The 113,628-nt window shown below is 57.4% G+C and carries 116 protein-coding genes, 1 pseudogene and 1 riboswitch (2 of these 118 only partly in view); of the genes and pseudogenes, 40 read left to right on the forward strand and 77 right to left on the reverse strand.

The window, feature by feature from the left end:
• From OS242_RS08060 to OS242_RS08105, 10 genes are all read right to left on the reverse strand, one after another.
• Positions 1-244: the beginning of a DUF3109 family protein gene (locus OS242_RS08060; protein WP_267151166.1), read on the reverse strand. The gene continues 584 nt to the left of window position 1, outside the view; the window shows 244 of its 828 coding nt (coding positions 1-244); its start codon is at positions 242-244; its stop codon lies beyond the left edge, outside the window.
• Entirely contained in the window at positions 237-686 is a 450-nt protein-coding gene (locus tag OS242_RS08065) for a hypothetical protein (protein ID WP_267151167.1), read from the reverse strand. The genes OS242_RS08060 and OS242_RS08065 overlap by 8 nt, the downstream gene beginning before the upstream one ends.
• 409 nt (positions 687-1,095) lie before the next feature.
• On the reverse strand, positions 1,096-2,010 hold the full coding sequence (gene gnd, locus OS242_RS08070; RefSeq protein ID WP_267151168.1) for a phosphogluconate dehydrogenase (NAD(+)-dependent, decarboxylating): 915 nt from the start codon (positions 2,008-2,010) through the stop codon (positions 1,096-1,098).
• Between the two features lie 199 nt (positions 2,011-2,209).
• A complete protein-coding gene (locus OS242_RS08075) occupies positions 2,210-3,283 on the reverse strand; it encodes a hypothetical protein (protein WP_267151169.1) in 1,074 nt (357 codons plus the stop codon).
• A gap of 80 nt (positions 3,284-3,363) precedes the next feature.
• Positions 3,364-4,284 carry an alpha/beta hydrolase gene (locus OS242_RS08080; RefSeq protein ID WP_267151170.1) on the reverse strand — a complete coding sequence of 307 codons (921 nt, stop codon included), beginning with the start codon at positions 4,282-4,284 and terminating at the stop codon, positions 3,364-3,366.
• Between the two features lie 140 nt (positions 4,285-4,424).
• Positions 4,425-5,126 (reverse strand): ABC transporter ATP-binding protein, encoded by a 702-nt coding sequence (locus OS242_RS08085; RefSeq protein WP_267151171.1) that lies wholly within the window; start codon positions 5,124-5,126, stop codon positions 4,425-4,427.
• Between the two features lie 4 nt (positions 5,127-5,130).
• On the reverse strand, positions 5,131-5,907 hold the full coding sequence (locus tag OS242_RS08090; RefSeq protein WP_267151172.1) for an ABC transporter ATP-binding protein: 777 nt from the start codon (positions 5,905-5,907) through the stop codon (positions 5,131-5,133).
• Positions 5,882-6,835: a branched-chain amino acid ABC transporter permease gene (locus OS242_RS08095; protein WP_267151173.1), complete on the reverse strand. Its 954-nt coding sequence runs from the start codon at positions 6,833-6,835 to the stop codon at positions 5,882-5,884. Before OS242_RS08095 ends, OS242_RS08090 begins: the two co-directional genes overlap by 26 nt.
• Positions 6,836-6,845: 10 nt before the next feature.
• Positions 6,846-7,727, reverse strand: coding sequence for a branched-chain amino acid ABC transporter permease (locus tag OS242_RS08100; RefSeq protein WP_267151174.1), 882 nt, complete (start codon positions 7,725-7,727; stop codon positions 6,846-6,848).
• An 88-nt stretch (positions 7,728-7,815) separates the two neighbouring features.
• The gene (locus OS242_RS08105; protein WP_267151175.1) at positions 7,816-8,991 is read right to left on the reverse strand and encodes an ABC transporter substrate-binding protein; all 1,176 of its coding nucleotides are present in this window, start codon (positions 8,989-8,991) and stop codon (positions 7,816-7,818) included.
• Between the two features lie 327 nt (positions 8,992-9,318).
• On the opposite strand from OS242_RS08105, the gene OS242_RS08110 reads away from it, so the two are divergent.
• Both OS242_RS08110 and menA read left to right on the forward strand, forming a co-directional pair.
• A complete protein-coding gene (locus OS242_RS08110) occupies positions 9,319-9,708 on the forward strand; it encodes a hypothetical protein (RefSeq protein WP_267151176.1) in 390 nt (129 codons plus the stop codon).
• A gap of 88 nt (positions 9,709-9,796) precedes the next feature.
• Entirely contained in the window at positions 9,797-10,711 is a 915-nt protein-coding gene (gene menA / locus OS242_RS08115; protein WP_267151177.1) for a 1,4-dihydroxy-2-naphthoate octaprenyltransferase, read from the forward strand.
• Between the two features lie 32 nt (positions 10,712-10,743).
• Here menA and OS242_RS08120 read toward each other — a convergent pair whose 3' ends face one another.
• From OS242_RS08120 to OS242_RS08145, 6 genes are all read right to left on the reverse strand, one after another.
• Entirely contained in the window at positions 10,744-11,229 is a 486-nt protein-coding gene (locus OS242_RS08120; RefSeq protein ID WP_267151178.1) for a phosphatase PAP2 family protein, read from the reverse strand.
• A 171-nt stretch (positions 11,230-11,400) separates the two neighbouring features.
• Positions 11,401-12,711 (reverse strand): phenylacetate--CoA ligase family protein, encoded by a 1,311-nt coding sequence (locus tag OS242_RS08125; protein ID WP_267151179.1) that lies wholly within the window; start codon positions 12,709-12,711, stop codon positions 11,401-11,403.
• Positions 12,712-12,807: 96 nt separating this feature from the next.
• Entirely contained in the window at positions 12,808-13,995 is a 1,188-nt protein-coding gene (locus OS242_RS08130) for a hypothetical protein (RefSeq protein WP_267151180.1), read from the reverse strand.
• Between the two features lie 148 nt (positions 13,996-14,143).
• The gene (locus OS242_RS08135; protein WP_267151181.1) at positions 14,144-15,919 is read right to left on the reverse strand and encodes an acyl-CoA dehydrogenase family protein; all 1,776 of its coding nucleotides are present in this window, start codon (positions 15,917-15,919) and stop codon (positions 14,144-14,146) included.
• Positions 15,920-15,945: 26 nt separating this feature from the next.
• A complete protein-coding gene (locus OS242_RS08140; protein WP_267151182.1) occupies positions 15,946-17,124 on the reverse strand; it encodes an acetyl-CoA C-acyltransferase in 1,179 nt (392 codons plus the stop codon).
• A gap of 39 nt (positions 17,125-17,163) precedes the next feature.
• Positions 17,164-19,506, reverse strand: coding sequence for a 3-hydroxyacyl-CoA dehydrogenase/enoyl-CoA hydratase family protein (locus tag OS242_RS08145; protein ID WP_267151183.1), 2,343 nt, complete (start codon positions 19,504-19,506; stop codon positions 17,164-17,166).
• Positions 19,507-19,825: 319 nt separating this feature from the next.
• Here OS242_RS08145 and OS242_RS08150 point away from each other — a divergent pair, with 319 nt between their 5' ends.
• Positions 19,826-20,575: a 3D domain-containing protein gene (locus tag OS242_RS08150; RefSeq protein ID WP_267151184.1), complete on the forward strand. Its 750-nt coding sequence runs from the start codon at positions 19,826-19,828 to the stop codon at positions 20,573-20,575.
• A 529-nt stretch (positions 20,576-21,104) separates the two neighbouring features.
• On the opposite strand, the gene OS242_RS08155 is transcribed toward OS242_RS08150, so the two are convergent.
• Positions 21,105-21,629: a hypothetical protein gene (locus OS242_RS08155; RefSeq protein ID WP_267151185.1), complete on the reverse strand. Its 525-nt coding sequence runs from the start codon at positions 21,627-21,629 to the stop codon at positions 21,105-21,107.
• A 109-nt stretch (positions 21,630-21,738) separates the two neighbouring features.
• A complete protein-coding gene (locus OS242_RS08160; RefSeq protein ID WP_267151186.1) occupies positions 21,739-22,098 on the reverse strand; it encodes a cupredoxin domain-containing protein in 360 nt (119 codons plus the stop codon).
• Between the two features lie 141 nt (positions 22,099-22,239).
• On the opposite strand from OS242_RS08160, the gene OS242_RS08165 reads away from it, so the two are divergent.
• Positions 22,240-22,680 carry an acyl-CoA thioesterase gene (locus OS242_RS08165; RefSeq protein WP_267151187.1) on the forward strand — a complete coding sequence of 147 codons (441 nt, stop codon included), beginning with the start codon at positions 22,240-22,242 and terminating at the stop codon, positions 22,678-22,680.
• A gap of 141 nt (positions 22,681-22,821) precedes the next feature.
• Here OS242_RS08165 and speD read toward each other — a convergent pair whose 3' ends face one another.
• Positions 22,822-23,193, reverse strand: a complete 372-nt coding sequence (gene speD / locus OS242_RS08170) for an adenosylmethionine decarboxylase (RefSeq protein ID WP_267151408.1) — start codon at positions 23,191-23,193, stop codon at positions 22,822-22,824.
• Positions 23,194-23,640: 447 nt separating this feature from the next.
• Complete coding sequence (locus OS242_RS08175; protein ID WP_267151188.1) at positions 23,641-25,083, reverse strand: lamin tail domain-containing protein; 1,443 nt, start codon at positions 25,081-25,083, stop codon at positions 23,641-23,643.
• Positions 25,084-25,299: 216 nt separating this feature from the next.
• Here OS242_RS08175 and OS242_RS08180 point away from each other — a divergent pair, with 216 nt between their 5' ends.
• Positions 25,300-25,551: a hypothetical protein gene (locus OS242_RS08180; RefSeq protein WP_267151189.1), complete on the forward strand. Its 252-nt coding sequence runs from the start codon at positions 25,300-25,302 to the stop codon at positions 25,549-25,551.
• A gap of 55 nt (positions 25,552-25,606) precedes the next feature.
• On the opposite strand, the gene OS242_RS08185 is transcribed toward OS242_RS08180, so the two are convergent.
• From OS242_RS08185 to OS242_RS08200, 4 genes are all read right to left on the reverse strand, one after another.
• On the reverse strand, positions 25,607-26,584 hold the full coding sequence (locus tag OS242_RS08185; RefSeq protein WP_267151190.1) for a ComEC/Rec2 family competence protein: 978 nt from the start codon (positions 26,582-26,584) through the stop codon (positions 25,607-25,609).
• Positions 26,585-26,753: 169 nt separating this feature from the next.
• Positions 26,754-27,509 (reverse strand): PRC-barrel domain-containing protein, encoded by a 756-nt coding sequence (locus OS242_RS08190; RefSeq protein WP_267151191.1) that lies wholly within the window; start codon positions 27,507-27,509, stop codon positions 26,754-26,756.
• A gap of 59 nt (positions 27,510-27,568) precedes the next feature.
• Positions 27,569-28,771 carry a hypothetical protein gene (locus tag OS242_RS08195; RefSeq protein WP_267151192.1) on the reverse strand — a complete coding sequence of 401 codons (1,203 nt, stop codon included), beginning with the start codon at positions 28,769-28,771 and terminating at the stop codon, positions 27,569-27,571.
• 179 nt (positions 28,772-28,950) lie between these two features.
• Positions 28,951-29,382 carry a S1 RNA-binding domain-containing protein gene (locus OS242_RS08200; protein WP_267151193.1) on the reverse strand — a complete coding sequence of 144 codons (432 nt, stop codon included), beginning with the start codon at positions 29,380-29,382 and terminating at the stop codon, positions 28,951-28,953.
• A gap of 159 nt (positions 29,383-29,541) precedes the next feature.
• On the opposite strand from OS242_RS08200, the gene OS242_RS08205 reads away from it, so the two are divergent.
• Entirely contained in the window at positions 29,542-29,739 is a 198-nt protein-coding gene (locus OS242_RS08205) for a cold shock domain-containing protein (protein WP_267151194.1), read from the forward strand.
• Positions 29,740-29,868: 129 nt separating this feature from the next.
• Here the strand turns inward: OS242_RS08205 and OS242_RS08210 are convergent, their stop codons facing one another.
• The gene (locus OS242_RS08210; RefSeq protein WP_267151195.1) at positions 29,869-30,627 is read right to left on the reverse strand and encodes an ATP-binding cassette domain-containing protein; all 759 of its coding nucleotides are present in this window, start codon (positions 30,625-30,627) and stop codon (positions 29,869-29,871) included.
• 428 nt (positions 30,628-31,055) lie between these two features.
• On the opposite strand from OS242_RS08210, the gene OS242_RS08215 reads away from it, so the two are divergent.
• On the forward strand, positions 31,056-31,247 hold the full coding sequence (locus tag OS242_RS08215; protein ID WP_267151196.1) for a hypothetical protein: 192 nt from the start codon (positions 31,056-31,058) through the stop codon (positions 31,245-31,247).
• Between the two features lie 73 nt (positions 31,248-31,320).
• Positions 31,321-33,039: a PAS domain-containing sensor histidine kinase gene (locus OS242_RS08220; protein ID WP_267151197.1), complete on the forward strand. Its 1,719-nt coding sequence runs from the start codon at positions 31,321-31,323 to the stop codon at positions 33,037-33,039.
• 53 nt (positions 33,040-33,092) lie between these two features.
• Here OS242_RS08220 and OS242_RS08225 read toward each other — a convergent pair whose 3' ends face one another.
• Positions 33,093-34,832 (reverse strand): tetratricopeptide repeat protein, encoded by a 1,740-nt coding sequence (locus OS242_RS08225; protein ID WP_267151198.1) that lies wholly within the window; start codon positions 34,830-34,832, stop codon positions 33,093-33,095.
• Between the two features lie 133 nt (positions 34,833-34,965).
• On the opposite strand from OS242_RS08225, the gene OS242_RS08230 reads away from it, so the two are divergent.
• Both OS242_RS08230 and OS242_RS08235 read left to right on the forward strand, forming a co-directional pair.
• Positions 34,966-38,667 carry a fibronectin type III domain-containing protein gene (locus tag OS242_RS08230; RefSeq protein ID WP_267151199.1) on the forward strand — a complete coding sequence of 1,234 codons (3,702 nt, stop codon included), beginning with the start codon at positions 34,966-34,968 and terminating at the stop codon, positions 38,665-38,667.
• A 14-nt stretch (positions 38,668-38,681) separates the two neighbouring features.
• A complete protein-coding gene (locus tag OS242_RS08235) occupies positions 38,682-40,391 on the forward strand; it encodes an S-layer homology domain-containing protein (protein ID WP_267151200.1) in 1,710 nt (569 codons plus the stop codon).
• A gap of 476 nt (positions 40,392-40,867) precedes the next feature.
• Here OS242_RS08235 and OS242_RS08240 read toward each other — a convergent pair whose 3' ends face one another.
• From OS242_RS08240 to OS242_RS08250, 3 genes and pseudogenes are all read right to left on the reverse strand, one after another.
• Entirely contained in the window at positions 40,868-42,484 is a 1,617-nt protein-coding gene (locus OS242_RS08240; protein WP_267151201.1) for a peptide ABC transporter substrate-binding protein, read from the reverse strand.
• A 206-nt stretch (positions 42,485-42,690) separates the two neighbouring features.
• Positions 42,691-43,029: pseudogene (queF, locus tag OS242_RS08245) on the reverse strand (preQ(1) synthase); the annotation flags it as partial.
• Between the two features lie 102 nt (positions 43,030-43,131).
• Positions 43,132-43,485, reverse strand: a complete 354-nt coding sequence (locus OS242_RS08250; RefSeq protein WP_267151202.1) for a hypothetical protein — start codon at positions 43,483-43,485, stop codon at positions 43,132-43,134.
• 153 nt (positions 43,486-43,638) lie between these two features.
• Between OS242_RS08250 and OS242_RS08255 the strand changes: the two genes are divergently transcribed.
• Positions 43,639-45,267 (forward strand): hypothetical protein, encoded by a 1,629-nt coding sequence (locus tag OS242_RS08255; RefSeq protein WP_267151203.1) that lies wholly within the window; start codon positions 43,639-43,641, stop codon positions 45,265-45,267.
• A gap of 58 nt (positions 45,268-45,325) precedes the next feature.
• On the opposite strand, the gene OS242_RS08260 is transcribed toward OS242_RS08255, so the two are convergent.
• On the reverse strand, positions 45,326-45,595 hold the full coding sequence (locus tag OS242_RS08260; protein ID WP_267151204.1) for a hypothetical protein: 270 nt from the start codon (positions 45,593-45,595) through the stop codon (positions 45,326-45,328).
• A gap of 33 nt (positions 45,596-45,628) precedes the next feature.
• Complete coding sequence (locus tag OS242_RS08265) at positions 45,629-46,600, reverse strand: Gfo/Idh/MocA family protein (protein ID WP_267151205.1); 972 nt, start codon at positions 46,598-46,600, stop codon at positions 45,629-45,631.
• A 113-nt stretch (positions 46,601-46,713) separates the two neighbouring features.
• Between OS242_RS08265 and OS242_RS08270 the strand changes: the two genes are divergently transcribed.
• The 4 genes from OS242_RS08270 to OS242_RS08285 all read left to right on the forward strand — a co-directional run bounded on the left by OS242_RS08270 (position 46,714) and on the right by OS242_RS08285 (position 49,858).
• Positions 46,714-48,024: an oligosaccharide flippase family protein gene (locus OS242_RS08270; RefSeq protein ID WP_267151206.1), complete on the forward strand. Its 1,311-nt coding sequence runs from the start codon at positions 46,714-46,716 to the stop codon at positions 48,022-48,024.
• Between the two features lie 71 nt (positions 48,025-48,095).
• Entirely contained in the window at positions 48,096-48,545 is a 450-nt protein-coding gene (locus OS242_RS08275) for a MarR family winged helix-turn-helix transcriptional regulator (protein ID WP_267151207.1), read from the forward strand.
• Between the two features lie 70 nt (positions 48,546-48,615).
• Complete coding sequence (locus OS242_RS08280; protein ID WP_267151208.1) at positions 48,616-49,485, forward strand: permease; 870 nt, start codon at positions 48,616-48,618, stop codon at positions 49,483-49,485.
• A gap of 13 nt (positions 49,486-49,498) precedes the next feature.
• Positions 49,499-49,858, forward strand: a complete 360-nt coding sequence (locus OS242_RS08285; RefSeq protein ID WP_267151209.1) for a hypothetical protein — start codon at positions 49,499-49,501, stop codon at positions 49,856-49,858.
• A 72-nt stretch (positions 49,859-49,930) separates the two neighbouring features.
• On the opposite strand, the gene OS242_RS08290 is transcribed toward OS242_RS08285, so the two are convergent.
• From OS242_RS08290 to OS242_RS08310, 5 genes are all read right to left on the reverse strand, one after another.
• Positions 49,931-51,049: an inorganic phosphate transporter gene (locus OS242_RS08290; protein ID WP_267151210.1), complete on the reverse strand. Its 1,119-nt coding sequence runs from the start codon at positions 51,047-51,049 to the stop codon at positions 49,931-49,933.
• A gap of 167 nt (positions 51,050-51,216) precedes the next feature.
• A complete protein-coding gene (locus tag OS242_RS08295) occupies positions 51,217-52,371 on the reverse strand; it encodes a methyltransferase domain-containing protein (RefSeq protein WP_267151211.1) in 1,155 nt (384 codons plus the stop codon).
• Positions 52,372-53,616, reverse strand: a complete 1,245-nt coding sequence (locus OS242_RS08300; protein WP_267151212.1) for an ATP-grasp domain-containing protein — start codon at positions 53,614-53,616, stop codon at positions 52,372-52,374.
• Positions 53,617-53,638: 22 nt separating this feature from the next.
• On the reverse strand, positions 53,639-54,916 hold the full coding sequence (gene arsL, locus OS242_RS08305; RefSeq protein WP_267151213.1) for an arsinothricin biosynthesis radical SAM protein ArsL: 1,278 nt from the start codon (positions 54,914-54,916) through the stop codon (positions 53,639-53,641).
• Positions 54,917-55,153: 237 nt separating this feature from the next.
• The gene (locus OS242_RS08310; protein ID WP_267151214.1) at positions 55,154-55,480 is read right to left on the reverse strand and encodes an ArsR/SmtB family transcription factor; all 327 of its coding nucleotides are present in this window, start codon (positions 55,478-55,480) and stop codon (positions 55,154-55,156) included.
• A gap of 191 nt (positions 55,481-55,671) precedes the next feature.
• Here OS242_RS08310 and OS242_RS08315 point away from each other — a divergent pair, with 191 nt between their 5' ends.
• On the forward strand, positions 55,672-56,172 hold the full coding sequence (locus OS242_RS08315) for a GNAT family N-acetyltransferase (protein WP_267151215.1): 501 nt from the start codon (positions 55,672-55,674) through the stop codon (positions 56,170-56,172).
• Positions 56,173-56,186: 14 nt separating this feature from the next.
• Here the strand turns inward: OS242_RS08315 and OS242_RS08320 are convergent, their stop codons facing one another.
• A complete protein-coding gene (locus OS242_RS08320; protein WP_267151216.1) occupies positions 56,187-56,372 on the reverse strand; it encodes a hypothetical protein in 186 nt (61 codons plus the stop codon).
• 347 nt (positions 56,373-56,719) lie between these two features.
• Between OS242_RS08320 and OS242_RS08325 the strand changes: the two genes are divergently transcribed.
• Positions 56,720-56,983 (forward strand): hypothetical protein, encoded by a 264-nt coding sequence (locus tag OS242_RS08325; protein WP_267151217.1) that lies wholly within the window; start codon positions 56,720-56,722, stop codon positions 56,981-56,983.
• Positions 56,984-57,074: 91 nt separating this feature from the next.
• Here the strand turns inward: OS242_RS08325 and OS242_RS08330 are convergent, their stop codons facing one another.
• From OS242_RS08330 to OS242_RS08345, 4 genes are all read right to left on the reverse strand, one after another.
• Positions 57,075-58,121, reverse strand: a complete 1,047-nt coding sequence (locus OS242_RS08330) for a M42 family metallopeptidase (RefSeq protein ID WP_267151218.1) — start codon at positions 58,119-58,121, stop codon at positions 57,075-57,077.
• Between the two features lie 140 nt (positions 58,122-58,261).
• On the reverse strand, positions 58,262-58,609 hold the full coding sequence (locus OS242_RS08335) for an amphi-Trp domain-containing protein (RefSeq protein ID WP_267151219.1): 348 nt from the start codon (positions 58,607-58,609) through the stop codon (positions 58,262-58,264).
• Positions 58,610-58,662: 53 nt separating this feature from the next.
• A complete protein-coding gene (locus OS242_RS08340; protein ID WP_267151220.1) occupies positions 58,663-60,405 on the reverse strand; it encodes an ATP-binding protein in 1,743 nt (580 codons plus the stop codon).
• Positions 60,406-60,555: 150 nt separating this feature from the next.
• Positions 60,556-62,016 (reverse strand): leucyl aminopeptidase, encoded by a 1,461-nt coding sequence (locus tag OS242_RS08345; RefSeq protein ID WP_267151221.1) that lies wholly within the window; start codon positions 62,014-62,016, stop codon positions 60,556-60,558.
• A gap of 153 nt (positions 62,017-62,169) precedes the next feature.
• Here OS242_RS08345 and OS242_RS08350 point away from each other — a divergent pair, with 153 nt between their 5' ends.
• Positions 62,170-62,394: an AtpZ/AtpI family protein gene (locus OS242_RS08350; protein ID WP_267151222.1), complete on the forward strand. Its 225-nt coding sequence runs from the start codon at positions 62,170-62,172 to the stop codon at positions 62,392-62,394.
• Positions 62,395-62,486: 92 nt separating this feature from the next.
• Here OS242_RS08350 and OS242_RS08355 read toward each other — a convergent pair whose 3' ends face one another.
• From OS242_RS08355 to OS242_RS08405, 11 genes are all read right to left on the reverse strand, one after another.
• Positions 62,487-63,065, reverse strand: coding sequence for a hypothetical protein (locus OS242_RS08355; protein ID WP_267151223.1), 579 nt, complete (start codon positions 63,063-63,065; stop codon positions 62,487-62,489).
• A gap of 120 nt (positions 63,066-63,185) precedes the next feature.
• Positions 63,186-63,485 carry a hypothetical protein gene (locus tag OS242_RS08360; protein ID WP_267151224.1) on the reverse strand — a complete coding sequence of 100 codons (300 nt, stop codon included), beginning with the start codon at positions 63,483-63,485 and terminating at the stop codon, positions 63,186-63,188.
• 32 nt (positions 63,486-63,517) lie between these two features.
• Positions 63,518-64,807, reverse strand: coding sequence for a helix-turn-helix domain-containing protein (locus OS242_RS08365; RefSeq protein ID WP_267151225.1), 1,290 nt, complete (start codon positions 64,805-64,807; stop codon positions 63,518-63,520).
• A gap of 180 nt (positions 64,808-64,987) precedes the next feature.
• Positions 64,988-65,194, reverse strand: coding sequence for a hypothetical protein (locus OS242_RS08370; RefSeq protein WP_267151226.1), 207 nt, complete (start codon positions 65,192-65,194; stop codon positions 64,988-64,990).
• 17 nt (positions 65,195-65,211) lie between these two features.
• On the reverse strand, positions 65,212-66,522 hold the full coding sequence (locus OS242_RS08375; RefSeq protein WP_267151227.1) for a helix-turn-helix domain-containing protein: 1,311 nt from the start codon (positions 66,520-66,522) through the stop codon (positions 65,212-65,214).
• A gap of 242 nt (positions 66,523-66,764) precedes the next feature.
• Complete coding sequence (locus OS242_RS08380; protein WP_267151228.1) at positions 66,765-67,463, reverse strand: hypothetical protein; 699 nt, start codon at positions 67,461-67,463, stop codon at positions 66,765-66,767.
• 66 nt (positions 67,464-67,529) lie between these two features.
• Complete coding sequence (locus OS242_RS08385; protein WP_267151229.1) at positions 67,530-68,156, reverse strand: GerMN domain-containing protein; 627 nt, start codon at positions 68,154-68,156, stop codon at positions 67,530-67,532.
• On the reverse strand, positions 68,143-68,724 hold the full coding sequence (locus OS242_RS08390; protein WP_267151230.1) for a flavin reductase family protein: 582 nt from the start codon (positions 68,722-68,724) through the stop codon (positions 68,143-68,145). Before OS242_RS08390 ends, OS242_RS08385 begins: the two co-directional genes overlap by 14 nt.
• Positions 68,725-69,061: 337 nt before the next feature.
• The gene (locus OS242_RS08395) at positions 69,062-69,547 is read right to left on the reverse strand and encodes a hypothetical protein (RefSeq protein WP_267151231.1); all 486 of its coding nucleotides are present in this window, start codon (positions 69,545-69,547) and stop codon (positions 69,062-69,064) included.
• 145 nt (positions 69,548-69,692) lie between these two features.
• Positions 69,693-69,908, reverse strand: coding sequence for a DUF2922 domain-containing protein (locus OS242_RS08400; RefSeq protein WP_267151232.1), 216 nt, complete (start codon positions 69,906-69,908; stop codon positions 69,693-69,695).
• A 39-nt stretch (positions 69,909-69,947) separates the two neighbouring features.
• Entirely contained in the window at positions 69,948-70,172 is a 225-nt protein-coding gene (locus OS242_RS08405) for a DUF1659 domain-containing protein (protein WP_267151233.1), read from the reverse strand.
• 165 nt (positions 70,173-70,337) lie between these two features.
• On the opposite strand from OS242_RS08405, the gene OS242_RS08410 reads away from it, so the two are divergent.
• Positions 70,338-70,760 (forward strand): hypothetical protein, encoded by a 423-nt coding sequence (locus OS242_RS08410; RefSeq protein ID WP_267151234.1) that lies wholly within the window; start codon positions 70,338-70,340, stop codon positions 70,758-70,760.
• A 35-nt stretch (positions 70,761-70,795) separates the two neighbouring features.
• Positions 70,796-71,233 carry a hypothetical protein gene (locus tag OS242_RS08415; RefSeq protein WP_267151235.1) on the forward strand — a complete coding sequence of 146 codons (438 nt, stop codon included), beginning with the start codon at positions 70,796-70,798 and terminating at the stop codon, positions 71,231-71,233.
• A gap of 50 nt (positions 71,234-71,283) precedes the next feature.
• Here the strand turns inward: OS242_RS08415 and OS242_RS08420 are convergent, their stop codons facing one another.
• A complete protein-coding gene (locus tag OS242_RS08420) occupies positions 71,284-72,489 on the reverse strand; it encodes an LCP family protein (protein ID WP_267151236.1) in 1,206 nt (401 codons plus the stop codon).
• Positions 72,490-72,650: 161 nt separating this feature from the next.
• Here OS242_RS08420 and OS242_RS08425 point away from each other — a divergent pair, with 161 nt between their 5' ends.
• Entirely contained in the window at positions 72,651-72,989 is a 339-nt protein-coding gene (locus OS242_RS08425) for a histidine triad nucleotide-binding protein (RefSeq protein ID WP_267151237.1), read from the forward strand.
• Positions 72,990-73,141: 152 nt separating this feature from the next.
• Positions 73,142-73,375, forward strand: a complete 234-nt coding sequence (locus OS242_RS08430) for a hypothetical protein (RefSeq protein ID WP_267151238.1) — start codon at positions 73,142-73,144, stop codon at positions 73,373-73,375.
• 38 nt (positions 73,376-73,413) lie between these two features.
• On the opposite strand, the gene OS242_RS08435 is transcribed toward OS242_RS08430, so the two are convergent.
• Both OS242_RS08435 and OS242_RS08440 read right to left on the reverse strand, forming a co-directional pair.
• A complete protein-coding gene (locus tag OS242_RS08435; RefSeq protein WP_267151239.1) occupies positions 73,414-74,754 on the reverse strand; it encodes an oligosaccharide flippase family protein in 1,341 nt (446 codons plus the stop codon).
• 126 nt (positions 74,755-74,880) lie between these two features.
• Positions 74,881-75,546, reverse strand: coding sequence for a hypothetical protein (locus tag OS242_RS08440; protein WP_267151240.1), 666 nt, complete (start codon positions 75,544-75,546; stop codon positions 74,881-74,883).
• Positions 75,547-75,665: 119 nt separating this feature from the next.
• Here OS242_RS08440 and OS242_RS08445 point away from each other — a divergent pair, with 119 nt between their 5' ends.
• Together OS242_RS08445 and OS242_RS08450 are read left to right on the forward strand one after the other, a co-directional pair.
• Positions 75,666-75,995: a YtrH family sporulation protein gene (locus OS242_RS08445; RefSeq protein ID WP_267151241.1), complete on the forward strand. Its 330-nt coding sequence runs from the start codon at positions 75,666-75,668 to the stop codon at positions 75,993-75,995.
• On the forward strand, positions 75,992-76,489 hold the full coding sequence (locus OS242_RS08450; RefSeq protein WP_267151242.1) for a hypothetical protein: 498 nt from the start codon (positions 75,992-75,994) through the stop codon (positions 76,487-76,489). Before OS242_RS08445 ends, OS242_RS08450 begins: the two co-directional genes overlap by 4 nt.
• A 55-nt stretch (positions 76,490-76,544) precedes the next feature.
• On the opposite strand, the gene OS242_RS08455 is transcribed toward OS242_RS08450, so the two are convergent.
• Positions 76,545-77,054, reverse strand: a complete 510-nt coding sequence (locus tag OS242_RS08455; RefSeq protein WP_267151243.1) for a hypothetical protein — start codon at positions 77,052-77,054, stop codon at positions 76,545-76,547.
• 22 nt (positions 77,055-77,076) lie between these two features.
• Positions 77,077-77,688 (reverse strand): Gmad2 immunoglobulin-like domain-containing protein, encoded by a 612-nt coding sequence (locus OS242_RS08460; protein ID WP_267151244.1) that lies wholly within the window; start codon positions 77,686-77,688, stop codon positions 77,077-77,079.
• 117 nt (positions 77,689-77,805) lie between these two features.
• Here OS242_RS08460 and OS242_RS08465 point away from each other — a divergent pair, with 117 nt between their 5' ends.
• Entirely contained in the window at positions 77,806-78,114 is a 309-nt protein-coding gene (locus tag OS242_RS08465) for a DUF1811 family protein (RefSeq protein ID WP_267151245.1), read from the forward strand.
• Positions 78,115-78,152: 38 nt separating this feature from the next.
• Complete coding sequence (locus OS242_RS21315) at positions 78,153-78,725, forward strand: YqkE family protein (protein ID WP_323372922.1); 573 nt, start codon at positions 78,153-78,155, stop codon at positions 78,723-78,725.
• Between the two features lie 187 nt (positions 78,726-78,912).
• On the opposite strand, the gene OS242_RS08480 is transcribed toward OS242_RS21315, so the two are convergent.
• The 8 genes from OS242_RS08480 to OS242_RS08515 all read right to left on the reverse strand — a co-directional run bounded on the left by OS242_RS08480 (position 78,913) and on the right by OS242_RS08515 (position 87,859).
• Positions 78,913-79,314: a hypothetical protein gene (locus tag OS242_RS08480; protein WP_267151246.1), complete on the reverse strand. Its 402-nt coding sequence runs from the start codon at positions 79,312-79,314 to the stop codon at positions 78,913-78,915.
• 83 nt (positions 79,315-79,397) lie between these two features.
• Positions 79,398-79,479: riboswitch (ZMP/ZTP riboswitch) on the reverse strand.
• A 48-nt stretch (positions 79,480-79,527) separates the two neighbouring features.
• A complete protein-coding gene (locus OS242_RS08485) occupies positions 79,528-81,312 on the reverse strand; it encodes an adenine deaminase C-terminal domain-containing protein (protein ID WP_267151247.1) in 1,785 nt (594 codons plus the stop codon).
• A gap of 125 nt (positions 81,313-81,437) precedes the next feature.
• The gene (pruA, locus tag OS242_RS08490) at positions 81,438-82,985 is read right to left on the reverse strand and encodes an L-glutamate gamma-semialdehyde dehydrogenase (protein WP_267151248.1); all 1,548 of its coding nucleotides are present in this window, start codon (positions 82,983-82,985) and stop codon (positions 81,438-81,440) included.
• Between the two features lie 31 nt (positions 82,986-83,016).
• Entirely contained in the window at positions 83,017-83,967 is a 951-nt protein-coding gene (locus OS242_RS08495; protein WP_267151249.1) for a DMT family transporter, read from the reverse strand.
• A 63-nt stretch (positions 83,968-84,030) separates the two neighbouring features.
• On the reverse strand, positions 84,031-85,491 hold the full coding sequence (locus OS242_RS08500) for a class I adenylate-forming enzyme family protein (protein ID WP_267151250.1): 1,461 nt from the start codon (positions 85,489-85,491) through the stop codon (positions 84,031-84,033).
• The gene (locus tag OS242_RS08505; protein WP_267151251.1) at positions 85,488-87,017 is read right to left on the reverse strand and encodes an aminotransferase class I/II-fold pyridoxal phosphate-dependent enzyme; all 1,530 of its coding nucleotides are present in this window, start codon (positions 87,015-87,017) and stop codon (positions 85,488-85,490) included. The genes OS242_RS08500 and OS242_RS08505 overlap by 4 nt, the downstream gene beginning before the upstream one ends.
• Before the next feature lie 270 nt (positions 87,018-87,287).
• On the reverse strand, positions 87,288-87,647 hold the full coding sequence (locus OS242_RS08510; protein ID WP_267151252.1) for a hypothetical protein: 360 nt from the start codon (positions 87,645-87,647) through the stop codon (positions 87,288-87,290).
• Positions 87,644-87,859, reverse strand: coding sequence for a hypothetical protein (locus OS242_RS08515; RefSeq protein WP_267151253.1), 216 nt, complete (start codon positions 87,857-87,859; stop codon positions 87,644-87,646). Before OS242_RS08515 ends, OS242_RS08510 begins: the two co-directional genes overlap by 4 nt.
• 173 nt (positions 87,860-88,032) lie before the next feature.
• On the opposite strand from OS242_RS08515, the gene OS242_RS08520 reads away from it, so the two are divergent.
• The gene (locus OS242_RS08520; protein ID WP_267151410.1) at positions 88,033-88,914 is read left to right on the forward strand and encodes an acyl-ACP desaturase; all 882 of its coding nucleotides are present in this window, start codon (positions 88,033-88,035) and stop codon (positions 88,912-88,914) included.
• A gap of 57 nt (positions 88,915-88,971) precedes the next feature.
• Here OS242_RS08520 and OS242_RS08525 read toward each other — a convergent pair whose 3' ends face one another.
• Genes OS242_RS08525 through hppD form a run of 4 tightly spaced genes read right to left on the reverse strand, consistent with a single transcriptional unit; the run spans position 88,972 to position 92,876 of the window.
• Positions 88,972-89,589, reverse strand: a complete 618-nt coding sequence (locus tag OS242_RS08525) for a flavin reductase family protein (protein WP_267151254.1) — start codon at positions 89,587-89,589, stop codon at positions 88,972-88,974.
• A 24-nt stretch (positions 89,590-89,613) separates the two neighbouring features.
• Positions 89,614-90,771 (reverse strand): homogentisate 1,2-dioxygenase, encoded by a 1,158-nt coding sequence (locus tag OS242_RS08530; RefSeq protein ID WP_267151255.1) that lies wholly within the window; start codon positions 90,769-90,771, stop codon positions 89,614-89,616.
• 39 nt (positions 90,772-90,810) lie between these two features.
• A complete protein-coding gene (locus OS242_RS08535; protein WP_267151256.1) occupies positions 90,811-91,773 on the reverse strand; it encodes a fumarylacetoacetate hydrolase family protein in 963 nt (320 codons plus the stop codon).
• A 2-nt stretch (positions 91,774-91,775) separates the two neighbouring features.
• Positions 91,776-92,876: a 4-hydroxyphenylpyruvate dioxygenase gene (hppD, locus tag OS242_RS08540; RefSeq protein WP_267151257.1), complete on the reverse strand. Its 1,101-nt coding sequence runs from the start codon at positions 92,874-92,876 to the stop codon at positions 91,776-91,778.
• Between the two features lie 215 nt (positions 92,877-93,091).
• Here hppD and OS242_RS08545 point away from each other — a divergent pair, with 215 nt between their 5' ends.
• From OS242_RS08545 to OS242_RS08555, 3 genes are all read left to right on the forward strand, one after another.
• The gene (locus OS242_RS08545) at positions 93,092-93,301 is read left to right on the forward strand and encodes a DUF1540 domain-containing protein (protein ID WP_267151258.1); all 210 of its coding nucleotides are present in this window, start codon (positions 93,092-93,094) and stop codon (positions 93,299-93,301) included.
• An 85-nt stretch (positions 93,302-93,386) separates the two neighbouring features.
• Positions 93,387-94,304, forward strand: coding sequence for an RluA family pseudouridine synthase (locus OS242_RS08550; protein ID WP_267151259.1), 918 nt, complete (start codon positions 93,387-93,389; stop codon positions 94,302-94,304).
• Complete coding sequence (locus OS242_RS08555; protein WP_267151260.1) at positions 94,301-94,528, forward strand: hypothetical protein; 228 nt, start codon at positions 94,301-94,303, stop codon at positions 94,526-94,528. The genes OS242_RS08550 and OS242_RS08555 overlap by 4 nt, the downstream gene beginning before the upstream one ends.
• A 36-nt stretch (positions 94,529-94,564) precedes the next feature.
• Here the strand turns inward: OS242_RS08555 and OS242_RS08560 are convergent, their stop codons facing one another.
• The 3 genes from OS242_RS08560 to OS242_RS08570 all read right to left on the reverse strand — a co-directional run bounded on the left by OS242_RS08560 (position 94,565) and on the right by OS242_RS08570 (position 98,085).
• Positions 94,565-95,104, reverse strand: a complete 540-nt coding sequence (locus OS242_RS08560) for a flavodoxin family protein (protein WP_267151261.1) — start codon at positions 95,102-95,104, stop codon at positions 94,565-94,567.
• 65 nt (positions 95,105-95,169) lie between these two features.
• Complete coding sequence (thiC, locus tag OS242_RS08565) at positions 95,170-96,933, reverse strand: phosphomethylpyrimidine synthase ThiC (protein ID WP_267151262.1); 1,764 nt, start codon at positions 96,931-96,933, stop codon at positions 95,170-95,172.
• A 264-nt stretch (positions 96,934-97,197) separates the two neighbouring features.
• Complete coding sequence (locus OS242_RS08570) at positions 97,198-98,085, reverse strand: LysR family transcriptional regulator (RefSeq protein WP_323372928.1); 888 nt, start codon at positions 98,083-98,085, stop codon at positions 97,198-97,200.
• 108 nt (positions 98,086-98,193) lie between these two features.
• On the opposite strand from OS242_RS08570, the gene OS242_RS08575 reads away from it, so the two are divergent.
• From OS242_RS08575 to OS242_RS08590, 4 genes are all read left to right on the forward strand, one after another.
• Positions 98,194-99,288: a citrate synthase/methylcitrate synthase gene (locus tag OS242_RS08575; RefSeq protein ID WP_323372923.1), complete on the forward strand. Its 1,095-nt coding sequence runs from the start codon at positions 98,194-98,196 to the stop codon at positions 99,286-99,288.
• A gap of 154 nt (positions 99,289-99,442) precedes the next feature.
• Entirely contained in the window at positions 99,443-100,222 is a 780-nt protein-coding gene (locus OS242_RS08580) for a helix-turn-helix domain-containing protein (protein ID WP_267151263.1), read from the forward strand.
• A gap of 228 nt (positions 100,223-100,450) precedes the next feature.
• The gene (locus OS242_RS08585; protein WP_267151264.1) at positions 100,451-103,618 is read left to right on the forward strand and encodes an efflux RND transporter permease subunit; all 3,168 of its coding nucleotides are present in this window, start codon (positions 100,451-100,453) and stop codon (positions 103,616-103,618) included.
• Positions 103,615-104,484, forward strand: coding sequence for a TetR/AcrR family transcriptional regulator (locus tag OS242_RS08590; protein ID WP_267151265.1), 870 nt, complete (start codon positions 103,615-103,617; stop codon positions 104,482-104,484). Before OS242_RS08585 ends, OS242_RS08590 begins: the two co-directional genes overlap by 4 nt.
• Positions 104,485-104,543: 59 nt before the next feature.
• On the opposite strand, the gene OS242_RS08595 is transcribed toward OS242_RS08590, so the two are convergent.
• The 3 genes from OS242_RS08595 to OS242_RS08605 all read right to left on the reverse strand — a co-directional run bounded on the left by OS242_RS08595 (position 104,544) and on the right by OS242_RS08605 (position 107,753).
• Entirely contained in the window at positions 104,544-106,226 is a 1,683-nt protein-coding gene (locus tag OS242_RS08595; RefSeq protein ID WP_267151266.1) for a methyl-accepting chemotaxis protein, read from the reverse strand.
• 151 nt (positions 106,227-106,377) lie between these two features.
• Complete coding sequence (locus tag OS242_RS08600; protein WP_267151267.1) at positions 106,378-106,707, reverse strand: protease complex subunit PrcB family protein; 330 nt, start codon at positions 106,705-106,707, stop codon at positions 106,378-106,380.
• A 98-nt stretch (positions 106,708-106,805) separates the two neighbouring features.
• On the reverse strand, positions 106,806-107,753 hold the full coding sequence (locus OS242_RS08605) for a 4-hydroxy-3-methylbut-2-enyl diphosphate reductase (protein WP_267151268.1): 948 nt from the start codon (positions 107,751-107,753) through the stop codon (positions 106,806-106,808).
• Positions 107,754-107,863: 110 nt separating this feature from the next.
• Here OS242_RS08605 and OS242_RS08610 point away from each other — a divergent pair, with 110 nt between their 5' ends.
• Both OS242_RS08610 and OS242_RS08615 read left to right on the forward strand, forming a co-directional pair.
• Positions 107,864-109,117: an MFS transporter gene (locus tag OS242_RS08610; protein ID WP_267151269.1), complete on the forward strand. Its 1,254-nt coding sequence runs from the start codon at positions 107,864-107,866 to the stop codon at positions 109,115-109,117.
• Positions 109,118-109,182: 65 nt separating this feature from the next.
• The gene (locus OS242_RS08615; RefSeq protein WP_267151270.1) at positions 109,183-110,034 is read left to right on the forward strand and encodes a halocarboxylic acid dehydrogenase DehI family protein; all 852 of its coding nucleotides are present in this window, start codon (positions 109,183-109,185) and stop codon (positions 110,032-110,034) included.
• A gap of 57 nt (positions 110,035-110,091) precedes the next feature.
• Here OS242_RS08615 and OS242_RS08620 read toward each other — a convergent pair whose 3' ends face one another.
• Positions 110,092-110,535 (reverse strand): NUDIX domain-containing protein, encoded by a 444-nt coding sequence (locus OS242_RS08620; protein ID WP_267151271.1) that lies wholly within the window; start codon positions 110,533-110,535, stop codon positions 110,092-110,094.
• Positions 110,532-111,473: a 50S ribosomal protein L11 methyltransferase gene (locus OS242_RS08625; protein ID WP_267151272.1), complete on the reverse strand. Its 942-nt coding sequence runs from the start codon at positions 111,471-111,473 to the stop codon at positions 110,532-110,534. Before OS242_RS08625 ends, OS242_RS08620 begins: the two co-directional genes overlap by 4 nt.
• 145 nt (positions 111,474-111,618) lie before the next feature.
• Between OS242_RS08625 and OS242_RS08630 the strand changes: the two genes are divergently transcribed.
• The 4 genes from OS242_RS08630 to OS242_RS08645 form a co-directional block, all read left to right on the forward strand.
• Positions 111,619-111,951, forward strand: a complete 333-nt coding sequence (locus tag OS242_RS08630; protein WP_267151273.1) for a hypothetical protein — start codon at positions 111,619-111,621, stop codon at positions 111,949-111,951.
• Between the two features lie 155 nt (positions 111,952-112,106).
• The gene (locus OS242_RS08635; protein WP_407702105.1) at positions 112,107-112,535 is read left to right on the forward strand and encodes a spore coat protein; all 429 of its coding nucleotides are present in this window, start codon (positions 112,107-112,109) and stop codon (positions 112,533-112,535) included.
• A gap of 25 nt (positions 112,536-112,560) precedes the next feature.
• Positions 112,561-113,031: a spore coat protein gene (locus tag OS242_RS08640; protein ID WP_267151275.1), complete on the forward strand. Its 471-nt coding sequence runs from the start codon at positions 112,561-112,563 to the stop codon at positions 113,029-113,031.
• 124 nt (positions 113,032-113,155) lie between these two features.
• Positions 113,156-113,628, forward strand: partial view of a peptidylprolyl isomerase gene (locus tag OS242_RS08645; RefSeq protein ID WP_323372924.1) — the 5' portion only. 205 nt of this gene lie beyond the right edge of the window; only the first 473 of its 678 coding nucleotides appear in the window; its start codon is at positions 113,156-113,158; its stop codon lies beyond the right edge, outside the window.

Consider the following 113,628-nt stretch of genomic DNA (forward strand, 5'->3'; position numbering starts at 1 on the left):
GAGGAAAAGGAAATCCGCCTTCGCAACACGACTCCGCATGCGCTTGGTGGCAGCGGCCGCAGTCGAGCAGGACGGGCGTCGCCAACGCGGCGGTGTCGATCTCAAACGCGTGCGGGAGATGCGGCGCGTCGATTCGGACGATCTGCCCGCTGGCCCGCCCCTTTTTGCTGTATTTTTGCAGGTGGTACGCCTCCTGCTCGGTCAGTTCCAGCGGCGTGCCGACAAAAAACCAGGTCTTACTCACCTTCCGGTTCCGGCACCGGGAACAGCGTTTTGGCCACTTCGCGGATCTCCAGCATCTCTTCGATGGAACGCTGGCTGTCGACGATGACAGTGCGGAATACGAGTCCGGCGCGGTTGCTCAGTTCGACCGCGTAGATGTCGGTGACACGGCCGATCAGCGCGATGGTCTCATCGCCGATGTAGACGGAGTTGATCAGTTCGAGCAGCGCTTCGATGATCGCTTCCGGGCCTTTTTCGCGCAGTTCGTCGTTCACGTCGTCAAGGAAGCAGAGCAGGTCGGTGATGCCAAACCGCTCATCTTTTACTTCAAAAGAAAACAGACCGTCGACCGGGAAAGGCTGCAGACGGCTCTCTTCCCACATCACGTTCATAAAGTTTTGATCATAATCGATCACGTCGCCGGTCACGTTGACGTTGATCGAGTTGTTTTTTTGTTCGCTCACAGGGCTCACTCCCAGTTGGACAATGTCATCGTACATTATAGCACGAAAGGGGGAGCATATCATGGAAACCAACGATTCGATTTGCCGCGCACTCGGTACCAAAGAAACGTGATCATCATCGTAATCCCGATGTGCAAATACAAAACTGCATCATTTTCGGACGTTTCGTAGAAAGGCTGAAATACAAGCCAACCGATCAAGCCGTACACGACTCCCAACATGATGACGATTCTAGTCATCTCCAATACAAACAAGCCTGCTATGGACATATGTACCTCCTTCTCTTGGCTCAAATTGGATAAATAAGCAACAACAGATGTTGAAACCGAATATCCCACAACCACCCCGACCGGGTCAAATAAAAAACGCTGTTTCCTATTGGAAACAGCTTTTTTTCTACCAGTTTCGATCAGTCTTCTTTTTTCACCACAGCATGGCCGCCAAATTCGTTGCGAAGCGCGGCGACGACTTTGCCGTGGAAGGTGTCGTCTTCGAGCGAGCGGTAGCGCATGAACAGCGACATGGCGATGACCGGAGCGGACGCTTGCAGTTCCAGCGCGGTCTCGACCGTCCATTTGCCTTCGCCGGACGATTGCATGACGCCTTTGATGCCGGACAGTTTCGCGTCTTTGGAGAAGGCGCGCTCAGTCAGGTCCATCAGCCAGCCGCGGATGACGGAGCCGTTGGCCCAGACGCGGGAGACGTCTTCGTAGTTGTAGTCAAACTGGGACTTTTCGAGGACTTCGTAGCCCTCGGCGATCGCCTGCATCATGCCGTACTCGATGCCGTTGTGCACCATCTTCAGGAAGTGGCCGGAGCCGTTCGCCCCTGCGTACAGGTAGCCTTTTTCCACGGAGATGTCCGCAAAGACCGGCTCGATGTGGGCAAATACGTCCTTGTCGCCGCCGATCATGAAGCAGCCGCCGTGACGCGCCCCTTCCATGCCGCCGGACGTGCCGACGTCAAAGTAGTGAATGCCGCGAGCGTTCATTTTTTCCGCACGGCGCAGCGAGTCTTTGTAGTGCGAGTTGCCGCCCTCGATAACGATGTCGCCAGTTTCAAGGATGCCGCTCAACTCTTCCAAAACGTTTTCCACGATGTCGCCCGCCGGGACCATCACCCAGACGATGCGCGGTGCGGTGAGCTGCTCCGCCAGTTCTTTGATCGAGAACGCCGGGTTCGCGCCTTTTTCCGCGAGCTCCTTCACAGCGTTTTCGTTGACGTCAAAAGCGACGGCGCTGTGGCCGTTGTCCAGTAGGTTCAACACGAGGTTGTACCCCATTTTGCCAAGGCCGATCATGCCGATTTGTCGTTTGTCTGCCATTGTTCTGGTTCACTCCTTTGAGTTCGTGCTTTCTATGTATCTCTGTGGTAATTCTTTCTTATTTACACGATCACGTCAAGCAAGAGAATGAAAATCAAGGAAATGACATTGTTGTCTGTAGTGTGGGTCAGCAGCATAGGATGTATGCTCCGTGAACAGGAAAAAGCCCCGGTGCGGGACCGGGGCTTTGGAAGACAGGTTAGCGGGAGATGAAGTAGACGTTGCGAACAGAGCGGTCGGTCGATTGGACCTCGGCGACGACTCGTGCTTTGGTGCTGTCGGTGAGTGCGGTGGTGCCGGAGTAGGTGCTGGCACCGCCTGTGCCAGCCGGGAAACCGGAGCCGTTGGTGCCGATGCCGTTTCCAGTGCCGGAGAGACCGGTCGTGCCGGAGATGCCCGGCACGCCGTAGGTGCCTTGGCGATCCGTCGCCGTGGTGCCCGTCGCGCCTGCTCCGCGGTTGGCACCTGCGCCGTAGGTCGTGCCGGTTCCGGTGTTGGTGCCGGTGCCGTACGTGCCGGTCGTGCCTGCGCCGCGGGTGTCATCCATGCCGTTGTTGCCCTGCACCGTACCGCCGCGTGCGGTGTTGTAGGTGCCCGGCACCATACCGGTCGTGCCGCCCGCGGCACCGTTCGCTCCCATCGTGCCGGTGCGGTTGTTGCCGGTCGTGCCGTTGCCCGCACCAACGCCTGCTGTGATGCCGCGTCCCACCAGCAGACCGGTGCGCAGATCGGTCGCCGCCTGCCCGACAAACACGAACGCATTGTTGCCTGCCACGTAAACAGTCGAGCCCGTCATGCCCGGCAGCCCGCTGATGCGCGTCGAGATGTCGCGTTGCTCGCGAACGCCCCCGCCGCCGAGCAGCGGGAAGTTGCCAAGTCCCGTCGTCCCGTCGTTGTTTGTGCGCGCATTCTGAGCACCTGCCGCATTGTTCGTGCGCCCCGTATCCGTCGTGCCCGTGATTCCCGCACGATTGTTGTTGTTCGTCGTGCCGCCATACGTGTAGCCGTTATTCGCACCTGCGCCGTTGTTCGCACCGGCTCCCCCGATGCCCGTGCCGTAGGTCGTCCCGCCAAGGCGGGAGCGCGTCGTATCGGTCGCCGTATCGCCCATTCGGCCTGCATTTCGAACGGTGCTCGTGCCTTGGTTGGTCTGCATGCCTTGGGTCTGCGCCCCTTGGCCAGTCGTGTTGTTTTGATCCGCGTTCTGGTTACAACCCACGAGCAACGTACCGGACAGAGCCAAGAGCGACACACAGGCAGCAAGCTTCTTCATCAAGAAAGCCCCCCTTCAGATATCTGACCCGAGACTATTGTCTGCCGGGGGGAGCCTGCCTAGACTGGTGTTCTGTTTCCTCAGATGACAGGCGGGTCGTCTTTTGACAGATGATACTGCAAAAACACGACCGTCCGCTTCAAATAGTTATTGGGATCGGCGTTGAACGTGCCGACGTGATCTTGCGACGGCGAGACCCACAACACCGTATTCGGCGCGCTCGACGCGTGTTGCAACATTCGGCTCTCCGTCGCCGGGATCACCTCGTCGCCCTCCGCATGAATCAAAAACACCGCCTTCGACTGCATCTGCCCGATCGCCCGGATCGGTTGCACATCACGGACGTCGATCCCCGTCAGCACCTTAATCTCCCACAGAATCAACTTCGGCAGGAAAAACAAATCCGGCATCGCGTGCAGATTGGGCAGATGTTCTTGTAAATACAAGTTGAGGTCCGTATACGGCGAATCGGCGATCACCGCCCGCACTTCCGGCACATGGGGCGCCACATCGAGCGCAGTCGACGCACCCATCGAAAATCCAACCAGCCCGATCCGCCGATACCCCTGTTCTTTCGCATAGTCGATGGCGCCGAGCAGATCGTCTTTTTCATAATAGCCGAGCGACGTCGTGCCGTCGTCCGACTCCCCCGAGCCGCGAAAATCGAACAGGATCGAAGAGATGCCTTCCTCATACAACGCGTCCGCCAGATACAAGGCCACGCTGGCACTTTCCCGATTTTCCTTGTACCCGTGGGCGAAGATCACCACTTGATCCGGCTTTGCTCCTTGGATGTGCCAGCCGCGCAACGTGATCTGATCATCGTGAGAAGGAAACGACACATTTGCAAAAGGCATTTCAAAATACTCGGGCGTGTTCTGGATCGGCTTTTTATCCGGATGCGTGTACATCCAGCCGAGCCAGCCAAAGTAGACGGCGGGGACGACAGCGAGGAGCATGACAGGCAGGGAGATCAGGAGCAACAAACGATTGCGTTTCAACAGGGTGAGCCCCCTTTGCAGCAGAGATGCACGTTTCCCTTTAGAATGCCCATATTTTGCCTGTCACAATCTTTCGTCCCGCACAAAAAAGGCCCCCGCCATCATCTGGAGGGAGCCTTTCGTTCTGTATAAAAGATACCTTAACCGCCGAGGTACGCTTTTTTGATTTCGTCCGAATCGGCGAGCTCTTTTGCGTCGCCTGCCAACACGATCTTGCCCGTCTCGATGACGTAGGCGCGATGCGCGATCGACAGTGCCATGTTGGCGTTTTGTTCGACGAGCAGCACTGTGGTGCCCGATTCGTTGATCTCCTTGATGATCGAGAAGATCTCTTTGACGAGCAGCGGCGCGAGGCCCATCGACGGCTCGTCGAGCAAGAGCAACTTCGGGCGTGCCATCAGGGCGCGGCCCATCGCCAGCATCTGCTGTTCGCCGCCGGAGAGCGTGCCGGACAGCTGCTTTTGACGCTCTTTCAGGCGTGGAAATTTGACGTAGACTTTTTCGAGGTCGCTTTTGACCTCTTTGTCTTTGCGCAGATACGCGCCCAGTTCGAGGTTTTCCTCGACCGACATGTTGGCAAACACGCGGCGTCCTTCCGGGCAATGGCAGAGACCGCGCTTGACGATCTGCTGTGCCGGTCGGCCGTGGATCGTGTCGCCGAGGAACTGGATCGAGCCGCTGGTCGGCTTGAGCAGACCGGACAGCGTCTTGAGGATCGTCGATTTGCCTGCGCCGTTGGCGCCGATCAACGTGACGATCTCCCCTTCCTTCACATCCAGCGATACCCCTTTGAGCGCATGGATTGCGCCGTAAAATACGTTGATGTTGTCGACTGCTAACATCCGGCTACACCTCCTGGCCCAGATACGCTTCGATGACGTGCGGGTTGGTGCGGATCTCTTCCGGCGTGCCGGATGCGATGATCTGCCCGTGGTCGAGCACGTAGATGCGCTCGCACACGCCCATGACCAGACCCATGTCGTGCTCGATCAGCAGGATCGTGATTTTAAATTCGTCGCGAATCCAGCGGATCAGGTTCATCAGATCGACCGTCTCCTGCGGGTTCATTCCCGCGGCCGGCTCATCGAGGAGCAGCAGTTTAGGTCTCGCCGCCAGCGCGCGGGCGATCTCCAAGCGGCGCTGTTCGCCATACGGCAGATTTTTGGCGATCTCATCCTTTTTGCCGTCGAGGTTGAAGATCTTCAGGAACTCGACCGCTTTCTCCCGCATCTCCGCTTCGCCTTTGAAATGGCCCGGCAGACGGAAGATCGAGGTGAACAGGCTGTGACGTGCATGCATGTGATAGGCGACCATGACGTTTTCGAGGACGGTCATGTCGCCGAACAAGCGGATGTTTTGGAACGTGCGGGCCGCGCCGCGCTTGGTGATCTGATAGGGGCGCAGTCCACCGACCGATTCGCCGGACAGATGGATCTTGCCGCCGGAGGGCTCGTAGACACCGGTCAGAAGGTTGAACAGGGTCGTCTTGCCCGCGCCGTTCGGCCCGATCAGGCCGACCAGTTCCCCGTCTTGGATCTGCATGTTCACATCGGAGACTGCTTTCAGACCCCCGAACACGCGGGAGACGTTGTCCACATTAAGCAGAAGTTGTTGAGCTGCCATCTTGCGAAGAGCCCCCTTTCTTGACCATTTTCTTGGCCGAGAATCCGCCGAGCAGACCTTGCGGGCGGAAGATCATCGTGAAGATCAGGATCAGCGAGTAGATGATCATGCGCAGTTCCGGATACTCTTGCAGGTAGGTGAACAGCAAGGTGAGCAAGATCGTGCCGAGCACGACGCCGCCGGTGCTGCCAAGGCCGCCAAGTACCACGAAGACGAGGATCTCGAACGATTTCATAAAGTTGAACGAGGTCGGCTGGATGATATAGAAGTAATGCGCGGTTAAGCCCCCTGCGAGGCCGGCAAAGAATGCCCCGACGACAAACGCGTATACTTTGTACTTGGTGACGTTGACGCCCATCGCTTCCGCCGCGATCTCATTTTCGCGCACGGAGATCATCGCGCGTCCGTGAGTCGATTTGACGATGTTTTGGATGACGAGGATCGTGATCAGGACGAGGAAGAACGTCCAGGTCCAGTTGGTCAGTTTGTCGATGCCGTTCATGCCCGACGCGCCGCCGACATACTCGGTGTTCAGCCAGACGATGCGGATGATCTCGCCAAAGCCGAGCGTCGCGATCGCCAGGTAGTCGCCTTTCAACCGCAGGGTCGGCAGGCCGATCACAAGGCCGGCCAACGCCGCCGCCACGCAGCCTGCGAGCAGCGCGACCGGGAAGGACATTTGAAAATTGTAGGTCATGATCGCCGAGACGTACGCCCCGATGGACATAAACCCGGCATGACCGATGGAGAACTGTCCGGTGAAACCGTTGATCAAGTTCAAGGAGACGGCGAGGATGATGTTGATGCCGATCAGGACGAGCGTGTCGACGTAGAAATCGTTCAGCCACATCCCGGTGATCAAAAACTGCACCACCCCGTAGAAGACCAAGCTCAGCACGAGATAGAGGAAGAATTTTTTGTTAAACACGTTCGATCACCTACACTTTCTCTCGCACGTTTTTGCCGAACAGACCGGACGGCTTGAAGATGAGGATCAGGATCAGGATGGCAAACGCCGCTCCATCCCGCCACAGGGAGAACCCGGCCGACGAGACGCCCGTCTCGACGATGCCGAGCACGAGACCGCCGACCAGCGCGCCCGGGATGATCCCGATGCCGCCGAGGACCGCTGCGACGAACGCCTTCAGGCCCGGAATGATGCCCATCAGCGGGTCGACCGACGGATACATGACGGCGAACACCACGCCCGCCGCACCGGCCAGCGCCGAACCGATCGCGAAGGTGAAGGAGATCGTCGTGTCGACGTTGATCCCCATCAGGCGTGCCGCTTCCATGTCGTAGGAAACAGCGCGCATCGCTTTGCCCATCTTGGTTTTGTGCACCACGTATTGCAGCAGCACCATCAGGATGACGGTGACCGCGAGGACGATGATTTGAACGGAGTTGATCGTGACGTCGCCAAACAGGGTGTATTGCGTTTTCGTGACGATCTCCGGGAAGCCTTTCGCTTGCGGACCCAGAGCGTAGATGCCGAGGTTTTCCAGCAGGAAGGAGACGCCGATGGCGGTGATCAAGATGACGATGCGGGCAGCGCCGCGCAGCGGACGGTACGCGAGACGTTCGATCAGGACGCCGAGGATCGCGCAGACGGCCATCGCGAGGATCAGCGACCAGAACAGTCCGAGACCCGCTTTGGCTGCAAAGTAGCCGACGAAAGCACCGACCATAAACACGTCACCGTGAGCGAAGTTGATCAGCTTGATGATCCCGTAGACCATCGTGTACCCGAGCGCGATCAGAGCGTAGATGGAACCGATGGAGATGCCGTTGATCAACTGTTGGACGATATACTCGAACATGTTTCACACCTCGATTCGTTTTTTGCGAGATGGCAGAAAAAAGGAGAGTGAATGCGTGTTGCACATCCACTCCCCTTGTTCCAGCGTTCTACGGTTGGACTTTGTCATAGAAGACTTGCTTGCCATCCTTGTGTTCGAGGATAACAGCCGCCTTGACCGGGTCGTGGTTCTGATCGAGTGTGAGAGTGCCGGTTACACCAACGAAGTCTTTCGTCGCTGCCAAAGCTTCTTTGACTTTTGCTTTATCAACAGAGCCTGCGCGCTTGATCGCGTCGGCGATCATGTACATGCCGTCGTAGCCGAGAACGGCCATCGAGTCCGGAACTGCGTTGTACTTCGCTTTGTACGCGTCAACGAACTTTTTAACTTTCGGGTCCGGATCATCCGGGGAATAGTGGTTGGAGATGAAGGTGTTGTTGAGTGCCGCTGCGCCCGCGATTTCCACGAGCTGCGGAGCGTCCCAACCGTCGCCGCCCATCATCGGGACGGTGATGCCCATCTCGCGTGCTTGCTTGACGATCTTGCCGACTTCTTCATAGTAGCCCGGGACGTAGATGACATCCGGGTTCAGAGACTTGATGCGGGTGAGGACCGCGTTGAAGTCGGTGTCTTTCGTTTGATAGGACTCTTCGGCGAGGATCTTGCCGCCGCCTTTTTCAAACGCTTCTTTGTAGAATTTGTGCAGACCTTTGGAATAGTCCGCCGCGTTGTCGGAGAAGATGACCGCCGTTTTTGCGTTGAGCTTTTTCAGAGAGAAGTTCGCCATGACGGTGCCTTGGAACGGGTCGATGAAGCAAGCGCGGAAGACCCACTCGTTCAGCTTGCCTTTCTTGCTGTCGAAGGTGACGTTCGGGTTGGTCGCCGAAGCGGAGACCATCGGGACTTTCTTGTCGTTGGCCACTTGGACAGCTGCCAGTGTATTTGTGGAGGTGGTCGCCCCCATCAGGATGTCTACTTTGTCCTGCGTGATCAGTTTGGTCGCCACGCGGGTGGATTCTTCTGCTTTCGAGGCGTTGTCAGACTTGATGATCTCGATTTGCTTGCCAAGCACGCCGCCTGCAGCGTTGATCTCGGAGGCTGCCAGTTCGATCGCATTGAGTTGCGATTGGCCGAATGCTGCGACACCGCCGGTCATCTCGAAGTTGGCGCCGATTTTGATCGTGTCACCATTGCTGCCGCCGGAAGTCGACTTGGAGCAACCGACAAGGCCGGTGGCCAAGGTCAGCGCTGCCGTCACAGCGATCAGTTTTTTCGACAGTTTCATTTGATAAATCCCCCTTTTTCATTCTTACAACTTGGGAAAATCAATTAAAATGTTTACAATCATTGCTGTGAACTTTCGAACTATTCACCCTAGTCACATTGGTGTAAAAGTTCTGAATATTCCTGAACTCATAGTACATGATTTATTTCAAAGCTTCACGCGTCCTATGAGCTCGTTTCGTCAATCTATATCTATGTAGCGTGGGGATACGATTATTATCACTATTTTTCTCGATTTCTTGGGTGAGTGTTGTAGGAAGGCTGACTCCATAGTATAGTAGCTTTTATAGGAAATAACTAGGAAGTCTATTCGGGGTGGGGTACTGCAATGCTGGGGTATGAGTTTGTCTACGGGAATTTGTTCGATGGTTGGCTGTTGCTGTTGACTGCTTCCCCCCTGTTGCTGTTTGTCGGGTGGCATGTGATGCTGCTGTCGACGGGCGGCCGACCGGAGGCTGTGCGTTCTTCGGTGCCGGTGTATGTGATGCCGGAGGATTTGAATTGGAACCCGTATACGTCGAGCAAGGAGATCCAAACGGAGATCGCCGATGCGGTGTTGACGGCGCAGATGTTGCAAAAGGAGAAGTCGGCCGAGTTTACGTTTGAGGAATATGCCAAGCATTTGAAGACGGATGAAGCACGCCGCGTGGCGAGATTGATCCCCGTGCTGCATATCTATACGGCCGCTTCGGTGGAACGTGCGTTGGGGTTGCGGTGACGAGTTGCTTCATAAAATATACAAATGAGACACTTGATCGTGAAGTTCGGACTCTCGATACGAGTACGGCAGAAAGGAATCGGACAGCATGCCTGCACAGACGAAACGACCTTCGATCTTACATAGTTGGCTTCGTGCCATTCGACCGGCCGCGTTGATCTTTACGCTCCTCCCTGTGTTGCTCGGGGGCGGGTTTGCGTTGGTCGACCGCGGATTTGACGGGTGGCGGTTTTTGGTGGCGATGGTGGCCGCTTTGTTTTTACAGATGGGGGCCAATCTGCTCAATGACTGCTACGATTATTTGAAAGGCGCGGATACGAAGGAGACGCTGTCCGTTTCCTCGCCGCTGCGGGAAGGGTGGATGACGGCCCGGCAGGTGTATGTCGGTGGCGTGATCTGCTTGGTGACGGCGACGGTGCTCGGCCTTTGGTTGGTGAAGGTCGGCGGATGGTTTGTGTTGCTGCTCGGTGTGCTGGGGCTGGCAGGGGCTTATCTGTATTCGGCCAGTCGGGTGGCGTTGTCGTGGCACGGGCTCGGCGAATTGGCCGCGTTTTTGTTGCTGGGGCCGTTGATGGTGCTCGGGACTTATTATGTGATGGTGCAGCTGGTGTTTGTGCATGTGCTGGTGAACGCGATTCCGCTAGGGTTGTTGGCGGTGTCGGTTTTGCATGTGAGCAATTTGCGGGACCGTTTGCATGATGAGAAGATCGGGAAAAGGACGTTGGCGACGATGCTCGGGGCGCGAACCGGGAAGGCGCTTTATCATCTGCTGATGGTGCTGGCGTATGTGGCGTTGGTGGTGCTGTGGCTGGTGGATTTGACGCCGGTGACGGCGTTGGTCGCTCTGTTGGCGGTGCCGCTGGCGGTACGGAACCTCTATTTGGTCAGTCGGACGGATGATCCGGTGGAGTTGAATTTGGGGCTGGGGCTGACGGTTTTGCATCAGTTGGTGTTTGGGATGTTGAATGTGTTTGGGATCTATTTGTATTACTTTTTGCAGTAAAGCCAACCTGGTGGAGGTTGGCTTTTTTTTATTTATTGGAGGAGGAAGACGGTGAGGTGCGCGACGGCAGTTCCGATGAGAGAGCCAAGAAGGATATCGGCCGGGTAGTGGACGCCGACATAGACGCGGGAGAGCGCGAGAAGGGCGGCGAGCAGGAGCATCGGGATGCCGACGGGCGGGAGGAGCAGCCAGACGGCGACGGCAAGGGCAAATCCGCAGGCGGCGTGGTTGCTCGGGAAGGAGGATGTGGGGGCGTGGGGCAGCAACGGCTCAAAGCCCTCTTGGATGAAAGGGCGTTGGCGGAAGTACAGGCGGCCGAGGAGCTCATTGAGGGCTCGGGTGGCGGTGGCGGCCAGGATCGCGGCGAGGACCGGGAGGTAGGCTCCTTGGAGGGCAAGCAGGCCGAGGATGAGGAAGAACCAGAGCGGACCGCGTTTGGCGATGTGGAGGATGAATCGGTCAAGGTTATGGTGGCGGCCGATGGGGCGGCGGATTTGGTTGAGAAGTAGTTTGTCCATGGGGTTATGATAGCATATTGGGGGTGGGGGTCGGAAGGGTTAGGTTGGGGGTGGGGTGACAGAAGGGCAGAGGGAAAAGGCGGGAAGATGTTGAGGGCTTCCCGCCTGTTTTGTTTGCTTTGCTGTTTGACCAGCGCTTGCCGTGTCCTCCCCTGCCCTTTCGTCGGCGGCTTAGGCGGGGGTGGTGGTGCGGCGGTCGAGGATGCGGGCGGCTTTGCCCTCGGAACGAGGGATGGTGTTTGGGGGGTGGACGGTGAGGGCGATGGAGACGCCCAGTTCTTCTTTGAGACGGTGGCTCAGGCGGCCGATCAGGTCGGCCGGGTGGGTCCCGTGGTGCGGGGCGTGCGCGGAAGTGACCTCGACGTTTAGTTCGACGTGGTCGAGCGCGCCTTCGCGGGTGAGGACGACTTGGTAGTGCGGGGCCAGCTCTTCGAAGGTGAGGAGGATGGCTTCCAGTTCGCTCGGGAAGACGTTGACGCCGCGGATGATCAGCATGTCGTCGATCCGACCCTTGATGCGCGACATGCGCATGGTGGTGCGGCCGCAAACGCAAGGCGTCGGGTTGAGGGAGGCGATGTCACCGGTGCGGTAACGCAGGATCGGGAAGGCTTCTTTGGTCAGGGAGGTGAAGACGAGCTCGCCTTCGCTGCCGCAGGGCAGGGCTTCGCCCGTGTCGGGATCGATGATCTCGGCGAGGAAGTGGTCTTCGGCGATGTGCAGGCCGTCTTGGGCCTCGTGGCACTCGCAGGCGACCCCAGGCCCCATGACTTCGCTGAGTCCGTAGATGTCGATGGCGGTGAGGTTCCATTTGGCTTCCAGGGTTCTGCGCATCTCTTCGGTCCAAGGTTCGGCACCGAAGATTCCGTATTCGAGGGAGCTGGAGGCGGGGTCGAGGCCCTTTTTCTCCATCTCTTCGGCGATGTTGAGGGCGTAGGAAGGTGTGGCTGCGATGCCTCGCGGCTCGAAATCTTGGATCAAGGTGATCTGGCGGGCCGTTTGACCGCCGGAGACGGGCACGACGGTGGCCCCCATCGCTTCGGCGCCGGCGTGCATGCCGAGGCCGCCGGTGAAGAGGCCGTAGCCGTACGCGTTGTGAAAGAGGTCGCCGGGGCGGCCGCCTGCGGCACAGATGGCGCGGGCGCAGATCTCCGCCCAGTGTTCGAGGTCTTGCTTGGTGTAGCCGACGATGGTCGGCTTGCCCTTGGTTCCGGAGGAACCGTGGATGCGGGCGATCTCGTCGCGGTCGCAAGCGAAGAGACCGAACGGATAGTGATCGCGCAGGTCGCTTTTTTTGGTGAACGGCAGTCGCCGCAGGTCGTCGAGGGTATGGATGTCAGACGGGCTCACGCCCGCTGCGTCCAATGCTTGGCGGTAAAAGGCGACTCTATCGTAGACTCGTTGCACGGTGGCTCGGAGTCGTTCCAGTTGCATCTCTTGCAGTTTGTCGCGGGTCATCGTCTCCATGCGTTGGTTGTAGATCATCCTGCGCCCCCCTTGGTGTTGATAACGGAATATATGAACTATACGAACTTTTCTTTCTAGTTCCTCCTTTTGGGGAGAAAAAAAACCCTCTGAGTATCAGAGGGTTGCTTGGACATAACCGTAGTTGGCGGCCGTGTCAATGTGGAACATGATGCTGGAAGCTCCCGGGTAGAGGCCGTTCCAGTAGATGTCTTGTCCGCTGCGCGAGGTGGGGACCGCTGCGGTCATGCCCACGTTGCCGCGCATCATGTCTTCATAGTACGCTTGGCTCTGGCCTTGCGGCGAGAAGGATTGGAAGCGCATCACGACTTTGCTGACCTTGTCACCCGAGAGGGTGACTTCGACGATCTTGTCGCCGAGGAGGTAGCGATGGACGCTGCCGTTTTTGCCGAGGTACTGGTTGTATTGGAAGTAGCTCTCCATGTCGGACTGGGTCGTGCCGAGCAGCGACTTGAGCAGCCCGCCATCAAGCAGGGCCGCGACAGAAGTCGGCGGCGGGGTGACGACCGGCGGCTCTTGTTCCTCAGCGGGAGGTGTGGTCACCGGCGGCGGTGGCGGCGGTGTGGTGCGCGGCGGTTCGTTCACCGGCGGCGGCGTCGGGGTCGTGCCTGTCGACGGAGCTGGTGTCGGCTGCGGTTTGGCAGTCGGGGCGGTGGTCGACGGCGTCGTCGTCGATCCGCTCGGCGTGGTGCCGACCTTGCCTGCCGAGATGCTCGGAGTCGAGGTGCTCGGCTTGTTCGGGACGTAGGTGTTGCCTGCATAGCGGGCCGAGCCGTTGTTGCGGTCGAGCGAGACGAGCTGCGATTGCAACGGTTTGGAGATCTGCGACGTGGCAGTGCCCGATTTGGACTGGGCGGCCAGAATGCCTTGACCGCCGTCCGGCAGCAGCGCGAGGAATTCGGCCGGGAGCGGTTGACCTGCTTTGAGCAGTTCCATCACTTCGCCGAGAAACGCGAGTTCGGTGTCCTCCCCTGTCCCGCCGCCCGAGGGGAGCGCCTCCGGGGTGCTCTCGGTGTCGGCAGGACTCGGCGGCTGTTCGTCCACCGGTGTCTCGTTGACGGCGACTGCTCCCTCTTTGTGCGCCTCGGGCGCCGTGGAGGCGTTCGCCTCCAGCGAGGGTGCAAATGCTTGCAACACGACGAGCACACCTGCCAGAAACACCGATGCGCCGCCGAGGAAGGCCCAATATTTGCCGTACGGGCTCTTGGCCAATACGGTACCCATCATCATGATCATCGACATCAGCGCAATCGCTCCGAGCGCGATGATACCTATCGTGAACATGCTTCTGCACCTCCGGTCTGTCCGATTCTTTGGTCCTGTTTTCATTTCGACACGGGAGGTGAAATTCCTGTGTTATTTTGTAGAAAGCTGTTGTCAAATAAAAGAACCGCTCCCAGATGGAAGCGGTTCTCTTTTTGTGAGCGTTCTGTTAGCAAACGTAGCCTGCTGCGTCGAGGACTTGAGCCGCCAGTTCGCGCTTGATCGCGGTGGTGTTTTGCGGGGTGTAGCGGGTGAGTTTCTTGAGGATCGACAGCTGGGTTTTCAGCATGTCGCCTTCTTCCATCGCCGCGAGGGTTTCGCGAGCGGTGATCTCGATGCGTGCGAACGCATCGTTGACGAATACTTGGGTCATCGCCACTTTCAGCTTTGCCTTTTCTTCGCCGTCTTTCTCCAGTTGCTTCTTCGCGCGCAGCAGCGCGGATTCAGCCGCATAGATCTCGATGATGATGTCTGCGAGGTTGGAGAGGATCTCTTGTTGCTTGTCGAGTTGCATTTGGTACTTCTGAACTGCGTAGCCGCCTGCGAACAGGAAGATCTTCTTCGCTTTTGCGATCAGGTCGGTCTCGACAGCCAGAGCTTCGGACTCGTCGATGATGGACGGCATCAGCATCATCAGCTCGCCTTGCAGCGCTTGTGCAGCTTGCAGCAGCGGCAGTTCGCCTTTCATCGCTTTCTTGACGAGGGTGCCCGGGATCAGGAGACGGTTGATCTCGTTGGTGCCTTCGAAGATGCGGTTGATGCGGGAGTCACGGTAGAACTGCTCAATCGGATACTCTTGGATGAAGCCGTAGCCGCCGTGGATCTGCACGCCTTCGTCGACGACGAAGTCGAACGCTTCGGAACCGAAGACTTTGGAGATGGAGCACTCGATTGCGTATTCAGCAATCGCTGCGGTGACCGCTTTGCCGTCGAGCAGGTCGACGCCGTCCAGCGCTTCGTCGATCTGGCCGCCGAGGCGGTAGATCAGGGACTCCAGCACGTAGGTGGAGATGTTCATTTCCGCCAGTTTCTTTTGGATCAGCGGGAATTTGGCAATCGGGGTGTTGAATTGCTTGCGGTCAAGCGCGTACTGGGAAGACAGTTCGATCGCTGCTTTGGAGGAACCGACGCAGCCTGCTGCCAGCTTGTAACGGCCGATGTTCAGGATGTTGAAGGCGATGTGGTGGCCTTTGCCCACTTCGTAGAGCAGGTTTTCGACCGGCACGGCCACGTCTTCGAGGATCAGCGGACGGGTCGAGGAGCCTTTGATGCCCATCTTCTTCTCTTCCGGACCGGTGGAGACACCGTTGAATTCTTTCTCGACGATGAACGCGGAGAACTTGTCGCCATCCACTTTTGCGTAGACGACGAATACGTCCGCAAAGCCTGCGTTGGTGATGAACTGCTTGGTGCCGTTCAGCACGTAGTGGGTGCCTTCTGCGTTCAGGACTGCGGTGGTCTTCGCGCCCAGTGCGTCAGAGCCCGAGCCCGGCTCGGTCAGGCAGTACGCTGCGATCTTCGCGCCCGATGCGAGATCCGGCAGGTACTTTTTCTTTTGGTCATCGTTGCCGAAGAGGACGATCGGCAGGGTGCCGATGCCGACGTGCGCGCCGTGCGACAGGGCAAAGGAGCCGCCTTTTGCGAACGCTTCGGTGATGACGGTGGAAGAGATCTTGTCGAGGCCAAGGCCTTCGTATTCTTCCGGCACGTCTGCTGCCAGCAGGCCGAGGTCGCCCGCTTGACGGAGCAGTTTCAAGGTGAGGTCAAAGTCGAGTTTTTCGATCTCTTCACGACGCGGCACCACTTCGCCGGCGATGAAGTCAGCCGTGGTTTTGAAAATCATCTTTTGCTCGTCGTTCAGGTCCTCCGGGGTGAAGATGTCAGCCGGGGATGCGGACTCGACCAGGAAGGAGCCGCCGCGTTTTTTCGCTTTCAATTCGCTCATTTGAATAACCTCCTCAAATTTGGGTTTTACAGAAGTTCGAAGACGCCTGCCGCGCCCATACCGCCGCCGACACACATCGTGACGAGGCCGTATTTGCCATTGCGGCGACGCAGTTCGTTGATGATTTGAACGGTGAGTTTCGCACCGGAGCAGCCGAGCGGATGGCCGAGCGCGATCGCGCCGCCATTGACGTTGACTTTCTCCGGGTCCATGCCGAGCTCGCGGACGACGTACGCCGCTTGCGAAGCGAACGCTTCGTTGATCTCGATCAGGTCGATGTCGTCGAGGGTCAGGCCAGCCTGTTGCAGCGCTTTCGGCACAGCGACGACCGGGCCGACGCCCATGATGTCTGCGTCGACGCCGCCGACTGCAAAGGAGACAAAGCGAGCGAGCGGCTTGATGCCGAGCGCGTCCGCCTTCTCGCGGGACATGACGACGACGGCTGCCGCGCCGTCGGACGTCTGCGAGGAGTTGCCTGCGGTGACGGTGCCTTTGACGTGGAACGCGGTGCGCAGCTTGCCGAGCGCTTCCATGTTGGTGCCCGGACGTACGCCTTCGTCGGTGTCGAAGATGTACTCTTGCACGACTTGCTTGCCGTTGTCATCGACGGTCACGTGACGGACCGGGACCGGGACGATCTCGTCTTTAAATTTGCCTTCCGCAATCGCTGCGGCCGCTTTTTCGTGGGAGCGGACGGCAAATTCGTCTTGCATCTCGCGGGTGATGCCAAAGCGGGATGCGACGCGCTCTGCGGTGTGACCCATGCCCATGTAGATCTCCGGCAGGTTGTCGACGAGCCACGGGTTGAGCGAGACTTTGTTACCGGTCATCGGTACGAGCGACATGCTCTCCGCACCGCCTGCGATGATGGTGTCAGCAGAGCCGCCCATGATGCGGTAGGCTGCATCGGCGATGGTTTGTAGACCCGATGCGCAAAAACGGTTGACGGTCACGCCGGCGACGGAGCTCGGGAGGCCGGCGCGCATCGCGATGATGCGCGCCATGTTGAGGCCTTGCTCCGCTTCCGGGATGGCGTTGCCCATGATGATGTCTTCAACCTCGGCCGGATCAAGCTCCGGCACGCGGTTGAGTGCTTCGCGAACGACGAGCGCGCCGAGATCATCCGGACGCACGTTTCGCAACGAACCTTTATGCGAACGACCTACAGCTGTACGGACAGCCGATACGATCACTGCTTCACGCATTCTGTTCCCCTCCTCGGAAGTTTCCTGGTTTGTCTGCTCCTAGTTGCGGAGCGGTTTGCCTTTGGTCAGCATGTATTGCATGCGTTGTTGCGAGAGCGGCTCGCCGCACAGCGAGAGGAATGCTTCACGCTCAAGGTCGAGCAGATACTGCTCGGTGACTTCGGTGCCTGCGGTGACGCGACCGCCGGTGATGACCGATGCGATCTTCTCCGCGATCTTCACATCGTGGTCGGATGCGTAGCCGCTTTCTTTGAGGGTCAAAGCGCCAAACTTCAGCAGAGCAAAGCCCGTTTCGCCGACGACTTTGATCTTCTTTTGGATCGGCGCGACGTAGTTGTCGGCCATCGACAAGACCGCTTGCTTCGCGTCGTGAAGCAGGAAGTCTTGGTTTACGGTCATCGAGTCGGAGCGGCGCAGGTAGCCGAGCTTTTGCGCGTCGCGGAACGAGGTGCCGACCTTCGCCATCGCGATGGTCTCGAAGGTGCGGGTGACGCCCGCTTGCAGGTCGCCGCCGGCCGGGATGTTTTCGATGTTGCGCAGCAGCAGTTCTTTGTTGCCGCCGCCGCCCGGGAGCAGACCGACGCCGACTTCGACGAGACCGAGGTAGGTTTCCGCCGCGCCGACCACTTTGTCAGCCGGGAACACGACTTCGGCGCCGCCGCCGAGCGTCAAGCCGAACGGTGCTGCCACGACCGGTTTGTCGAGATATTTGAGCGCCATCGTCGCGTTTTGGAACTGGCGGACGATGAGGTCGAGGTCTTCCCAGTTGTCGTCTTGCGCTTCCATCAGGATCATCATCAGGTTGGCACCGACGCAGAAGTTCGGCGCTTGGTTGCCGATGACGAGACCGCGGAAGTTTTTCGAGACTTCTTGTGCCGCGTAGTTCATCATTTGCACGATGTCCTGACCGATCGCCATGTTGAGGGAGTGGAACTCGAGAGCTGCCACGCCGTCGCCAAGGTCGATCAAAGACGCGCCGGTGTTTTTCTTGATCAGCTTGCCTTGCTCTTTGAGCGCCGCCAAGGAGATGTTCTCCTTCTTCTCTTCGATGCCTTTGAACTCACCGCTGAGCGTGTAGAAGGATTTGTTGCCGATCTCTTCTTCATAGAAGGAGGTCTTGCCGGATGCGAGCAGGTTTTTCACGAATGCCGGAACGGTATCGCCTTCTGCTTCCATGCGCACCACCGATTTGGCGACACCGATCATGTCCCACAGCTCGAACGGACCGACTTGCCAGTTGAAGCCCCACTTCATCGCCTTGTCGATGTTGACGATGTCGTCTGCGATCTCGCCGACTTTGCTCGCGGAGTAGATCAGCGTGCGCTTGAGAACGCTCCAGATAAATTCGCCGGCAGCGTCTTGGCCGTAGACCAGAGCGCGGACTTTCTCTTTCAACGTCTTTTGCATCTTCGCCGCTTCGAGGGAAGCCGACTTGAGCTTTTGACGCGGGCGGTATTCCAGCGTGTTGTAGTCGAGGGCGAGGATGTCCTTGCCTACTTTTTTGAAGAACCCGGCTTTGGTCTTGGCACCGAGCATGCCGTTCTCAACCATCTTTTGCATGAAGTCCGGGATGACGAACACTTCTTTTTCGGATGCATCATCGACCGAGTTGTACACGTTGTTGGAGACGTGGACAAACGTGTCGAGGCCGACGACGTCCAGCGTGCGGAAGGTCGCCGATTTCGGACGGCCGAGCACAGGACCGGTCAGCGCATCGACATCGTCGACGCCAAGGCCGCGCTCGATCATCTCTTGCACGGTGACCATCAGGCCGTACGTGCCGATGCGGTTGGCGATAAAGTTGACGGTGTCCTTCGCGTAGACGACGCCTTTGCCGAGACGTTTTTCCACAAAGTCATCCATAAATGCGAGCAGTTCGGCATCCGTATCCGGACCCGGGATGATCTCGAGAAGTTTCATATAGCGCGGCGGGTTGAAGAAGTGCGTGCCGAGGAAGTTCTTGCGGAACTCTTCGCTTCGACCTTCTGCCATCGCCGTGATCGACATGCCAGACGTATTGGAGGAGATGATCGTGCCCGGACGGACCGCTTTCTCCACTTTTTCAAAGACTTGTTGTTTAACGGCGAGGTTTTCGACGACGACCTCGATCACCCAGTCCACTTCGGCCAGGCGGTGCAGGTCGTCTTCCAAGTTGCCGACTTCGATCAGCGCGAGGTTGTCGTTGTCGTACAACGGAGCCGGTTTTTGTTTGAGCAGGCCGTCACGGCCGCGTTTTGCATAGAGGTTGCGATCTTGTTCAGGGTCTTTCGGCACAATGTCGAGCAGCAAGCTCGGAATCCCGACGTTTGCCAGATGTGCCGCGATGCCGGCACCCATGACGCCTGCACCGAGTACCGCTGCTTTGCGGATCTTACGTTCCATCTGCTATGCCCTCCTTCGTCTCGTCCACAGTTACTAAGATGTGTATGGTGCGGACCTTGCCAATATCTCAGTCACGTCAATCCGATCTTCTCCAACCAAACGGTTGGTCGATGGACAACACAACATTGACTGTTCAGTCTAAACTTCTAATACATGATATTCTGCAAGCAAAAAAAAAATCCTCCTGCTCTTTCGATTTTTTCTGACATTCTGCCTCTTTTTTTCGAAATGGGGGCATTGGTAGGTTTATAGTCTTCCAGAACTGGCAAGTCTAGTGGCAGAGAGCTACAGAAACTACCAGTTGCGGAGGTTGAGAGATATGAACGTGAACAAAATGATGACTCTGTTCTTCAGCTTGATCCTGGCACTGACTTTTACTTCGACGGGAGCGATGGCCGCTCCGGCGAGCACGATCGGATTCTTTACGGTCGGTGAGGCGGATACGGGCGTGTTTTACGGGCCGATGTTGCCGGCGGTCGAGACGACGATCCTGAAACAACCGTTGCCGGCGCGCAGCGGAAGCGAGAATCTGCTGGGCAATCTGTTAACGATGGTGCCGGCGACTCTCCCCTATCAAGTGCAGGCCGGCGATTCGTTGTATGTGATCGCGGCGAAGTTTGGGACGGATATTGCGACGTTGCAGCAGATGAACAACATTCAGGATGCTGCTTTTCTGAAGATTGGGCAGGAGTTGGCGATTCCGAATCAGGAGAAGAAACAGATTGATTCCGGGCATAAGATTAAGAAGATCCTGTCGGCTGATTTGACGGCGTATACGGCGGGGCCGGAGTCGACCGGCAAAAGTCCGGGGCATCCGGCGTACGGGATCACGGCCAGCGGGGCGTATGTAAAGGACCATCATACGATTGCGGTCGATCCGCGGGTGATTCCGATGGGGACGAAGGTTTATATTGAAGGAATCGGGATTCGGGTCGCGGAGGATACGGGCGGTGCGATTAAAGGGAATCGGATCGATGTGTATATGAGCGATTTGAATGCAGCGATTCAGTTTGGGTATAAGCGGGATATTAAGGTGTATGTGTTGGAGGAGGAAGAAGTAACTGCATAGAGGGGCCGGGAGGCGGGGGATGGGTTGGTTGTCCTTCGTCTTTTGGGCGGTATTTTATAGAAGGAAGTCGGTGAGTTGGGGGCTGAGGGCTGGGTGGTGGGAAGTGCGGGGGTATTGCCTGCGGGTTCATGCGATAGGCTCCTGCTTCGGTGGGTTGAGGGCTGTGGGCCGGGTGGTGGGAAGTGCGGGGGTATTGCCTGCGGGTTCACGTGAAAGGCCCCTCCTTTTGATTAGGTTTTTGATGGTGAGGAGGGGCCTTTCAATTTCACCTCTCCGGCATTACCCCCACCCTTCCATCGCTGACTGGCATCCAACGTTGAAGTTCAAGGGCAAGGGCAAGGGCTTTTTGCTTGTGCCCGCGTTGGGTGTTTGACGTTGGCTGGGTGGGTGGGGATATGCTGGAGAGGGGCCCACGACGGGAACCCGGAAGCATGTCCCCACCCGCCCCTACTACTCAACCCCCTACAAACAAAAAGAGGCCTCTCGGCCTCAACCCACCCTTCGACATTTTCCCGGGCAATAATCGTATTCACGCACTCCGTGTCGACTCGCCCTCTCTTTCGCCACCACCAACACTAACACCTTCACCAACCAAACTCACTTTCGCAACAAACACTTCATGCGCCAACACGCGCACTCTCTTTCCTTTTTCCACATCGGTCATCAAACGACCCGGGCAATACAGCCGAACTTTCTCTGCACCCTGTACCAACGTGATCTGATACATCAACCCGATATACGGCATCTCTACCCGGCTGACCGTTTCGACCGCCCCGGTGTACAGGTCCATCTCTTCCGGCTTCTCTTCCAATTTTGCTACAGCAGCAAAATACATCGCCACCAACATCGTATTCGTATACGCCATCGTATTGAAAACGATCACCGCTATGCCAACACCGACAGCAATCCCCATTGCCATCCAGCGTACTTGTTCACCCATGATCAGCTGCCACACGACAGTCGCCACCACCGCCAACAAAACGGTCGCAGCCACTCCAATCGTCTTTCGCAATCGATCTCTTTTACCTTGCCATACCACTGCATGTTCTTTCACTCCATCACTCCTCCCTTTTTACCCGTCTACATAGTAACAGTTACTGACCATTATGCCATCCCCTCTGCAAAAATTCCTTGCAAAAAAAGTACCATCACAAACAAAAAGCTCACTCGACGGTGAGCTTTCCTTCCAGACCGGGCTCCGGCGTGCCTGGAGTGTCTGAAAAATATGAAAATGAACCCTTCTTGTTCAGCTTGAATTCTACGTCGGTGCTTTCGCCGCTGTTCAGGTTATGTGTGAAAATATAGTAGTCCGGTATCACCAGATTATGTTTTTTCTTGCCTTTGTTCGTCACGTGGATCTTGATCGAAGTATCAACTTTCCCCGTGACGGTGCTCGGTTGCATGCCGGTGTCGGTGATCACAATGTTTGTCACCGATCTCTTTTCGGCGTAGACGTAGCCAACGCCCGCCCCGCTGACGACGGCCACCAACCCCACGAGGCCCAAAATCACCCATTTCTTCAAATTCATCACCTCCGCTTCTACTTTGCGCCATTCCCCAGCCTCTCATGCATTCATACATGATCGTCCGTCGCTTGACCGCTTCAAAGCACAACGGCTATGATGATGAAAACAAATTCCAAGTCTTTCCCGGAGGTTGCCAACATGACACAACGCATATTTCAGTTCAACTCGCCTGTCAAAGTACGATTCGCAGAAACGGACGCCAACGGGCACATGAGCCACGTCTCCATCGTCATTTATATGGAACAAGCCCGTACCGATTATCTGGCTGCTCTGGGCATTTTTGATCAAGAGCGCATCCAACGCACCAAAACGACGTTCGTGCTCGCCAAGCAGAGTGTGGAATATCGAAACCAAGCTTATTTTAATGAAGATCTCGATGTGACTTGCGGTGTGACCCGCATCGGTTCGTCGTCGCTGGATATCGACTATGAGATCTACAACCGAGCAAACGGTCGGTTGATCGCCACCGCGTCCTCGACGATCGTTCACTTCGATATCAAAGCACAAAAAAGCGCCCCGTTGCCCGCCGATCTGCTCGAACTGATCGCCAAAGTCGAAGGAAGCTCCACCACTTGCTGATCGGCTGCCTGTTTCAGACAAAAGAAAAAGCCCCTTTCGTCATCTCGGCGAAAGGGACCACCTCCTACTAGGAAACGGTATGCACACAGCACCACGCATTCCCTAAGACGTATTTTGTCTAGCGATACAGACGATACGAACTTACTTGAGAACTTCGATCTGACCTTCGCCGCGCTTGAGCAGCTTCGGATAAACAGTGCCCGGCTTCAGGACTTCGAGCAAGTAGTTGATTGCCACTTCCGGGTCCACCGTGTCGCCGCAGGTGTAGCAATCCATTGCAGCAAACCCTTTTTCCGGGTACGTGTGGATCGAAAGATGAGACTCGGACAGCAGAACCAGTACAGTCGCGCCCTGCGGCTCGAACTGTTGTGCTTGCACCGACAACACGGTAGCCCCCGACTTTTCAGCCGCCTTGACCATGTGATCTCTCAAAAAGTCTGCCTTATCAATCAAATTAAAGTCGATACCCCATGCGTCTACAGCACAGTGTCTCCCGAACGTAGAGTATTCCAACATCTACATCGGCCCCCTTCCCATCAAACAATTTTTGTCATTGTTCGCTAGGACCTGCGTCAATCACTAGGGGGAAGGTTAGTCCGATGAGGTCCCAACCCTTTTCAGTGATTCCTGGTTCCTATTGTTATTGACTCGACAGCAAAGAGAATATCACGTTTCGAGACGGACTTCAATAGGTTTTAGCAAAGTTTTTGGGCGAGGTCTCTGCTAATTTCTTTCAGACATGCATAAAGTCGGATTTTGTCTAATCTAGACGAATAAATATGCGTTTTGTCTCTTTTTGGTGCATAAACGTCCATCTTGCAAAGACAACGCTTCCTGCTGTTTTGTGGGCGTGATCTCCAAAGAAAGTATACGACACGAGACCCTCACACGTGCCGGGTTTGTGTACCTTTACAAAAAAAATGCCCTCGACCACAGGCGGTCGAGGGTATTTTTGCACGATTACGGGTTGACGGTGCCCATCGTGACGTTGCTGGTGGTGGTGGACGACCATTGGCCGGTCGCTTTCACGCGGTACCAGGAGACGTCGTAGCCGGTGGAGCCGTACGTTTTTTGGTCCACGACGGTGCCGGTCGGCGAGAGCAGCACGACGTCGTCGCCCGCGTTGTTAAACACGGAGGACGGTTGGTAGACGTAGTAGCCGCCCGCTGCGATGGTGGTGCCGGCCGGGATGGTGTACGCGGCGCTGCCGCCGTTTTGAATGTCGTCGATCTTCCAGCCGGAGAGGTCGACGGCGGTGGTGCCGGGGTTGTAGAGTTCGACGAATTCTTTGGTGTACTTTTTGCTCGGGGCCGGCAGGATCTCGTTGATCAGGATGTTCGCGACGGTGCCCGGAGTGCCGCCGCCCGTATCACCGCCGCCAGGAGTCGAGCCGCCGCCGCTCTCTTTGGTGGTGTAGGTGGTGCCGTTGACGGTATAGTGGACGCCGTCGGTGGAGGTGAGGATGACGTCGCCGTCTTTGATGGTGCCGTCGCTGTTTTCGGTCTGGTAGACCTTGCCGTACGGGGTCAGGCGAGAAACGACTTCAGGAGCCGGGTGCCCGTAGGAGTTTTGGCCCAGCGAAATGATCGAGACGGACGGTTTGAGCGTGTCGACGAAGAATTGGTTGGACGAGTGCGAAGAGCCGTGATGGTCGACGCGGTAGACTTCGATGGAACCGACTTTCGGCGCGACGGAGGTCTCGATGTCCGCATAGCCGTAGCCGCCTGCGCTGTTCCAGTAGTTGGCGCCGGAAAGGTCGCCCGCCACAAAGTAGTCGAGTTCGCCGTATTTGACTTTCAAGGCGATGGAATTGTCGTTTTCATTGATGACAGTGACGCCCGATGCGGTGTCGCTGTCGAGGTCGCCGATGGAGACGACTTTGACGCTCATCGACGCGCCCATGTTGATCAGGTCGTTCTCATAGATGCGGGTGCGCTTGGCGTTGTTCGCCGCGTTGGTCACGTAGTCGTAGTACGTTTGGTAGAGCGTCGAGTTGTACTCGTAGCGGTCGCCGCCACGGTCGTAGGTAGCCGTCTTGACGGTGACGCCGTAGTTTTTCAAGAGATTGACATAGTCGCCCATGTGATCGGCGTGATAGTGCGTGACGAGGATGTAGTCGAGGTTTTTGTGGCCGAGCACCGTCTGAATGTAATCGGCGATCTTGGCTGCGCTGGACTGGTTGACGTCGACGAGCAGCGATTTGCCTTCCGGTGAGACGATCAAGGTCGCATCGCCTTGGCCGACATCGATGGAGCCGATGTGCAATTGGCCCGGTTGCCAAGCGACCGGATTGGCCGCCGATACGGTTTGTTCACCAGACGGCGCGTAACCTGCGGACATCCCGAAGGTGATCGCCGCTGCCAGCGCGAGAAAGCCGGCCTTGCGGATCAGAGAACGAAACATGTGGTGGTAACCTCCTGTTTTTATAAAAGATAGATGAGAGCGTACGAGTACTACTTCGAAACCGAGCACCAAAATCCTTTAAAAATTCGGAATAGTGTTTTATAGTTCTTTATCCCGAATCGTGCGAAACTTACATTTCCCTGTTTGAATCCGCCTGTGCAGAAACGGTCATACTATCTGCGTCAGAAGACAGCTCCCAAGGAGGTGCTTGATTCGATGGACAACGAACGCGGCAATGTCAGCGCTTCGGTGGACGAGTTCTGCCAGCAGATCTGGGACCGCTATGAGAACAAGCCGGACATCATCCCGGCCGAGGTGACGATCAACAACGTCGGCACCGGCATCGTCGCCCGTGTCGATGAAGACGGGCTGTATTTTGAGGCGAACGGCGAGGAGTTTGACATGGAGGAGTTCTTCATGGAAAACAACCTGGCGTCCGATACCCTCGGCTTCCAATCGTTGCAGTGATCAAACGGTCTGGCAAAGGGAACCCCGGCGCGTCGTGCAGCCGGGGTATCGTTCGTTATTTCGTAACGAACGACGTACCGTTGATGGTGTAGTTGGTGCCGTTGGTGGACAGCAGGATGACGTTGCCGTCCTTGACTGCCCCGGATGCGGTCTCGGTCTGGTAGACGCGGCCGTATGCCTGCAGACGGGAGACGACGGTGGACACCGGATGGCCGTACGTGTTGTAGCCGACGGAGATGATCGACTGTTTCGGCTTCAAGGTGTCGACGAAGTATTGGTTGGACGAGTAAGACGCACCGTGGTGGTTGACGCGGTAGACTTCGATGGAGCCGACTTTCGGTGCGACGGCCGTTTCGATGTCGGTGTATTGGGACGTGGTTTGGCCGGAGAGGTCGCCTGCGACGAAGTAGTCGAGGTTGCCGTAGCGGACGGTCAGCGCGATGGAACGGTCGTTTTCGTCTTTGGTGAGGATGCCGGACGCTTGGTTCGTGGACGGGTCGCCGACGGAGACGCATTTGACGGTGACGGAGCCCATGTTGACGTAGTAGCCTTCACGCATTTGCACGCGCTTTGCGTTGTTGGCGGTGTTTGTGACGTAGTCATAATAGGTTTGGTAGAGGGTGGAGTTGTACGCGTATCGGTCGCCGCCGCGGTCATAGGTAGCCGATTTGACGGTGACGCCGTAGTTTTTCAAGAGGTTGACGTAGTCGCCCATGTGGTCGGCGTGGTAATGGGTGAGGACGATGTAGTCGAGGTTTTTATGGCCGAGGACCGTTTGGATGTAGCTGGCGATCTTCGATGCGCTGGATTGGTTGACGTCGATCAGCATCGACTTCCCTTCCGGCGAGACGATCAGGGTCGCATCACCTTGACCGACGGAGATCGAGCCGATGTGGAGTTGACCCGGTTGCCATCTGACAGGGTTTGCCGCTTCCGCCGTGTGAACGCCGGTGCCGGTGATCGCGGTGGCGCCGAAGACGAGCGAGAGCGCAAGCACGACTTGACCGATCTTTTGGATCATTGCACGAAACATTGTAAAGATTCCCCCCAGAACGAAAATTTTTATTACATCTGCAACTCCACTATACTAAAAAGGTACTGATTTTTGTTTGAAAAGACGAAAATTTTACGAAAAATTTTCGCTGAAAGCATGAAAAAACCCCGAGAGGCAGGCTCTCAGGGTTGTATCGTTCGTGTTTGGATTAGTTTTGCTCGACCGCGAGGCGGTTCAATTTCATGAACAGGGTCGGGCCCGCTGCTTTGATGCGCTCGATCAGTTCATCGTCGAGGACGGTGCCTTGGGCTGCAAGGACTTGTCCCGCGTCGTCCGTGAGGTCGGCGCTGAGCACTTTGCCGCTCAGGTAGTGCTGCTGCGGTGCGTCGGTCGGTTCCGTTGTAGCGGCCGCTTCGGTGTGGGCGGCATTCGGGAGCGGGATCACCGTGTCGTTCGCAGGGACGGTGTCTTCGTCGAGGGAGTCGCGGATGAGCGCTTCTTCCTTGATGACGATGACATCGCGACCGAACGTCATGATGTTGGAGCGGTGGAAGACGCGGATCACGTCGGCGTTTTCGTTCACCGAGAAGGAGCAGGCGGTGATGTCACCGGTGTCCGGGTCGACGTAGTATTCGTTGACGGCACCGAGGAGCTGACCTTTGCGGGACAGGACGCGGGTGCCGATCACTTTGTAATTTTTGAGAATCAGGTCACGAGCGCCGTCCACCTCGTGGAGATCGCGGATCGAGTCGGCCGATTCGATGGTGACAGCAAAATCGCCGACGCCGATGGCGGAGGCGTACGGGAGCACTTGCACGCCGATCGAGTCGAGTTCGTTTTCGACGACGAACAGGTCGATGCGGCCGGCTTCCGGGCGGATGGCCAGTTGTTTGATGCGGCCGATCTCTGCGCCGTCGATCAGGGAGAAGATTGGCAATCCTTGAATATCGGTACTGCTTTTCATGAAAAAATGCCTCCTTGCAGGCAGGGCCTGCCCTTTGTCGCGTTGGAAAGTCGGTGTGATCAGGAAGCGTATCGGAGGTGGTGAGATTCACCGCGCAGTTCGAGTTCACGGCAGCAGTCGGCCAGCTCTTCACGGAGCATGGCGACCAGTTCGTCGTCGTCGGAACGCAAGGCGGCCGCTTCGAAGTGGCGGGCGGCCTGAGCGAACGACTGACCCGCTTTCGCTTCATAGCCGGCTGCGATCTGCTCGTTCAGCCACGCTGCCAACTCCGCCCCGGTCAGCTCCGGTTCCGGAATCGGCGGGATCGAGACGTCCTCGTCAAGAGGAACTGCTTCCCCGCTCCCCGTGTCCTCGCTTGCCCGTTCGGCGATCTCTTCTAGGATCACATTCTCTTCTTCGACGAACACCTCGTCGATTTCCTTTGAAAGAACTGCGATTTCATCGGAAGTTTCTTCCTCTGCGACCACGATTTCCTCTTCAAGGACGATTTCATCGTGGGTTTCTGCTACTGCGACCACGACTTCTTCTTCAAGGACGATTTCATCGCAGGTTTCTGCTACTGCGACCACGACTTCCTCTTCAAGGACGATTTCATCGCAGGTCTCTGCTTCCGCGACCACGACTTCCTCTTCAAGGACGATTTCATCGCAGGTCTCTGCTTCCGCGATCACGACTTCTTCTTCAAGGACGATTTCATCGCAGGTTTCTGCTTCTTCGATCTCGACTTCTTCTTCAAGGACGATTTCATCGCAGGTTTCTGCTTCTTCGATCTCGACTTCCTCTTCAAGGACGATTTCATCGTGGGTATCTGCTTCTGCGACTACGACTTCTTCCATGACGATTTCATCTTGCGTTTCTGCTACTGCGACCGCGACTTCCTCTTCAAGGACGATTTCATCGTGGGTTTCTTTTGTTGCGACCTCCGCTGTGGGCGGGGTGGTATGTGGAATCTCTTCCGCGGGTTCTGCGGATGGTGTATCAATGATTTCGATGTGTGAAACCGGTTGGGTCTCGGCTCGTTGGACGACCACGGTGTGGTTGCCGCGCATGCCGAGCGCGAGCACGATGCACGAACAGGCGGCCGCGAGTGCGATCTCGTTGACGCGTTCGGCGATGACAGGCACGACCCCCATCGCACCGATCAAGAGAATGATGCCCCCCCACCCTTTTTGCCGGCGCGACCAATTGAAATGTTGCGCCGCCTCGCAGTACAGACCGATCAATGCCAACGCACAGCCAACTGCCAACGCGTAGGATATCATCTCGCTCCGTCCTCCTCTAATCTATCGGGATTTGGGCTATTCATCCTCTATCATAATCTGTAAATCCCGGTTTACGCGTGAGACAAAAGATCGTTTTTTGTCGAACACCCAAGGTCTATAGTCCTAGAAACGCGAAAAAGCACCCTGTCGCCAGGATGCTTTTCCATAGAAATCGAAGCTTATGCCATGCCCGACTTCTTCGCCCACTCGGTGAGTTGATCCGCCATCGTGTTGAACGGCTCACCATTGTTGCTGGAGTAGGAGGTCAGTTCGGAAGATTGCTTGCGGCCGCCGCCACGACGTTGACCGCCGCCAGCATTGCCACCGCGCTCGCCGCCACCGCGACGGTTGCCGCGCTGCTCGGACCCTTCCGGCTTCGGTTGGGTTTCTTTGATGGAGAGAGAGATCTTGCCGCTCTCTTCGACGTTCAGAACCTTAACTTGAACCGTATCGCCGACTTTCAGAACATCGTTGATATCGTTCACAAAGGTATGGGAAACTTGGGAGATGTGCACGAGGCCGGTCTTGCCCTCCGCCACTTCTACAAATGCGCCAAACGGTTTGATACCAGTGACTTTACCCTCAACAACAGAACCAACTTGAATCGACAACTTGCAACGCTCCTTTTATCAACACAAAAGATAGTCCCTATTATACCGTTTTTCCCACCATAACACCAGCAAAAAAATAATTTGCTTATTTTCTACCAATTTGGTATCATGAGGTATCAGCCCCATCTACAGGATTGGGCATTAGGAGGTACGCACAACATGCAAGGTACGGTAAAATGGTTCAACGCAGAAAAAGGTTACGGTTTCATCGAGCGTGAAGGCGGCAACGACGTATTCGTTCACTTCTCCGCGATCCAAGCTGACGGCTTCAAGTCCCTTGAAGAAGGCCAGCGTGTAGAATTCGACATCGTTGATGGCGCACGTGGCCCGCAAGCGGCTAACGTTACCCGTCTGTAATTTACAGAAGTATGAGACTCCCTCTCTGGGGAGTCTTTTTTGTCCCGCCCCTCCTACTCGATTCCTTCCTTTATATAAAATAGTGCAAAAGGCTCCCGCAGATGCGAGAGCCTTTTTTCGTTACGTATTTTATTGACCCGCTGCCCACCAGACGTATGCGTCTGCAAGGGTCGGGGTGACTTGGCTGACTTCTTCTTGCGGGACATCGTCCGCGACTTCACGGATGTAGACGCCGCCGTCGGTGCATGTTTTGTACGCGGTGATCAGACGTCCTTCCGTCTGCGGCAGTTCGGAGGCGACGTACTCCCACACCTTGCCCTCCACCCAGGAATAGGCGGTGTTGGCCGAGACTTGCACTGCGTCTTTTTCCGGATGCAGCAGCGAGACGGTGTCGTACAGGCCTTCGACCGCTTCACAAACATCGCCGGCGAGCACGATCACGCGGTCTTTGGAGATCTCGGAGAGCGTGTAGCCGATGTTCATCCGCTCTTGTTCGCTCAGCCCGCAGAGCACTTGGTCGAGCAAGAGCAGGTGCGCGTCGTCGAGCAGAGCGCGGGCGATCAGCGTCTGGCTTTTCGCGAGGCCGGACAGCTCGCCGACATAGCGGTCGGACAGGCGGGTCATGTGCACGTGATGCAGCGCCAACTCGATCTGCTCCGCCACGCGGCGGTCGGCGATGCTTTTGCGGCCGGCCATCACACACAGATACTCTTTGACGGTGAGGCGATGAAACGCTTCCAATTCACGCGATACATAACAGGCTTTGCTGTCCTCGCCTTGCGATTGCCCAACCAGGTGTTTGAGCAGGCGCGTCTTGCCGACGCCGCGCGGGCCCAGCACACCGTTAAAACCTGTTTGGAACTGCAACCCATTCGCTTGAATCATCATCTCAATCGCCTCCGATAGTCTATATATGTCAAAAAAGGTTTCGTCGTCAGGATTTGTATACAAAGGATTAGACGCATCGCGGGGTCTTTTGTTTCACTCCGGATGCAATTTGTTTGGCTACGTTTAGAATACGGGAAATCGATTCTGCCCCATAGTGAAGCCCGTCACTCATTTGGTCATGACCGCCGTCATATTTCGACCCTCGTCCTTCGTGACAAACGTCATGTCGACACCGTCTGCGGACAACAAATTTTTGAGAAACAGTATGAAAAGAAAGGAATTATCGGGAATTTGCGCGAATTAGAAGGGAATACTGACAACTCTGGCAGTTATTAACTCTATATCTTTCTATGCGTTTCTCCCGGCCGACTGTCGGTCTTTGCGACTCTTTCTCGAATTCTATAAGGATTGAGAAGGAGGACGATACCATGCAACCGACCAGCGGAACTTTCATTAGACGGGACCTCAGCCAAATGACACGGGAAGAACTCGAAGATCTCGATTTTCATCTGTCCAGCCGCGCGCAAGGACTTCATACGCGGATCGAACAGATGAAACGGGACATGGAAGCTTTGCAGACCGATCGCAAACAGATCAGTCTCCTGCTCTCCAAACGATGATTCCCATCGACAGAGGAGGACGCGGCATTTCGTCGCGTCCTTTTTGATTGCAACCAACGGGGAGGGCGGTATTGTGGTGCAGCCCGTACGGCGATTCGCTGAAATCTGCTTAGTTCTCGCGTTCGTTTTCGGAATCATTTCCTGCTTCTTCGCCAGCCTGTCGCAGACCCATCTGTCCCTTGCGGCCGGTCTGTGCATGCTGTCTGCTCTGACACTCTATGCGGTGCTTCTCCATCAGATCAAACGTCAATACCTCGAAACGTACGCCCAATTCGCGGCCCCGTTCGGAGAAGCGGCGGTTGCGACGAGTACGCCTTCGCTCCGTCATCTGCTCGATTCGCTCGATCTGCAGCGGCGGATGATGGAACAATTTTTTCAACAGGCGCCGTTTGGCGTGCTGATGGTCCGCCATGACGGCTCGGTCTCCTATGCCAATCCGCCGCTGATCCGGCTGTACGGCTATGATCTGGACGAGGGCGAGCATCTGATTCGCCGCGATGCAAACAGGCTGTTTGCCGACGAGACCGGAGCTTCGGCCGATCTGCTCACCCTGCTCAGTCAGACGCAGACGGCGGAGCACCTGCTCTATCTGATCCGCGCAGACGGGTCGCTTCACAACGCGCGGCTGGCAGCCTACCCGCTGCTCACCACGGAGGCGGAGCGCAGCGACGGCTACTTGCTGTTCGTGCAGGACATCTCCCCCGCCGAGCAGCTCAAACTGTTGCAGCAGCAGTGCTCCTATCTGCTCAACTCCATGAATCACGGCCTCGTCGTCATCGACTTTGGCTACACGATCACGTTCGCCAACGATGCGTTCTGTCGGATGTTTGACTATGAACTGCACGAGGTGCTCGGCGAGACGATCGACAAACTGGTCCACGAGCCGGCGGAAGGCACAGACACGCTGTCTCAGCGGCTGACCACTCTCGCGCTGGAAAGCGGTGAAAATGAGACGGCGACGATCATCCTGCCGGAGCCGGAGGGTCGGTACCGGCACATCCAGACCACCGCGACACCGATCCGCGATGAGTTTGGCAACAACATCGGCTGTCTGCTCCACTATCAGGACCGCACCACCGAGCACGAGCTGATGGAGAGCATGCGCCGTAATGACCAGTTGGAGACCGTCTCCCAGATGGCCGCGTCGATCGCGCATGAAGTGCGCAACCCGATGACATCTGTGCAGGGCTTTCTGCAATTGATGAGCCGCGAAGTCGATCCCGCCTCCACGCACTCGATGTATCTGCACGTGATGGAGGAGGATCTCAAGCGGATCAACTCGATTATCACCGAGTATCTCAATTTCTCCCGGATGGGCAGCGACTCGTTGGAAGATGTCTGGATCGGCACGCTCCTGCACAACACCTACACGTTGCTCCAGAGCGAGGCCAACCTGAAAGGCATCCAGATGGCGCTCCTGATGGCCTGCGACAACCCGCTGTTGATCGCCAATCCGAACCGGATCAAACAAGTGCTGATCAACCTCGCCCGCAACGCGATGGAAGCGATGATCGAGCAGGGAGGCGGCACGTTGACGCTGGCGCTCGACAGCACGGACGAGCACATCTCGATCACGGTCAAAGACACCGGGCCCGGCATCGACGCCTCGCATCTGGGCCGCATCTTCTCGCCGTTTTACACAACCAAAAAGACCGGCACCGGCCTTGGTCTCTATGTCTGCAAACGGATCATCGACGAACACAACGGCACGATCACCGTCACTACGGAAACGGGCGTCGGCACGACGTTTGAGATCAAGCTCCCGCGCAACCGGCTGTTTGAGATGTCCTGATCGCACTCTCTGTCAAAACGAAAAGAACCTGCCCCATCGGGACAGGTTCTTTTTTATTCCACTTCCCCGTTGCCCGCCCCTTCGACCAACGCTTCGAGACGGCCGATGTCCGGGTCGGTCGGCACCAACTCCCGGTAGCGGTCGAGATAGCCGAGCGCCTCTCGGTAGCGATTTTGCATCGCAGCCAGCAGCATCAGATTGAACACGGCGATCTGATTGCCGTCATCGAGCGCGAGGGCTTGCCGAAACCGGTCGGTGGCTTCCTCGTACCGCTCTTCCCCGGCGAGGACGGAGCCGATGTGGATCTTCAGCCAGACGTTGTCCGGGTCTTCCGCTTCCACCGAGTGCAGGCATTCCAACGCTCGCTCCGGCCGTTGTTCGCTGCGGTAAAACTCGGCGAGCACCACCCGGCTGCTCCGGCAGTCGGGCAACAGTTCGACGAGGCTCTCCAGCAGGCCGATCGCCCAGTTCATGCCTTTTCGCGCGACGTCCTCCGGCAGTCCTTCGGCGATCCAGACGCGCACGCCGTCGACCAACCGCTCGGCGAGGTCTTCCCGCTCGTCAGGCTGATCGACGAGCGCCTGCACGCCTTGAAACAACACGCTGGCCCACTCGATGTTCCGTCCGGTTTCCTCCAATTGAATCGCGTAGTTGGCGTAGACGTTCCAGTGCGGGTCGACGGCGCCCATCCCGGCTCGAAACACTTCCTCCGCCTCCGCGACCCGCCCGCACCGTTTCAGCGCGACGGCGAGGTTGCCGTAAAAAGCGCCGGAGATCGGCGACAGATCGACCGCCCGCTGAAAATACGGCACCGCCTCCGCCGCCCGATCCGACTCGCCGAGCGCCGCGCCCAATTCGATCAGCATCGGGATGTTGTCCGGGTCGATCAACAGGCCGCTCTGCAGGACGGCGATCGCTTCCTTGTGACGGCCGACCTGGCGATAGGCCGCGCCGAGGCGATGGTGCGAGGCAAATTCAGCGGGAGCGAGCCGGGCGCAATTTTCCAGACACGTGATCGCCTTCACCGGCTGCTCTTCTTGGAAATAGAGATAGCCGAGCGCGCCCCACGCTTTGTGCTGCTGGGGCAAGATCAGCAGCATCCGCTCCAGCGACTCGATGCCGACCTCCATCGGCCCCTGCCCCTCCAGCCCGTAATCGAGAGCCGCACCGATCAGTTGATCCGCGCCGTCCGACCAGTTCGGGTCGTGCTCCAACGCCTCAAAGAACAGTTCGAACGGCGCACGGGGATCTTCCTCCACCGCGCCGATCTCCATCGCCATCAAGCGGTCGATGGCGCAGAAAAACGGGGCGAGCGCTGCCCATTCGGTCGACAGTTCCTCGCAGGAGACAGCGGCCGTGTGCGCCGCCGCATGGGGCACCACTTCCTCCATCACCGCGCCGAGCAGTGTCTCCAGATACAGCCGTCCGTCGGCCAGCGAGCCGATCACCAACCGCTCCCGCTCCACACCGCTGGCCACCTCGACGAACTGCAACGAGACATGCGCCGGGTCTCCAAACTCCGACTGACCGCTGATCACGAGATCGACGTCGTACCGCATCCCGATCTCACGCAGTTCCTCACCGGACTGTTTGTCGCCCGGCACAAGAAACACCGCCTCCTCGTCCTCCGAGGAGCAATACGGGGCAAACTGGGCTTCCACATCCAAACGCTCGTCGAGGCGGAGGCTCAAGTAGCGCGGCACTTGCCGGGCCAGCGCCCCCTGCCTTCCGTCCAGAGGCGCCGTCCTGGCTCGCAACATCACACTCCACGGCACGAACAACACGCGTCGCACACAGAACTCCCCCTTTCGCCCAAATTGTAAACGCCCGACCAAAAATACTATGAATTGACAGGATTCGAAGGGATGACCGCGAATTTGAAGTATCAATAAGACCCAATTGCAAACTCAAAGGAGGGACTCATCGTTGGATCAGCACCGTCAAGGGACTCGCATCCGCTATCGTAGCGCAGTCGCCTTGCTGACCATTCTCACACTGCTCGTCGCCCTGTTCCCATCTGCCGTTCTCGCGGAAACGTACGGGATGACGCTGTCCCACAGCGCCTTTTCCGTCGGCTATGCAGGCACGACCGTCACCGTCACCGGCAGTGACAGCTTTACCTTCCGGGCGGATACCAAGGTATCGCTCTTCGATGCGAGCGGCCGCACGATGTCTGTGATCGAAGGCGTCTCCGTCCTCGACAGCAAACGGCTGCGCTTTACCTTGCAGCCAGGGCTCTCAGAAGGCAAATACACGCTGATGGTGATGAGCTACACGACCGAATTGGCCACCGTCACCGTCGCCTCCGGATACGACCCGGTCGGCGTCACCGTCACGCCCGGTGTCAACCGGGACATCCGGCTGACTTGGAGCGATCCGAACGCGCAAGGAATGCGCGAAATTGTTATTAAGTATGCACGTATCGACCAGCAATATTACCCAGTGACCAACGAAATCCGCGTTGGGCTGGGCGCACAAAAATATACGCTGAACAATTTGACCCACGGCCAAGCCTACCGCTTCAAAGTGTCGGCCCGCCGCACCGAAGCGAACGGGCAGATCGTCGAATCACCGGGCGTGGAGTTCACCAACGGCGGCCAAGGCTACAAAGCGGTGGACAAAACGCCGCCCCGCGACATCACCGATCTGTCGGCCGTCGCGATCAACAACGGCTTTGACCTGACATGGGTCGATCCGCCGGATGATGACCTCAAGCACATCACCGTGCAGTACGCGGTGCACGGCACCACCGACTGGTCGGGCAGTTACACCGTCGGCAAAGGGGCGCAAAACGCCTATCTGCAAGCGATGAACACGGCGAAGCGCTATGACCTGCGCTTCACCAAAACGGACATCTACGGCAACTACTCTTACCAGATCGACACGAAAAACGGCTACGGCTACACGTTTGACACCGAAGCGCCCGGCGGCGTGACCGGCCTTGACGTCGACGCGTCCGATACGACCGCCAACGTCTCCTGGGAAGACCCGGAGGACAAAGACTTCCATCATGTCAATGTCTACCTCGCGTCGGCCAACCCGATCTTTGACGAGACGAGCAACAGCTACCGCACCGATTGGAAGCTGATCGGCCGCGTCAACAAAGGCGTCCAAAGTCAGACGCTGACCGGCCTGCACACCAACATCGATTACCAAGTACGCGTCACCTCCGTCGACCAATACGGCAACGAAAACGACTCCCGGACGGAATTTTTCCATCCGGACAAAGAAGACCTCGACTACCTGACCGACTTCCTCACCGTCCGCCAAGAGGTGGAGGACGGCCTGCTGTTCAAGTGGGAAGACGAGGACGAATCGGTCACCGTCGATTTTAACGCGTTTAAAGTCTACTATGCCCTGCACACCGGGTCGTCCGGCGATCAGACCGGATGGAAGGCGGCGACGCTGTCCAACAAGACCGCGTCCTCCGCTTCCCTGCGCAACGTCGAAGCGGGCACGTATGATCTGCAACTGCGCTACTTCGACCGCTACGGCATCGAGCAGATCGTCGAGACGCTGACCAACGAGGGCGACGGCTGGTATATCTCCGGCCCGGAGCGCGGCGTCCCGGCCGAGGTCCGCGACGTGCGCATCCAGCCGGTCGACGGCAAGATGCGCTTGACGTGGAACGCGGCGAGCAGCACCGGCACGCACGTCGAGATCTACCTCGCCGAAAAGTCCTCGCAGCCGAACTACCGCTACGCGGGCAAAGTGCCGATCAACGATCAGTTGTTCGAGATCCCGTATCTCTCCGCGAGCCTCCAGTATTTCTTCAAGCTCGTCGTCCTCGACGAGAGCAAAGGCACCGAGTCGCGCGGCGCGATCTATGACAACTATGGCAATGGATACAACCTGACCGGCGGCGACACCTATCCGCCGGGCGAAGTAAAAAACGCATGGGTGACGGTGGAGAACAACACGCTGGTCATCACCTATGATGAACCGTCCGACACCGACTTTGAATCGGTCGAGATCGAGGTCGTCAACCTGAGCAACGGCAACGAGACGATCAAGTACCCGGTGCCCCGCACCAACGGCGGCAAGACGATCTCGCAGCTCTATCCGGGCACCTATACCGTCCGGATCAAGACCAAGGATGTCTATGGCAACACCTCTCCCGGCGTGCTGATGAACAACAACGGCGCCGGCTACCCGATCACCGCGTTCAGCGATGACAGCGAAGAGCGGCAAGAAGTGCGCTATCCGCTGGTCGTGCCGGCGCGCGGTCAATTGACCGTCCGCTTCCACGACCCGCTCGATCCGGGCTACCGCAAGGCCAAGATCTATCTGTATGAAGGCGGCAAGACCGTTGAAACGAAAGAAGTCTCGAAAGGCACCAACGAAGTCACGTTCTACAACCTGAAAACCAACCAGCCCTACCGCGTGGAGATCAAGACGATCGGCTCCTCCTGGACCGAGTCGAACGGGCTTCATCTCGGCGGCGACTTTTCCGTCCTGCCGGTCGCGTTGCCGGATGTGACCAACGGCACCGTCACGCCGGGCAACCACCGCCTGACCGTCTCGTGGCGCGACCCGGTAAACTCCTCGCCGAGCGACGTCTGGGTCGAGTACCAAGAGTACGGCTCCCAGACTTGGAGCGAACCGATTATCGTCAACGCAGGCGTGGGACTGGCTGTCCTGCCGGGCCTTGAGAACAGCAAGTCCTACCGCGTGCGGATCACCGCTGTGGAAAACGGCCTCTACGGGTCGCCGGGCTACACGTTCTCGACCTACACGACTTTCTCACCGCGTCACAGTTCGGTCGACGTCACACCTGCGAAGATCCAGTACGCGAGTTCGCAGACCTTGACCTTGATCGGCAAAAACACCCGCTTCTCCTCCGGGAACACGACGGCCGTTCGTCTCTACGACAACAAGGGCGCAGAGGTCACCTCCGTGCTCGGGTCGCCGTCGGTCCACTCGTCCGACCGGATGAGCGTCACGCTCTCCTCGGGGCTGCAGCCGGGTGTGTATCGCCTTGTCGTCGCCACCCGCGAGGACGGCGAGATCACCACTTCATTTGAAGTGTCGACGGCGACGAGCTTGCCGTCCATCGCCACGCCGAAGGAACTGACGGCCACATCCGGCTATGACTCGTTCTCCGTCACCCTGTACGGCAGCGGCTTCACCCGCGATTCCCGCGTGCAGATCGACAGCGGCACGCTGATTGCGCCGAGCTCTTACGACAGCACCCGCGTCACCTTCATGATGCCGAAAGACCTGTCGCCCGGTACGCACAAACTGCGCGTGATCACCGGCACAGCCAAGACGGCGCCGCTGGCGTTCACCGTCTTCCCGCTCGAAGCGTCGATCACCCTGACTCCTCCGAGCAGCCGCAACGGCCTGTACAAATCGGAGCTGACAGTGAAAAACCACGACGACTACACGCGCAACACGAAATTGTACGTCGTGATCCGCAAAAACGGTCATCACGTGGAAACGAAAGAGTTTACCCGCTCGCTCGGCAGCGACGAAACGGCAAAGATCAAGCTGGACTTTGGCGGCGCCAATACGCCGTATGCGAACGGCGGCGCGTCCCACATCTCGGTGGAAGTGTTCCTGCTCGACGGCTATACGCAGACTCCGCTGTCCGAATCGCTGATCATCACCAAAGATCTCAACCTGTAAAGGAGGTTTCTCGCATGAACCGAACTACGCATGTTCTGCTCACCGGCGCATTGACCGCGGGACTCCTCCTCGGCAGCGTGCCCGGGATCTCGCAAGTCCCGAGCGCCTATGCACAGACTACGCTCAGCGTCACGGCCGACACCAATACCATCGTCGCCGAGGGCGGTTACTCATCGGACGGGGAGGCGCTGGGCGGAGTCCCGGCGTTCCTCACCGTCGCCGACAGCCAGAACCGGATCATCCACGCCGACCAGTTGAAGACCGACACGGCAGGCCGGTACCGCTTTGAATGGACGATGGCGAACGACGCGCCGACCGGCACGTACTCGGTCAAAGTACGGATCGAGGGCGAGGAGCGCGCCTCCACGTTCTCGTTCACCAACTCCCGCACCTTCGACACGTTCCTGCCGGTCGCCCTGTCGCCGTATCGCTTCACAGGCGAATTGAACGCAGGTCAGTCGCAGGCTGTGCTCTATGACAAAGACAACGGGCTGACGATCTCCTCCGCGCAAGGTCGCAGCAACGTCGACGTCAACCTCTACACGGCACAAAACGCGGTGCGCAGCGCCTACTCATCTGACAGCTCCACCAACTACCTGACGATCTCTGTCCCGACCCGCGACCTCGACGCGGTGGTCACCGTGCCGGGCGGCGTCATCCGGCAGATGTTGACCTCCTACGGTGAAGACGCGCATCTGCTTGTCGCGGCGGAGGCGGGCTCCTACGACCTGCCGCTGGCAGCGCTCGAGCCGTCGATCTTGACCGGTGTCAAGGAAGGCGCCAACTCCGACCTGACCTTCTCGATCCGCCGTCTCGCCGCAAATGACGCGATCTCATACAGCATCAACTCGCAGTTGAACACGCTGAAAGCGACGCGTGTCGCCTCCCCGACCGAGTTTGCCGTGACGGCGCACTACAACGGGCAGTCGATCCCGATCCGCGACTACGGTCGAAATTACGTGCGGTACTCCATCGACCTCGCCGGCAGCAAAGCGAACCACGGCGGCTCCTACAGCGCCCTGTTCCGCCATCCGGTGAACGGCGAGCTGATGACCACGCCGTCCGCTCTGTACCAAGACTACTCCGGACGCGGCAAACTGGTGATCTCCCGCCCTGGCAACGGCATCTACGCGCCGATCAACGCGTTCCGCACCTTTGATGATATCAACACGCCGAACCGGAGCTACCGCGAACTGGAACTGCTCGCCTCCCGCTACGTGATTCGGGGCCGTTCGGAGACGATGTTCGATCTGAAGGGCAAGATCACCCGCGCCGAGTTCGCCACGCTGATGATCCGCGCCTTGGGCCTCGCCGACAAACAAGGCACGTCGCGATTTGGCGACATCCCGGCTGCCACGTGGTACACCGACACGGTGAACATCGGCGCGTCGCTCGGCCTGATCAACGGCTACTCCTCGTACGCCTTCGGGCCGCACGACAACATCTCCCGCGAACAGATGGTCACCTTGCTCGCCCGCGGGCTCCAGTACGTCACGGAGCGGCCCTACGTCGACACCGTGCGCGTCCTCGGCCCCGTGCCAAAACGGGACGAGATCTCCACGTGGGCTCGCGACGATATGGCGCTGGCGATCCAGACCGGCATCCTGGTCGCGTCCGACTTCCAAGACTTCATGTGGGCAGGCTACACCCCGCAGGCAGACGCCACGCGCGAAGAGGCCGGTGAAATGCTCTACCGACTGCTCGCCTATCTGAAATTGATCTAAAACGCTACAAAAAAAGCGCATCAAAAAGGGACCCCCTCGTTTCGTCGAGAATGGGTCCCTTTATTTTTGTCGCCACCTTTTCAATTGGGTTTCACCAATCCAGATGATCCGATACCCGAAGACCTGCTCGTGTGCCCCTCTGCTCTGTCACGTCCTCTCTCTCAAGAATTTTACCGGTAGCAGAATTGACATCTTTTCTTCGTCTCGCTCCTCTCTCTGCGAATCTCGGATCGTCCCTTTGGTGCTGCCCTCCTTCCCGCTTCGCCGTTGCAGCGAAGTTCTTGTGGGCTCATTATAATAGAGTTTTCTGATTATTGTGAAAAGATGAATTACACCATTTTCTCGATTCTAAATCAAACAGATCCACTATTCTCATTTTTTCTCACTCGATCGACAGGATGCGCAACAAAAAAAGAGTCGGGATATGACTCCGACTCTTTCAATGAATTGAACAAGTACAATGCTTGTCTTGCCGATTACTTGCCTTCGATATAGGTGTATTTCAGCTCGTGGGTGACGCCAAACGGGAAGGTGATCAGCCCTTTGACATACGGTTTGGTCGCAAAGCCTTTGCCGCGGAAGAACAGCGGGCCGACCGGCATGTCTTGGAGCATCAGTTTTTCCGCGTCCATCATCAGTTGAGCGCGTTGGTTTTTGTCCACAGACGCCTTCGCTTCTGCAACGAGCTTGTCGTACGCCGGGTTGTTGTAGCCGACTTTGTTAAACTCGGCGGTGGAGACGAACAGGTCGAGGAAGGTCATTGCGTCGTTGTAGTCGGCGCCCCACAGCGAGATGCCGATCTGATAATCTTTCTTGTTCTCTTTGTCGAGGCGGAGCTTGAACGGCACCGATTGGACTTCCACGGTGACGCCGAGCTTCGAGCGCCATTGTTCCTGCAAGAACTCGGCCGCTTTTTTCGCGATGTCCGTGTCGTCGACGAGCAGTTCAAAGCGGAGTTGGTCGACGGTCATGCCGGTTTCCTTCAGGCCTTCTTCCAGCGCTTTCTTCGCTTCGGACGCGTCATAGTTGGTCTTGATCAGCTCGCCCGCCGCTTTGCGGAAGTCGTGACCTGCCGAATCGCCGGTACCGGTCGGGACAAAGCCGGTCGCGCCGACGGTGCCGTTGTGGTAGACGATATCGGCGTACATGTCGCGGTCGACCGCGTAGGTCAGCGCCGTGCGGATCTTCGCGTTGTCGAGGCCTTTGACGGTCGGGTTGAAGATCAGGTAGCCGTTGGTCAACTCCGGCTGAACGGAGAACTCTTCCGCGTTGTCTTTGTAGCGGTCGTAGTGCTCCTTGATGAGGCTGGTGCGGTCCAGTTCGCCCGACTCATACATGTTGACCATCGTGTTGGAGTCCTTGACGACTTGGAAGACGATCTTGTTCATCTTCACAGTCGCTGCGTCCCAGTACGAAGCGTTCTTTTCGATGGTGATCGCCTCGCCGGTCTGCCACGTGGTCACGGCGAACGGTCCGTTTGCCAGCACGTTGTCCGGGGAGCTGCCGAATTTCTTGCCTTTTTCCTCGACGAACTTTTGGTTCAGCGGGAAGAAGGTCGGGAACGCCATCTGGTTCAGGAAGAACGGGGTCGGGTTTTCCAGCGTGACTTGCAGTTTCTTGTCGTCGAGCGCCTTCACGCCGACTTCGTCAGCGGTGGCTTTGCCCATGTTGTAATTGGTCGCGCCCTTGACCCAGTTCAGCATGAACGCGTATTGCGAAGCGGTCGCCGGGTCGAGCGTGCGCTTCCAGGAGTATTCGAAGTCTTTCGCCGTCACAGCGTCGCCGTTCGACCATTTTGCGTCGCGCAGTTCGAAGGTGTAGACTTTGCCGTCTTCGGAAATGTCCCACTTGGTCGCCATGCCGGGGATGGCTTGACCGTCTTTGTCGAGGCGCACGAGGCCTTCCATCGTGTTCGACAAGGTGTCAAAGGAATAGCTGTCGGTCGCCTGCGACACGTCGAGCGTCGGGACGTCGTCGCCAAAGTACAATTTCAGTTCTTGTGCTTGCTCACCGGAGCCGGCGTCGCCGCACCCGGTCAATACGGTGCCGGTGACAGCGATTGCCGCTGCGGTTGCGATCCATGTACGTTTCATCTGTCTCTCTCCCTCTCCTACATCCATCTCTTATACTTGGATTCTAGTAAAAAAGGGTATTGTGGTCAACTTATTAACGAAAGTTCAACTCTTGGCAACACTCTGAGTTGCCCGAAATGAATCGAGAGCCGGGAAGTGTTCCCGGCTCTCGGTCAAACGACAATTTACAATTAGCCGCGAGTCTTTTTGAACTGCGGGTTGTGCTCCGCGCGCACCTTGGTGTAGATGCCGCCGCGGACGTTGAAGTCGCCTTCAACTTCCATCCAGCGCGGTTCGAGCGCTGCGACGAGGTCGTTCAGGATGATGTTGGTCACGTCTTCATGGAAGTGACCTTCTTCGCGGAACGCCCAGAGATAGAGCTTGAGGGATTTCAACTCGACCAATTTCGGGCCCGGCACGTAGCGGACGGTGATCTCGGCAAAGTCAGGCTGACCGGTCACCGGGCAGAGCGCGGTGAATTCCGGGCAGCGGATCTCGACTTCGTAATCGCGTTCCGGATGCGGGTTCGGCACCGGATCGAGCGTTTTCGACGGTTTGGTGGACATCGTTCAAGGACCTCCAGTACATGGTTCAAAAGTCTAAATTTGAATATAGCCTACCCCTGATTGGAGGTCAAGCCCTCTGCCGTGATTCTGTGTGCTTTCTTTTTAGAAACGGGTCTGCATCGGGTCTTGATTCATCGGGTTCATGTCGTTGCGGTAGTTCACCGTGTTGCCGGTGTTACCGTAGCCCGGCACGTTTTGCGCGAACTGGTCCATGTTTTGGTACATGCGGTCGGATACGCTTCTCATCTGCTCATATTGACGCAGCGCTTCATTTTCCTGTTGGATAAACTGCGGGATCGGGAACGGTCCTTTTCCGGCGGTCGCTTGTTCGTACAGGCGGCGGGTCTCGTGTTCGGTGCGGATCAGTGAGCCGATCATTTGACGCACCTGACGCAGTTCTACCTGCATCACGGCCAGTTCCGCTTCCAAATGATGCAACTGTTTGTTTTGGTTCATATCGGTCGATTCCTCCTGATGTTGCATGTGAGATTTCTTCTCTACGATAACCTTTTCTGGCGTTTTTTATGAGGGATGCATAATGTTTCCGGGGATCGGGTCAGGCTACATGAGGTAGAAGGATTTGGGACGCTCACATAGGAGGAGATCAACATGCAACACAGCATCCAACGGATGGCGGGTCAGATTCAATCGATGCAACAGGAAGTGCGCGAACTGTCGCAGATCGCCGGGCAGTTGGCCCAGCAGAGCATGCAGAATTTCCAACAGCTGCAATCGGCAGGTCAGCAAGGCAACCGTCAGTACTACCAGATCGCAGGCAACGAGCAAGCGGAAGGCCACATGCTGCAACAGATCTCGCGGGTCTGTCAGGAGATGAACAACCACCTGCGCTCGATCTCGCAACAACTCGGCACGCAAGGTCAAGGGCAAGGCTCGATGATGAATATGGGTCAAGGCATGGGCAACATGGGCCAAGGCCAAACGTTCGGCATGGCCGGTGCGATGCTGCAAGGGCAGCAGGGCATGGGTCAAGGCATGGGTCAAGGCATGGGTCAAGGCATGAATCAAGGCATGAATCAAGGCATGAATCAAGGCATGAATCAAGGCATGAATCAAGGCATGAGTGGCATGGGTCAAGGCATGAGTGGCATGGGCCAAGGCCAAACGTTCGGTATGGCTGGTGCGATGCTGCAAGGCCAAGGACAGCAAGGCATGAATCAAGGTCAAGGTATGGGTCAGCGCATGAACAACATGAACCAAGGCATGGGCGGCCAGCAACAGAACCAACAGCAGCCCCCGGAAGGCCCGATCAACCGCGACACCACGCATCTGTACCAGCCGCAGAACCAGGGCGGCGGCTACGGCGCACAAAACGGCGCTCGCAGCGGCCAGCAACAGGGCAGCCAAGGCCAACAACAAGCAACCCGCACCACGTCCTCGACCGCTCAGTCCGCGACCGGCACGGGCGGCGCAACGACGACCGAGTACTTCACCGACGCGAGCGGCTCGATGGGTGTGAGCACCCAAGGCAGCCAACTGCGCTCCGGCTCGCAGTCTTCGTCCACGATGCAAAACGGCGGCCAAGGCCAAAGCCAAAACAGCATGTCCAGCCACCAACAAGGCGCCCAAAGTTCGCAAAGCTCTCAAGGCATGATGCAACGGGACGCATACGGCAACCACGTGCCGCTCCAGACCGGCCTCAGCAGCAGCACGGCACAAGGCGGTGGTCAGGGCGGTGCTTCCAGCCAGCAACAACAGGGCAGCGCCCAAATGAACCAACCCAACCAAGTCACTGCTTCTCTCGGAACGCCGGGCTCGATGGGCACCTCCCCGCAGACCGGCTCCCTCGGCAACTCCAGCGGTCAAACGCCGCAACAGACGTTCTACGCCTCGCCGAGCGGCTCCCGCTCCATGTCGCTCAACCCGCAAGGCGGCGGTCAAGGTCAACAACAAAACCAAGGCGGCCAATCCGGCATGAACATGCAATCCGGTCAAGGCGGTCAGTCCGGCATGAACATGCAATCCGGTCAAGGCGGTCAGTCCGGCATGAACATGCAATCCGGTCAAGGCGGTCAATCCGGCATGAACATGCAATCCGGTCAAGGCGGCCAATCCGGCATGAACATGCAATCCGGTCAAGGCGGCCAGTCCGGCCAGCAGCAACAAGCAGGCTCTCAGCAACAGTCCGGCATGTCGGCCGACAACCTGGCCAACAACCTCAACGAATACCGGGAAGAACCGCACGCGCAACATCTCCCGTACAACCGCTACACCACCTGATTTCATTAAAAAAGACCAACGATCCGTCTCGATCGTTGGTCTCTTCTCTTCTCTGCCCTTAATGCAACCGCGCCTTCAACGCCTTTTGATAATGCTCGTAAAAGGCCCGCTGCTTGTCCGAATTTTTCAAGTTGGTCAGATACGCCTCGCGCAGATCCAACCGTTCATCCGGCGTCATGATCGCTTCAAAATCGGCGACGATCAGCGCGATCACCTGCTGAATCTCATTCGAAGGCCACTTCAGGAACTCCTCGTAAGGCAGAGTCATCATATCGCTGCGAAATTGGGCCAGCATTTCCTTCGGCATGTTGTCGTACTGGATTCCCATCGGTCAACCTCCTTTTTCCTTTATCCTATCACACTAACGCGCCGTCGACACCTCCAGCAACGTGTCCAATACCTCCTGAATCTCATACCCGATGTCAAAGCCGATCAGATCCGCATCCTGCCCCGAAGCCGCCTTCACCAACTCGTCGAGCAACGCCACATGCGGGTCGCGCTCCTCGACAGCCACATCGGACAGCCCCTCTCCGACACCGCCTGCTCGCAGCACATTCCAATTTTCCAGCGCAAGAGTGCCTTCCGTCCCGTACAGCTTCAGCCCGACGTGCTCGCGCTCCGCCGCTCCGCTGAATCCGTCCAGCAACACCTTCGTCCCGTCGGCGAGCCTCAACTGCGCCGTGATCCCCGTCTCGCACAGCAGCGGATCGGCCGGATACTCGATCTCGCCCTGCACGCCCGCAAACGGCCCGAACAGTGTGCGGATCATGTGCAGATAATGCGGCACCACCTCGCGCACAAAACCGCCCTGCTCGCGCTGCCCGAGCCACGGCACCTGTTGCCACGGGCGCGGCCATTGCGGGAAGCGGGTCGTCACCTCGATCCGGCGCAGCGTGCCGAGGTCGCCGCGGCGCACTCGGGCTGCGAGATCGGCAAACACATTTTTATAGTAGGTCGGGAAATTCATCGCATGCGCCACGCCTGCCGCCAGCGCGCGATCCCGCATCTCGCGGGCTTCCTCCAACGAATTGGCCAGCGGCTTTTCACAGAGCACATGCTTGCCTGTCGCCAGCGCGCCAAGCACGATGCTGTGATGGAACTTCGGCGGCACCGCCACGTAGATCAGATCCAGACCCGTATCCGCCACCAACTCGTGCCACTGAGCAAACCCGCGCGCCCCGTCCAGCCGCGCCAAGGTCGCCTCCACGCGCTCCGCCGACGTGTCGCACACCGCCTGCACCGTCATCCTCGGATGCACCGCCATCTTTTCCAGCAACCGCACGCCCATCACGCCCAGTCCAACAACGCCGACGCGCACTTTCTTTTCTGTCATCTATGATCTCTCCTCTATTTTTTACTAAATATTACCATAGCCTTCCCAAGTTCTACAACTCGTCCCCCGCCTCATACCATCAAGAGGATGGAGAACAGGAGGAGGTTGCCCGCATGACGATCCGAACCAACACCTTGCCTTTGCGCGAATCGGCGATCTTTTCGCTCGCCGACGCGCTGGCCCGCCTCCTCGGGCTGCTCTTTCTCGCCCGCTTCGTCGCTCTGCTCGGCCTCGAAGCGAGCGCCGCCTTTCGCATCGCCCTGCCCTTGCTCGGCCTCGCCGCCGCCTTCGCCACCATCGGCCTGCCGCAAGCGCTGACCCGCTACTTTGCGACGGACGGCCGTGCCCGCATTCCGGTCGCTCAGTTGCGCACCGCCCTGCTGGCCGCCGTCTTGGCTGCGCTGCTCTCACTGGGAGGCTGGGCCGCCCTGTCCTGGATCAGCACCCGCACCGACTTGCTCCACCTCGGCTCGGAGCGACTGCTCGCCGCCGCGATCCCCCTGCTCCTGCTGCTGTGCCTGAACGGCTCTCTTCGCGGCGTGCTGCTGGGGCTGGGCAGCACCTATGCCCCTGCGTTTGGACAGGTCGTGGAGGTCACGAGCCGCCTCTGCGCCCTTTTGACCCTGCATGAGGCGGCCGCACGCGTCGACAGCATCGAACTGGGCCTGTTCGTCCTGACGGCCGGCGAAGCGGTCGTCACGCTCTATCTCAGCCTCCTGCTCCGCCGCCGCCTGCGTCGGCGCGGGATCGACCCGGGCCACACGCCGCGCATCCGGCTCTTCCGCGACCTGCTCGCCGTCCTGCGCATGTCGCTCGGTCCGACCGGCCAGTCGCTGCTCGCCACGCTCGGCTATGCGCTGGAACTCCCGCTCGCCCACCGTCTGCTCGCCGAAACGCACGGTCCCGCCGTCGCCGAGCAGCTTGTCGCGGGCTACTCAGCCGTCGCGCTGCCCTTGCTCTGCCTCCCGATGGTACTGACCGACGGCCTCGCCACCGCCCTGCTCCCGGCCGCCGCCCGACAAGCCAAACAGGGCCGGGCCACCCTCGGCCCCTCCCTGCAGAGATTGCTCCTGCTCACCTTGCTCATCGCGCTTCCGGCCACCGCGCTGCTCTTCCTCGGCGCACCGGCACTGACCGCCGCGTTCGGCGTGCCCGCCGCCGCGACGGCGCTCCTGCCGCTGGCCTGGCTGACCTTCCCGCTCTACCTGCAGGCGCCGCTGTCCGCCCTGCTCCAAGCGCACGGCTACTCCCGCGCCCTGCTCGCCGCCGGAGGCCTCGCCGACGCCGCACGGCTCGGTGCTCTGCTGCTCACGGGCGGCGACCTGCCGTCCGCCTTGGCCGCTGCCGTGTATACCCAGACCTCCGTCCTGCTCTTGCTCGCCGCCTACCGAGCGCGCGCGGCCGACAGCCGATTTTCCATGTGAACCACTCCCCCGAAAATAATAGTTGCAAATTGCAAGCATCCAGTATATAACTAATACAAGAGGTGAAACAAATGGAAAACACGCGTGAGTTGTTCCAAGTCATGACGCGCCGCTTCGGCTTTCTCAACAAGCGCTGCTGCACGACGGTCGACGGCAAGGAACTCTCGCTGGTTCACAGCCACATCCTCCACGAGGTCCACGCCCAGCATGAACCGTCGATGCAACAGATCGCCGAGACGCTCGGCCTCGACATCACGACGTTCTCCCGGCAGGTGCAAAACCTCGTCGACCTGAATCTGATCAAAAAAACGCCCTACCCCGCAGACCGCCGCATCCAGATCCTCTCCTTGACCGAAGCGGGCCAACACGTCCACGACGACATCGACCGCGAGATGAACCTCTATCTCCAAGATATCTTTTCTCACATGACCGAGTTTGAAAAAGAGACGGTGATCGCTTCCGTCAAACTGCTCAACCAAGCGATGGCCAAATCTTCCATGTGCTGCACTCCGATGGGTTAATCGGACACCCCTTATCCGGGGTCTCCTCCACCTATATTTGCAAACTACAAGTAAATGAGAGGTGATTCACATGTGGTGGGAAGTGTTCCAATCGTTCCTCTGGATCGCCGGTGAACTGTTCGTCCTGTTCATCGCCATCTCCTTCCTGATCAACCTGCTGCAAGTGTACATTCCGTATGAAAAATTGGAAAAGTACATGTCGGGCCGCAACACGCCGCTCGCCGCAGCGCTCGCCATCGTCCTGGCCTTCATCACACCTTTTTGCTCCTGCTCCACGATCCCGGTCATCGTCAACATGTTGAGCCGCAAGATGCGCTTTGGCATCGTCATGGTGTTTCTGTTCGCCTCGCCGGTGCTCGACCCGACGATCATCACCCTGATGGCCGTCATCCTCGGCGTCAAAGTCGCGGTTGTGTACACGGTCATCACGACGGTCCTCTCGATCATCATCGGCTTCACGCTCGAACGCTTCGGCTTTGAGAGCGCCGTCAAAAACGTCATCCTCAAGAGCCAAATGGAAGAGATGCCGACCAAGTTCGATCTCAAGTACGCGACCAAAGAGACGATTGCTCTGATGAAATCGGTCTTCCCGTACCTCTTGATCGGCGCGGCCATCGGCTCGGTGATCCACGGCCTCGTGCCGACCTCGTTCATCACCACCTGGTTTGGCGGTGACAACTGGTGGCTCGTCCCGGTCGCAGCGATCGTCGGCATCCCGCTGTACATTCGCCTCTCCACGATGATCCCGATCTCGCAGATCATGATCGCCAAAGGGATGGCGCTCGGCCCGGTGATGGCCCTGATGATCTCCTCCGCCGGCGCTTCGCTCCCGGAGTTGACCCTGCTGAACTCGATCTTCCAAAAAAGGCTGGTCGTCGCGTTCGTCATCTCGGTGTTCTCGATGTCCACCTTGTCTGGATTCCTATTTTATCTAATCTAAGGAGGCATTCCCCATGTCCTTGCTGAAAACCCTGTTTGGCAAAGAAGAGAAAAACAACGACTGCTGCGCCATCGAAATCATCGAAGTCAAAGACGAAGCCGCACCGACCGCTCAAGCAGAAACCAAAGCGGAGTCCTGCTGCGCACCGTCCGGTCTCTCCCAGCGGGAAGAGATCCTGATCACCCTCGCCGCTGCCCTCGCTCTCGACAACGGCGATCTCGTCAAACAAGCGATTGTCGCAGGCAAGCAGGTCGGCCTTGGCAACACCGAGATCGGCCTGATCTCCGAGACGGTCGCCAAACTCCAAGGCGATGCTTCGATCAAACTGGAGCAACTCGCTTCCCAAGAAGAACAAGGCGGCTGCTGCCGGTAATCGCCAGCATCCGAACAGAAAATAAAAGAGCCGGTCTGCCTCTCGCAGCCCGGCTCTTTTTTGTGTTGGTTTTTAGTAGAACATCTTGTAGATGAAATACACCACCGCCGCGAACAATCCGGCCGCCGGGAGTGTGACCACCCAAGACAGCGCCATGTCGCGCACGACGCCCCAGTTGACGGCTCCCTTTCCTTGGCGCAGGCCCGCCCCGATGATCGCCGAGGTCGAGACGTGCGTCGTCGAGACCGGCAGGCCGAGCTTGCTGGAGAGCATGACCAGCGCAGCCGTCGTCAGGACAGAGGCCGATGCGTTGTTGGTGTCGGTGGACTGCGTCATTTTGCGGGACAGCAGTTGCAGCACGTTCATCCCTTTGATCAAGGAGCCGGCCGACATCGCAACGGTGATCAGCAAGAACAGCGGCAACAGCGTGCTCTCGTTGGCGTCTTTCAGATCGGCAAAGGCGGTGAGCACCGCGATGCCGACGATCTTCGGCGTGTCATTGAGCGCACGGACGAAGCAGACCGCCCCCGAGGAGACCCATGCTGTCGCCTTCCCCGCGTTGGCAGGCAAGCGCAGCAGCGAGAACAGGAAGCCGACCAGATAGGCGCAGGCAAGTCCCACAAACGGCGAGAACAACAGCGGGACGACGACCTTGCCCACGAGGTTTGACCACATGACCCCGGACAGACCAAACGCGACCGCGCCGACCGCGATGACCGCGCCGACAATCGCATGCGTCGTCGACACCGGCAGCGAGTAACGAGTCGCCAGCGACACCCACAGCGACGCCCCGGCCGCCATCGCCAGCACCATGCCGCCGGTCACTTTCAGGTCCGGGTTGATCAGACCTGCCGTGAACAGTTTCAGCAGTTGCATCGACACGTAGATCGACAGCATCGAACCGACCGCCGTCACGATGGAGCCGTAGATCAGCGCCCCCACCTCGCCGACAGCACCGGCGGTGACCAGCGGGGCGACCCCTTTGGACACGTCGTTGCCGCCGTTTTCGACCGCCAGCCAGGCGACCAGCGCCACCCCGATGATCGCCACCGTGGAAAACCCGGTGAAAAGACCGAACGGAGCAAAGATCCCCATCACGATCAGCGCGATCACAAGTCCCGAGATCGGATTTTTCAACACCCCGGACCAGCCGGACTGCGATCTTTGATCAATTGACAATTCCGTTTTCATAATAACCTCCCTCTCTATAAGCACATCAAAAAATTACTATATCTACATATAAAATTAATATTTCGTCAGACAATTGTCAATCTTATTAGATTATACTTATATGTTTATCTTAAAACAAAAAAATTCAACCAGAGAGAACTGGTTGAATTTTTTAAAACTATATCCTTTTAGCAGCATCCGCCCGCATCGCAGCAATCGCCGCCCGCCGCCGTGTCAGCCGGAGCCGGGCAGCAGCTCGACGCCGCCGGAGACGGTTGGTCAAACACGCTCCGTTTGCCTTTCGTCACCTGCGGATCGCGCAGTTGCGGCGTGTTGCAGTCAAACAACGGCGCTTGCTCCAGCGGCACCGACACATAGCCCGGGACGCCGATGAAATGGCCTTTGTACGGGGCGCGCATCAGGATGTCATACGTCTTGGCACAGACGGCCGTCCGGGCACCGCGCACGTAGACGTGGTCGTCGTCATCGCTGACTTGGCTCCACGGTCCTTTGTAGATCACGGCATGCCCTTGGTCGAGGCACACGCCTTGCTTGCCTTTGTAGGCTTCCAGCACGAAGGTGCGCAGCTCCGCCCCGTCGACCACGTTCATCGGCAGTTCGGCGCGCCAGATCATGCTCATGCCGTAAAATCCTGCCCCGTCCAGCAGCGCGAGGATGCCCGTCTCCAGCGGCGCATGGTGAACGGTCAGCCCGTTCGGGAGCTTCGGCAGATCAGTTGTCACCGCTTCGTCGGCGAGCAACGCCGACACGTACAGACGACCGCCGCGACGCAGCACGCGAAACGCCTCGTTCAGCGCCTTGATCCCGTCCGCCAGCGGCAGTCGGTTGATCACCGCATCGAGGATGATCACATCAAACGAGTCGTCCGCCAAAAGCGGCCTCTCCCGGCGCTGTACCTCCAACTTCGTTTGCAACTCCAGATATGCGTCGAGGTCGGCCACCGGACGCTCAGCCAAAAACTCGTTGACAAAGCCCGGATCTGTCGCAAAGTCAGAAAGCTCCGTCCGCACCAGTCTCACGTTTTGATAGCCTTGCTCCCCTTCAAATTTGCCCGCCTGCTCCTGAGCCTGACCGAGCAACGCCACGTCGTTTTCCAACGCGGTCACCGAGCCGGTCGGACCCGCCTGACGCGCCGCTTCAAACGCGATGTGGCCGTCAGCTGCACCGACGACGAGCACGCGCTCTCCGCTTTGCACCGTGCCGATCGACAGCTCCGCAAAAGACGACTGGTCGCCCTTGACGTTGCTCAGATTCAGCCCGCCGCTTTTCGCCGCGATGCTCAGGGCCAGATTGCGCAAACGATCCGCCTGCGAGATCTTCATTTAGTTCGTCACCTCGTTTTCCGTTGCATAGACCTTGAAATTCAACCGTTCCAACACATCGTCCGCCACTCGATCGGCCGCCTGACCTTCCGACCCGTGGACGATCACATAGCCCAGCCTGTCGTAGTTCGAAGTCGTGCGCCGAGCCTTTCCGCCCGGAAGAACGGAGAGCTTGAGCGTTTGCACGCCCGGCATCGCCCGCACCTGCTCCGGGTCATCGTACTGCACCGCTCCGTCGCGATCCGTCGTAAAGAACCGCACAGCTGCCGACGGCGCGGCCACCGGATGGCGCGGCACCTGCTCCAGCGAAGAGCCGATCGACAGGTGCAGAGCCAGTTCCCGCAGGTCAAATCCGGTCGTCGCCCGCACCAGCAGCGGGATGTAGTCGCCGCCCGGACGCGCGTTGACCTCGATGATGCGCGGTCCGCGCGACGTCAGTTTGACCTCCGTATGCGTGACACAGTCGGTCACGCCGAGCGCGGCCAACGCATCCAGCACCAACTGCCGGATCGCCTCTGTATCCGCCTCGGCGAGCGGAGCGGGCACCGTATGCCCCGCCTCTGTCGCGCCGACCGTCATTTTGGCCGTGATCGCCAGCACGTCCGACTCGCCCTGCAACGAGATCGCCTCGACGCTGAACTCCGGGCCGTCCAGGTATTCCTCCAGCAGGATCTCCGGGTCCATCTCCTGTCCCACCCAGTTGCTCCGATGGCGGCGAATCTCATCGACAGCCGCCCAGACGTCCTCCGCCGACTCGCAGCAGGCAACCAATTGGCTTCCCGAGTCATTCGACGGTTTGACGACGGCGGGCAGTTGGAAATTTTGCAGAGCGGCCAGAGCCTGTGCCGGCGTCCGCACCAACGTATATTCCGCCGAACCCACACCCGCCTCGGCCAGCCGTTGACGGGTGCGCTTTTTGTTGCGGCAGTTCAGCGCCGCCTCCACGCGCAGGCCGTGCGGAATGCCCAACGCTTCCCGCATGTAAGCGGCGAGCGGCACTTGGTATTCGTTGAGGGTAAAGATCCCGAGGATCTCATATTTCTCTTGCACGTCCAGCGCTTTGGCGATGACCGCTTCCCGATCCTGCAGATCGATCTGCACCGGGAAGTCGGCGTTCAGCGCGTCCTGCAGCGTGATCTCGCGTTTGAACAGGATCGTTCGATAGCCTAAAGCGCGAACCATTTCGACCTCATGGCCTTCATTTTGCAGACCGATTACAAGGACCGCTTTTTCTTTCCCGCTCATGACCTGTCCCTCCTGTTCTCGACTAGCACTTCAGGCAGCAACGCTTGAACACGCCTTCTTCCTGCGGCGTCAGCGACGCAAAGTACAACTCGTCAACGCGCGGGTCCGGATGTTTCCAATCGACGTGAAACTCGTTATCGGTCAATTCCAGCGCTTGCACCGACGGGGTGTTCAGCAGCGGCGAGCCTTTGTACAGGTGGAGGCGGGTCTCGTACTGGATCGGGTCGATGATTTCATCGAGGCCGTTTTTCTCCACAAACTCGCGGAAGGCGACCATGTCTTCCAATTGAATCCACGGGTTGAACATGATGAAGGTCGGGTTGAGCTTGATCCCGGTGGAGAGCAGGAACGCGACCGCTTCTTCGATGTCTTCCAGCGAGGTGTGCTTGGCGACGGCGTCGAGCACCTCTTGCGTCGGGAACTCCAGCGCGGAGGTGATGAACGAGACGTTCAGACCGGCCATCTCCGTCAGCGTCTCTTTGTTTTCGAGGATGTGGTCGACGCGGGTGGTGAAGTCGTAGGTCAGATTCGGGAATTCCTCATGCAGACGGCGCAGGACTTTGAGGCCGTGGTGCTTGGCATTGAAGAAGTCGGCGTCGATAAACGTCAAGTGCGTCATGCCGCCGTTGACGAGGTTGCGCACGTCCTCGACCACCAGATCTTCGTCGACGAGGAACACTTTGCCGTCGTATGCGGCGAACACCGAGCAGTACAGGCACTTGTGGTGACAGCCGCGCGCGATCTCCGTCGTGCCGACGATCTGCTTGGAGCCGACCAGTTTGTCCACTTGCACCTGCGGGTATTTGTAGAGCGGCGGCAGCATGTCGCGGGTCGGCAGGTGAAACTTCTCACGCGCCATGTACGGGTGGATCTGCTCGCCTTTTTCCACCATCTCGCCGGTGACAAGGCCCGGCAGCATCAGCTGCTCATCGCCGGACAGATGGCGAGCCAGCGCCACGAGCGGCACTTCCCATTCGCCGGTCACGCAGCTGTTGCCGTATTTGCCTGCGAGGCGGTACGCGTTGATCGTCGCGTATTGGCCAAAGAAGGTGATGTGCGCCTTCGGGTTGATCGCCCGAACGCGGTTGGCGATTTCAATGCCGGCAAACAGCGCGTCGAACAGCGGGATCGAGATCGCCACCATGTCCGGCTCCGCAAATTTCTCTTCCAGAATGCCGTCCACATACGTGTCGAGCACCGATACGTCAAATCCCGCCTCCTTCAGCGGCGTGATCGCCGAAGCGACCGTCATCGGCTGGAAACCGCCTTCGAAGTTGGACACGAGCAAGATCTTGAACATGTTTGAACCCTCCAGTATAAAAAATATAGGACACTCATAAAAACATGATTTTTTCATATCTAAAAACAACCAAATAACGATTTAATTATATATCGATCTATCTTCACTGTCAAAAGAATATACGAAAACTGAAACTATATTACAAAAATGAAAACATATATTTCTAAATTTGCCAGACAAAACAAAAACGAGGTGCCAACTGACACCTCGCTTGATTTCTCTTATCAAATTTGTTGCCTATGCGCGGCACGTGACCATCAGACCGTTGTCCCGCAGCCACTGGATCTCCCCGCTCAGATCGGGCAATGCTTGGAAGGTGGACTCGATAAACGGGTACACCGAACCGTCGATGGAGTAAAACACCCACTGCCCTTCCCGGCGTTCCTTGACCAGTTTGGCCGTTTTCAACTTGCGCAAATGCTGAGACACGGAGGGCTGGGTCATCTTCAAGATCTCGACCAGTTCGCACCCGCACAGTTCCTGCGTCTTCAACAAAGACAAAATACGCAACCGCGTCTTGTCACCCATCGCCTTGTGACATTCCACCAACATGTCCAGATCCATACTGATCCCCCTCGCCAATTCGAAAATAGATAAATTCATCATAATGTTTTTGATCGAAAATGTCACTTATATTCAATTATTATTGGACAGACGACTGGAAAGTATACCAGTTTTATCCAATTCAAACACCTTGTCTCCTGCTTCTCTTTACGTTATAAATAGATCACACATCTCAAAAAGGAGAGTCCTCCATGCCCTTTTCCTACCGTCCCTTACGTTTAGACGATGCCCCGCTGGTCTGGGACATCTATTCCGAACCGACCGTTCAACAGCAGGCTGTGCTCCACGTGGAGGAGATGCAGGCAGACAGCATCGAACCGATGCTGCGCCGCTGGCTGACAGACGGCCGGCAGTATCACTATCTCGTCACCGATGAGAGCGGCATCCCGCTCGGGTTGAACCAACTGTTCGCCGTCGACCGCATCGCCCGCACCGCCGAGTCGGGCATCCTGCTCTTGCCTCATGCCCGGGGTCGAGGCGCCGCCGCGCAGATCCACGAACATCAGCTGTTCGTCGCCCGCGAACTGCTCGGGCTCAACCGGTTGACCGCCCAGGTCGCCGCCTACAACACCCACTCCCTCCACATCATGCAAAAGCTCGGTTTCCAGCAGGACGGCGTGCGCCGCCGGGCCCTCTACCGGGGCGACGAGTTTCACGACATCTTCCTCTTCTCCAAATCGGTGCCCGCATAAAAAAGTCAGGTCTCCTACGAGACCTGACCCTTCCCCGCCACCGGGATTCTCCCTCTCGTTTTCACATAGAGCAAACAAGCGGCCGTCACCACCAGCGGCACCAGCAGATACCCCTGTGCAAACGGCGCGCAGGCGAGGCAAAACACCGCCGACACCAGCGCGGCGAAGCGGCCTTTTTTATCGTGCCAGAGCAGTTTCACACAGGCGGCCGTCGCGAGGATGTACACCAAGATAGCCGGGGAGGATCAAAATGCCCGACCCGAGCACGGCCCCGACACACATCGCGACCCCTTGCGGCAGTGTTAAAGTGCCTTTATTCATTCAAACTCTCCTTCGACAAACTTCATATAGGCCTATTATGAAGAAGCCCCCTGTCGCTGTCTACCCATGAAAGACATGATAAACGGGACCTGACCAACATAAAAATCCCCATGACTAAAAACTCTATAATTTATAATTTATAAAATTGAAATAATTATTGCTTCACTTCTAAACTCATGTTATTCTAATCATGAAGTAAAAACGAAAAACAAAAGGGGTGTTACGTTTGAAAAAGCTGTCCGTATCTCTTTTGACCGCAACTGCACTTGCATTTGGGGCGATCTCCTTCGCCGTGCCGGCACAGGCGGCCCCGGCAACCATCGCGCCGGAAGGCACTTCGGGATACAGCTATCAGGCTTTTTGGTTCGACTCCTACCCGCCCAGCTACTATCACGATGACTTGACCGGTTTTTCCGGCGTCTTGAAGAGCATGCTCTCGTACCCGGACGGTCGCTACTATGCCACCTACTGGGGCACCTACGACTACTAGGCCGCAAGAATGACCGAATAAATAAAAAAGACCTGAGTTCGCATCCCGCTGAACTCAGGTCCTTTTTTCGTTTCACTGCTCGCAGTTCGTTTTACTTGACCAGATCGCTCAGCAGATACGCGTGGATCAGCTTGATCGAGTTTTCCAGCGCCTCTTGGTGCGTGCGCTCCGTGGCGTGCGAGGCGTCGATGCCAGGGCCGACCAGACCGTGCTTCACGTCGACACCGGCGCTGAGAGCGGCCGAGGCGTCGGAGCCGTAGTGCGGGTAGATGTCGACCTTGTAGTAGAGGTTGTTTTGCTTGGCCAGCTCGACGAGGTGTTTGCGCATCGCGTAGTGGTACGGGCCGCTGGAGTCTTTCGCGCAGATCGAGACGCAGTACTCGTCGGTCGTTTGCCCGTCGCCGATCGCGCCCATGTCGATCGCCAGCAATTCCACCGCTTCCTCCGGGATGTTCGAGTTGGCCCCGTAGCCGATCTCCTCGTTGTTCGAGACGAGGAAGTGCGTCGTATACGGCAGCTCGTCCCCGCTTTCCAGCACGCTTTTCAGCGCACCGAACATGCAGGCGACAGACGCTTTGTCATCGAGATGACGCGTCTTGATAAATCCGCTCTCCGTCACTTCGCAACGCGGTGCAAACGATACAAAGTCGCCCACCTCAATGCCCAGTTCCCGCACCTCGTCCGCGTTTTTCACTTTCGCGTCGACGCGCACTTCGATGGTGTCTTTGTTGCGCTCGATGGAGCCGGAGTCCTTATAAACATGCACCGATGCGTGCGTGGAGAGGATCGTGCCGGTGAAGATCTTGCCTTCCGACGTCTCGATCTGGCAGTGCTCGCCCTCGATGGAATTAAACGTAAAGCCGCCGACCAGCGACAGTTTAAGCCGACCGTTGCTCTTGATCTCCTTGACCATCGCGCCGAGGGTGTCGACGTGAGCGGTCAGCACTCGCTGTTTGGAGCTGTCTTTGCCCGGCACCTTGATCAGCAGCGCGCCTTTGTTGTTGCGGCGATGTTCGACGCCGAGTTTGGTCGCTTCCGCTTCGATGTACTGAATCACCCGTTCCGTGTTGCCGGACGGGGAGGGGATGTTGACGAGATCCACCAAAAAGTTCACGACATATTGCAAATCCACTTTCATTGCAGAAGCCTCCTCTGAGTCAAACCGTCACTTTCTTTCCAAAATCAGTATACCAAACATTCTCCCAGACCCGCCAGAAGTCGAAAAAAAGCCGCCCGGCACCGTGTCGGCCCCTGGCGGCTGTTCGTGTCTGTCGTCTGTCAGTCCCCTTCGCGCATGCGCGGACAGTCTTCCTGACCTGGCAGGTCCAGCGGCGGCACGCTCGGCTCCGGCAGATCATCGTCTTTGCGATCTTGTTCCGGCTCCTCTCCGAGCTTGGCCGTGTCGTCATATTGCTCATCCCAAGACAGTTTCAACTCGTACGACTGCTCGATGCCTTCCTTGCGAAACTCCTGCCGCACCCGCACCTGCTTGGCGACCGTGATCGGCAGCCCGTCAAGAAGGAACGAATGCCCCGCCTCGATCTGATCGGCGATCCGGCGGAACAGATCAGCCGCCTCTTGCGCAGTCAACACATCCCGGCGTTTGATCTTGATCTCGGAACTCATGCAGATTCCCACCTTTTTGCATGTCGTGATGTTCTGCCTTCAGTCTACCCGGTTTAGGAGACAAAAGGCAAACGGATGGTAAAGGTACTGCCTTTGCCGAGCGTCGACGTCACGTGGATCGTGCCGTTGTGCCCGTCGATGATGCGGTGCGACACGGCCAAGCCGAGGCCCGTGCCCGCGCTTTTCTTGGTGTAGAACGGTTCGAAGATGCGCTCGATCACGTCTTTGTCCATGCCGACGCCCGAGTCGGTGAAGTGAATCGAGACGTGGGAGGCGTTGTTTTCCACCTTGATCTCCAGACGTCCGCCCTCCTGCATCGCGTCGAACGCGTTGTTGGTCAAGTTGAGGAACACCTGCAACAGTTGGGCCCTGTCGATGGCCACCGGCAGCAGGGACTCGCCGGGGATGTAGCTCAGCTCGACATTTTGCATCAACGCTTGCGGCTGCACGAGCGCGACCAAGTCCTCGACCAGTTCGGCAAGCGACGACGGTTTCAACTGCGGCGCGCTCGGTTTGGCGATCATCAGGAACTCGGTGATGATCTCGTTGGCCCGGTCGATCTCCGGGATGACCAGCTCTTTGAGCTGGCGGATCTTCGGATCGGGGGAGTCGCTCGGGAGCAGTTGCAAAAATCCTTTCGCCGTCGTCAGCGGATTGCGAATCTCGTGGGCGATCCCGGCTGCAAATTTGCCCAGCACGGAAAACTTTTCCGCCCGCCGCACCTGTTCTTCAAGGAACAGCCGGTCGGTCAGGTCTTCAAAAATGCCGATGGCGCCCAAGATCTCGCCGTGCTCGCCGAGGATCGTGCGCGTCGATGTCTTCAAGATCCGCTCTTTGCCGTCTGCCGAGCGAATCGACTGCTGGATGTCGGTAAACGTCGTCCCGGTGCGCAGCGTCTCATGGATCAACGACAGCGACGGATCCATCTGGAGTTTCTCCAAAAACAGATCGCCTTTGCGATTGATGATCTCCTTGCGCGTCATTCCAAACAGACGTTCCGCCCGTGAGTTGAACGTCGTGATCATGTTGTCTTTGTCGAGGATGACCAGCCCCTCGGTCATCGCGTTAAAAATAAACTCCGTCTGCGCCTGCAAAATGCGGTAATACTCCAACTCGCGGACCACCGGATAGCCGATCACAATCGACCCGCGTCCGTCAAACAGCGGGATCGACTCCTGCGTGATCCAGATCTTGCGTCCCGAGCGGGAATAGCCGGTCAAAGGAAGCAGGTTGTCGAGGTTGTGTCCGACCAGATCCTCTTTTTCGACCTCCATCAATTCGCAAGCCACTCGGTTGGCGTAGGTCAGCGTGCCGGTCTCATCGTAGGTCAGGATCGAGTTCGGCAACGAGTTGAGCACGATCTCGAGATTTTGCATATGCGTTTCCTCGACTTTGCGCTCGCGAAACACGATGTAGCGTTCGAGCAGTTCCGAGGCGTTGACCGACAGCAGGTTCACCGTTTGCTCGAGGAAGGAAAATTGTTCCTCAAGCGAATGCTCCGGTGCGTCCACTCGTTGGCGGACGAGCGGCAGCAAGCCGACGCGCAAGTTGTCCAGCACTTCCCGCACCTTTTGCACCGAATATCCGTGATCCGCCATCATCACCCCGAGTTCGCAAAACGCATCGTGATGACCGACCGGCTCCTTGGCGAGAACGTGTTCCAGGCCCCATACAGCGAAGTCGCGGATCGTATCGGCCAGTTGGGAATTGGTTTCAAAACCAGCCTTCAGGATCACTCTTGCGACGATCGCTTCGACCTGTTCTTGAACGAATCGGCTCACATCCACTTGATTCACTTTCTCACCCACCTCTGTTCAGCGTATAAGTGTTATTTAGTGATTCGATATCTGTATAATTTTCCCCTTTTTTCCTCTCTTGAAAAATGAAAAAACGATAAAAAAGGACCTGCCTCCTCTTGGAGACAGGTCTTTTGGATCTTTTCAACGCTATTTCGCCAGATTTTCCGCCACTTGAATCAGCGTGCGGGTCGAGAAACCGGTCGCCCCGGCCACCGTGTAGCCTTTGGACGATTTGGCCATCGACATGTTGGCCATGTCGAGGTGAACGGCCGGCACGTCGTCGGCAAACGCCACGATGAACGCACCGCCTGCCACCGCTGCCCCGTTGCGGCCGGAGTAGTTGATGTAGTCGGCGATCTTGCTCTCGATCAGCTCGTCAAACTCCGGGTAGGTCGGCAGCGCGTGGAGCTTTTCGCCCACAGCGTCGCCCGCTTCCTTGACCGCTTGCGTCCACGCGTCGTCGTTGCCGTAGAGGGAGCCCGCGATGCCGTTGCCCAGCACCACCGTCACCGCGCCGGTCAGCGTCGCCGTGTCGAGGATCTTCGTCGCGCCGAGGTGCTTCACATACGCCACGCCGTCGGCCAGCACGAGGCGGCCTTCGCAGTCGGTGTCGATCATCTCCACCGTCTTGCCGTTGAACGCCGTCGCCACATCGCCCGGCTTGAACGCGCGGCCGGAGATCATGTTCTCCGCCAGCACCAGCACGCCGGTCACGTTGATCGGAAGCTTTTTCGCCGCGATCGCCTGCATCGCGCCGAGCACGCAGGCCGCGCCCATCATGTCGGTGTGCATCTCGCCCATGCCGGTCTCCGGCTTGATGATATAGCCGCCCGTGTCATAGGTGATGCCTTTCCCGACGAGGCCCAGCACATCTTTGGACTCCGGCGCGCCGGTGTACTTCAGGGCGACCAGATACGGCGGGTTGTCCGAGCCGATGCCGACCGACAGCAGCAGGTTCATGCCGAGTTCCTTCAGACGCGCCGCATCGAGCACTTCTACCTCGATACCGTGCATCTCGCCGGTCTCCTTCGCAACGTTTGCAAACACTTCCGGCGTCAGGATGTTGCCCGGACGGTCGGTCAGATCGCGCGCGAGCAGCACCGCTTCGGCGTTGATGCGGCCGTTCAGCGAGTTCATCTGCACATCGCTCACCGATTCGCCGATCAGCGTGACCGTGTGGAAACGCTTTTTCTCGTCCGGCTTGGACTTGTGCCCTTTGTATGTATAGCTCCCGAGCAAGAGACCTTCGACCACAGCCGACGCGAATGCATCGCCCGGCAGCGCCACTGTCAGTTCCTCGCCGCGCACTTCACGGGAGGCAGCGCCTGCCGCCTTGCGGTACGACTCGGCGTTGACCTTGTCCGCTTTGCCTGTGCCGACCAGATAGAGATGCTTCGCCGCGATGCGGCCGTTTGTGCGGATGTGCGCGATGGCGTTTTGCTTGCCGGTCGCCTCTTCATCGGCGATCATCGCCGCGATCTCACCGCCAAGAGCTGCGTCCAGCGCTTTCAAATGCTCCGGCACTTCCTTCGTCTCCGCGTAAAAGACGACGAGTGAGTCGCCCGTTGCTTGCGTCAGATCTATATGCTGTACAGAACTGATATTCATTGATCGTTTCCCCCTCTGTTCCACTGCTTGCCACCCCTCCAGTATACAGAAAAAGACCCAATGACAACAAGGAGAGCCGCATCACGGCTCTCCTGCCTGTTTTACTCTTTGACGATCTGTCATACAATAGCCACAAGAGGTGACGAGACGACAATGAAAAAACCTGACGAAAAAAACGAGTCCTGGAGCGCGTTTGGATTGGTATCGATGATCGGGGCGGACATGGCGATCTGTACAGTCGGGGGCGTGTACCTAGGCATGTGGTTGGATCGGTTGTGGGGAACTGCTCCGTGGATGTTGCTGGCGGGGGTCCTGCTTGGGCTCGGGGCCGGGATCTACGGCGTGATCCGCATCTTGGCCGCGTTCGGCCCGAAGTAGAGCGAGGGCTTATTGGCTGGTTTCGGTGGGTGTCCCGTGCAGGACGTGATCCGGTTCAGCCCGGTGTCTGTTTCCTGTGGCAGTCGGCAGGTTCAGGATTCTTTGAAGCGGTTGCTGTTGAGCACTTCATCGATCTTGCTGAGTTCCTGCGAGAAGGAGCGCAGCCGCTCCATGCATTCTTCTTCGAGGTCGGTCTGACCGTCCCGCTTGGCTTGCGAATACTGTCCGAGCGCCATGTAGATATGGCCCATGATGATCTCCCGCGTCAACCGCAGATCAAAGTCGGCCGGCAACTTGCGCTCGGCGAACGGGCCGTCATCCATGACCATCCCGTTCAGATACAGCGTGCGAAACAACTCCCCGCGATGCGTTTCATACTTTTCCCCGCGCAGCCTCAACTCCGTGATCAACCCGTCGATGGCGTTGATCATGCGGCCATCCCCTTTTTTCACCCGCATGTACTCGATGAGAACGTGCAACGCTTTGCCGTTCTCGTACATGTAAAAGATGACCTCGTCGTCTTTCAGATACAGGTGAAAGATCATCGTCTTGCCTTTCCCTTTCTCCTCCAGTTGAATCCCTGAACGAGAAACTCGTGTTTTCCAGAGGTCGACCAGCTCGCGGGTCGTCTCGCCCGAGATATTGCGGTAGATGACAATCTGGTTCTCCATGAGACACCCTCCCTTCGAGCTTGAGAGACCGGTGGTTCGTTCATGTAGTACCAACAATATATGCGAGGACGGGGGCATCTTGTTAGGAATTTTAGCGACGGGATGCGCCCGTTTTTTTTCTCAATGCTTCGCGTACTTCATCATAAAATCCAAAAACGGCAGATGCATCGCCTCGTACACCACTTGCAGATCATACTCCGCATCCACGCAGAAAAACGGATACTGACTCAGTGCCTGATCATCGAGCAGGTAGAGATCCGCATCCAACTGCTTGACGTGATACATCTCCAAGCACCCGCACACCACTTGCATAATCGTGTCTTCCTTGACGAGGCAAGCCGTGATCGTGTGATACCAGGTCGGTGCGAGCTCATCCTCACACCGGACTTGTACCAGTCTTGGATACAGTTCCATTTTCACAGGCGAGTCCACCCCGCAACACAATATAGCCGTCACAGCATGAGCCCCCTCTTATACAATTCCCCCTGCGTCTGAGAGCGCACCTGCTCCAACAACTCAAAAGCTCGGAGTATATCATCCGCATCCCTGTACACACACGACAGCTCGTACATCGTATCGCCATACGCCCCCAACTCCCGATGCCACAGAAAAGCATCCGCCGCCGATTCAAAATGGCGGATCGCCGCTTTCTTCTCGTCACGCGTCAGATCGATTTTAGCCTGTAGCCGGTTCACCCACGCTTGGTAGATATGCAGTTCCGGCAGAAGGTTTTGAGCACTCAGGCACGCTTCCTCCGCTTCTGGCCAACGTTCGAGTTGTGTCATCAGTTTGGCGTACTCGACGAGGGCGATCCCTTGCTCCTCCTCCCTGCCGAGATTCGCAAACTGCCGGATCGTGTCTGTCAGCAACGACTCCGCCTCGTTCTCCCGACCTGACTCCCCATACGTGACCGCGCACGTCACCTGATTGCGCAACATCATCACCTGATTGTCGATGCCCTTAAAGATCCCGATGGCCCGCTCCGCATACTCCGCCGACTGCGCCATGTCTTTCTGCATCTGATAGCTCACACTCAGCCCCAGGTACACGTTCCCGATCTCGTTATGACCCTCTACACCCTCGTACAGATCAGCCGCCCGCTTGTAAAAATCCTGCGCCTCCTGCGCTTCCCCCATCTTCACGTATACACTGCCGAGCAGGTGGAGAATCTCCGCTTTCAGATACACATCCTGCTCCGGCATCCCCTCGGCGTGATCTAGTGCCCGTTGCCAATGAAAGGCGGCGAGTGCGTAGCGTTTTCTGTTGGACTCCACGTCTCCCAACAGTTTCAATTTCCGGGTCAACTTCGGCTTGTCCTGACGCAACAGCACGAGTTCCGCAACCGCCTGCAACGTCTTCTCGGCTGCCTTCCACTCCCCCGTATGGAGCAGGCATTCTCCCAGTTCCAGTTGGATGTCCATCTCGGAGACATGCGTCCGTTTCGCGGCGAGGAGATCCTGTAGGATCGGGATCGCGGTGTCGTATTGTTTGGCTCCCATCAACGCACGAGCCATTTTAAATGCACTCTGATGATCCAGACTCATATCCGAATCGATGACCAATTTATCCACCGTCGTGTCCAGCCGCTCTGCTATGGAAAGCAACATCTTGTAAGACGGCCGCGCCCGGTCCGATTCGATCTGGCTGATCATCGACGGCGTGCAAAGCCCCTTGGCAAGATCGATCTGAGTCAGATGTTTTGACATTCGCAATTCTCGGATACGTTGACCGAGTGAGATCATTTAAATACCTCCCTTTTAAATAGGAATCGAATGATGTAACATCAACACTCCTTATATGGAGATTCTATTTGAAATCCAGTTGCTAAGGTATAAAAAGTACTGTTTGATCACTGGCGAAATGTGTTAGCATCCTTTTGCGGTCATAAAAAAGCCTCCCGGAAATATCCGAGAGGCTCTTCCTTATGCTTTAACAATCAGAGGTCCAGGACCAACTTCAACAGCCACATGAACGTCAGTTTCGTCAAAGATTGCTTCGTTTTTGATGCTCAACGGTCCGGTTCCGATTTCAACAGCCACTGTCGTAAATCCGTTTGCCAAGGTAACTGCCATCGAAAGAAGCACAGCACAGACCGCGATTCCACCGAAGATTTGCTTCAGCATTTTCATTGACTGATCCACCTTTACTAACGAAGATGTGTTGCTCGACGTAACATATTACATACACGATCAGAGACTTCAAGTGCTTGTTCAAACATACCCTGATAGCGAAACGCATTCACTGCAGTACTCAAAGATTCAGCCGCATCCTTTATGAACCCCATTTTATCAAAAAGATCCGAGGCCAAATAGGAGTATTGGATTGATTTCTCATATTGTTTTATTTCACAAAGATACTCAGCGAATGATTGGTACACATGCACAAAGTGTAAACATGAAGATGCCTCTTTTTCCGTGAACAGAGTGAGCGCTTTTTCCAGCACTTTTTCAGCTTCTGTTAGCCTTTTCTGGCCAATCAAAAGTTTTGCGATTCTTGCATGAATATATGCGACCTGTTTGAGGTCGCCATCATGCTCCGTTTCTTTGGCACATTCAAACATCTCGTCGATTGCTTTATCAGGATCTTGTTTCGAGAGCACGGTAAATGCATAGGACTCCTTTACCAGACGGGCAAATCGTAACGCATTTTGTGACTTATAAAGGGTATGCGCTTCCTGTAAATATTTCTCTGCTTCCCCCAGGTCACCCATCGACTGATAGGCGATGCCAAGTTCAAACCACGTATGCGCCAACTTATCTAAATCAGAAATATCTTTGAAGAAATTTTCCGACACAGACAGATACTGAACGGCATCCGTATTGAGATTCAGTAACCGGCTCGCCATCCCTAGATTGTAAGCAATTCTGGCCGCTGTGACGTCTATTCCTTGAAAGCGAAGAGTTAGTTGATAGGCTCTCATATAATGCGCATGGGCATTGGATATATTCCACAAGCGATAATTAGCCGTACCCAGTTTATTATAGACGACAGCCATGAGATGGTCGTCCGGTTCTCGTTGAAGTTCCAAGCGCATCTGAAGATCAGTCAATGCCTCAAGAGCTGCATCAGGTTGATTCGTCCCCAATAAACAATCGACCTTGGATAACTCAAGTTCACGCTTTTGATATTCCAACAGTTCTTGCGAGTTCTGGAGATGATCAATTAAGTCTAACGCTCTCGTATACTCATTTCGTTCGATATATATGTTGATAACTTCTAATTTAATCTTAGCACTGAGTTCATCAGTATCATCTATCATAATCTCATGAAAAGGGACACCCAATCGGTCCGCAATCTTCTTCAAAAATTCTGGTGATGGTAAGTGTTGTCCGTTTTCCAGAAAACTAATGGTTTGCCTAGAGCAAATTCCTTCGGCAAGCTCATCTTGAGAAAAACCTCTGTTCAGTCTATAGTTCCGAACTCTTCCACCTATTGATTTGAACGCCTCGTTCTTCAAGTAGATTCACCACCATTAATCATCTTCATACTCCTAGAATTACTATAACACAGCACCAACACAATCTTATAATTTTTGCATGAATTAATTTAATTGTCTGTTTCTTACACTGACTTATTGTGACCAAAATATGATGCTAGACATCATGCGACGGTAGTAACACGATTGTTAAAAACAAACACCGGTGATATAGTACTCGCCCAACTGAGAGTACTATGTCACCGGTGTTTTTCATCCCAATTTCATTTGAGAAGCTCCGTCAGTTGTTCATTATTCATTCTCCAACTGACTTCTTTCAAGATACGCATCATAAAAGCTTGTCGTTTTTGATCCTGATCAGTCACAGGTTCTGGAAGCGGAGTATCGGTTACGTCTCCATCCGTGTTAATCCGTGGATTCATGACATCTAAGCCTTGATTCCCTACTTTCAGGTTTACGGAAATTTCCTTCCTAGTATCATTTTGAAGCTCAACAATATATGTGGCACTCACATCATAGATTTTAGAAGATTCATCGATCAGGTTCGTACTAATTTCTTTAACTGATACCTTTTTTGCTGGTAGCGTTCCATTTCTATACATTTCAGTATAGATGGCGTATTCGGGATGTTGGTCAAGATTCTTTTTGATCCTGTCTTTACTTCTTTCCGTCGGATGCCAAGTAATCAGTGCGTATCTTTCGAACAACTCCTGCTCATCTGCGGCCATAAACAGAGTCGGCCATTCCGCAGAAAGGATATTCGTGATGATCCCCAAGGAACTTTGTTTGGGTTCTACTTGATCCAAAATAGCCATCTTCTTATCAAAGTCGACCTCTACATCCCTTTGAATGTTTGAGCCAGCAATTTGAGCGGGTTGTTCCTCAGTACAGCCTGGTAGCACAAACAGGAACGCACCAAGTGCAATGCCAGACAGCATAAACATCCTCTTTTGAAGTCCCATCATAACCTCCTGATCGTTTTGGTCCGCATCTCTTCCTTCATCTGAATGTGACCATCAAATGGAGTGTTAACTTTCCTCTCTGAGTAATACGCCATCGTGCAGATCGACACCAGCCCAGTCTGTAACCGGCTGCCCTTTTACTTCGATGCGAAGTGTTCTGGCCGTCAGGAAGTTGATTTTCATCGTATCAGCAATCGTTTTGAGGACGATCCCACGATTTTCTTCCGGCATTGCCAGAATGGAATCATCAAAATTCAGCGTGATCATGTCGTCCTGAACTTTCGCGTCAAGCAGTGTAACGCCCGCTGAGATCACTGGCGAGGTTTGACTGCCCTCTCTCGTGAGTTTCATCAGTTTGAGCAATTCGAGGACCTTTTCCCTGTCACTTGTCGGTTTGTTTACGACATAGGCATACTTCTGGGTTACAAATTGAACGGCGGAGTTCTCGTTTTTCTTATAGACGACAAGTTCCTCGTGATACCTTGAATCGTAGACACTCCGATCCTGCGCGTAACGTAAAAATTGATTACTCTCCTCGAAAGATGGCGCGCATCCAGACAAGCAGAGAGACAGTCCAACTAAACCTACAAGCGGTTTCCAATATGCATTCTCTTCCTCCTCGTAGACAGAATCATGCTCTTCCACCATCCCATCAAAGAGTAATAGACAGTTCCTTGGATCAGTAGACAGCATCGGTGATGAAATCCCCCAGCGGAACCGCAATCTCGTTTGCAAACCGGTACATGCGTTGCTTGTGATCCCCCACAAAAAATACAGGATCGACAAGCCCTGCATCGAGGAAGCCGTCTTCTTTTAGAAGAGAAGAATCGATCTTTCTGTCAACAATCGAAGCGATCACATAGGTGTATTGCGGGTGAGAGGCTGGAGTACAGATCTCCTCGACCCGGCATTCTATACTGATCGGACATTCCAGAATTGAAGGGGCCGACACATGCTTCGACGGGACAGACGTATGACCCGACAAGTCAAACTTGCCTCGCTCCTTCTCGGATGTGAAGCCGCATTGTTCGATTTCCGCCATATGCCGCTTGTCCGGCACATTTACAACCAGTTCCCTAGTCAGCCGGATGCAGTCAATGGCGTGTCCAGAGCTTACGAAACCCAGATACATCATGTTACCTAGGCTAAAAGAGGACGATCCCGTCGAGATATTCGGCTGTCCGTTCTGCTCGATGTAACAGATGAGTATCACCGGGTAGCCGATGTACATCTTTGAAAATTCGGTTGGCACTTTTACCACTGACCACTCTCCTCTTCCTTTCCTTGATCGGGTTCGCTCTCTTCATCGTAACATCCCGTTACAAAATTAACCAATATAAATAATGTGTAAGAGGTAATTCTCCGTCACTCAACATCACAGAGTCATTTGAAGTACAACTATTTTCTTTCGAGTACAACCCCCCTCTAAAACAACATGTACGTGGCTTGGGATTTTTTAAATTGATGTTTGAACTGTGCTTTGTATTCCACAACTTCTATCCATACGACATTGCTTCGCGTATTACTTCCCTTTTGCTTCTTCATAAGGCGAAATTTCCATTTGCATCGCCCATTCGAGGAAAACGGGTGTTATGATTCTATTCTTGCGGAATGCTCGACTCATATTTGTAGGGTGGATGAGAAGATCCACCCGTAATAACTTTCCATGTACCTTTCATTTTATAGACGGGCAAGGTGTTGATCGAGACTCGGTCGTCGACATCTGTTTGTCTGACGGTGATCATAACCAGCGAACTGTTGACTGAACGAACATCTTCGATCCGTATCTCTTTTAGATCATTTCGGATCTTTTCTGTAGACCGCTCGTATCGATCACTCTGTTTTTGATAACGCACATCGTGGGTGTATTTGAGCATACCCTGTACGTCATCTGCCAGGATTGCTTTTATTGTCTTTTGCATCACCTCCTCTGCTTTCTTGGCCGCAGGAGATTCGTCGGCCGGTATGACCAACATTCCTGACTCGTCAACCTGACCGCCAGCAAAAGTTGTTTGCATCGTGTAGATCGTGCCGCTCCCGACCAGACCGGCCAACAGTACCCATCCGGCAATCACTTTTTTCATTTCCAATACACCCTCTCGGTCCATATTTTTTCGAACTGGCAAAACATGGGTACTGGTCGAGTATACCAATTGGTTACAAATAAAACTATAATAAAAAAGAAAAAAAGCCGACTATCTCCAACAGATAGTCGGCTCTTTGTGCTCCTTACAACGCGATCTCTTGCACGCTCGTCTCGAGCAAGCGGGCTTCGACTTTGGAGATGGCGTTGCCTTGGGAGAAGGTGAAGATCCGGGTCTGCAACACGAGGTCCATCACGGCGGTGATCTCGGCTGCGGTGAGGTTTTGTCTCGGTTCGGGGATGTTGACTTTGACTTTTTTGTTGGTGTCGGTGAGGAAGATCAGTTCCAGTTCGCGTTTCATGGGGGGCACCTCCGGCAGTTTTAGGTTTTTGGCTTGATGTTAAACGGTTTTGTACAGGTCTTCCCGGTTGACGCGCTCGATGTGGTGGAGAGGCCAAGCGGAGAGGCTGGCGAGCGCTTCGCCGATGGCGTAGAGATCTTCGAGCGAGGCGGACGGCATGACGCGCGAGTAGGCTTTGTCTTTGTAGACTGCGTTGCCGTCGGCGGTGGTGCCCGTTTGCAGGGTGAGGATCATGCTGGAGAAGCCGTGGAAAATGTCGATCATTTTGTATCCCTCCAGGGTGTGTGATGTCTTACACCCTTCTCTATGCGAGGAGTCTGCCGGACCGGGGACGATATTTATGGAAATAGTTCCTTTCTATCATTGCAACAAGAACAAAATTCAATTACAGTTAATATGTCACATTATAAACAAGGAGGTTTGTCAAAAATGAAACTTTGGAAACAATCGATCTGTGTGCTCGGGGTGGCAGCTCTGCTCGCAGGAGGTGCGCAAACCACGTACGCGGCAAGTGTCGGGGAAAGCGAAGCGATGACCGCATCGGGTGTGAACGACTCGTTCCGCACGGCGAACTACTTTGAGATGGGCGATGCGGTGAGCGGGGTGATCGGCACGGCCAGCGACGTGGATGTGTTCGAGTTTATGCCGAACGGCGCCTACCGCGTGGACTTCACGTTCAACACCACCGGCAACTATGAGTTCCAAGTGTGGAATGCGTATGGCTACCTGCTCGACAGCGTGGTCGGCTCCGGCTCGTTGAGCGTGCCGATCAACTATGAGTGGGATTCGTACTATGTGCGCGTGATCGGCAAGAACGACTCCGGTGACACCTACACCTTTACGGCGAACTAATACTCAACCACCAGCGACCAGGAGGTCTCCTTGATATGAACCTGTGGAAAAAAACCATTCTCGCGCTCGGCATCACGGCGATGCTCGCAAGCGGCGCACAAACGTCGTATGCGTATACGGTCTACGAAGGGGAAGCGAGCAACGCCTCGGGCGCAAATGACACGCTCAGCACCGCGGTGATGTATCACGTGGGCGATGTGATGAACGGTGTGGTCGGCACGACCGGCGACGTGGACATGTACAAGTTTGCGCTGGATGATGACCAGGTCTTGCGCTTCACGTTCGACACGACGGGCACGTATGAGTTTGCGATCTACGACGGAGCGGGCGGTTTGGTCGGTTCTGTGGTCGGCCCCGGCTACCTCGATGTGCCGGTCGACTACACGGCCGATCTCTACTCGATCCGCGTATCCGGGAAAAACGACTCGGGCGACGCGTACACGATCTTCGCCAAGCCGATGGGCCGTGGCTGATCCACCCACACAAAAAAGACCCCTGTCTCAGGGGTCTTTCTGCTTTCCTTCTACTCGGTGACCAGAGACGCGCTGACGTAGCCGTACATGCCGTCCGGGGTCTTGATGTAGTACCAGCCGTCGAGCTTCTCGATCAGGGTCAGGTCTTGCCCTTCATAGACTTTGCCGATCACGGCCGAGTCGGTGGTCGGTTTGGTGCGCAGGTTGACGTATTCGCCGGAGACGGTGACCACAGGGCCACTCTGTGCAGCCGGTGTTTGCGGTTGGCTGCTCTCCTGCGGCTGGGTCGTGGTCTGCCGGGAGCCGCCGCCTGCCGTGCCTGCATCCGCCGTGTCGGTCGACGCTCCGCCTTGGACCGTCTCATGGAAGAACGAACGGGTCGCTTCAATGTCCGGCCAGAGGATCGCTTCGCCGTACATGTTGGTCGTCTCGCTCAACGCATCGTCTTGCGGCAGTTGTTCGGTCTTCATGTTGGCCGTGTCGAGCTTGAGCCCGAGGGCTGCCAGTTTGAACAGGTCGTCGCCGCCGAGGTTGGTCTGCACGTACGGTTTGACTTCCTTTAAGATCGTCGGCAGCTTGATCAGCTGACTCGGTGTTTTCATCTCATTGACGACCAGTTTGACCATCTCGCGCTGGCGTTCGGTGCGGTCGAAGTCGGCGCGGACGCCGCCCCGGTAGCGGACGTATTGCAGGGCTTGGTAGCCGCTCAGATGCTGCTGTCCCGCCCGCAGGTTGATGTCGTTGACGCCGTCGTCCGCGTGGATCATGTCTTCCTGCACGTTGACGTCAATGCCGCCGATGGCGTCGACGATCTTGGCAAATCCGACAAAGTCGGTCGCCACATAATAGTGGATCTCCGTCTTCAGAAACTGCTGCACGGTGTCGATCAGCAGTTCCGGACCGCCGTTTGCAAAGGCGGCGTTGATCTTGTGCTGCCCGTGGTCGGGGATGTTGACGTAGGTGTCGCGCATGATCGAGAACAGGGCGATCTGTTTGCTCACCGGGTCGATGCTGGCCAGCAGCATGGTGTCAGAGCGCGGCTTCTCGTCTTTGTTTCGCGAGTCGACGCCCATGATCAGGATGTTGACCTGCTCCGTCCCTTCCCATTTTGCTGTCGTCAGCAGGTTTTCCCCGTTGGAAAACGGCTTGTTCGCATTGACCGATCCTAGGAATGAGAACATCGAATACACATAATAGCCGGCAAACAGGCCGACAACCACCAAGACAAAGCTGAACACTCTCAGCCATTTTTTCAAGTCCTATCACATCTCCTTCAACCCTGTCTATATTCCACACAGAAGGCGCAAATCCTGTCAGAGACCGTTCCGTACCGATCAGTATCGCCAACTCTTTTCCTTTTTTCGCCACTCGTGGTAATCTGGTGGTGGACAACGATATGACCAAAGGAGCGATACTCATGGATTGCCTGTTCTGCAAACTCATCGCGGGTGAGATCCCGTCGAAAAAAATCTACGAAGACGAGCACGTCCTCGCCTTCCACGACATCAACCCGGTCGCGCCGGTGCACGCCCTTGTCATTCCAAAGAAGCATATCGTCAATGTACTCGACCTGACGGAAGACGATGCCCTTGTCCTTGCAAAAATTCATGCGGCGATCCAGATCGTCGCCAAAGAGACCGGCATCGACGAGACCGGATTCCGCGTGGTGACCAACACCGGCACGCACGGACAACAGACGGTGTTCCATATGCACTATCACGTCATCGGCGGTCGCCAATTGAAGTGGGAGTTCTAAAAAACGATTTACACTCTGTTTGATACGTTGTGCGTAACCCTGCTCCCCGCCTGTTGCAGGGTTATTTACTTTTCATAAAATATTGGTATATTTCATTTACCTCTATGGAGTGTTATACTATTCTTAATCACAGGTTTGGAGGTACTCACGAAATGGCGAAAGCAGCTCCTTTTTTGATCACTCTGGTCATCCTGCTCGTCTGTAGTTTGGCGATCACCACGATTCTGCAAGGTACTTCCGCATTTGCTTATGTATCGTACATCAACGCCGGTCTCGCACTCGTACTCGTCCTTGCGATCTATCCGAAGTTGAAGAACATGATGGACAAATACGAGCGCAACCAGAATCAGCAGAATCGTTCCAACAACAACGGCAACCGCTACTAAATTCTGCGCATACACGCGAAAAAAGACCAACGCCCTTTTTAGGAGTTGGTCTTTTTTTTCGTGATCTTGTCGGTGATCTTGCGCAGGAGTCGCTTGTATTGGTCGATCTCGTCCGGTTGGAGCACGAACAGTTTCCATGCCGGGTACCGGGTCACGTAGGCAAAGTAGCCGATGGAGAACAGGAAGATCGCTGCGTTGGCCGACACTTTTGCAAAAGCGGCACCGTGCGCGCCCAGATGCGGGATCAGCAACAACGCGATGGAGAGGTTGACGACGATGGAGATCGCCTCCAAGGCCATCAGCAGTTTGGGGCGGCCCAGTTGGTTCGTGAAGAACGTGGTCAGGATCGTGGCGAGTCCGAGCAACGCCGCGCCTGGCAACAGGATCATCAAGTTTTGCACGGCCGGTGCAAACGCCTCGCCGAAGACCCGCGGGATCAGCCACGGCATGACGATATAGAAGCCGAGCATGGCGACCAGCAAGATGATCGCCGTGTGACGGAAGGTGCGGGCGGTGAGCAGGGACGAGTCCTTTTCTGCCAGCGACGACACGCGCGGCATCACCACCTGCAGGATCGAGCCGGAGACGAGCATCAGCATCTCGGCGATGGTGACAGCGATGGAATAGACGCCCGACTCTTGGACGCCAATCAGGAAGAAGACGATGTAAAAGTCGATCCGCATGTTGGTGATCGTGAGCAGTCGCGCCCCCATCAGTTGCGTACCGTACCGGAACATCTCGCGGCGAATCTTGAGGTCGGGGCGCGGGATGAGCGTGACGCCGCCGTGGCGGATCGCAACGTAGGCGGAGACGGTGGCGGTGACGGCAAACGAGAGGAACCACGCCCCCATCGCGTAGAGCGTCTGCTCGTCCGTCGGGGCAAACAGCACCGCCCCGGTCAACAGCGGGATGAAGAGCAGCGACTGGACGGTGTTGAGCCGGTTCAGCCACTCGTGCTGGTCCAGCCCCCAGATCAGCCGGGTGACATAGACGTGAAACACGGAGAACGGCGCGACGAGCAAGGCAAACCAGATCGTGCGCGTCTTCATCGCCTCAAACGGGCCAAATCCGTTCCACAGCCACGGCGTGCCGAGCAGCGCGACGGCGAGCAGGAACGACACGAGGATCGTCGCAAACCACAGCGCGGTGGAAAAGACGAGGCGCGGGTCGTGTTTTTGCTTGTTGATGCCGTACGGTATGTATTCGCTGAACGAGCCGACGATCGGCGAGTAATAGGAAAAGTTGGTGATCGTCGCGGTCAGATAGCCCCGCCCGGTCGGGCCGAGGTAGTTGGCGGTCAGGATGGCGATCAGGAAGCTCAGTCCCGCCCCGAAAAATTTATAAAATAAGGTGCCGAGGATTCTCATCATCGGTGTCATGACGTTCAATCCCCTTTCTCAGATCACAATACATGAAACATGTCCATCTTAGCATTGTAGCACAGAAATGGGAAAAGGGAGCGGGTGCCTTGCGCGGCTCCCCTCCCTTTTTGCTACTTCGTGCCTTTACCGGATCGGAGCCGGGGTCGTCGACTCCAGTTCCACCACTCGTTCGACCGCCCAGATCCCGCCTCTCCCCTGCTTGACGGGTTGGTAGAGCTCGAGGAGAAACACGCAGGTTTTGTGCCGGGACCAGACCAGCGCGTGAAACAGGCCGGAGCCGGAATCGACGTAGGTGCCGCGCAGCCAGAAGGGGTCTGTTTTGCTAAACCCGAGCTTTGCCGCGCCGACGACTCGCGCCGTCTCCACCGGGTCGAGCCGCCACGGGTTGCCGCCGCGGTCGACGTAGTTTTGCACTCGGATAAAGTCCTCCCCGGCCAACGCCACGTAGCCGACGCGCGGTCCGCAGTCGGAGACCGGGCCTTCCGCCCCCGCCCCTTCTTCGGCCGGCGTGATGTCGGCCGGCGTGTCGCCTGTCGTCGGCGGCGACGGTACGGTCACGCCGGTCGGCTGGTCGATGGGAAAGTTGGTGCCGGCAAACGGGGTCGGTTGAACGGCCGCACCCGGCGGGATGTAGGGTTGGATCTGTTCCTGGCCGGCGACGGTGGTCCCCATCGGGCCGAGCGGCATCAGGGGCATTTGCTCGGCTCGTGTGTGTTCCTCGATGTCAAACTGCCCCACCGGTTGCAGACACGGCCGGTTCCAGACTTCGTTGTGATCGCGAGTATCCATTCTGCTCGCGCCTCCTTTTGCTTTCATTCTCCTCATACGATATGTAGGCACTTGCCGAATGTGTGCGGGTCCCGTCGCATAGGTATCGTACAAGAGCATTCTGGACAAGGAGGGAGCCTGTGGAGCGATTTATCAGCACCGTGATCCTCGACTTTTTTGTCGCCCTCGGCATCGTGCTCGGCGGCTCGATCATCGGCGCGCTGGGCGCGGTGCTCACTCACCGGCCCCCGATGACGACGATGGTCTATCTCGGAGATCAGCTGAAGATCTGGGCGTTGGTGGCGGCGCTCGGCGGGACGATGGATACGTTGAAGGTGTTCGACACGGGGCTGTTTGGCGGGGCGCAGTTTGCGGTGGTGGTCAAGCAGTTCTGCTACCTGGTGTCGGCGTTTCTCGGGTGCAATGTGGGGTATTATCTCATCAAGTGGATCGTCGGGGAGATCAAATGAACAACAAGCGATTTTTCGCGACGCTGTTGGTCGGCGCCCTGTTCGGCGCTTCGGTGTTGCTGGCGGTCAGAGGGCACGATCTGGACCTGCTCTATCTGCGGCTGGCCGAATGCCGGGATACGTGCTCGCAGCTCGCCGAGGATAAACAAAAGCTGGAACAAGAGCTCTCCCACGCCGAGAAGCAGCGCGTTCGTCATGTGAAAAAGCTGGTCGTGACGGTGCAAGATGCCCCGGATGAATTCATCAAGCTGAAGGTGCAAAAGTTGGTGAAGACGGAGCTGAACTATCTGGTGGATAAGGATCTGGCCCTGCTGGAGTCGCAGCCGGATCTGATCCGCCGGTTGCTCGATGAACGGACGCTGGAACTGTCGGCGACGCAAAAGATCACGCTCGATGTGACCGATGTGTTTATCGGGGAGACGACGACGATCTTTTTGACGGCGAAGCAAGCGCAGGAGACGTTGAAGGGGTTGGAGCGGGATTCGTTGCCGTAAATAGAAAATCACCTGTCTCCGTTGCGGGGCAGGTGATTTTTGTATGGCGGGTGCGCTATTTGCCAAGGTGTTCCGCTTGGGCTTGCATGCGGATCATCTGGATCTTCAGGCGGTGCAGTTCTTGGGCGTCCAGCTCGCAGACAAAGGTCGGGACGCGGCCGAGGTAGTCGGCCAGTTCCGCTTTGGTCGCGCGCTCCGGCGGGACTTCGCGGCTGAAGCCGAGGATGCCAAGCTCGGCGATGGTCTCCAGCATGGCGGTATCCGGTCCCCAGTCGAGGCGGAACCGTACAGTGTCTTCGAAGTCGCCGTATGCGTAGTCGACGCGTCCGACGAGGTGGAAAGTGTCTTCAAAGGCGATGATGCCGGTGACGAGGCCATAGGTCAGTTGCTGGTCTTTGGTTTCTTCGAGCTGCACGGTGATCCCGTTTTGCGGGATGAGCAGCGGCCAAGTGAGTTGGTTTGGGACGTGCAAGATCCCCGTTCCTGCCGGGTGCGGAAACTGGCGCAGTTGCTCCAGGGCCTCCGCTCCGCTGACGAGGTCTAAGCGCGGTTGTTGTTTGTCCATCGTCTGCCTCCAGATTGGGTGGTTATTGCGGTTTGACTTTTACGGTGATCATGTGGGTCCGCGAGCCGTCGTTGGCGCTGCGGATGAAAAATTCGATCAAGAGTGTTTTGCCTTTGTAGGCCGGTTTGAGCGGGACGGCCGCACGGATCGGGCTCCAGGCCGGTGCCCCCTCGGCGGCGCGAACGACTTGTTCCGGTTCGAGCAGCACTTTGTTTTCATCGCGGACGCGGTAGTTGCCGACCGCTTCGAAGGCCCTCATCTTGCCGGAGATGTACAGGGTGCGGCCCGCTTCCCAGTCCAGTCGCTCAAGCTGGAAGGCGTCGTTATGCAAGGCGCGTTCAGCGAGCGACAGGGAGCCTGTGTCGCTGAATGCGGAGACGGTGATCACGTCGCTTTGCTCGGGAGCAGGCGGCGTTGTCGGTTGCGGGTCCGGCTGCGGCGGCGTGGTCGGCTGGGCCGGAGTTTTCGGCGGCTGTTGCGGCGCGGTCGGCGCAGGTGCCGGAGTTTTCGGCGGGTCTGCGGGAGCGACGACTTGGCGATCCTCCTGCCCGCCCTGCCAGTAACCGACGTAAAAACCGGTGCCGACGGCGGCAATCAGCAGGATGGCAAAGAGCCAGATGGTGGTTTTTTTCATAGCAGGTACCTCCTGTCTACACTATTCTACAATATGTTTGCCTCATCGTACTCATGGAGATGTCGATCTGCTATAATTCGTGTCAGAAAGATACGGATGAAGGAGTGCGATGTTTGGATGGCAAAGTTGTATCGGGATATGTCGACGGTGGAATTGAATGAGGAGATGAAGCGGCTGCAGGAGCTGGGACGGCAAGCTTTGGCGGACGAGCGGTTTGAGGAATTGGATGTGCTGGAGCGGAAGTATTATTTGGCGTTGTCTTATACGATGGATCCGGCAGTGGTGGAGATCGGGAAGAGTTATGAGATTGTGGATTCGAAGGATACGCTGACGGTGACGCGGATGGACGGCGTGATGGCATGGGGTCATCGGAACCGGGTGCCGATTGAGGAGGCGTATCCGATGGCGATGCTGGTGATCGCGTGAGTCGGGGGCATCGGCATCGGGATAAGAATGTGAAAAAGATGCATCGGATTATTGGTGATTATGCGAAGGTGCTCGATGCGATCGGACAGATCGATGGGGTGCATTCGGTGGTGACCGGGGTGATTTCGCTCAATAAGTCGGAGTTTGAGGAGATGACGTTTCAGTATTTTACGGATACTGGGATTAAGTTGTTGGCGAAGACGACCGATTCGGTGCAGGAGATTTTTGTAATATGTAAGGATAAGAATCGTGTCTTGGAGGAGTTGCGGGGGCGCGGGATTATAGTGGAAAGGGTGAGAGATGTGGGGAAAAAATCGGGGAAGTCTGCGAAGCCGGTAAAGCCGCAAGTGTCTGGTTCTCGGTACGATGAGCGGAAGAATTTGGTGGATAAGCCGAAGGATAAGGGTTTGACTCTGAAGGATATGCTGTCTCCGGATATGTTGGCGAAGTTGACGGAGCAGTCGAACGGGTTGAAGGAGCAGGAACGGGTGCAGCAGGAACATAAGCGGCAGGCGGAGATTGCTCGGAGGGAACGGGAGCAGAAAGAGTTGGAGAATGATTTTGAGTATTTGTTGAAGACTTCGAGGCAGGATTGGAAGGATTTCAAGTAAGGGATTTCTCTGGCGAGGGCTAGGGGGTCAAGAGCAACTGGGGGGGCCTTTCCCCCGCTCAAACATTTATGACTAAAGTTATAAAAAACTCGCTCCTCGAAAGGCCCCCCCAGTCGCTCTTGTCGTCTGTGCGGCGGCTGTCGGGGGGAAGGGATTTTTTTTGGATGAAGGAAAGACCCTTTGCCCGTTAGCGGGTGGAGGGTCTTTGGGTTTGGTTTTTTGGGGTTTTGCGGGTGGTGAAGACCACCTGCAAGTGGCGGTCGTAGTAGCCCTGGCGGGCGAGGAAGCTGTGCAGGGGGTCTTCGACGAACATGCGCCAGAGGACGCGGCGGCCGGTGGCAGCCGGGAAGATGACGTAACGGCGGATCGGTTCGCCGGTGGCATCTGCCAACCAGAGTGAGGTGATCTGGTCAAGGTCGCGGACGCGTTTGTAGTGGACTTGTTCGCGGCATCGCGGACAGGTGCCCGCTTGATACGGGACTTGGTCGTAGGTTCCTTCGCTGATGGAGATGCTTTCAAAGGGCGCGCCCTTTGCCTCGCAATGGGGGCAGGTGACGCGGTCGCCGTATCGCTCTTCATAGACCATCATGCCGGGCTCTCCTCCTGTTTCAGCTCGACTCGTCCAGACTGTTATGAAAAAAGACAGACGGCCGCCTGAGCTGTGGTGTGTGTGCACGTTGCCCAGGCGGTCGGCTGTCCTTCCCTTGCGTTCCCTCGTGGTGACCCACTTTTTCCGCCAGTTGCGCAAGGTGATTCTGTTGTGTTTATGATACCCGAACGGCGGGGCCGTTCGCAAGTTGATTTAGAGCGGACGTGATGGGATCAGGACGCGTTTGGTCTTGACTTCGAACAATCCCTCCGAAGAAAGGCGCAGTTCGGGCAGGTGGGTCGAGGACAGGAACAAGAGCGTGTAGATCGGGTCGTAATGGGTGTGGCCGAGGTCGGCGAGGACGTCGGCGATTTCTTTGGACAGGCCGACGAGGTCGGCCACCGGCCGATGGCTGAGGGCGCCGCCGATCGGCAAAGGCAGTTCGTTGAGGACGTTGTGCTCGTTGTCGAGGATAACGATGCCGCCGCCGATCTCGAGCATGCGTTCCACGGCTGCCGCCATGGCGGCGCGGTCGCGGCCGATGACGATGATTTCGCTGGCTCCGGTGTAGGAGGAGGCCAGGGCGGCGAGGTCGGTGGCAAAGTTTTTGATCAGACCGTTGCAGACCCATCTGCCCTGCCGGTTGAGCATGGCGAGGTAGCAGATGTCGTCCGATGCGGTGACAAACGCGTCGTCGATCCGACCGTCTGTGGTCGGCACGGCCACATCGACGCGGCGGGTGATCGCCGGGTTTTGCAGGTTGAGCACCGGGAAGGTGTCGCTGTCGGTGTGGACGGCGAACCAATCCGGGTCGACGGTGCCTTTGGGGCCCAACGGTCGCAAAGGCGGCAGGCCGATCTCGGCCCAGTTGGGCTGCGGGAGCGGCTCGAGGAGCCGGCCGTTTTGGGCGACGGGGCGGCCGTCGGCGATGACGGTCTCCGGGGTCGGGTCCAGCAGGTCGGAGAGGATCAGGATGTCGGCGATGCGCCCGGGGGCGATGCCGCCGATCTCTTCTTCGACGCCGTAGTAGGTGGCCGGGTTGATGGTGACCAGTTGGTAGGCGATGATCGGGTCGAGGCCGAGGGAGATCGCCAGACGGATCAGGTAGTCGCTGTAACCTTGGCTCAGGTACTCCGGGGTCGGGCCGTCGGTGGTCATCATCAGGCGGCTCCAGTTTTTGAGGCCCGCCTCGATCAGACCGGGAATGAGATCTGGAAGATCCGGGCGCAGCGAGGAGTGGCGCAGGGTGGTCCAGATGCCAAGGCGCAGTCTGCGCAGGGCCTCCTCGGTGTTGATCGCTTCATGGTCGGCGGTGACGCCGGCTGCGGTCAGGGCGTTGAGCGTCTCCCACGACGCGCCGGCGGAGTGACCTTCGATGCGGCGGCGCATGTGCTTGGCGGCGAGGGACGCCTCTTTCATCTCTTCGTCGCCGTCGAGCCAGGATTTCCAGTCGGTGAGTTCGCCCGCTTGCCAGACATGGGGGCTTTTCATGAGCCGGCCGAGTTCGTAGGCGCGGTACTTGTCCTTTTTCTCCGGGAGATGGGCCTGCGGGTCGAGGCGGACACTCCAGACCATTTTGATCGGCAGGCCGGACATCATTTCGAAGAAACGCCCGACTTGGGAAAATTCCATGTTGAGGTGGACGACGAGGTCGTCGTTGACGGAACAGGTGGTGCCGCGGGCGAGCACCGCTTCGGCGTAGCTCATCGGGTTGTAGAGCTGGAACGGGTGGGCGTGCGGCTCGATGTAGCCCGGGCTGAGCACTTTGCCCGTCGCGTCGAATACACGGGCTGCCGTGCCTTCGTAGCGGCGCGGGCCGACGTAGGCGATGCGGTCGCCGATGATCCAAATGTTTGCCGGCATCAGTTCGCCGCTGTATACGTTGAGCACGGTGCCGTTTTCGATGACGAGGTCCGGCTCCCGCTTGCCTCGTGCACAGGCTACGAGTCCATCCCATTGCTCCGACGTCAGTTCACGTACTTTCATTGCCGTTGCCATTCCGTCTCCTCCTTGAAGTAAAGACCGTTACTTGTTGTGTTAGTACTAATAGTAATGGAGTTGGAGCGGAAAAAAAAGAGCAAGGTCGCCTGTTTGTCGGGCAACCTTGCTCTTTTTGTCTAAATTTAGAACTGTTCGACGACCACTTTTGCTTGGGTGAAGAGGAGCAGGTAGTCGCGGCCGCCCGCTTTGGAGTCGGTACCGGACATGTTGAATCCGCCGAACGGTTGCGCGCCGACGAGCGCGCCGGTGATCTTGCGGTTGAAGTACAGGTTGCCGACGTGGAAGTCCTCGCGAGCCTTGAGCAGGTTTTCGCGGTTTTTGGAGTAAACGCCGCCGGTCAGACCGAACTCGGTGTCGTTGGCGATGTCGAGCGCGTCATCGAAGTCGTTTGCTTTGATGACGGTCAGCACCGGGCCAAAGATCTCTTCTTGGGAGATGCGGGCGTCGCGGTGGACGTTGCCGAAGATGGTCGGCTTGATGAAGAAGCCGTTTCCTTCTGCCGCGCCGCCGCCGCAGAGCAGCTCGCCTTCGCCTTTGCCGATCTCGATGTACTTCAGGATGTTGTGGTAGGAGTTCTCGTCGATGACCGGGCCGAGCGAGACACCCTGTTGGTGCGCCGGGCCGACGGTCAGCTTTTCGGTAAAAGCGACCAGTTCGGTCATGAACTCTTCGTAGATGTCTTGGTGCACGATCACACGGGAGCAGATCGAGCATTTTTGACCGGAGAAGCCAAACGCGGACATCGCGATGACCGGAACGGCCGATTTGATGTCGATGTCTTTGTCGACGATGATCGAGTCTTTGCCGCCCATCTCCAGCACGACGCGCTTGAGCCATTTTTGGCCGTCATGCACTTTCGCAGCGCGCTCGTTGATGCGGATGCCGACTTCTTTGGAGCCGGTGAAGGAGACGAAACGGGTATTCGGATGGTCGACGAGGTAGTCGCCGATCTCTGCGCCCGAGCCCGGCAGGAAGTTGACGACGCCAGCCGGCAAGCCCGCTTCTTCGAGCAGCTCGACAAACTTGGCAGCCAGCACCGGAGTCGGGGTCGCCGGTTTGAGGATGACGGTGTTGCCCGCGACGAGCGCTGCGGTGGTCATGCCCGCCATGATCGCCATCGGGAAGTTCCACGGCGGCACGACGATGCCGACCCCAAGCGGAATGTAGGTCAGTTCGTTGTCTTCGCCTTCGACGCGGGTGAGCGGTTGTTCTTCGGAGAGGCGCACCATCTCACGGCCGTAGAAGTCGATCAGGTCGATCGTCTCCGCCAGATCGGCGTCCGCCTCGCCCCAGTTTTTGCCCGCCTCGTAGGAGAGCAACGCGTTGAACTCGTAGCGATGGCGACGCAACAACGCTGCCGTTTTGAACAAGACGCGGGCGCGCTCTTTCGGAGCGACTTTTTTCCACGTTTTGAACGCCGCTTGGGCGGTGTTCATCGCTTCTTCCGCTTGGGCGCGGGTCGCTTTGGCGACGCGGCCGATCACTTGGTCTTTGTTGGACGGGTTGATCGAGACGAAGTGCGACTCGCCTTTGACACGCTTGCCGCCGATGATCAGGTCGTACTCGGTGCCAAACTCAGCCGCGACCTTTTCCAGTGCCGCGACCATTTTCTCGCGCACTTCCGGTTGGGTGAAATCAAGAACTTCTTCGTTTTTGAATTCCGTTACCATGTTCTCTCTCCTCCTGGGATCTCAAGTGAATTTAAGCTGCTTTTGCTGCTGCTGCCGCTCGAGCTGCGACGCGGCGGTTGTACAGGTTGTTTGCCACCAGAGCGATGATCGTGATCCCCGCGCCGAGCAGTTCGACGGAGGTGAACGTGCCGCCTTGGATGATCGTGATCGTAAAGGTGGTGATCGGCACGAGGTTCATGAACAGAATCCCGTTGATCGGGGTCAGGATGCGGTTGCCGAAGTTCCAGAGGAAGACGGCCATAACGCCTGCGATCATCGCCATGTAGAGCAGTTCCCAACCGACGGAGAAGGTGCCTTCCAACGTCGGAACGGACAGCAGGCCAAACGCGGTGCCTGCGATGGTGATCAACAGGACGGAGATCATGCCAAGCAGAGTCGACAGCGCGGTGTAGCGGATCGGGGACCAGGTCGGGAACGTGGTGCCGCCGATGGTGTAGATGACCCAGCTCAGTGCGCCGAGGTAGATCAAAATGTCACCGATCAGGTTTTCCGTGGTCGCCAGCAGCGTGGCCGGATTGCCTTTGGTGATGACGAGCAACACGCCGAACAGCGCGACGAGCATCATGCCGATCCCGAAACCGCTCGGTTTTGCACGGCCGAGCAGCGTGTTGACGATCAGGGTGTTGACCGGCATCAGCGCCATGATGATCGACGCGACGACCGCGCCGGAGACGCCGAGCATTTTTTGGCCTGCAAAGGTCAGGAAGGAGAAGCCCGCAAAGCCCATGGTGCCAAAGAAGTACAGCCACCAGCCGCGGTTGTCAAAGCCGAACGATTTTTTGCCTTCCATCAGGGCGAGAAGAATCAAGAATACGATGACTGCGGTGCCGTAGCGAATGCTCGTAAACCAGAACGGGTCCATGACTTTGAGGATGTTGCCCGCAACCGGGAACATGCCGCCCCACGCGACCACGGCGAGGAAACAAAAGATCATGCCCTTAACTAATCCATCGCGATTCATAACAGGTTTCCACACTCCTTAGTATTTATATCTTTATGTTACGATTTGCATTCTAGCATACATTTACATGACTTGGTATAACATTTTCAAGTCTTTTTCTTTTACTTTACCGGACATGGAATACGGGATTTCTGCCACCATTCGCACGTGTGCGTTTGCAAAGCCCAGCTCTTGGACAGCTGCGATCACGTCCACGCCGATCATCTCTTCGTTCGCCTCGTGTTCCGGCATGATGAAGATGTGCAGTTCACTGGAGGAGTCGACCATCACGTAGAGATCGTCGATGCCCGCGATGTCCCGCAGACGGTTGTCCACTTCATAGACGTTGAACTCGCTGTTCGAACGGCTCGCGAGGAACAGGTAGCCTTCTTCATCAAACCAGCCATAGTCGGGGGTGATGATGTAGACTTTGTCGTCGATCACCACGGCGTCCGATTTTTTGAACAGGTAGCCCGCCATGTTTTGGTACGAGTAGATCGCCACTTTGCCTTTGACGCCGGTCGGAGCGATCTGGTGGAACTCGTCGAGGATGACGATGTCGCTGCCGTCCATCACGAGGCCGACGCTGTCCGGGTGGCGGCGGATGTTTTCCGGGCGCGAGATCGTGTTGACGCCGGTCTCCGTCGAGCCGTAGTACTCATGCACCACCGGGCCGAGCACGTCGAGGGAGCGATGTTTGAGCTGCACCGGGAAGTTTTTGCCGCCGACGATCAGGAATTTGAGCTTCGGCTCTTCGGTGACCGCTTGGGTCTCGAACGCTTTGACGACGCGATGCAGGGTCGGTGGCACCATCAGCGTGACGGTGACGCCGCGGTCGACCATCAGTTGCGCCATCGAAGCCGGGCGCGCTGCGTCGCCGAGCACGACCGTGCCGCCCAGTCCCATAAACAGGCGTGCCCAGCCGGTCGCCGACACATGGTAGAACGGCAGCGAGACGAGGAACACGTCCGTTTGGTCGAAGTGGAAGTTTTCGATCAGATAGCCGAAGCGGCGCGCGTCGAACGGCGCGTTGCGGTAGACGACTTTCGGCAGACCGCTGGTGCCGGAGGTGAAGGACAACGATTCGAACGGACGCTCGATGCCGGCCAGTTGCAGCTCCAGCCCGTCGAACTCGTCACTGAGCAGAGACGGCAGTTCGGTCTCCAGGCAGATCACCGGGATGTTCAGCTCCGACGCGATCTGCAGAGCTTCGTCGGCAAATTTCTCGCCGTAGACGAGGCAATCCGCTTCGATGCTCTTGACGCAGTGCGCTTTTTGCTCGTAGGTGGCCGTGAAGTCGAGACCGACAAACGGGACTTTCAGCGTGGAGAACGCGCCCATCAAGATGACGATCTCGTAGCGGTTTTCCGCCATGTAGGCCACTCGTTTGAACGAGAGCGCATCGTGTTTGTTTACCAGACCGCGCAGGCAGCGCTCGGTGAGCAGTTGCAGCTCCGGCCATGCGACGACGCGATCTCCTTCAATCAACGCGGGATGCTGCGGGTATTTCGCGGCCATCTCGCCCATCTTCATCAACGGAATCACAGCGATACACTCCTTGTCTCTCGTTTGGCCATCCGCTCGTCTTTGACGATGATGATGTCGACGCCGGATGATTCGATCTCTTGCAGGTCTTGCAGCAGGCTCGGATCGGACACTTCGCCCGGCACCAGCACCGGCACGCCGGGCGGGTACGGGATGACGAACGAGTCGATCACTTCCCCGTTTTTCAACTTTTCTTTGACCTCGTAGTACTCGGCGAGATCGTTTTGAATCCACTCGGCCGACTCGTTTTGCACATCTCCTGCCAGCACGCGTTGTTGGAAATCGATCATCGCGTTGAGGAGCTTGTCCGCATGCTCCGGACGCACGCCCAGATGAACGTTGATCAAAAAGGCCGTGTGCGTGTGGCGGTTGATATACACGCCGTGCTCGTGGAAAGCGAAGTCTTTGAACATCTTCGGTGACACGCCGAGTTTGGACATGTCGACCGGGATTCGCAGCGGATCGAGTTGCACGTATTCGCGCATGTCGTCGGCGATGAACGAGTCATCGACGAGAGCGTACTGAGAGAGCCGCTCGTCGTTCAAAATTCGTTCGCGCAGCGAGTCGGCGACCAGCAGCGCCTTATCCACCATCCCTTCGCCCTCCAGGGCGATCTGCGCGCGCCCGAGCTCAAGGGAAACCAATATCGGATAGCTCGGCGAAGTCGTATGCATCATGAACTTGTTCGTTTCAAAACGCCGCACCGCGTCTTGCGGCCCGTAGATGTGGATAAAGGAGGCTTGGCGCAGGCAACTCAGCGATTTGTGAGCCGATTGCGACGTCACGACGGTAAAGTTTTTGTCCGGCATCTCCTCGGCCAGTTCGGCCGCGACCTGCATCGCCGAGAATGGGCGGTAACGCGGGTGGAAGAAGCCAAACGCCGACCATGCCTCATCGACCAGGAAGGAGACGTTGTCGTGAATCTCCAGACACTCGCGGAAGATCCGCTTGATGTCGTACGTGACACCTTCATAAGACGACCCGTTGATGACGACCAGCGAGAAGGGGCGTCCGGACTCGTACGCCTTGCGGTACTCCTCGATCAAGCGCGTGACGGAGAAATGGGAACGGCTCATCCCTTTGCAGACGAACTCGCCTGGCAGATAGGTCACTTCCGCCTTGTTGCTCTGCATGCCGAAGTGAATCGACTGATGGCACGTCTTGTCCACCAATGCGCGGTCGCCTTCGTTCAACAGCGAGCGCAGAGCGATGTAGTTGGCCATCGTTGTGCCCATCGTGATGTAGAGCGAGCTTTTCGCGCCAAATGCTTTGGCTGTCATCGCCATCGACTCTTTGATGATCCGTCGGGGCAGGATCGGTGAATCGAACACTTTCCCCGAGTAGGTCACCTCTGTTTTGAAATACTCCTGCCCGAACAAAGCGTTGTACTTGTCACGGATCGGTGAATCCGTGAGAGACCGCCCTTGCGAGATCGGCAATGCATGAAAAGACACGATCTCCCGCTCCGTCAGTTGAATCAGGGTATCAGCGATTGGCGTAACCGATTGATCAATCGTATTGCTCATAGTTTCACCCGCTGTTCCGAATTTTTGGTCAATCTGTTTGACCGGCCAGAATTCATTATGATTGTAATTTGCTGATATCGACCCCTCTCTCTTACTTTTGAACTTGATTTTAATATTTTTGGGTTCACCAATATTTTTACTACCCATCACTACAATTGTCAATGGTATATTTTTAATAAATTGCTCTAATTCCAAAATATCAGTAATACCTACATAATAGGCAATAAAATAGGGCTCCCTTTAGAAGGGAGCCCTGTGTTTACTAAACAGTTAACTTAAAAACCACGAAAATGCATAGAAGAGAACGGTGTATACCAATGCAGTAACCAACCAGCCGATCACACCGTCATTGCCCTCTCGCGCGCGCATCCGGTACGGGATCAACGCCCCGAGCAAACCGGACACATACAGGCCGATCACCGACAGCAGGTTGGAGCCGCTGGCGTACAGATAGAAGCCGATGTACGTGGAGAACAGAAAGGACACCCAGAAGCCGGCGATGTACAACACCACCCGCAACACATCGTTCGTATGTCCTTCCATCGGATTTATCCGACCGTTGCGGCGGATGATCAGGAACAGCCAGATGGCAGCAGCGAGCGGCAACAGGATTGTAATGATATTGTTCATAAATTGTAATCTTCCTTTCCTTCTGTGATACGACCGTTGAACTTTTCCACATGACGTTCAAACACCTCGTCGGTCACGTCCCCAACATGGGCGCGATACATCCCCAGCGAGATCTCAAACCCGTCCTTGTCGTTGATGTCAGTAAACACGGCGATTCTCACCGTTCCGGTTGACATTCTATATGTAGAGTAAAAAGTTTCAGAATTTGTCACATTTACATCTCCTCTTTGAAAGTGCGTTATGCTCTCGTATTCAATTGGCTATAGTGGTACTAAGTGTGCCAGACGACAAAAGTCCCAAACTTTGCTATCGAAGTTTTCTGACTCGCAGTCTATACTGAAGGCACACACGTCTACTTTATCAATAGAAAAGAGGCATCTGAATGATCCTACTGCCACACCTTGACCATCGACTGGAACAGCGCCTGATCGACCTGTACAATGACCACTTGGAACGCGCTGAAAAAATAGATTGGAGCTACCACGAATTTGTTCCGTGGGAATTGGGTCGCTCCTACAAAGAGCACCCTTGGACCATCGAACAACGCCCTCTGCCGCCTGCTATCTACTCTGCCATTGAAACAGCATTGCTCACAGAAGTCAACCTGCCCTGGTTCACGACCTACCTGTCGTCGACGTTCGTCGGTTCGCTGGATGTGATGAAGGAGTTTATCCACACGTGGGTCGCCGAAGAAGACCAACACAGCAACCTGCTGGAAAACTACCTGCTGCTCACCCGCAACTCTTGCCCGAACGAACTCCACCAACTGCGCAAGACGGTCGTGAAGGGCGGCTTTGAGTCTTCGTTCACCACGCCGATCGAAGCGATCTCCTACGCCTCGATGCAAGAGTTGGCGACGCTGGTCTTCTACAACAACGTCGCCAAAGCTGCAACGCCGTATGACCCGGCTCTCGGGACGCTGCTGCGCCGTTTGGCGAAGGACGAGGCGTTGCACTTCGCCTTCTACCGCGACGTCGTAAAAGCCCATCTGGAGCTGGAGCCGAACTACATCATCTATGTGTCGAACGTGCTGAAGAACTTCTTCATGCCGGGACACAACATGCCGAACTACGAGCAGCGCATGAAGACGATCGCCCGCGAAGCTTCCTACGGTCCGTCGCACTTCTACAACCAAGTGACGAAAGTGCTGATGGAGTACTGGGATGTCGAAGGCCTGCGCCCGAGCGCACCGGAAGCGGAACTCGCTCGCCTCGACCTGCTCAAGCACACCTCGCGCCTGGAGCGCATCGCCAAGCGGTACGCGTAACACAACGAAAAGACCGACAGCCTTGGAGGCTGTCGGTCTTTTTTTGTGCGCTGCCTCTTACTTTTTGCGTTCCAGTTCGAACGTGTCGGTTACCCGCACGTAGTCGCTGCCGGCCAGACGACCGACCGGCTGCAGAGCGGCGGTGTCGATGCCGACCTTGCCTTCGCGCTGCACCGACTCGTCGACGTGCAGGGCGATCACCTCACCGAGGATCAGCGCGCCTGCGCCCGCCTCGTCGCCGCCGATCTCGACGATCTGCGTCAAGCGGCATTCGAAGTTGACGAGCGACTCCCCCACGCGCGGTGCTTTCACTTTGTGCGAAGCGACCGGGGTCAGCCCCGACTGGTCAAATTCGGAGACGCCGTGCGGGTACTCGCCCGCCGTCTGGTTCATCTGCGGCACGATGCCTTCGGAGACGATGTTGACGACAAACTCTTTTGTGTCCTCGATGTTGCGGAGCGTGTCCTTTTTCGCGCCGTCCGAGCCGCGACGCATCGCGGAGAAGCAGATCGTCGGCGGGTTGGCTGCGACCACGGTGAAGAAGGAGAAGGGCGCCAGATTGGTCCGACCCTCTCCGTCAACAGTGGAAACGAAGGCGATCGGACGCGGCAACACCGCGCCGATCAAGTATTTATAGACGTCATTCCAAGGCATGCCTGCCGGATCGATGTGCATGAGATGTCTCTTCCTCGCTTCCGTTTACTCTTTGGGTAACCAAGAAGACATGTAGCCCGGGTCTTCCACGCTCTCCGCCACTTTCGCCACATGCAGAGGACGGAACGTGTCGACCATCACGGCGAGCTCCATCGTGTCTTTTTTGCCGATGGATGCCTCGATGGTGCCCGGATGCGGGCCGTGCGGGATGCCCATCGGGTGCAAGGTGATCGACCCTTCCTCGATGCCCTTGCGGCTCATGAAGTTGCCGTCGACATAATACAGCACTTCGTCCGACTCGATGTTGGAGTGGAAGTACGGCGCCGGGATCGACTCCGGGTGATAGTCATACAGGCGCGGCACAAACGAGCAGATGACGAAGTTGTGCGCCTGGAAGGTTTGATGCACAGGCGGCGGCTGATGCAGACGACCGGTGATCGGCTCGAAGTCTTCGATGTTGAACGCGTACGGGAACAGATACCCGTCCCAGCCGATCACATCGAGCGGATGGAAATCAAAGAAATACGCGGTCAGCATGTTTCTCGCTTTTACCCGCACCTCAAACTCGCCCTGCTCGGTGTGCGTGACGAGTTGCGACGGCGGACGGATGTCACGCTCGCAGAACGGCGAATGCTCCAGCAGTTGCCCGTTGTTGTTGCGGTAGCGGTTCGGCGTTTCAACAGCCGAGTTGGACTCGATCACGAAAAACTTGCTCGGCTGATCCACGACGACGCGATAGGTGGTGCCCATCGGGATCACGAGATAGTCGCCCGCCCGGTATTCCAGCGTGCCAAATACGGTTTCGAGATGGCCGGTGCCGTAATGCACGTACAGCACCTCGTCTTGCTCCGCATTGCGATAGAAATAGTCCATCGCTTCCGTCGGCTGGCAGAGCGACAGCGTGACATCGTCGTTGAACAGCAACGGCACGCGGCCGTCAATCGGGTCGCCGCCCTTTTCCAGCTTTGCAGTGAAAAAATGACGGTGCACCAGCGGTCCTTGCTCGGCTGCTTCCAACACGATATCGCGCACCTTTTCCGCGCGAAGCACCTGCGTCGGCGGGTTGGTGTGATAGAGCAGCGAAGAAATGCCGGAGAAGCCTTTCGTCCCCATCAATTGCTCACGATACAGCGAACCGTCCGGCTTGCGATATTGCGTATGACGTTTGCGAGGGATCTCGCCCAATTTATGATAAAACGGCATACTGTCAGCCCCCTTTCTACTATATATAGATACTTATTTTCAGACGATACGATTTCGCAAGATCCCGAGGCGTTCGATCTCCATCTCGACCACATCGCCCGGTTCGAGCCAACGGTGCACGTCGGTGCCGAGTTCCAAGATGCAGCCGGTGCCGACCGTGCCCGAACCGATTACGTCGCCCGGATACAAGGTGACGCCGTCAGACGCACGGGCGATCAGTTCGGCAAAGGAGAAATAGATCTGCCGGGCATTGCCGCGCGACAGTTCCCGGCCGTTGACGCGGGCGGTCATGGTCAAGTTCCAGCGCGCCCCGTCCCGCACGTCTTCCAACTCGTCGAGCGTGAGCAGGTACGGGCCCATCGAAGTGGCAAAGTCTTTGCCTTTTGCGGGTCCGAGGCCCACTTTCACTTCTTCGCGCTGAATGTCGCGTGCGCTCCAATCGTTGAGCACCGCCAGACCGGCGATGTGCTCCAGCGCGTTTTCCGGCGTGATGTCGCGCCCTTCTTTGCCGATCACGCAGGCGATCTCGAGCTCATAGTCAAGCCACTCGGTATAGCGCGGACGCGGCACGTCCTGCTCCGGGCCGACAAATGCGTTGTGGTTGGAGAAATAGAACACCGGGAAGTGGTACCATTCCGGCACCATCTCCAGACCGCGGCGGCCGCGGGCGGTCTTCACATGCTCTTCAAACGCGTAGAAGTCGCGGAACGAGCGCGGCGTCGGCAACGGGGAGAGCAACGGCGTGCCGTGCGCAGGAAGGACAAAATCAAGTCCTTCCACGCCGACCTCGTCGAGCAGCCGGGCGATCTCTCTTGCCCTCGCCCCCATCTCCGGTCCGCCTTCCAAAAAGGCCAGCAGGGCAACTGGCAGAGGACGCTGCAGATCGCAGCGCCCTTTGTGTTGGGCCCACTGGCAACTCCGCTCGAGATCGACGATGTGCGCACCGTGCAAAAAGCCGGCGCGCGCACCGTCAGCGGGGTGCTGGTAGGTGACGTATTTCATGCTTACAGCGTCCCGCGCAGCTCTTGCTCACGCTCGATCGCTTCAAACAGGGCTTTGAAGTTGCCTTTTCCGAACGACTTGGCCCCTTTGCGCTGGATGATCTCAAAGAAGAAGGTCGGGCGGTCCATGGTCGGCTTGGTGAAGATCTGCAGCAGGTAGCCGTCTTCGTCGCGGTCGACGAGCAAGTTCAGCTTTTTGATCGCTTCGATCTCTTCGTCGATGTCGCCGATGCGGTGTTTCATGTCTTCATAGTACGTGTCCGGCACGCTCAAGAACTCGACGCCGTTTTTGCGCAGTTCGGAGACGGTGTGCAGGATGTCATGGGTCAGCAACGCCATGTGCTGCGCGCCCGGTGCTTTATAGAAGTCGAGGTACTCCTCGATCTGCGATTTCTTCTTGCCTTGCGCCGGCTCGTTGAGCGGGAACTTGACGCGGCCGGTGCCGTTTTGCATCACTTTGGACATCAGCGCCGTGTACTCGGTGGAGATGTCTTGGTCATCGAAGGAGATCAACTGCGAGAAGCCGAGCACGTCCGCGTAAAACTTGACCCACTCTTCCATCTTGCCTTCTTCGACGTTGCCGACGATGTGGTCGCACGCGACGAGGCCGGTGTCGCGAGCGGTGATCGGACCGGTGTACGGCACGAAGCCCGGCAGGAAGATGCCTTTGTAGTCGTCGCGCTCGACGAAGGTATGGATCGTCTCGCCGTACGTTTGGATCGCAGCCAGTTTGACGGTGCCGTTTTCGTCGGAGATGACGGTCGGCTCCATCGCCGATTTGGCACCGCGCTTGATCGCTTCGTTGTACGCTTGCTCTGCGCTGTCGACGCGCATCGCGATGTCTTTTACGCCGTCGCCGTGCAGCTTGACGTGAGCGGCGATGTCGGTGTCATCCGACAGGGTGCCGGTCAGTACGACGTGGATGTCGCCCGCCACCATCAGATAGGAAACTTTGTCACGCGAGCCCGTCTCCAGGCCCTTGAACGCGACCGGCTTAAAGCCGTATGCCTGCGCGAAGTAGTACGCCGATTGCTTGGCGTTGCCTACCCAGAACTCTACATAGTCCACATGACGAATAGGGAGAAAATCGTATTGATCTGCCATGAAACACATGCCTCCTCACTCTATAGGTACCTTTTACAGGTAAACCGCTTTCATAATTTTCAAGCATAGCGTATCAACTCTTCTGCCATCTGTGCAAGTATGCGCTGTTAGGTGCTAAAGCATCAAAGCCGCTTCTTATAAATATTGCCATGTGTTCCCCACGGGGTCCGGGAGATACTATCCTCAGACCCCATTTGAGAGAGGAGTGCATGTGGATGCCGGAAGTACGTTGTTCCGTAAGCAACTGCACGTATTGGGCTCAAGGCGGCGCTTGTGTGGCTGACAAGATTCTCGTAGAGATCGACGCTCATGCCAACAAAGATTTCTCTTCGGAAACGGGCGAGATCGGCGACGGCGTGCACAAAGACTACGCGAAAAACTCTGCCGCGACCATGTGCAACACTTTCAAACAAAAGTCGAAGTAAACCCACGCACCGCGAAAAGAGCAGCCCTTGCCGCTGCTCTTTTTGATATATTGAGAGAAGACAAACAGAAAAGGAATGATTTGCCGTGACGAAACGCCGCTATGCCGAACACACCGTCACCGAAGCGGAAGCCGGACAGACCGTGCAGGATATCCTCACCGGGCCGCTTCAGATCTCGCGCCGGATGATTCAAAAATTGACCCGCTCCAAAGGGATTCACCTCAACCGCCGACCGGCCTTTCTCGGAAAGCCGGTCAAAGCGGGCGACGTGGTGAAAGCCGCCCTCTCCTTCCAAGAAGAGTCAGGCCTGACGCCGGTGGAGATGCCGCTTGAGATCGTCTATGAGGACGCCGATCTGCTCATCGTAAACAAACCGCCGTTTTTGCTCGTGCATCCCTTGAACGAGACGCAGGCGAGCACGCTCTCGCACGGGATCGCCTATCACTTTCAGCAACAGGGACTGTCGGCGAAAGTCCGACCCGTGCATAGGATCGACCGCGACACGTCCGGTCTGCTCGCCGTGGCGAAAACGGCGTTTGCCCATCAGCATCTCGACCGGCAACTGCGCGAACGGGATCTGCACCGCGAGTACCTCGCGTTCGTCGACGGCGAGATCGCCGAAAAGAGCGGCACGATCGACGCGCCGATCGGCAAGAACAAGCAAAATCCCAGCCTGCGGGCTGTGCGTCCCCATGCGGGCGAGTTTGCCTTGACCCGCTATGAGGTGGTGGAGACGTATGAGCATGCGTCGCTCGTCCGTCTGGAGTTGGAGACGGGGCGCACGCATCAGATCCGCGTCCACATGACCCACGTCGGGCATCCGCTGATCGGCGACCGCCAGTACGGGCAGGTCGGCACCCGCCTGTTGAAGCGGCAGGCGTTGCACGCGTCCCGCCTCTCCTGCACGCATCCGACCACGGGTGAGCGGATGACGTTCGAAGCGCCGCTGCCGGACGATCTGCTCGCGTTGCAGGTGAAATTGAAAGAAGGGATCAAACCGTGAAAGCGGCCCTGACGTTCGTGTCGTTTTTGCTGGCCGTCGGCGGCACGACGCTCTGGTACCGGATCAAAGCGGGCGGCGGCACGATCCCGCTCTGGCTGATGGGCGTGGTGGCATACGGGTGGATCTTCTCTTTCTTTATGCTGATCAACTTGTCCGCCAGCACGTACGCGAAAAAAAGACGGCCTGGGATTCAGCAGCAGGGCGGCACGGTGAAAAAGAAATAAAGGGATAAAAAAGACGGCTCCGCAGAGCCGCCTTTTTTATTTCTGCCACATCTTGTTCCATTCACCCGCTTCAAAGAGAGCCCGTGCGTCGTGTTCGATGTCGCCCGGTGCGTTCGCTTGCCCGATGAGGTACCCGGCGAACGTCATGCCCATGAAGCCGAAGATGTATTGGAACTGCTGCACCAGCGGCAGGGCTTTCAGGCGCGGGTTGTCACCGCCGGTGATGACGACGTACGCTTGCTTTTGCGCCATCTCCGCTTTGAAGTCAAAGTGCGGCGAGCGCAGGCTCTGCGACCAGCGGTCGACGAAGTTTTTCATCAAGCCCGACATGCCGTACCAGTACAAGGGCGTGACGAACACCAGCGTGTCGTGTTCGCGGACCGCTTGGATCACTTCGTCGTAGTCGTCGCCGAGCGGGCGAAACCCGGCCGGGTCGTGGCGTTTGTCCTCGATGGGGAGGATGTTTTTCTCCATGAGGTGGACTTCCGTATGCGGCACGCCTTTCAGCGCGGTGCGAGCCAGCGTATCGGAGTTACCGTCTTTGCGGGAACTGCCGTAGATCACCAGAATGCTCATCGTCTCACGTCTCCTTTTTCCCCATCATGCCACGTTTTCCCAAAAAGTGCAAAAGAACAAATCCCCTAGCGGTACACGTTGGCTCCGGCGGCGCGGAACTCTTTCGACTTTTCTTCCTGCCCGGCGTCAAACGCCTCTTCCACGGTGATCCCGTGCGTGCCTGCGTATTCGCGGATGTCCTGCGAGATCTTCATCGAGCAGAACTTCGGCCCGCACATCGAGCAGAAGTGCGCCGTCTTGGCCGGTTCGGCCGGCAGCGTCTCATCGTGATACTCGCGGGCGCGCTCCGGGTCGAGGGAGAGGTTGAACTGATCCTGCCAGCGGAATTCAAACCGCGCTTTGGACAGCGCGTCGTCCCGCTGCTGCGCGTTCGGATGGCCTTTGGCGAGGTCGGCGGCGTGGGCGGCGATCTTATAGGCGATCAGTCCTTCTTTGACGTCCTCTTTGTTCGGAAGGCCGAGGTGTTCTTTGGGTGTGACGTAGCACAGCATCGCCGTGCCCCACCAGCCGATCATCGCCGCACCGATCGCCGACGTGATGTGGTCGTAGCCCGGCGCGATGTCGGTCGTCAGCGGCCCGAGCGTGTAGAACGGTGCCTCTTTGCAGATCTCCATCTGGATGTCGACGTTTTCCTTGATCTTGTGCATCGGCACGTGGCCCGGCCCTTCGATCATCACCTGCACGTCGTACTCCCACGCGATCTGCGTCAGTTCCCCGAGCGTGCGCAGTTCGGCGAACTGCGCTTCGTCGTTCGCATCGTAGATCGAACCCGGACGCAGACCGTCGCCGAGCGAAAAGGCGACGTCATACTGCGCGAGGATCTCGCAGATCTCCCGGAAGTGGGTGTACAGGAAATTCTCCTCGTGATGCGCCAGGCACCACGCCGCAAGGATCGAGCCGCCCCGCGAGACGATGCCCGTCTTGCGGGAAGCGGTCAGCGGGATGTAGGGCAGGCGCACACCCGCATGGATCGTGAAATAGTCCACTCCTTGCTCCGCCTGTTCGATCAGCGTGTCGCGGTAGATCTCCCACGTCAGCTCCTCCGCCTTGCCGCCGACTTTTTCCAGCGCTTGGTAGATCGGCACGGTGCCGATCGGGACCGGCGAGTTGCGGATGATCCACTCGCGAGTGGCGTGGATGTTTTTGCCGGTGGAGAGGTCCATGATCGTATCGGCGCCCCAACGGACCGACCACGTCATTTTCTCCACTTCCTCTTCGATGGAGGAGGTGACCGCCGAGTTGCCGATGTTGGCGTTGATCTTGACATGGAAATGGCGGCCGATGATCATCGGTTCGCTCTCCGGGTGGTTGATGTTGCTCGGGATGATCGCCCGTCCCGCAGCCACTTCGGCGCGGACAAACTCCGGCTCCAGTCCTTCGCGCAGGGCGATAAACTCCATCTCCGGCGTGATCATCCCTTTTTTGGCATAATGCATCTGCGTGACGATCCGCCCCGGTTTGGCCCGCAGCGGACGGCGGGTCAGGCCGGGAAACGTCTCGCGATTGGCCAATTTATCGTCTTCGTCGCGGATGCCGTCGTCGATCAGTTGCACCTCGCGCCCTTGATACTCCTCGACGTCGTCCCGCTCGAGCACCCAGTGACGGCGCAGCGCGGGCAGACCTTTGCGGACATCGGTGACGACCGTATCGTCGGTGTACGGGCCGCTGGTATCATAGACGCGCAGAGAGCCGTTTTCTTCAACGCTGCCGTCGCGGCGATACGTCGGCGACAGCGCGATCTCGCGCATCGGCACCCGGACGTCTGTTCTCGATCCTTCTACATACACTTTGCGGCTGTTCGGAAACGCCGCAATCCCGATCTTTTCCATTTTAAAAGACCTCCTAGTCAGGGATGAGTGGTGCTTCAAAAAAGATGGGCAACAAAAAAAGCCGCGAGGATTTAGAAAAATCCCGCGGCTGTACACGCAAAAAATGTGATGATTCCCTCCGCAGGCATTACCCTGATCCGGTTATACGGTCGATGGTAGCATTCCCATCCTCTCAGCCTGGTTCAACCAAGCTCCCGTCACGCTATGCAATTGTGTGTTTCCGTTGCCAAAATCATCCTATCACAGCTCTGCCCTGTCGTCCAGTCATGAATGAGAATCGTCTTGTTCGAGTAAACTCAAAAAATCGAGGGCCGCACGAGGAAGGTCTTTGTTGCGCGGCGTGATGACGTAAGTGTACGACTTGGGCAGCCGCAAGTCGGGCGTCGGGATCACGACCATCCGGCCGGCCGCCACATCCTCCGTGATCGCGAGGCGAGGCAGGAACGACACGCCGAACCCTTCGGCGATCAGTCGGCGCGTGACGTGCACCTGTGAGACCGGCATCGGGCGGATCAGCATCTGATGATCGTGGAGCTGATGAATGATCTCCTCCCAGTACTCGGGATGATTTTTCGTCAGCAGCGGCTGGACGGCGAGCAGATCGCGATAGTCGGCCGTCTCCGGATCGATGGAGGCGGGCGCGATCAACACCACTTCATCCTCGTTCAGGATGCGCGTCTCCGTATCCGGATGCGAGGACGGGATGCGGGCCAGCCCGACGTGCGAGCGGCCGGCCGCGATGCCGGGCCCGACCGAAGGCGAGCGGGTCGTGTAGATGCGCACTTCGACGTTCGGGTGGCGGGTCATGAACTTTTTCCACAAAGGGGGGAGCACATGCTCGGCGCACAGCGGCGAAAGCAGCAGATCGAGCCGATCGTCGTACCCGGCCTTCCAGCGGGCCAGGTCGGACAAGGCTTCGTCATGCGCTTCCAGAATCCGGTCGGCATGCAGGCGAAACCGCTCACCGGCAGCCGTCAGCCGCACTTTGCGCCCCGTGCGTTCAAACAGCGGGTAGCCGACATGCTCCTCCAACTGGCGAATATGTACCGTCACCGTCGGCTGCGCAAGGTACAATCGCTCGGCCGCCCGATGGAAATTTAACTCTTTTGTCATCATCACAAAAGTTCGAAGCAGTTTGATATCCAGTCTGATTCACCCCGAACCGATTATGTTTTATAATCAAATACGCTATTAATCTCTATTTCTCCTGCTTGAATTGTGAAGATATAATGAAAGTAACTATGAAGGGAGTGGACGAATATGGAAAACTTGATCTCGCTCGGTCTTGAAAACGTTGTCGTCGCAGAAACGGATCTTAGCTTGGTAGACGGCTTGAAAGGCCATCTCGTCTATCGCAACCATTGGGCGCGTGACCTCGCCATCAACAATACGTTCGAAGAAGTCGCTCATCTCCTGTGGTACGGACACCTGCCGTCCGAACAGGAACTGGCTGATCTGAATGCGAAATTGGTGGCAAACCGCGAACTGCCGGCGCACGTGAAAGCGGTTGTGGACGCAATGCCGGACGATATGGATATGATGGAAGTTCTGCGCACGGGTGTTGCATCCCTGCCGCTGGCAGGCGATACCTGGCCGCCGACTCTGGATCAAATCATCTACCTCACCGCCAAACTGCCGACGATCATCGCACACCGCTACGCTCGCCTGAACAACCGCGAGCCGGTCGCACCGCGCACCGACCTCGGCCACACGGCGAACTACCTGTACATGCTCAAAGGCGAAGAGCCCCTGACCGCTCACGTCCGCGCGTTTGACGCGTACCTGATCCTCACCCAGGAGCACGGTCTGAACGCTTCCACGTTCACCGCGCGCGTCATCGCGTCGACCCGCTCCGACCTCGTCTCCTCGATCACTGGCGCCATCGGCGCACTGAAAGGTCCGCTGCACGGCGGCGCACCGTCCGAAGTCACCGAGATGATCGAAGCGATCGGCACCAAGGAAAACGCCGAGCCGTGGATCAAAGCGAAACTGGCTGCCGGCGAACGTCTGATGGGCTTTGGCCACCGCATCTACCGCACCACCGACCCGCGCGCCATCGCGCTGTCGAAGGTCGCTTCGGAGTTGACCGCAGAAGACAAGTGGTTCGACCTGGCTGTCCACGTCGAGCAAATCGCGCTGCGCCTGCTCAAAGAGCACAAGCCGAACCGTCCGCTGGAAACCAACGTCGAGTTCTACGCAGCGGCTGTCATGCGTGCGATCGGTCTGCCGGACGAACTGTTCACCCCGTCCTTCGCCGTTTCCCGCACCGTCGGCTGGAGCGCGCACGTCCTCGAGGCGGCAAAAGGCAAGATCATCCGCCCGCAATCCAACTACACCGGGACGATGCCGGAGTAATCATCGCTCCGCTCACCTGCGATTTCAGACCAGCGAGCCCTCTGCTCGCTGGTTTTTACATGTCTCCACCTTCTGGTAAAGTTCCTGTAATGTGACAATTTTCGTAAATTGTTGTAGTATTATGGATAACTCTGATGGGAAGAGGCGGTGAAACGTGTTGACGCTAGGCCAACTGATAGAATCACTTCGCACCGAGCGAAGTCTCTCGCAAAGTGAATTGGCAGCGGAGATCTGTTTTCGGTCGACCCTCCAACAAATCGAGGCGGATCGCATGGTTCCATGCGAGATCCTGACCGAGCGGCTCGCCAAACGGCTGGCGATTCCGGTCGAAGAACTGCTGACAGCCCGTCGCAAGCAGATGGCGGCGACGGCAAAACTTTTGCTGATCAAAGCGTTCCTGGAAGCAAAAGATCACAAGCAGGCCGGGAACCTGCTCGCCAGTTGTGACGGATCGAGCGACGCGACGGGCCTCCTGCCTCGTCATCAGCAGATCGAACTGCGTTTGTACCGGGCGGATCATCTGATGCTGTCAGGATCGGTGGCAGATGCCATCGACCTCTACGTCTCGATCCTCACGCGCATTGACAGCCTGCACGACGCCAATCCGGACGAGCGGGAGTTTGTACCGCAGATCTATTATCGTCTTGGCAAGGCCTACTTGTCGACCCAAGACCACGCAGAAGCCCTGACTTCATTTACCAAAGCGTATCGACTGAGCAAAAACTATCCCGCTCTCTTGCTTTTGACCGGCGAGATCGCCTACCATCTGGGCTGGATGTGGCGCAACCACGGACTGCCCTCCGGTGCGAGCGCCTACCTGAAAGAAGCGGACGAGATCTTCTCGAAAATGATCGGCTTCGAAAGTCCGGTCGTCCCTGTCGCCGCAGCAGATGACACGGACTGGCCCGACTTGGAAGATATCGAATACCACTGACTGTCGAACCCTTCTCATGAAAACGTCGTGCCCCGTCGGGAGCCCGGCGTTTTCCTTTTTTACAGTCCACCGCGTGAAGTCAAAGTTTCTTCACATTTGAACGCGGGGTCGACACTTGTATTCCGAAAGGCGAATCGGGTAAGGTATAGAGGTATGACTCAGCGGTCAAACCCGATTTGACCGAACGTTCAACTGATAGAGAACGAGTAGAGAATGAGGAGTGGTTCTGTGCGGGGGATTATCAATTTTTCCTTAAACAACAAGTTTGCCCTGTGGATTCTCACGATCATCGTGACGGTCGCAGGTTTGTATGCGGGCATCAACATGAAGCAAGAGATCATGCCCAATCTGGACGTGCCGATCTTGGCTGTGTCCACCGTCTATCCGGGCGCATCGCCGGAAGAGGTGGCCGAGCAGATCTCCAAGCCGCTGGAACAGCGGATCAAAAATCTTCAAGGCGTGAAAACCGTCTCTTCGACCTCGATGGAGAATTCCTCCCAGATCGTCGTCGAATACGACTACGACCAAGACATGGACAAAGCGCAGAGCGACGTGCGCGACGCGATCTCCGGCATCAAACTGCCGGCGGGCGCGCAGGAAGCGTCGATCAACCGCTTTTCTCTGAATGCGTTTCCCGTCGTCTCGCTGAGCATCACGGGTGAGAACCGGTCGTTGGAAGAATTGACCCGCTTCGTGGAAAGCGAAGTCAGACCGTCGCTGGAAGGTCTGCCGGGCGTATCGGACGTGCAAGTGTCCGGCCAGCATGTGAAAGAAGTGCAACTGACGTACAACACGGAAAAGATGGCGCAGCTCGGCATCAGCGAAGACACAGTCAAAGGGCTGATCCAAGGCTCCGCTGTGAAAGTGCCGCTCGGCCTGTTTGAACTGGACCAAGCGGACAAGATCGTCGTCGTCGACGGCAACATCACCACGCTCGACGACCTGAAAAACCTCGCGATCCCCGCGATCCCGTCGACCGGCGGTGCCGGCGCTTCCGCTCCGGGCGGCATGGCAGCTCCGAGCGGCAAAGCCCCGGCTGGACAAGCGCCTGCTGCCGCCCCGACCGCGCCTGTCGCTCCGGCTGTGCCGGTCGAGATCCCGACGGTCAAACTGTCGGAGATCGCCGATCTCCAAGTCGTCGGCAAAGCGGAGTCGATCTCCCGCACCAACGGCAGCGAATCGATCGGCATCAACATCGTCAAAGGCCCGGATGCCAACACCGTGTCCGTCGTCAACGCTGTCAAGGAAGAAGCGTCCCGCATCGAAGCGGACCATGCAGGCATCAAAGCGGTGACGATGATCGACCAAGGCAAGCCGATCGAAGACTCCATCGACACGATGATCTCCAAAGCGCTGTTTGGCGCTCTGTTCGCCATCGTGATCATCCTGCTGTTCCTGCGCAACATCCGCACCACGATCATCTCGATCATCTCGATCCCGCTCTCTTTGCTGATCGCTCTGGTGATCTTGAAACAGCTCGACATCACCTTGAACATCATGACGCTCGGGGCGATGACCGTCGCCATCGGCCGCGTCGTCGACGACTCCATCGTCGTCGTGGAAAACATCTATCGCCGCATGTCGCTCAAATCGGAGGAACTGAAAGGCAAAGAGTTGATCCGCGAGTCCACCCGCGAGATGTTCGTGCCGATCCTCTCCTCGACTCTTGTCACCATCGCGGTATTCTTCCCGCTCGGCCTCGTCAGCGGCCCGATCGGACAACTGTTCATGCCGTTCGCTCTGACGATGGTCTTCGCCCTGCTCGCTTCCTTGCTCGTGGCGATCACCGTCGTGCCGATGCTCGGTCACTCTCTGTTTAAAAACGGGCTGAAGTCCTCCCGCGTCCACGACGACAAGCCGGGCGCGCTGGCCCGCTTTTACAAGAAAGTCCTGACCTGGTCGCTCAATCACAAGTTGATCACATTCGGCCTCGCCGTGTTGATCCTGATCGGCTCCTTCTCGCTCGTGCCGGTGATCGGCGTCTCCTTCCTCCCGGAGCAGGAGGATAAATACATGATGGTCACCTACACGCCGGCTGCGGGCGAGCGCAGCGCCGACGTGGAGCAACGGGCCCTCGACGCGGAAAAGATGCTCCTCGAACGCGCAGGCGTCGCCAACCTGCAATACTCGGTCGGCGGATCGACTCCGATGAGCTTCGGCCCGCAAAAAGGCGCCCTGTTCTACCTTCTCTACGAGAGCGAGTTTGAAAACTTCGAAGCCGAAAAAGAAAATGTCCTCACCGACCTCGCCAAACTCGGCGCCAAAGGCGAGTGGAAACAGCAGGACATGGGCGGCGGCGGTGTCGGCGGTTCGCAACTGGCCTTGAACGTCTACGGCGACTCGCCGGAAGAGATCAAAACGGCCGTCGAAAAAGTCCAAGCCGTGATGAAAGACGACGCCGACTTTGAAAAGATCCAATCCTCTCTGTCCAAATCGTACGAGCAATACACGCTGGTCGCCAACCAGCAACAGTTGAGCAAGCTCGGCCTGACCGCAGGTCTTGTGGCGATGAAACTCACCCCGCCGCGCGGCCGCACGGAGTTGACAAACATCGAGATCGACGGCAAATCGTACCCGGTGTACCTCAACGTCAACCAGGAAGAATACAAGAGCATCGGCGACATCGAAAATTCGCTGCTGACCTCGCCGGTGCGCGGCGCGGTGCCGATCAAAGACGTCGTGACGGTGGAAACGGGCACCTCGCCTGACACGATCACCCGCAAAGACGGCCGCATGTACGTCGAGATCAAAGCGGATATCACCGCCAAAGACGTGGCCAAAGCATCGTCCGACCTGCAGGCGGAGATCGACAAACTCGACCTGCCGCCAACGATCAACGTCGAGTTTGGCGGCGTCACCGAGCAGATCAACGAAACGTTTACCCAACTCGGCCTCGCGATGCTGGCGGCCGTTGCGATCGTCTACCTGATGCTCGTCATCACGTTCGGCGGCGGACTGGCACCGTTTGCGATCTTGTTCTCGCTGCCGTTTACCGTCATCGGCGGTCTGGTCGGCCTGCTGATCGCCGGCGAGACGCTCTCCGCATCGGCGATGATGGGCGCTCTGATGCTGATCGGCATCGTCGTCACCAACGCCATCGTGCTGATCGACCGCGTCATCCACAAGGAAAAGGTAGGCCTCTCCACCCGCGAAGCCCTGCTCGAAGCGGCCGGCACCCGCCTGCGCCCGATCCTGATGACCGCGCTCGCCACCATCGGTGCATTGCTCCCGCTGGCCTTGGGCTATGAGAGCACGAGCGGCAGCATCATCTCGAAAGGCCTAGGCGTCACCGTCATCGGCGGTCTCGCTTCGTCCACGCTGCTCACCCTGCTGATCGTCCCGATCGTCTATGAATTCCTGATGAAGTTCCGGAAAAAAGGACGCGCGGCAGAATGAACGAAAAAAAGCGGCAGATCATAGAAGCAGCGATTCGATTGTTTGCGCAAAAAGGCTACCACGCCACCTCGATTCAAGAAATAGCGGACACCCTTGGCATCGCCAAGGGTTCCCTCTACTTTTACTTCAAATCAAAAGAAGATCTGTTCGTCTCCGTGTTCGAATATCACATCGACCAGATCTTGCAACAGTTCCATCTCGTCTCCGATGACAAAAGCCTGAGCCCGCGGGATAAAATGTTCAAACTGCTCATGGAAAACTTCGACCGGCACCGCGAATCCCGCGACTTTTTCCAGATGCTGATGAAAGAGCGGTTTGAGATCAACGAAGAGATCGGCAAGCTGATCTTAAACCTGCGGGCGCAGTCGCTGTCTTGGTACCAGACTTGCATCATCGAGATGTACGGAGCGGAGGGGCAGCCCTACTCCCTCGATGCGGCGATGATGTTCTCCGCGATGACCGTCGAGTACATGCACCACCTGACACTCGACAACATCGAGTACGAAACGAAACCGATCGCCCTGTACCTGCTGGAGCGATTGGACGACCTGATGCGCGGCATGATCGCCAAAGGGCAACCGCCGCTGCTGTCCCCCGACCGAATCCACCAGTTCCTCCCGGCAGCAGGCTTTGGCATCGCCAGCGAGATCCATCAGATCCGCTCCCTTCTCGCGAGCCTCGGTTTACCGCCGGATCGGCGTGAAGAGATCGAGTCCTCGCTGCTCGTGCTCACCGACGAGCTGGCAAAAGCGGAGCCGCAGCCGGTGATCATCAAAGGGATGATCGCCTATCTGCATACGCTGGCCCTGCCGGAGTTGAACCCGCATCTGGACCGCATCGCGGCCTTGGCTTTGCCCGCGCAGTAAACAAAAAAAAGAACGCCTCTCTCCGGTGAACGGAGTGAGGCGTTCTTTCGTTTTGCCGTCTAGACTTTAAACTTTCCGACCATCTCCTGCAACTCTTGCGCCATCTCGCTCAGCGACACGGCGGACGCGGCGATCTCCTGCACCGAGGCGAGTTGCTGCTCGGATGCGGCGGCGACGCTCTGTGCGCTGTCGGAGGAGTCCTGGGCGATGCGGGTGACCTGCTCGACGGTGTCGGACACCGTGTCGGAGGTCGATGCGATCTCTGCGGACGCCAGATTGACCTGCTCGATGCGAGCGGCGACGGTGCGGGCGGAGGTGACGATGTTTTCGAAGGCGCGGCCCGCCTCGTGAACGATCTCCGTGCCCGATTCCACCTCGCGGGTCACCTGTCCCATGGCGGCGACGGCGCGGTTCGTGTCTGACTGGATCAGACGGATCAACTCGGCGATCTGCCCGGCCGATGCGCCGGACTGCTCGGCCAATTTGCGCACCTCGTCGGCGACGACCGCAAATCCGCGCCCTTGCTCGCCGGCGCGGGCCGCCTCGATGGCGGCGTTTAAGGCGAGCAGGTTGGTCTGTTCGGCGATGCCGGTGATCACGCCGACGATCTGGTCGATCTCCTGCGAGCGCGACTCCAGCCGCAGCACATCGTCTGCCGTCTCGCGAACGACAGCCGAGATCTGGCCCATCTGCCCTTCTGCGCGGCGGATGGAGTCTGTGCCTTGCTCCGCCTCGTCTGCCGTCGCCCGGGAAGCGGCGGCCACGTCTTCGGTGGTGCCGGAGATGCGCTGCAGACTGGTCGCCATCTGATGGATCGCCGCCGCGCTCTCCGTCGCCCCGTTGAGTTGTTGCTCCGCCCCTGTGGCCACGTCTTGGATCGTCAAGGTGATCTGCTCGGTGGCGCGAGTCGCTTGGTCGGTGTTGGCCGACAGCTCTTCCGACGCGGCCGCCACCTGGGCTGCCGTGTCGCCCACCTGCCCGATCAGACCGCGCAAGTTGGCGACCATGTCGTTGACCGCCGTGGCCAGTTGCCCGATCTCGTCTTTGCTCCCCGCGCGGACCTCCTCGACACTCAGATCGCCTGCCGCGACGTGGCGGGCGGTCTGCGTCACCCGCAAAAGCGGGCGGACGTAGTAGCCGATGAGGAAATAGAGAAACGCGACGGCGACCAACATCCCGACCGCTCCGAAGAGATACAGATTTTGATTGAAATGCGCGATGATCGTGTCATAGGTGCTGTACGGCACGCCGACATACCAAATGCCGATGATCTGCCCTTTTTCGTCCAGAATCGGCTCATAGGCGGCCAGATAGCGCGTGCCCAGCACGTCCGCCTCGCCGATGTACGTCTCGCCTTTTTTGAGCACGATGTCGGCGACCGCCTCGCTGATCTTGGTGCCGACCGCCCGCTGGTCGCCGCTGATCACGTTGGTGGCGACTCGCGTGTCTTGCAAAAAAACGGTGGCGGTATTGCCGGTCAGTTTGCCGATCCGGTCGACGATCTCGTAGTTGCCGTTGATCAACGTCGCGCCTTTGTAGAGCTGATCTCCCTTCACCGACCAACTGCCCAGATATTTTTCGTCGAACAGCGTCCGGCCGAACGCAAGGTCCGATTTTAACTTTTCAGTCGCCGCCGTCGTGATCTCCTTCTCCATCGTGTAAGACGAGAAGATCGTCATCGCCAGCGTCCCAATCGTAAACAATGTTGCAAACAACAATACGACCTTACCCTTGATCTTCATGCTGTGCCCCCTGTTATCAATGATAAGCCTGTATATCGTTAATATTCATTTTCTATATGACTAACATCTATTATCTCATGAATCAACAGGTCTGTCATCAACATAAAAAGGACACCTCTCGATCAGGTGCCCTCTCGACATGCGCTCGCTGTTACTTTTGCTTCCACTCGACCGGCTTGCCGGTTTCGGGCAGTTTGACGACGAGTGCGGGATAGGTGATCATCTGAATCACGCTCAACCCGGCCGCCGGTTCCTTCACCTTGGCGTGGATCTCGATACGGCCGGCCGACTCGATGACCTGCTGCACCTCGATGGTGTAGCCGCCGGTCGGCCTCTCCCCGAGGGAGAGCAGCGCGTAGGTCGCGCCTTCCGCCTCGACGACGGTGAGGCCTTCACTTTGCTGCTTGCCTTGCAGGCCTTGCTGCACCTCCTGCGGCAGTGCGGACAGATCCTCGATCACTTCATAACGGATTTGGCTCATCTCTGTCACCCTCCTTTACGTGTTTCAGGTTATTCCCGGAGTGTCTACTTTTATACGTAAAAAAACCCTCTCTTTTTGTAGAAAGAGAGGGTTTCGAGTTACTTCGACTTTTCTTTGATGCGCGGCAGGATCTTCGCCAGCGGCACTTTGCTCTCCGTGTTCCACGTCGACTCGTCCTCCGGGTCGAACTGCTCCAGAAAATCGATCACTTCCTTGGTCATCAGCGTCGGGGTGGACGCGCCGGAGGTCACGGCGACTTTTTTGATGCCTTTGAGCCACTCGATGTCGATCTCCGACACGTCGCCGACGCGATAGGCCGGCGTGCCCGCAATCTCCTGCGAGACCTGAGCGAGGCGGCCCGAGTTGTTCGAGGACGGGTCGCCGACGACGATGGTCAGGTCGGCCGCGCCCGCTTGCTGGGCGACCGCTTCTTGGCGGATCTGGGTGGCGAGGCAGATCTCGTTGTGGATCTCGACGTGCGGGTACTTTTTCAGCACTTCGTTCATCAGTGCTTTGGTGTCCCACTGGCTCATCGTCGTCTGGTTGGTGACGAGGATGCGCTCCGCCTCGATCCGCAGATTTTCAACGTCTGCCGCGTTTTCCACGAGATGGACTCTGTCCGGGGCGACGCCGAGCGCGCCCTCCGGCTCCGGGTGGCCTTTTTTGCCGACATAGACGATCTCATAGCCTTTTGCCACTTTTTCGCGGATCAGATCGTGCGTTTTGGTCACGTCCGGGCAGGTCGCGTCGACGACGGTCAGGCCCTTTTGCGCCGCCTTTTCCCGCACTTCCGGCGAGACGCCGTGGGCGGTGAAGATCACGGTGCCTTTGTCGATCTGCTCCAGCAGTTCGAGCCGGTCGGCTCCGTCGACGGTGATGATGCCTTGCTCGTCAAACGCGTCGACGACGTGTTGATTGTGGACGATCTTGCCCAGTATATAGATCGGACGCGGCAGATCGAGGTCTTTGGCCGCCTGTTGAGCAAGCACCATCGCATCCACGACGCCGTAGCAATAGCCGCGCGGCGAGATTTTGATCACTTCCATGAGTTCGATTCCCTCCTGAGTGTCAGGCGTTGTTTCTCCATTTATTATATCACATTGACAACGCGTGAACTTCGCAGGATAATCGCGCTAAGAAGAAAGGACGGAATGTGATGAAATCGGAATGGAGCCTCTACCGCGAACTGTTGGCGAGGCGTGATTTTACGGTGTATGTGTTCGCCTATTATCTCGCCAGCTTCGGCTCGGTGATGACCTTGTTTGCGATCTGGGCGCAGATCTATCAGCTGCACCAAAACGCGATGGCGCTGGGCGTCGCGACGATCTTGGAGATCCTGCCCGGCATCCTGATCGCCCCCTACGCGGGCCTGCTCGCCGACCGGATGTCCAAGCGGACGCTGTTAATCGCCGCCTTTGTGCTGCGCGGCTTGACGGTGGCGGGGATGTTTTTCTCGACCGAACTGTGGCAGTTGTTCGTGCTGGTCGGGCTGCACTCGACGTTCGGCGCGTTTGAGCAGCCGCCGCATCGGGCGTTGTTGCCGCTTTTGGTCCGGCCGGATCAGTATGTGACGATGAACGCCTTCCTCGCCACGCTGAACAACTTTTTGCAGATCTTCAAACCGGCGTTGGCCGGGGCTCTCGTCGGCGCGCTGGGGTACAAAATGGCCTACGCCATCGACTTTTGGACGTATTTCCTGCCGGCCGCCGCTCTGCTGCTGATCCGCGTCAAAGACGTGTCGGCCGAACGCGGCGAAGACGGCGCGCCTCAGCCCGGGATGTGGCAGGAGGTGCGGGAGGGGGTCGCGTACATCCGCACGGAGCCGATCCTTGTGTATATCTTTATCTTCATGATGTGCTTCACGCTGGCGATGGGGATGCAAGGCACGCTGACCTACGTCTTTGTCGATCAGCATCTCGCCTCCCCTGACGAAGTGTCGTCGGTGACCGGGATCCTGTTTTCCGCGCTCGGGATCGGCGGGCTGATCGGGGCGTTCTTTACGCCGCGTTTGATTCGCCGGATGAACATGCTCTGGCTGCTGTTTGGCTCGCTGGCGTTTGACGGCTGTCTCGTGGTGTTGTTCTCCATGAGCCAGACGGTGTGGCTGGCCGTCTCCTGCTTTGCCTTGTTCGGGATCGTCAACTCGGTGACGCAGATCGTCCAGGACACGCTGATCCAGACCATCGTGCCGGAGGGCATGCGCGGCCGGGTCTACGGGGCGTTCGGACCGATCACCGGGCCGATCTCGCTGCTTTCGATTTCGACGGGCACGTCGCTTTCGACGGTGATCGGGGTACGGGCGATGTTCTTGATCGCCGGGCTGATGGAGATCTTGACGGTGCTATTCTGCCGTCTTTTGCCGATGTATCAGAGCGTGCGCGCTTCTTTGCAACGGGTCACTTTCCGGTGATCCGTTCTTTTTTTTCATTCGACAAAATAAGATAATGCAACATTCCTGTGAAAGGAGCTGCGGCCGTGTACATCCCCGAGATCCTGGAAGGAGAAGCGCGCGGCCGGCTGCGCAGATTGTACCACCACATCAAAGCGACGATGCACGTCCCCATCGTCCCCTACCTGTTCCGCACGTTGGCCTTCTACCCCTCGTTCCTGCAGTACGCCGTCGAGACCAGCCGTCCCAATCTCCTGTCCCGTTCGTTTGAGGAAGCGGCGGACGAACTGCGCGCCGTGCCTCCTCCCGACGTTCCCGTGCCTCCTCTGCCGCCGTACGTCACGCACCGCGACCTGCGCGGAGCGGCCGCTTTGTTGCCGGTGTTTCATGATGCCAACGCCAAAGAGCTGTTGATCGTCACCGCTTGGTACGAAGCGCTGTCGGAGCGACCTGTCGCCGGAAATGGTACATCTGTAAACGATGGAGAGTTCCTCCCGCCCGGCATCCCCGCCGCCTTTCCAAGGCCGATCCCGCTGGTGCGCGTCGAATCGGCCCCGCCGCACCTGCAAGCGTTGCTGAAGCAGATTGTCGATGCACAGCGGGCATCCGGCCCGGCCAGCCAGTACCGGGCGTTGGCGCAGTATCCGACGTTTCTCACCGGGGCGTGGCAGGAGATCTATCCCTACCTGCACGAACCGTGGTACCAAGAACAGCGCCGCCACCTCCTCGACCGTGCCCAAGTACTCGTCCACCGCCTCCCCTACCCGTTGCCGCTCTCGCCAAGGCGCCTGCGCCAAGTGCTCTCCCCCCGCGAGATCGCCTCCTGCATCGGCCTGATCGCGATGTTTCGCGATCTTCTGCCGAGCCTGATCCTCGACATCGACTTGATGAACCGGATGCTCAGGCAACCGCCGAGGAGGAGATTTCCGTTTGTGTGAGAGAGTGCGAGCTTGCACCACGCAAAAAAGGACGGTCACTCAGACCGTCCTTTTTCCCTACCATTCGGTCAGCAACTCCCCGATCCCCAGTGGGTACAATTGCCGGTCCCATCTCGAAAAATCGACAATCGGTACCCACACGGCCGGGTTGTCGGTGAGCCCGTTGTCGAGGATGCGCAGGTCACCGCGAGCATAGAGGCTCTCGTCGAGGAAACGGACGTGGTAGAGCTGCAACAGTTCGTGCAGGCCGTCCTCTTCCGTACCGAGGACGTTTTCCACGCAGCCGAGGTACTCCAGCACCTCCACCTCCGCGTTCAGTTCCTCACGCATCTCGCGCACGACCGCCTCACGGGAGTGCTCCCTATACTCGATGCCACCCCCCGGCGGACGGTAAAACGTACCGGTGCCATGCTCATGCTCCCCGTACAATTTCTCCATCAGCACCGCGCCTTCGTGCACGACGATGCCCAGTGCCACCGCACGCGGTTTCCGTTCGCTCACGACAGCTCCCCCCGCCGCAACGCCATCGTCAGCCACTCGTCGCCTTGCAGGCGGGCCGTCACGTGCCAGCCGAGGTCGGCATAGACGCGGACCACTTCCTCCTCGATCCATTCGACGATGCCGGAGAGGAGCAACACGCCGTCCCCTTTTACGATCCGGTGGCAAAGGTCGGCCAGCAAGATCGCCTCCTTGCCGCCGATGTTCACCGCGACGAGGTCGTACGCGTCCGTCACACCGGCAAACTCGTCGTGGACGTCACCGATCTTGATCTCGATCCCTTCGATGCCGTTCAGCTCCATGTGATGGCGGATCACGTTTTCCGCCGACAGCTCCAGATCGACGGCGACGACCCGCTCCGCTCCTTTTTGCTTGGCAAAGAGGCTCAAGATCCCCGAGCCCGCTCCGAGGTCGGCCACCTGATCGCCCGGACGCACCAGATCGTCCATCAGTTCGATGCACTGTCTGGTGGTCGGGTGTTCGCCGGTGCCAAACGCGGCGGCCGGTTCGATCACCAGCGTGCGCTCGCCGTCCAAACGCTCCTCATCCCACGGCGGACGGATCATCAGCCCCGGTTTGACCTCGACGGCGGTAAACGCGTACGCCGGGTCTTCCGTCACCGGCTCCGGCACCGTGATCGTCAGCTCCCCGGCATATCCGCCCTCGGCCATCCACGCCGCCATGCTGCTCCGCAGTTCTTCCAGCCGTTGCTCGGTCAATTCGAGCTCCGGCGCGATCTCTTCGTAGGCGCGCACCGTCACCTCGTCCACATCCGCCTCCCGATAGCCGTAGCCGTCCTCGATGACGAACGTCTCAATCGGCGCGTCGACCCACACATATTCGATGCCGCGCCCCTGCAGCCGCGCGACCGCCTCATCCGACCGCTGTGCGGCGACGGTCAGCGCGTATTCCACATAGCGCGGCGTTTGTGTTTCACTCATGTTGTTCTCCTCCGATTTCCCTTCATCTGCCTGTCCCCCATTGTAATCGAAAGACAAATGCCGGGGCAACCGGGGTATCTGTCCCTTCCCGAATCGAGGCGTCTGCATACCGTAGTAGTAAAAGCCTTGCGAAGGAGGATTTCCGATGAGCGACGTCGACAAAGTGTCCAAAAGCTTGAGCGATCTGATCATCGCCGACACCTTCAATAAGCACGGTGTCACAACGGATCGCACCCGCGGTCTCACGGCAGAACAAAAACAGCAGGTGAAAGACCTCGTCGAGGATCTGAAAAAACAGGTCGACCAATTCCTGAAGGTGCAATCCGAAGAGAAACAACAGCCCCCGGCCGCCACGAAGAGAGATCGGCTGCCCGACCCGCCGCAACGAAAGGCGGCCCCCGCCTCGACTCCAAGTCTCCACTCGGCTGTGGCCCCCAAAAGCAAACGCCGCCGGCTCGGCTTCAAGAAAAACAACTAAACACCCGCACAGGAAAAGCCGCGATGCTCCGCCATCGCGGCTTTTTGATAGCCCCTCGGCAAAACCGCCAAATTGTGCGAATGCCCGTGGATACTTGTCTATACCGATTGTCCCCGTCCCACATAGCATGACAGTAAAGACAAACGAGGAGGGAAATCAACGTGGAAAAATGGTCTGCGCTCTCGGGCGGGCGTCATCCCCTGTGCCGAGACGAAGAAGTCGTGCAAGATGCTGACCAAGTCACCGAGACGGTGCAAATTTCTAGAGAGTTGATCGTCATCAAGGATTCCTTTGATGTCGAAGTCAAAACGACCGACACGCAAGCGGCGGTCAACCTGCAGGTCGCTTTGCAACTGGCGATCGCACTGGTCCTGAGCATCACCATCGCAGACAGTGACCAAGCGGAAAAAGTACGCCAAGATCTGTTCCAACGCATCGAAAGCAAACAGATCAACAACCAACGCACGGTCATCGAACACTCGCGCGGCGTGCGCGTCGTCACGACCGACACGGATGTATCTGTGAACATCCAAGCGCTGCTGCAAATCCTGGTCTCGCTGGTCGCCAAAATCGACATTCTCTAATCACGAAAAAAGGAGGGTTTCCTACATGAAAGGGAAAAAACACACGCATAAGCGTCGCCGCTCGACGGGCATGCGTTCTCTGTCTTCCACTTCCAACCGCGGTCACGACCGCGTCGCTGATGACACGACGGTCGACCAAGATGCGGATCAAGACATCGAGGACCTGCAAGTATCCGAAGAGTGCATCATCATCCGCAACTCGGCTGATGTGGAAGTGCACACGACCGACACACAAGCTGCGGTCAATCTGCAAGCGGCTCTCCAAGTGGCCATCGCCCTCGTGCTCTCGCTGACGATCGCAGACAGCGACAAAGCGGAAGCAGTCACGCAAGATCTGCTTCAAAAGATCGAAACCAAGCAGATCAACAAACAAAAAACGCTTATCCTCAATTCCCAATGCGTCCGCGTCACCACGACCGACACGGACATCGCCGTCAACATCCAGGCTCTCTTGCAAGTCCTGGTCGCACTGGTTGCGAAGATCGACGTTCTCTAAGCGTTCCGTTACCTGTGGGACGGAACCTCGACGGCCTCCGGGCAGCACCGAATCATCGGTGCTGTCTTTTTTTGTGTTACAATTAGAGAGACAATGTGGCAAGAAATGGAGGCACTGACCCAAGATGAACAAACGCAAATGGACCACCGCCCTGCTCGCGACCGCCGTAGCAACCGGCCTTTTGACCGGTTGCGGCACCGACAACGCAGAACCGAACACCCCGGCCAAGGACACCGCCCCGGAGCAGTCCGCCACCGAGCAAACCAAGTCCAAAACCTACAAAGAACCGCCGGCGATGGCGATCGACAAATCGAAAGAATACACCGCCGTCCTCAAGACCAGCAAAGGCGACGTGACGATCAAGTTGCTGGATGACCAAGCACCGAACACAGTCAACAACTTCGTCTTCCTCGCCAAAGATCATTTCTATGACGGGGTCAAGTTTCACCGCATCATCAAAGAGTTCATGATCCAGACCGGCGACCCGCTCGGCAACGGTCGGGGCGGCCCCGGCTACAAATTTGCCGATGAACTGCCGCCGGCCAAACCGTATGCGCCCGGCATCGTCGCGATGGCGAACGCAGGTCCGAACACCAA

Origin of the sequence: Tumebacillus lacus, from assembly GCF_026410385.1 — a bacterium.
In the GTDB taxonomy this organism is placed as follows: domain Bacteria; phylum Bacillota; class Bacilli; order Tumebacillales; family Tumebacillaceae; genus Tumebacillus; species Tumebacillus lacus.

Coding starts and splice junctions, on each gene's coding strand:
- OS242_RS08280 (WP_267151208.1), top strand. CDS start 48,616: ATGTGGTGGGAAGTGTTCCAATCGTTCCTCTGGATCGCCGGTGAACTG.
- OS242_RS08265 (WP_267151205.1), bottom strand. CDS start 46,600: ATGACAGAAAAGAAAGTGCGCGTCGGCGTTGTTGGACTGGGCGTGATG.
- OS242_RS08175 (WP_267151188.1), bottom strand. CDS start 25,083: ATGTTTCGTTCTCTGATCCGCAAGGCCGGCTTTCTCGCGCTGGCAGCG.
- OS242_RS08400 (WP_267151232.1), bottom strand. CDS start 69,908: ATGAAACGCGAACTGGAACTGATCTTCCTCACCGACACCAACAAAAAA.
- thiC (WP_267151262.1), bottom strand. CDS start 96,933: ATGGAAAAGATCGGGATTGCGGCGTTTCCGAACAGCCGCAAAGTGTAT.
- OS242_RS08215 (WP_267151196.1), top strand. CDS start 31,056: ATGCAACCGACCAGCGGAACTTTCATTAGACGGGACCTCAGCCAAATG.
- OS242_RS08630 (WP_267151273.1), top strand. CDS start 111,619: ATGAGCGACGTCGACAAAGTGTCCAAAAGCTTGAGCGATCTGATCATC.
- OS242_RS08530 (WP_267151255.1), bottom strand. CDS start 90,771: ATGCCGTTTTATCATAAATTGGGCGAGATCCCTCGCAAACGTCATACG.
- OS242_RS08535 (WP_267151256.1), bottom strand. CDS start 91,773: ATGAAATACGTCACCTACCAGCACCCCGCTGACGGTGCGCGCGCCGGC.
- OS242_RS08235 (WP_267151200.1), top strand. CDS start 38,682: ATGAACCGAACTACGCATGTTCTGCTCACCGGCGCATTGACCGCGGGA.
- pruA (WP_267151248.1), bottom strand. CDS start 82,985: ATGGTAACGGAATTCAAAAACGAAGAAGTTCTTGATTTCACCCAACCG.
- OS242_RS08350 (WP_267151222.1), top strand. CDS start 62,170: ATGAAAAAACCTGACGAAAAAAACGAGTCCTGGAGCGCGTTTGGATTG.
- OS242_RS08495 (WP_267151249.1), bottom strand. CDS start 83,967: ATGAATCGCGATGGATTAGTTAAGGGCATGATCTTTTGTTTCCTCGCC.
- OS242_RS08140 (WP_267151182.1), bottom strand. CDS start 17,124: ATGCGTGAAGCAGTGATCGTATCGGCTGTCCGTACAGCTGTAGGTCGT.
- OS242_RS08455 (WP_267151243.1), bottom strand. CDS start 77,054: ATGGACAAACAACAACCGCGCTTAGACCTCGTCAGCGGAGCGGAGGCC.
- OS242_RS08525 (WP_267151254.1), bottom strand. CDS start 89,589: ATGCACATCGATCCGGCAGGCATGCCTTGGAATGACGTCTATAAATAC.
- OS242_RS08190 (WP_267151191.1), bottom strand. CDS start 27,509: ATGAAAAGCAGTACCGATATTCAAGGATTGCCAATCTTCTCCCTGATC.
- OS242_RS08365 (WP_267151225.1), bottom strand. CDS start 64,807: ATGATCTCACTCGGTCAACGTATCCGAGAATTGCGAATGTCAAAACAT.
- OS242_RS08145 (WP_267151183.1), bottom strand. CDS start 19,506: ATGGAACGTAAGATCCGCAAAGCAGCGGTACTCGGTGCAGGCGTCATG.
- OS242_RS08460 (WP_267151244.1), bottom strand. CDS start 77,688: ATGAAAAAAACCACCATCTGGCTCTTTGCCATCCTGCTGATTGCCGCC.
- OS242_RS08610 (WP_267151269.1), top strand. CDS start 107,864: ATGAAATCGGAATGGAGCCTCTACCGCGAACTGTTGGCGAGGCGTGAT.
- OS242_RS08505 (WP_267151251.1), bottom strand. CDS start 87,017: ATGAGCAATACGATTGATCAATCGGTTACGCCAATCGCTGATACCCTG.
- OS242_RS08480 (WP_267151246.1), bottom strand. CDS start 79,314: ATGATGGTCTATGAAGAGCGATACGGCGACCGCGTCACCTGCCCCCAT.
- OS242_RS08405 (WP_267151233.1), bottom strand. CDS start 70,172: ATGATCGACATTTTCCACGGCTTCTCCAGCATGATCCTCACCCTGCAA.
- OS242_RS08435 (WP_267151239.1), bottom strand. CDS start 74,754: ATGACACCGATGATGAGAATCCTCGGCACCTTATTTTATAAATTTTTC.
- hppD (WP_267151257.1), bottom strand. CDS start 92,876: ATGGCAGATCAATACGATTTTCTCCCTATTCGTCATGTGGACTATGTA.
- OS242_RS08370 (WP_267151226.1), bottom strand. CDS start 65,194: ATGAAAATGCTGAAGCAAATCTTCGGTGGAATCGCGGTCTGTGCTGTG.
- OS242_RS08450 (WP_267151242.1), top strand. CDS start 75,992: ATGAACAACAAGCGATTTTTCGCGACGCTGTTGGTCGGCGCCCTGTTC.
- OS242_RS08315 (WP_267151215.1), top strand. CDS start 55,672: ATGCCCTTTTCCTACCGTCCCTTACGTTTAGACGATGCCCCGCTGGTC.
- OS242_RS08090 (WP_267151172.1), bottom strand. CDS start 5,907: ATGGCAGCTCAACAACTTCTGCTTAATGTGGACAACGTCTCCCGCGTG.
- OS242_RS08285 (WP_267151209.1), top strand. CDS start 49,499: ATGTCCTTGCTGAAAACCCTGTTTGGCAAAGAAGAGAAAAACAACGAC.
- OS242_RS08440 (WP_267151240.1), bottom strand. CDS start 75,546: ATGGATACTCGCGATCACAACGAAGTCTGGAACCGGCCGTGTCTGCAA.
- OS242_RS08425 (WP_267151237.1), top strand. CDS start 72,651: ATGGATTGCCTGTTCTGCAAACTCATCGCGGGTGAGATCCCGTCGAAA.
- gnd (WP_267151168.1), bottom strand. CDS start 2,010: ATGGCAGACAAACGACAAATCGGCATGATCGGCCTTGGCAAAATGGGG.
- arsL (WP_267151213.1), bottom strand. CDS start 54,916: ATGTTCAAGATCTTGCTCGTGTCCAACTTCGAAGGCGGTTTCCAGCCG.
- OS242_RS08255 (WP_267151203.1), top strand. CDS start 43,639: ATGCAACACAGCATCCAACGGATGGCGGGTCAGATTCAATCGATGCAA.
- OS242_RS08395 (WP_267151231.1), bottom strand. CDS start 69,547: ATGAAAAAAGTGATTGCCGGATGGGTACTGTTGGCCGGTCTGGTCGGG.
- OS242_RS08600 (WP_267151267.1), bottom strand. CDS start 106,707: ATGAGCCAAATCCGTTATGAAGTGATCGAGGATCTGTCCGCACTGCCG.
- OS242_RS08410 (WP_267151234.1), top strand. CDS start 70,338: ATGAAACTTTGGAAACAATCGATCTGTGTGCTCGGGGTGGCAGCTCTG.
- OS242_RS08185 (WP_267151190.1), bottom strand. CDS start 26,584: ATGTTTCGTGCAATGATCCAAAAGATCGGTCAAGTCGTGCTTGCGCTC.
- OS242_RS08605 (WP_267151268.1), bottom strand. CDS start 107,753: ATGGAAGTGATCAAAATCTCGCCGCGCGGCTATTGCTACGGCGTCGTG.
- OS242_RS08275 (WP_267151207.1), top strand. CDS start 48,096: ATGGAAAACACGCGTGAGTTGTTCCAAGTCATGACGCGCCGCTTCGGC.
- OS242_RS08300 (WP_267151212.1), bottom strand. CDS start 53,616: ATGAGCGGGAAAGAAAAAGCGGTCCTTGTAATCGGTCTGCAAAATGAA.
- OS242_RS08575 (WP_323372923.1), top strand. CDS start 98,194: ATGGAAAACTTGATCTCGCTCGGTCTTGAAAACGTTGTCGTCGCAGAA.
- OS242_RS08195 (WP_267151192.1), bottom strand. CDS start 28,771: ATGATATCCTACGCGTTGGCAGTTGGCTGTGCGTTGGCATTGATCGGT.
- OS242_RS08125 (WP_267151179.1), bottom strand. CDS start 12,711: ATGATCTACAACCAACGCATGGAGACGATGACCCGCGACAAACTGCAA.
- OS242_RS08590 (WP_267151265.1), top strand. CDS start 103,615: ATGAACGAAAAAAAGCGGCAGATCATAGAAGCAGCGATTCGATTGTTT.
- OS242_RS08075 (WP_267151169.1), bottom strand. CDS start 3,283: ATGAAGAAGCTTGCTGCCTGTGTGTCGCTCTTGGCTCTGTCCGGTACG.
- OS242_RS08165 (WP_267151187.1), top strand. CDS start 22,240: ATGACACAACGCATATTTCAGTTCAACTCGCCTGTCAAAGTACGATTC.
- OS242_RS08485 (WP_267151247.1), bottom strand. CDS start 81,312: ATGGCAACGGCAATGAAAGTACGTGAACTGACGTCGGAGCAATGGGAT.
- OS242_RS08130 (WP_267151180.1), bottom strand. CDS start 13,995: ATGTTCACGATAGGTATCATCGCGCTCGGAGCGATTGCGCTGATGTCG.
- OS242_RS08310 (WP_267151214.1), bottom strand. CDS start 55,480: ATGGATCTGGACATGTTGGTGGAATGTCACAAGGCGATGGGTGACAAG.
- OS242_RS08465 (WP_267151245.1), top strand. CDS start 77,806: ATGGCAAAGTTGTATCGGGATATGTCGACGGTGGAATTGAATGAGGAG.
- OS242_RS08640 (WP_267151275.1), top strand. CDS start 112,561: ATGAAAGGGAAAAAACACACGCATAAGCGTCGCCGCTCGACGGGCATG.
- OS242_RS08545 (WP_267151258.1), top strand. CDS start 93,092: ATGCCGGAAGTACGTTGTTCCGTAAGCAACTGCACGTATTGGGCTCAA.
- OS242_RS08295 (WP_267151211.1), bottom strand. CDS start 52,371: ATGAAGATCTCGCAGGCGGATCGTTTGCGCAATCTGGCCCTGAGCATC.
- OS242_RS08270 (WP_267151206.1), top strand. CDS start 46,714: ATGACGATCCGAACCAACACCTTGCCTTTGCGCGAATCGGCGATCTTT.
- OS242_RS08415 (WP_267151235.1), top strand. CDS start 70,796: ATGAACCTGTGGAAAAAAACCATTCTCGCGCTCGGCATCACGGCGATG.
- OS242_RS08110 (WP_267151176.1), top strand. CDS start 9,319: ATGCTGGGGTATGAGTTTGTCTACGGGAATTTGTTCGATGGTTGGCTG.
- OS242_RS08430 (WP_267151238.1), top strand. CDS start 73,142: ATGGCGAAAGCAGCTCCTTTTTTGATCACTCTGGTCATCCTGCTCGTC.
- OS242_RS08100 (WP_267151174.1), bottom strand. CDS start 7,727: ATGTTCGAGTATATCGTCCAACAGTTGATCAACGGCATCTCCATCGGT.
- OS242_RS08625 (WP_267151272.1), bottom strand. CDS start 111,473: ATGAGTGAAACACAAACGCCGCGCTATGTGGAATACGCGCTGACCGTC.
- OS242_RS08560 (WP_267151261.1), bottom strand. CDS start 95,104: ATGAGCATTCTGGTGATCTACGGCAGTTCCCGCAAAGACGGTAACTCC.
- OS242_RS08345 (WP_267151221.1), bottom strand. CDS start 62,016: ATGAATATCAGTTCTGTACAGCATATAGATCTGACGCAAGCAACGGGC.
- OS242_RS08105 (WP_267151175.1), bottom strand. CDS start 8,991: ATGAAACTGTCGAAAAAACTGATCGCTGTGACGGCAGCGCTGACCTTG.
- OS242_RS08385 (WP_267151229.1), bottom strand. CDS start 68,156: ATGCTGTCTACTGATCCAAGGAACTGTCTATTACTCTTTGATGGGATG.
- OS242_RS08250 (WP_267151202.1), bottom strand. CDS start 43,485: ATGAACCAAAACAAACAGTTGCATCATTTGGAAGCGGAACTGGCCGTG.
- OS242_RS08290 (WP_267151210.1), bottom strand. CDS start 51,049: ATGAAAACGGAATTGTCAATTGATCAAAGATCGCAGTCCGGCTGGTCC.
- OS242_RS08380 (WP_267151228.1), bottom strand. CDS start 67,463: ATGGGACTTCAAAAGAGGATGTTTATGCTGTCTGGCATTGCACTTGGT.
- menA (WP_267151177.1), top strand. CDS start 9,797: ATGCCTGCACAGACGAAACGACCTTCGATCTTACATAGTTGGCTTCGT.
- OS242_RS08135 (WP_267151181.1), bottom strand. CDS start 15,919: ATGAGCGAATTGAAAGCGAAAAAACGCGGCGGCTCCTTCCTGGTCGAG.
- OS242_RS08330 (WP_267151218.1), bottom strand. CDS start 58,121: ATGAAAGTGGATTTGCAATATGTCGTGAACTTTTTGGTGGATCTCGTC.
- OS242_RS21315 (WP_323372922.1), top strand. CDS start 78,153: ATGCATCGGATTATTGGTGATTATGCGAAGGTGCTCGATGCGATCGGA.
- OS242_RS08335 (WP_267151219.1), bottom strand. CDS start 58,609: ATGAGTTCCGAGATCAAGATCAAACGCCGGGATGTGTTGACTGCGCAA.
- OS242_RS08205 (WP_267151194.1), top strand. CDS start 29,542: ATGCAAGGTACGGTAAAATGGTTCAACGCAGAAAAAGGTTACGGTTTC.
- OS242_RS08240 (WP_267151201.1), bottom strand. CDS start 42,484: ATGAAACGTACATGGATCGCAACCGCAGCGGCAATCGCTGTCACCGGC.
- OS242_RS08085 (WP_267151171.1), bottom strand. CDS start 5,126: ATGTTAGCAGTCGACAACATCAACGTATTTTACGGCGCAATCCATGCG.
- OS242_RS08510 (WP_267151252.1), bottom strand. CDS start 87,647: ATGAACAATATCATTACAATCCTGTTGCCGCTCGCTGCTGCCATCTGG.
- OS242_RS08595 (WP_267151266.1), bottom strand. CDS start 106,226: ATGAAGATCAAGGGTAAGGTCGTATTGTTGTTTGCAACATTGTTTACG.
- OS242_RS08210 (WP_267151195.1), bottom strand. CDS start 30,627: ATGATGATTCAAGCGAATGGGTTGCAGTTCCAAACAGGTTTTAACGGT.
- OS242_RS08150 (WP_267151184.1), top strand. CDS start 19,826: ATGAACGTGAACAAAATGATGACTCTGTTCTTCAGCTTGATCCTGGCA.
- OS242_RS08260 (WP_267151204.1), bottom strand. CDS start 45,595: ATGGGAATCCAGTACGACAACATGCCGAAGGAAATGCTGGCCCAATTT.
- OS242_RS08355 (WP_267151223.1), bottom strand. CDS start 63,065: ATGGAGAACCAGATTGTCATCTACCGCAATATCTCGGGCGAGACGACC.
- OS242_RS08180 (WP_267151189.1), top strand. CDS start 25,300: ATGGACAACGAACGCGGCAATGTCAGCGCTTCGGTGGACGAGTTCTGC.
- OS242_RS08120 (WP_267151178.1), bottom strand. CDS start 11,229: ATGGACAAACTACTTCTCAACCAAATCCGCCGCCCCATCGGCCGCCAC.